The 115343-nt window shown below is 53.0% G+C and carries 114 protein-coding genes, 1 other RNA gene and 1 pseudogene (1 of these 116 running past the window's edge); 43 read left to right on the forward strand and 73 right to left on the reverse strand.

Features of this window, described 5'->3' with window-relative positions:
- From CMR03_RS07180 to CMR03_RS07225, 11 genes are all read right to left on the reverse strand, one after another.
- On the reverse strand, positions 1–615 hold a 615-nt coding region (locus tag CMR03_RS07180; protein WP_208625010.1), incomplete at its 3' end, for a phage tail protein.
- Positions 612–1220 carry a phage tail protein I gene (locus tag CMR03_RS07185; RefSeq protein ID WP_096011186.1) on the reverse strand — a complete coding sequence of 203 codons (609 nt, stop codon included), beginning with the start codon at positions 1218–1220 and terminating at the stop codon, positions 612–614. The genes CMR03_RS07185 and CMR03_RS07180, both read right to left, overlap by 4 nt.
- Positions 1213–2121 (reverse strand): baseplate assembly protein, encoded by a 909-nt coding sequence (locus CMR03_RS07190; protein WP_063877292.1) that lies wholly within the window; start codon positions 2119–2121, stop codon positions 1213–1215. The genes CMR03_RS07185 and CMR03_RS07190 overlap by 8 nt, the downstream gene beginning before the upstream one ends.
- A gap of 3 nt (positions 2122–2124) precedes the next feature.
- Positions 2125–2475, reverse strand: a complete 351-nt coding sequence (locus tag CMR03_RS07195) for a GPW/gp25 family protein (RefSeq protein ID WP_063877293.1) — start codon at positions 2473–2475, stop codon at positions 2125–2127.
- On the reverse strand, positions 2472–3056 hold the full coding sequence (locus CMR03_RS07200) for a phage baseplate assembly protein V (RefSeq protein ID WP_063877294.1): 585 nt from the start codon (positions 3054–3056) through the stop codon (positions 2472–2474). The genes CMR03_RS07195 and CMR03_RS07200 overlap by 4 nt, the downstream gene beginning before the upstream one ends.
- A gap of 92 nt (positions 3057–3148) precedes the next feature.
- Positions 3149–3619, reverse strand: coding sequence for a phage tail protein (locus tag CMR03_RS07205; protein ID WP_082875143.1), 471 nt, complete (start codon positions 3617–3619; stop codon positions 3149–3151).
- Positions 3549–3824 (reverse strand): Rz1-like lysis system protein LysC, encoded by a 276-nt coding sequence (gene lysC, locus CMR03_RS25475; RefSeq protein WP_244181346.1) that lies wholly within the window; start codon positions 3822–3824, stop codon positions 3549–3551. Before lysC ends, CMR03_RS07205 begins: the two co-directional genes overlap by 71 nt.
- Positions 3706–4140: an Rz-like lysis system protein LysB gene (gene lysB / locus CMR03_RS07210; RefSeq protein WP_063877296.1), complete on the reverse strand. Its 435-nt coding sequence runs from the start codon at positions 4138–4140 to the stop codon at positions 3706–3708. Before lysB ends, lysC begins: the two co-directional genes overlap by 119 nt.
- The gene (locus CMR03_RS07215) at positions 4137–4646 is read right to left on the reverse strand and encodes a lysozyme (RefSeq protein ID WP_063877297.1); all 510 of its coding nucleotides are present in this window, start codon (positions 4644–4646) and stop codon (positions 4137–4139) included. Before CMR03_RS07215 ends, lysB begins: the two co-directional genes overlap by 4 nt.
- The gene (locus CMR03_RS07220) at positions 4630–4854 is read right to left on the reverse strand and encodes an HP1 family phage holin (RefSeq protein ID WP_096011187.1); all 225 of its coding nucleotides are present in this window, start codon (positions 4852–4854) and stop codon (positions 4630–4632) included. The genes CMR03_RS07215 and CMR03_RS07220 overlap by 17 nt, the downstream gene beginning before the upstream one ends.
- A gap of 5 nt (positions 4855–4859) precedes the next feature.
- Positions 4860–5063 (reverse strand): tail protein X, encoded by a 204-nt coding sequence (locus tag CMR03_RS07225; RefSeq protein ID WP_063877299.1) that lies wholly within the window; start codon positions 5061–5063, stop codon positions 4860–4862.
- Positions 5064–5445: 382 nt separating this feature from the next.
- Between CMR03_RS07225 and CMR03_RS07230 the strand changes: the two genes are divergently transcribed.
- Positions 5446–5712 (forward strand): hypothetical protein, encoded by a 267-nt coding sequence (locus CMR03_RS07230; protein ID WP_096011188.1) that lies wholly within the window; start codon positions 5446–5448, stop codon positions 5710–5712.
- Between the two features lie 72 nt (positions 5713–5784).
- Here the strand turns inward: CMR03_RS07230 and CMR03_RS07235 are convergent, their stop codons facing one another.
- From CMR03_RS07235 to CMR03_RS07255, 5 genes are all read right to left on the reverse strand, one after another.
- Positions 5785–5976 (reverse strand): hypothetical protein, encoded by a 192-nt coding sequence (locus CMR03_RS07235; protein ID WP_063881030.1) that lies wholly within the window; start codon positions 5974–5976, stop codon positions 5785–5787.
- A 206-nt stretch (positions 5977–6182) separates the two neighbouring features.
- The gene (locus CMR03_RS07240) at positions 6183–8279 is read right to left on the reverse strand and encodes a replication endonuclease (RefSeq protein ID WP_244181343.1); all 2097 of its coding nucleotides are present in this window, start codon (positions 8277–8279) and stop codon (positions 6183–6185) included.
- Positions 8276–8503, reverse strand: coding sequence for a TraR/DksA family transcriptional regulator (locus CMR03_RS07245; protein ID WP_096011190.1), 228 nt, complete (start codon positions 8501–8503; stop codon positions 8276–8278). Before CMR03_RS07245 ends, CMR03_RS07240 begins: the two co-directional genes overlap by 4 nt.
- Positions 8503–8721 carry a DUF2732 family protein gene (locus CMR03_RS07250; protein ID WP_063877303.1) on the reverse strand — a complete coding sequence of 73 codons (219 nt, stop codon included), beginning with the start codon at positions 8719–8721 and terminating at the stop codon, positions 8503–8505. Before CMR03_RS07250 ends, CMR03_RS07245 begins: the two co-directional genes overlap by 1 nt.
- A 68-nt stretch (positions 8722–8789) precedes the next feature.
- Positions 8790–9170: a hypothetical protein gene (locus CMR03_RS07255; RefSeq protein ID WP_096011191.1), complete on the reverse strand. Its 381-nt coding sequence runs from the start codon at positions 9168–9170 to the stop codon at positions 8790–8792.
- Between the two features lie 426 nt (positions 9171–9596).
- On the opposite strand from CMR03_RS07255, the gene CMR03_RS07260 reads away from it, so the two are divergent.
- On the forward strand, positions 9597–10181 hold the full coding sequence (locus CMR03_RS07260) for a phage repressor protein CI (RefSeq protein WP_063881031.1): 585 nt from the start codon (positions 9597–9599) through the stop codon (positions 10179–10181).
- Between the two features lie 239 nt (positions 10182–10420).
- Here CMR03_RS07260 and CMR03_RS07265 read toward each other — a convergent pair whose 3' ends face one another.
- From CMR03_RS07265 to CMR03_RS07290, 7 genes are all read right to left on the reverse strand, one after another.
- The gene (locus tag CMR03_RS07265) at positions 10421–11278 is read right to left on the reverse strand and encodes a ketose-bisphosphate aldolase (RefSeq protein WP_063877305.1); all 858 of its coding nucleotides are present in this window, start codon (positions 11276–11278) and stop codon (positions 10421–10423) included.
- A gap of 3 nt (positions 11279–11281) precedes the next feature.
- A complete protein-coding gene (locus CMR03_RS07270; RefSeq protein WP_063877306.1) occupies positions 11282–12691 on the reverse strand; it encodes a PTS fructose transporter subunit IIC in 1410 nt (469 codons plus the stop codon).
- Between the two features lie 21 nt (positions 12692–12712).
- On the reverse strand, positions 12713–13186 hold the full coding sequence (locus tag CMR03_RS07275) for a PTS sugar transporter subunit IIA (RefSeq protein WP_096011192.1): 474 nt from the start codon (positions 13184–13186) through the stop codon (positions 12713–12715).
- Positions 13179–13745, reverse strand: coding sequence for a BglG family transcription antiterminator (locus tag CMR03_RS25480; RefSeq protein WP_257469655.1), 567 nt, complete (start codon positions 13743–13745; stop codon positions 13179–13181). The genes CMR03_RS07275 and CMR03_RS25480 overlap by 8 nt, the downstream gene beginning before the upstream one ends.
- 21 nt (positions 13746–13766) lie before the next feature.
- Positions 13767–14684 (reverse strand): BglG family transcription antiterminator, encoded by a 918-nt coding sequence (locus tag CMR03_RS25485; RefSeq protein ID WP_244181344.1) that lies wholly within the window; start codon positions 14682–14684, stop codon positions 13767–13769.
- Positions 14685–14887: 203 nt separating this feature from the next.
- Positions 14888–16366: a SulP family inorganic anion transporter gene (locus tag CMR03_RS07285; protein WP_063877309.1), complete on the reverse strand. Its 1479-nt coding sequence runs from the start codon at positions 16364–16366 to the stop codon at positions 14888–14890.
- Positions 16367–16832: 466 nt separating this feature from the next.
- Positions 16833–18377, reverse strand: coding sequence for a methyl-accepting chemotaxis protein (locus CMR03_RS07290; RefSeq protein ID WP_096011193.1), 1545 nt, complete (start codon positions 18375–18377; stop codon positions 16833–16835).
- 1011 nt (positions 18378–19388) lie between these two features.
- On the opposite strand from CMR03_RS07290, the gene CMR03_RS07305 reads away from it, so the two are divergent.
- The 3 genes from CMR03_RS07305 (at position 19389) to CMR03_RS07315 (ending at position 22227) form a co-directional block, all read left to right on the forward strand.
- Positions 19389–21317, forward strand: coding sequence for a methyl-accepting chemotaxis protein (locus CMR03_RS07305; RefSeq protein WP_096011196.1), 1929 nt, complete (start codon positions 19389–19391; stop codon positions 21315–21317).
- A 323-nt stretch (positions 21318–21640) separates the two neighbouring features.
- Positions 21641–21901, forward strand: coding sequence for a hypothetical protein (locus tag CMR03_RS07310; RefSeq protein WP_063877312.1), 261 nt, complete (start codon positions 21641–21643; stop codon positions 21899–21901).
- Positions 21902–22029: 128 nt separating this feature from the next.
- Positions 22030–22227: a hypothetical protein gene (locus tag CMR03_RS07315; protein WP_063877313.1), complete on the forward strand. Its 198-nt coding sequence runs from the start codon at positions 22030–22032 to the stop codon at positions 22225–22227.
- 106 nt (positions 22228–22333) lie between these two features.
- Here the strand turns inward: CMR03_RS07315 and CMR03_RS07320 are convergent, their stop codons facing one another.
- From CMR03_RS07320 to CMR03_RS07335, 4 genes are all read right to left on the reverse strand, one after another.
- Positions 22334–22606 carry a biofilm development regulator YmgB/AriR family protein gene (locus CMR03_RS07320; protein ID WP_063877314.1) on the reverse strand — a complete coding sequence of 91 codons (273 nt, stop codon included), beginning with the start codon at positions 22604–22606 and terminating at the stop codon, positions 22334–22336.
- 150 nt (positions 22607–22756) lie between these two features.
- The gene (locus CMR03_RS07325) at positions 22757–23026 is read right to left on the reverse strand and encodes a hypothetical protein (protein WP_096011197.1); all 270 of its coding nucleotides are present in this window, start codon (positions 23024–23026) and stop codon (positions 22757–22759) included.
- 142 nt (positions 23027–23168) lie between these two features.
- On the reverse strand, positions 23169–23408 hold the full coding sequence (ycgZ, locus tag CMR03_RS07330; protein WP_063877316.1) for a regulatory protein YcgZ: 240 nt from the start codon (positions 23406–23408) through the stop codon (positions 23169–23171).
- 257 nt (positions 23409–23665) lie between these two features.
- The gene (locus CMR03_RS07335; protein ID WP_063881032.1) at positions 23666–23974 is read right to left on the reverse strand and encodes a hypothetical protein; all 309 of its coding nucleotides are present in this window, start codon (positions 23972–23974) and stop codon (positions 23666–23668) included.
- A 725-nt stretch (positions 23975–24699) separates the two neighbouring features.
- On the opposite strand from CMR03_RS07335, the gene CMR03_RS07340 reads away from it, so the two are divergent.
- A complete protein-coding gene (locus CMR03_RS07340) occupies positions 24700–24942 on the forward strand; it encodes a hypothetical protein (protein ID WP_063877317.1) in 243 nt (80 codons plus the stop codon).
- A gap of 642 nt (positions 24943–25584) precedes the next feature.
- Here CMR03_RS07340 and CMR03_RS07345 read toward each other — a convergent pair.
- The 3 genes from CMR03_RS07345 to CMR03_RS07355 form a co-directional block, all read right to left on the reverse strand.
- Positions 25585–27759 carry a putative bifunctional diguanylate cyclase/phosphodiesterase gene (locus CMR03_RS07345; RefSeq protein WP_096011198.1) on the reverse strand — a complete coding sequence of 725 codons (2175 nt, stop codon included), beginning with the start codon at positions 27757–27759 and terminating at the stop codon, positions 25585–25587.
- A 245-nt stretch (positions 27760–28004) separates the two neighbouring features.
- Positions 28005–28244: a hypothetical protein gene (locus CMR03_RS07350; RefSeq protein WP_096011199.1), complete on the reverse strand. Its 240-nt coding sequence runs from the start codon at positions 28242–28244 to the stop codon at positions 28005–28007.
- A gap of 423 nt (positions 28245–28667) precedes the next feature.
- Positions 28668–30131, reverse strand: a complete 1464-nt coding sequence (locus tag CMR03_RS07355) for a methyl-accepting chemotaxis protein (RefSeq protein WP_063877320.1) — start codon at positions 30129–30131, stop codon at positions 28668–28670.
- 344 nt (positions 30132–30475) lie between these two features.
- Between CMR03_RS07355 and CMR03_RS07360 the strand changes: the two genes are divergently transcribed.
- A complete protein-coding gene (locus tag CMR03_RS07360; protein ID WP_096011200.1) occupies positions 30476–32257 on the forward strand; it encodes an EAL domain-containing protein in 1782 nt (593 codons plus the stop codon).
- A gap of 15 nt (positions 32258–32272) precedes the next feature.
- Here CMR03_RS07360 and CMR03_RS07365 read toward each other — a convergent pair whose 3' ends face one another.
- Positions 32273–33850, reverse strand: a complete 1578-nt coding sequence (locus CMR03_RS07365) for a sensor domain-containing diguanylate cyclase (RefSeq protein WP_096011201.1) — start codon at positions 33848–33850, stop codon at positions 32273–32275.
- Between the two features lie 365 nt (positions 33851–34215).
- On the opposite strand from CMR03_RS07365, the gene iraP reads away from it, so the two are divergent.
- Together iraP and ddlA are read left to right on the forward strand one after the other, a co-directional pair.
- Positions 34216–34569 (forward strand): anti-adapter protein IraP, encoded by a 354-nt coding sequence (iraP, locus tag CMR03_RS07370; RefSeq protein ID WP_063877323.1) that lies wholly within the window; start codon positions 34216–34218, stop codon positions 34567–34569.
- Positions 34570–34667: 98 nt separating this feature from the next.
- On the forward strand, positions 34668–35765 hold the full coding sequence (gene ddlA / locus CMR03_RS07375) for a D-alanine--D-alanine ligase (protein ID WP_096011202.1): 1098 nt from the start codon (positions 34668–34670) through the stop codon (positions 35763–35765).
- Positions 35766–35785: 20 nt separating this feature from the next.
- Here ddlA and CMR03_RS07380 read toward each other — a convergent pair whose 3' ends face one another.
- The 4 genes from CMR03_RS07380 to CMR03_RS07395 form a co-directional block, all read right to left on the reverse strand.
- Positions 35786–37210 (reverse strand): GGDEF domain-containing protein, encoded by a 1425-nt coding sequence (locus CMR03_RS07380; RefSeq protein WP_096011203.1) that lies wholly within the window; start codon positions 37208–37210, stop codon positions 35786–35788.
- A gap of 263 nt (positions 37211–37473) precedes the next feature.
- The gene (locus CMR03_RS07385; RefSeq protein ID WP_096011204.1) at positions 37474–38949 is read right to left on the reverse strand and encodes a SulP family inorganic anion transporter; all 1476 of its coding nucleotides are present in this window, start codon (positions 38947–38949) and stop codon (positions 37474–37476) included.
- On the reverse strand, positions 38946–39578 hold the full coding sequence (locus CMR03_RS07390; RefSeq protein WP_096011205.1) for a carbonic anhydrase: 633 nt from the start codon (positions 39576–39578) through the stop codon (positions 38946–38948). The genes CMR03_RS07385 and CMR03_RS07390 overlap by 4 nt, the downstream gene beginning before the upstream one ends.
- Before the next feature lie 571 nt (positions 39579–40149).
- On the reverse strand, positions 40150–40959 hold the full coding sequence (locus CMR03_RS07395; protein WP_096011206.1) for a 5'-nucleotidase, lipoprotein e(P4) family: 810 nt from the start codon (positions 40957–40959) through the stop codon (positions 40150–40152).
- A 108-nt stretch (positions 40960–41067) separates the two neighbouring features.
- Between CMR03_RS07395 and CMR03_RS07400 the strand changes: the two genes are divergently transcribed.
- On the forward strand, positions 41068–41775 hold the full coding sequence (locus CMR03_RS07400) for a purine nucleoside phosphorylase YfiH/LACC1 family protein (RefSeq protein ID WP_096011207.1): 708 nt from the start codon (positions 41068–41070) through the stop codon (positions 41773–41775).
- 176 nt (positions 41776–41951) lie between these two features.
- A complete protein-coding gene (locus CMR03_RS07405; RefSeq protein WP_096011208.1) occupies positions 41952–43973 on the forward strand; it encodes an NADPH-dependent 2,4-dienoyl-CoA reductase in 2022 nt (673 codons plus the stop codon).
- On the opposite strand, the gene rlmG is transcribed toward CMR03_RS07405, so the two are convergent.
- On the reverse strand, positions 43974–45092 hold the full coding sequence (gene rlmG / locus CMR03_RS07410) for a 23S rRNA (guanine(1835)-N(2))-methyltransferase RlmG (protein WP_096011209.1): 1119 nt from the start codon (positions 45090–45092) through the stop codon (positions 43974–43976).
- Positions 45093–45174: 82 nt separating this feature from the next.
- Here rlmG and CMR03_RS07415 point away from each other — a divergent pair, with 82 nt between their 5' ends.
- Complete coding sequence (locus CMR03_RS07415; protein WP_063877332.1) at positions 45175–45678, forward strand: M48 metallopeptidase family protein; 504 nt, start codon at positions 45175–45177, stop codon at positions 45676–45678.
- Here CMR03_RS07415 and CMR03_RS07420 read toward each other — a convergent pair.
- On the reverse strand, positions 45675–47363 hold the full coding sequence (locus CMR03_RS07420; protein WP_096011210.1) for a chloride channel protein: 1689 nt from the start codon (positions 47361–47363) through the stop codon (positions 45675–45677). The two genes, CMR03_RS07415 and CMR03_RS07420, sit on opposite strands and share 4 nt — an antisense overlap.
- 136 nt (positions 47364–47499) lie before the next feature.
- On the opposite strand from CMR03_RS07420, the gene CMR03_RS07425 reads away from it, so the two are divergent.
- The gene (locus CMR03_RS07425) at positions 47500–48480 is read left to right on the forward strand and encodes a Gfo/Idh/MocA family protein (protein WP_096011211.1); all 981 of its coding nucleotides are present in this window, start codon (positions 47500–47502) and stop codon (positions 48478–48480) included.
- Between the two features lie 259 nt (positions 48481–48739).
- Entirely contained in the window at positions 48740–49708 is a 969-nt protein-coding gene (locus tag CMR03_RS07430; RefSeq protein ID WP_063877335.1) for a TerC family protein, read from the forward strand.
- Between the two features lie 244 nt (positions 49709–49952).
- On the opposite strand, the gene CMR03_RS07435 is transcribed toward CMR03_RS07430, so the two are convergent.
- From CMR03_RS07435 to uxaC, 8 genes and pseudogenes are all read right to left on the reverse strand, one after another.
- Entirely contained in the window at positions 49953–50948 is a 996-nt protein-coding gene (locus CMR03_RS07435; protein WP_063877336.1) for a LacI family DNA-binding transcriptional regulator, read from the reverse strand.
- 60 nt (positions 50949–51008) lie between these two features.
- Positions 51009–51314, reverse strand: coding sequence for a PTS lactose/cellobiose transporter subunit IIA (locus tag CMR03_RS07440; protein ID WP_063877337.1), 306 nt, complete (start codon positions 51312–51314; stop codon positions 51009–51011).
- A 21-nt stretch (positions 51315–51335) separates the two neighbouring features.
- Positions 51336–52625 (reverse strand): PTS sugar transporter subunit IIC, encoded by a 1290-nt coding sequence (locus CMR03_RS07445; RefSeq protein WP_063877338.1) that lies wholly within the window; start codon positions 52623–52625, stop codon positions 51336–51338.
- Positions 52626–52652: 27 nt separating this feature from the next.
- The gene (locus tag CMR03_RS07450) at positions 52653–52958 is read right to left on the reverse strand and encodes a PTS sugar transporter subunit IIB (protein ID WP_096011212.1); all 306 of its coding nucleotides are present in this window, start codon (positions 52956–52958) and stop codon (positions 52653–52655) included.
- Positions 52959–52979: 21 nt separating this feature from the next.
- Entirely contained in the window at positions 52980–54140 is a 1161-nt protein-coding gene (locus tag CMR03_RS07455; protein ID WP_158087017.1) for a mandelate racemase/muconate lactonizing enzyme family protein, read from the reverse strand.
- Between the two features lie 503 nt (positions 54141–54643).
- Entirely contained in the window at positions 54644–56134 is a 1491-nt protein-coding gene (locus CMR03_RS07460; protein ID WP_096011214.1) for a UxaA family hydrolase, read from the reverse strand.
- A 2-nt stretch (positions 56135–56136) separates the two neighbouring features.
- Positions 56137–57585 (reverse strand): annotated as a pseudogene (locus CMR03_RS07465) (tagaturonate reductase).
- Positions 57586–57587: 2 nt separating this feature from the next.
- Positions 57588–59003: a glucuronate isomerase gene (gene uxaC, locus CMR03_RS07470; RefSeq protein WP_096011215.1), complete on the reverse strand. Its 1416-nt coding sequence runs from the start codon at positions 59001–59003 to the stop codon at positions 57588–57590.
- A gap of 399 nt (positions 59004–59402) precedes the next feature.
- Here uxaC and CMR03_RS07475 point away from each other — a divergent pair, with 399 nt between their 5' ends.
- From CMR03_RS07475 to CMR03_RS07525, 11 genes are all read left to right on the forward strand, one after another.
- Positions 59403–60707, forward strand: a complete 1305-nt coding sequence (locus tag CMR03_RS07475) for an MFS transporter (RefSeq protein WP_063877344.1) — start codon at positions 59403–59405, stop codon at positions 60705–60707.
- Between the two features lie 92 nt (positions 60708–60799).
- A complete protein-coding gene (exuR, locus tag CMR03_RS07480; RefSeq protein WP_063881033.1) occupies positions 60800–61576 on the forward strand; it encodes a transcriptional regulator ExuR in 777 nt (258 codons plus the stop codon).
- A 312-nt stretch (positions 61577–61888) separates the two neighbouring features.
- Positions 61889–62563, forward strand: a complete 675-nt coding sequence (locus CMR03_RS07485; protein WP_063877345.1) for a DedA family protein — start codon at positions 61889–61891, stop codon at positions 62561–62563.
- Positions 62560–62907, forward strand: a complete 348-nt coding sequence (mzrA, locus tag CMR03_RS07490; protein WP_063877346.1) for an EnvZ/OmpR regulon moderator MzrA — start codon at positions 62560–62562, stop codon at positions 62905–62907. Before CMR03_RS07485 ends, mzrA begins: the two co-directional genes overlap by 4 nt.
- Positions 62908–63094: 187 nt before the next feature.
- A complete protein-coding gene (locus CMR03_RS07495; RefSeq protein WP_063877347.1) occupies positions 63095–63469 on the forward strand; it encodes a DUF1090 domain-containing protein in 375 nt (124 codons plus the stop codon).
- A gap of 35 nt (positions 63470–63504) precedes the next feature.
- Entirely contained in the window at positions 63505–63810 is a 306-nt protein-coding gene (locus CMR03_RS07500) for an ElaB/YgaM/YqjD family protein (protein ID WP_014604934.1), read from the forward strand.
- A gap of 2 nt (positions 63811–63812) precedes the next feature.
- Positions 63813–64208, forward strand: a complete 396-nt coding sequence (locus CMR03_RS07505; protein ID WP_172823880.1) for a phage holin family protein — start codon at positions 63813–63815, stop codon at positions 64206–64208.
- Positions 64208–64492: a YqjK-like family protein gene (locus tag CMR03_RS07510; protein WP_063877348.1), complete on the forward strand. Its 285-nt coding sequence runs from the start codon at positions 64208–64210 to the stop codon at positions 64490–64492. The genes CMR03_RS07505 and CMR03_RS07510 overlap by 1 nt, the downstream gene beginning before the upstream one ends.
- Before the next feature lie 205 nt (positions 64493–64697).
- Complete coding sequence (locus CMR03_RS07515) at positions 64698–65108, forward strand: DoxX family protein (RefSeq protein ID WP_063881035.1); 411 nt, start codon at positions 64698–64700, stop codon at positions 65106–65108.
- A gap of 234 nt (positions 65109–65342) precedes the next feature.
- Positions 65343–65903 (forward strand): cytochrome b/b6 domain-containing protein, encoded by a 561-nt coding sequence (locus tag CMR03_RS07520; RefSeq protein WP_096011216.1) that lies wholly within the window; start codon positions 65343–65345, stop codon positions 65901–65903.
- A 65-nt stretch (positions 65904–65968) separates the two neighbouring features.
- The gene (locus tag CMR03_RS07525) at positions 65969–66661 is read left to right on the forward strand and encodes a VIT1/CCC1 transporter family protein (protein WP_096011217.1); all 693 of its coding nucleotides are present in this window, start codon (positions 65969–65971) and stop codon (positions 66659–66661) included.
- Positions 66662–66686: 25 nt separating this feature from the next.
- Here CMR03_RS07525 and CMR03_RS07530 read toward each other — a convergent pair whose 3' ends face one another.
- The gene (locus CMR03_RS07530) at positions 66687–67607 is read right to left on the reverse strand and encodes a formyltransferase family protein (protein WP_096011218.1); all 921 of its coding nucleotides are present in this window, start codon (positions 67605–67607) and stop codon (positions 66687–66689) included.
- Between the two features lie 253 nt (positions 67608–67860).
- Here CMR03_RS07530 and CMR03_RS07535 point away from each other — a divergent pair, with 253 nt between their 5' ends.
- The gene (locus CMR03_RS07535) at positions 67861–68835 is read left to right on the forward strand and encodes a glutathione S-transferase family protein (protein ID WP_063877352.1); all 975 of its coding nucleotides are present in this window, start codon (positions 67861–67863) and stop codon (positions 68833–68835) included.
- Positions 68836–68935: 100 nt separating this feature from the next.
- On the opposite strand, the gene tdcC is transcribed toward CMR03_RS07535, so the two are convergent.
- Positions 68936–70264 carry a threonine/serine transporter TdcC gene (gene tdcC, locus CMR03_RS07540; RefSeq protein WP_096011219.1) on the reverse strand — a complete coding sequence of 443 codons (1329 nt, stop codon included), beginning with the start codon at positions 70262–70264 and terminating at the stop codon, positions 68936–68938.
- Positions 70265–70274: 10 nt separating this feature from the next.
- Entirely contained in the window at positions 70275–71264 is a 990-nt protein-coding gene (gene tdcB, locus CMR03_RS07545) for a bifunctional threonine ammonia-lyase/L-serine ammonia-lyase TdcB (protein WP_096011220.1), read from the reverse strand.
- A gap of 1900 nt (positions 71265–73164) precedes the next feature.
- On the opposite strand from tdcB, the gene CMR03_RS07555 reads away from it, so the two are divergent.
- The 6 genes from CMR03_RS07555 (at position 73165) to CMR03_RS07580 (ending at position 79183) form a co-directional block, all read left to right on the forward strand.
- Positions 73165–73701 carry a hypothetical protein gene (locus CMR03_RS07555; RefSeq protein ID WP_096011222.1) on the forward strand — a complete coding sequence of 179 codons (537 nt, stop codon included), beginning with the start codon at positions 73165–73167 and terminating at the stop codon, positions 73699–73701.
- Positions 73702–73846: 145 nt separating this feature from the next.
- Complete coding sequence (locus CMR03_RS07560; RefSeq protein ID WP_063877357.1) at positions 73847–74371, forward strand: fimbrial protein; 525 nt, start codon at positions 73847–73849, stop codon at positions 74369–74371.
- Positions 74372–74422: 51 nt separating this feature from the next.
- On the forward strand, positions 74423–75100 hold the full coding sequence (locus CMR03_RS07565) for a fimbrial biogenesis chaperone (RefSeq protein WP_096011223.1): 678 nt from the start codon (positions 74423–74425) through the stop codon (positions 75098–75100).
- Positions 75101–75120: 20 nt separating this feature from the next.
- Positions 75121–77628 carry a fimbria/pilus outer membrane usher protein gene (locus CMR03_RS07570; RefSeq protein ID WP_096011224.1) on the forward strand — a complete coding sequence of 836 codons (2508 nt, stop codon included), beginning with the start codon at positions 75121–75123 and terminating at the stop codon, positions 77626–77628.
- Complete coding sequence (locus CMR03_RS07575) at positions 77625–78134, forward strand: fimbrial protein (RefSeq protein WP_096011225.1); 510 nt, start codon at positions 77625–77627, stop codon at positions 78132–78134. Before CMR03_RS07570 ends, CMR03_RS07575 begins: the two co-directional genes overlap by 4 nt.
- Positions 78135–78157: 23 nt before the next feature.
- Positions 78158–79183, forward strand: a complete 1026-nt coding sequence (locus CMR03_RS07580) for a fimbrial protein (protein WP_063877360.1) — start codon at positions 78158–78160, stop codon at positions 79181–79183.
- A 62-nt stretch (positions 79184–79245) separates the two neighbouring features.
- Here CMR03_RS07580 and CMR03_RS07585 read toward each other — a convergent pair whose 3' ends face one another.
- The 3 genes from CMR03_RS07585 to rsmI form a co-directional block, all read right to left on the reverse strand.
- Positions 79246–80856 (reverse strand): OpgD/OpgG family glucan biosynthesis protein, encoded by a 1611-nt coding sequence (locus CMR03_RS07585; RefSeq protein ID WP_096011226.1) that lies wholly within the window; start codon positions 80854–80856, stop codon positions 79246–79248.
- 554 nt (positions 80857–81410) lie between these two features.
- An RNA gene (gene rnpB, locus CMR03_RS07590) (RNase P RNA component class A) lies at positions 81411–81786 on the reverse strand.
- 63 nt (positions 81787–81849) lie between these two features.
- Complete coding sequence (rsmI, locus tag CMR03_RS07595; RefSeq protein ID WP_063877362.1) at positions 81850–82710, reverse strand: 16S rRNA (cytidine(1402)-2'-O)-methyltransferase; 861 nt, start codon at positions 82708–82710, stop codon at positions 81850–81852.
- Between the two features lie 62 nt (positions 82711–82772).
- On the opposite strand from rsmI, the gene CMR03_RS07600 reads away from it, so the two are divergent.
- The 4 genes from CMR03_RS07600 to dolP are packed head-to-tail and all read left to right on the forward strand — an operon-like array spanning position 82773 to position 86354.
- A complete protein-coding gene (locus CMR03_RS07600; protein ID WP_096011227.1) occupies positions 82773–84812 on the forward strand; it encodes a penicillin-binding protein activator in 2040 nt (679 codons plus the stop codon).
- Complete coding sequence (locus tag CMR03_RS07605) at positions 84770–85165, forward strand: YraN family protein (RefSeq protein WP_063877364.1); 396 nt, start codon at positions 84770–84772, stop codon at positions 85163–85165. Before CMR03_RS07600 ends, CMR03_RS07605 begins: the two co-directional genes overlap by 43 nt.
- A 14-nt stretch (positions 85166–85179) precedes the next feature.
- Entirely contained in the window at positions 85180–85767 is a 588-nt protein-coding gene (gene diaA, locus CMR03_RS07610) for a DnaA initiator-associating protein DiaA (protein WP_013027345.1), read from the forward strand.
- A gap of 14 nt (positions 85768–85781) precedes the next feature.
- Positions 85782–86354: a division/outer membrane stress-associated lipid-binding lipoprotein gene (gene dolP / locus CMR03_RS07615; RefSeq protein WP_063877365.1), complete on the forward strand. Its 573-nt coding sequence runs from the start codon at positions 85782–85784 to the stop codon at positions 86352–86354.
- A 166-nt stretch (positions 86355–86520) separates the two neighbouring features.
- Here dolP and CMR03_RS07620 read toward each other — a convergent pair whose 3' ends face one another.
- A complete protein-coding gene (locus CMR03_RS07620) occupies positions 86521–87225 on the reverse strand; it encodes a pirin family protein (RefSeq protein WP_096011228.1) in 705 nt (234 codons plus the stop codon).
- A 129-nt stretch (positions 87226–87354) separates the two neighbouring features.
- On the opposite strand from CMR03_RS07620, the gene CMR03_RS07625 reads away from it, so the two are divergent.
- Positions 87355–88254 carry a LysR family transcriptional regulator gene (locus CMR03_RS07625; RefSeq protein ID WP_063877367.1) on the forward strand — a complete coding sequence of 300 codons (900 nt, stop codon included), beginning with the start codon at positions 87355–87357 and terminating at the stop codon, positions 88252–88254.
- 25 nt (positions 88255–88279) lie between these two features.
- On the opposite strand, the gene CMR03_RS07630 is transcribed toward CMR03_RS07625, so the two are convergent.
- The 17 genes from CMR03_RS07630 to yihU form a co-directional block, all read right to left on the reverse strand.
- Positions 88280–90190 (reverse strand): BglG family transcription antiterminator, encoded by a 1911-nt coding sequence (locus CMR03_RS07630; protein ID WP_063877368.1) that lies wholly within the window; start codon positions 90188–90190, stop codon positions 88280–88282.
- Positions 90191–90314: 124 nt separating this feature from the next.
- Positions 90315–91055, reverse strand: a complete 741-nt coding sequence (gene dagF, locus CMR03_RS07635; protein WP_063877369.1) for a 2-dehydro-3-deoxy-phosphogluconate aldolase — start codon at positions 91053–91055, stop codon at positions 90315–90317.
- Between the two features lies 1 nt (position 91056).
- Entirely contained in the window at positions 91057–92172 is a 1116-nt protein-coding gene (locus tag CMR03_RS07640) for a DgaE family pyridoxal phosphate-dependent ammonia lyase (protein WP_063877370.1), read from the reverse strand.
- On the reverse strand, positions 92156–93289 hold the full coding sequence (locus CMR03_RS07645) for an amidohydrolase/deacetylase family metallohydrolase (RefSeq protein ID WP_096011229.1): 1134 nt from the start codon (positions 93287–93289) through the stop codon (positions 92156–92158). The genes CMR03_RS07640 and CMR03_RS07645 overlap by 17 nt, the downstream gene beginning before the upstream one ends.
- A gap of 54 nt (positions 93290–93343) precedes the next feature.
- The gene (locus CMR03_RS07650) at positions 93344–93988 is read right to left on the reverse strand and encodes a DUF4310 family protein (protein ID WP_013027353.1); all 645 of its coding nucleotides are present in this window, start codon (positions 93986–93988) and stop codon (positions 93344–93346) included.
- Positions 93989–94001: 13 nt separating this feature from the next.
- Positions 94002–94778, reverse strand: coding sequence for a DUF4311 domain-containing protein (locus CMR03_RS07655; RefSeq protein WP_063877373.1), 777 nt, complete (start codon positions 94776–94778; stop codon positions 94002–94004).
- Positions 94779–94812: 34 nt separating this feature from the next.
- Complete coding sequence (locus tag CMR03_RS07660) at positions 94813–95109, reverse strand: DUF4312 family protein (protein WP_063877374.1); 297 nt, start codon at positions 95107–95109, stop codon at positions 94813–94815.
- A gap of 3 nt (positions 95110–95112) precedes the next feature.
- Complete coding sequence (locus CMR03_RS07665) at positions 95113–95469, reverse strand: SFCGS family glycine-rich protein (RefSeq protein WP_063877375.1); 357 nt, start codon at positions 95467–95469, stop codon at positions 95113–95115.
- Between the two features lie 27 nt (positions 95470–95496).
- Positions 95497–95841, reverse strand: coding sequence for a glycine dehydrogenase (locus CMR03_RS07670; RefSeq protein ID WP_370513243.1), 345 nt, complete (start codon positions 95839–95841; stop codon positions 95497–95499).
- Positions 95842–96136: 295 nt separating this feature from the next.
- Positions 96137–97573 carry an MFS transporter gene (locus tag CMR03_RS07675; RefSeq protein WP_063877377.1) on the reverse strand — a complete coding sequence of 479 codons (1437 nt, stop codon included), beginning with the start codon at positions 97571–97573 and terminating at the stop codon, positions 96137–96139.
- 45 nt (positions 97574–97618) lie between these two features.
- Positions 97619–99013, reverse strand: coding sequence for an MFS transporter (locus tag CMR03_RS07680; RefSeq protein WP_096011230.1), 1395 nt, complete (start codon positions 99011–99013; stop codon positions 97619–97621).
- A 47-nt stretch (positions 99014–99060) separates the two neighbouring features.
- Complete coding sequence (locus tag CMR03_RS07685) at positions 99061–99954, reverse strand: sulfite exporter TauE/SafE family protein (RefSeq protein WP_096011231.1); 894 nt, start codon at positions 99952–99954, stop codon at positions 99061–99063.
- A gap of 14 nt (positions 99955–99968) precedes the next feature.
- Positions 99969–102026, reverse strand: a complete 2058-nt coding sequence (locus CMR03_RS07690) for an alpha-glucosidase (protein WP_096011232.1) — start codon at positions 102024–102026, stop codon at positions 99969–99971.
- 42 nt (positions 102027–102068) lie between these two features.
- On the reverse strand, positions 102069–102911 hold the full coding sequence (locus tag CMR03_RS07695) for an aldose-1-epimerase (RefSeq protein ID WP_096011233.1): 843 nt from the start codon (positions 102909–102911) through the stop codon (positions 102069–102071).
- Positions 102912–102944: 33 nt separating this feature from the next.
- Positions 102945–104186 carry a sulfoquinovose isomerase gene (gene yihS, locus CMR03_RS07700; RefSeq protein ID WP_096011234.1) on the reverse strand — a complete coding sequence of 414 codons (1242 nt, stop codon included), beginning with the start codon at positions 104184–104186 and terminating at the stop codon, positions 102945–102947.
- Between the two features lie 14 nt (positions 104187–104200).
- Positions 104201–105076: a sulfofructosephosphate aldolase gene (gene yihT, locus CMR03_RS07705; RefSeq protein WP_096011235.1), complete on the reverse strand. Its 876-nt coding sequence runs from the start codon at positions 105074–105076 to the stop codon at positions 104201–104203.
- A 22-nt stretch (positions 105077–105098) separates the two neighbouring features.
- Positions 105099–105995 (reverse strand): sulfolactaldehyde 3-reductase, encoded by an 897-nt coding sequence (gene yihU, locus CMR03_RS07710; RefSeq protein ID WP_096011236.1) that lies wholly within the window; start codon positions 105993–105995, stop codon positions 105099–105101.
- Between the two features lie 166 nt (positions 105996–106161).
- On the opposite strand from yihU, the gene CMR03_RS07715 reads away from it, so the two are divergent.
- Both CMR03_RS07715 and CMR03_RS07720 read left to right on the forward strand, forming a co-directional pair.
- On the forward strand, positions 106162–107058 hold the full coding sequence (locus CMR03_RS07715) for a sugar kinase (protein ID WP_063877385.1): 897 nt from the start codon (positions 106162–106164) through the stop codon (positions 107056–107058).
- 34 nt (positions 107059–107092) lie between these two features.
- Positions 107093–107890 (forward strand): DeoR/GlpR family DNA-binding transcription regulator, encoded by a 798-nt coding sequence (locus tag CMR03_RS07720; RefSeq protein WP_063877386.1) that lies wholly within the window; start codon positions 107093–107095, stop codon positions 107888–107890.
- A gap of 37 nt (positions 107891–107927) precedes the next feature.
- Here the strand turns inward: CMR03_RS07720 and cybC are convergent, their stop codons facing one another.
- Entirely contained in the window at positions 107928–108314 is a 387-nt protein-coding gene (gene cybC / locus CMR03_RS07725; protein WP_063877387.1) for a cytochrome b562, read from the reverse strand.
- Positions 108315–108408: 94 nt separating this feature from the next.
- A complete protein-coding gene (gene pmbA / locus CMR03_RS07730; protein WP_096011237.1) occupies positions 108409–109749 on the reverse strand; it encodes a metalloprotease PmbA in 1341 nt (446 codons plus the stop codon).
- Between the two features lie 113 nt (positions 109750–109862).
- On the opposite strand from pmbA, the gene yjgA reads away from it, so the two are divergent.
- Positions 109863–110408 (forward strand): ribosome biogenesis factor YjgA, encoded by a 546-nt coding sequence (yjgA, locus tag CMR03_RS07735; RefSeq protein WP_063877389.1) that lies wholly within the window; start codon positions 109863–109865, stop codon positions 110406–110408.
- Positions 110409–110493: 85 nt separating this feature from the next.
- Here the strand turns inward: yjgA and mpl are convergent, their stop codons facing one another.
- Positions 110494–111849, reverse strand: coding sequence for a UDP-N-acetylmuramate:L-alanyl-gamma-D-glutamyl-meso-diaminopimelate ligase (gene mpl / locus CMR03_RS07740; RefSeq protein ID WP_063877390.1), 1356 nt, complete (start codon positions 111847–111849; stop codon positions 110494–110496).
- A gap of 167 nt (positions 111850–112016) precedes the next feature.
- Here mpl and fbp point away from each other — a divergent pair, with 167 nt between their 5' ends.
- Positions 112017–113024: a class 1 fructose-bisphosphatase gene (gene fbp / locus CMR03_RS07745; RefSeq protein ID WP_063877391.1), complete on the forward strand. Its 1008-nt coding sequence runs from the start codon at positions 112017–112019 to the stop codon at positions 113022–113024.
- A 34-nt stretch (positions 113025–113058) separates the two neighbouring features.
- Here the strand turns inward: fbp and CMR03_RS07750 are convergent, their stop codons facing one another.
- Complete coding sequence (locus CMR03_RS07750) at positions 113059–114618, reverse strand: methyl-accepting chemotaxis protein (RefSeq protein ID WP_096011238.1); 1560 nt, start codon at positions 114616–114618, stop codon at positions 113059–113061.
- 176 nt (positions 114619–114794) lie between these two features.
- Here CMR03_RS07750 and CMR03_RS07755 point away from each other — a divergent pair, with 176 nt between their 5' ends.
- Entirely contained in the window at positions 114795–115205 is a 411-nt protein-coding gene (locus CMR03_RS07755) for a lysozyme inhibitor LprI family protein (protein ID WP_063881037.1), read from the forward strand.
- A 60-nt stretch (positions 115206–115265) separates the two neighbouring features.
- On the forward strand, positions 115266–115343 hold the 5' end (the start) of the coding sequence (locus tag CMR03_RS07760; protein ID WP_063881038.1) for a DUF441 domain-containing protein. Its footprint extends 372 nt past the window's final position; the window shows 78 of its 450 coding nt (coding positions 1–78); its start codon is at positions 115266–115268; its stop codon lies off the right edge, out of view.

Below are 115343 nucleotides of genomic sequence, written 5' to 3' on the forward strand. Positions count from 1 at the left end.
CAAACCGAGGTTTTTGAGAACCTCCGCCACCAGCCCCGCATCTTTAATTTCTGCCAGCGCTTTAGCCGTTTGCAGATACTGGCTATGAGGATTGGCCGCATCGACGTGCTTCTTCATCACGTCGTCAGTGTAGGCTTTCACCTCGATGACGTTGTCATCCACATACTGGCGCGTGGCGAGCACAACCGAAGGATCAATCTTCAACGTAACGGCACTGGTGCTGTTCACAATCAAAATCATGCGTACGGTCTGGGTACGGCCACTGCCTTCCTGCAGCTGTGGCTTGTAGGTTTCCGCGCAGTTCGCGACGGCAACCATTACGCCATCGGCGTCATAGAGACCAATCTCGCGAATCCAGAAGCCGCCTTCGCCTTCAGGGATAATCTGTTCAGCGATAATCTGGCTGCTGTTCACGGCATCCACCTTCAGTGAATTCAGCGCAGCACGGCGTTTTTCGCCAACCAGTTTGGTCTGCGCAGGGTCCGGCGTTGGCAAAGTGCCGCCGCCATCACCCACCGCCATTTGGGTAATCTGCAGTTGGGTACCCAGGGCTGCGGCATTGGCCAGCTTTGCCGCGCCCTGATTGGTCAGTAGGGCAAAATATTTCGTTGTCATGCTCTCACTTCCGTCAGGTCAATAAGATGGACCGCTGCGCCGGTGTAACCGGAACCGCCTGCGGTGATAACTTCAGGTGTATAGGGATAAACGGTTAGCTCGTCGCCGCTGTAGCTGGCAACCGCTACGGGTACAGTCCCCGTAGAATCCAGATTGATGGACAGGCCAATCAAATGACGGCTGACCGGTTTGGCATCAGCAATCAGCCGTTCCAGCTCGTTGTACATCGCTTCGGTAATGCCGTTGTCCAGCACGCCGACATCAATGCGAAAGGTGCCGGGCGCTTCATTGGTTTGCCACCATTCTTTAATGCGAATCAGATAGCCAAGCGGCTCCACCACACGGCGCAAAGAGCCAATGGTCCCTTTGTGTTTATGGATGTATTCCGATGCAGCCACAACGCTGCGTTTGGTACTTTCGCTCCAGCCTGAATCCCAACGATCCACTGACCAGGCCCATGCCAGATAAGGCAGTAGCTCTACCGGGCAGGTCTGTGCATTCCATAATCTGCGCAGCGGAACCGGGATGGACTCCAGCGCTGCACAGGCTTCAGCCGCGGCAACTTCCAGGGCTGATGAACCCGTTGGCAGCAGGCGTTTACTCATCGGACCCTCCTACCGTGATCTGGTAGCCGGTGCAGAACGCGGCCTGGGTTTTATCCAGCACCACATCGGCCACCGGCTGCGCCAGTTCGACGCGCTGCACGCCTTCAACATGCAGCGCGGCATACAGCGCAGACTTGCGAATATCGCGCCCTAAACGTGCCTGGGTGTTCACGAACGCCTGCAGTTTTGCCTCTGAAGCGGCACGAATAGGTTCGGCTTCTGGCCCCGGATAGAGGTACAGCGTGGCCTCGACGCGGTAATCCACAATCTGTGCCGACTGCACGGTGACCCGATCGGCAACCGGACGAACATCTTCCTCATTCAGCGCGGCATCCACGATCGCCAGCAGGTCCGTGCCCGCCGTGCCATTACCTTCGCGGGACAGCACCGTAACGGTGACGCTGGCCGGGGAGGGACTGATAGCAGAAGCATCCGCCACGCGCCCGTCAGCGCTGCGTGCATGAAATTCATAGGCACCCGATGGGCCCGCGACGCTCAGCCCTTCAAACGCGGCGGCAATGCGGGCGCGAAAATCTTCATCCCGCTCCATCACCGCCTCCACAGGCGGCGTAACTGTGTTATCTGCCGGCGTCAGTACCAGGCGAAGTACGCCGTTGTTGGCACCCAACTGGTCCAGATCGCTGCCACTGGCCCAGGCAACCATCACCGCCTTGGCCGCTTCGTTAACGCGCTGGCGCAGGATGATCTCCCGGTAAGCATTCTCCTGCAGGAGTTTCACCAGCGGGTCGGACTCCAGCGCCAGCACCCGGGCAACCGATGCCTGCTCATCTGCAGGGTAGAGCGAAATCAAGGTGGCTTTGCGTTCGGCAAGCAGCGTTTCATAGTCCAGCGTTTCCACCACGGTTGGCGCAGGCAGCTGGCTCAGATCGATAGTAGGCATGATTCAACTCACAGGGACGGTTAACGAAAAATCCTGCGCGGTGTCCGCACGGTTGCCGGTGATTTCCACCACCATCCCGCCGTCAAACGCAGATTCAAAATTAATGGCAGTCAGGCTGATGCGCGGCTCCCACTGCAGAATCGCCATATAACAGGCCGACATGATTTGCAGGCGCAGCCGGTCGTTCTGCGGCTGGTCGATCAGCGCCGACAGCAGTGAACCGTAGTTACGGCGCATCACCCGCGATCCCAGCGGCGTCGTCAGAATGTCACGCACAGACTGGCGGACATGTTCAAGTTCAACCAGCGTCATGCCCGTTTCGCGGCTCATGCCGGTGTAGCGTGCTGTCGTCATAATGGCGCTCCTGTGGTACCACCGCTGTCGCCCGGATGTTGATGCGTATGCAGCACTTTGCCGTTGGAGGCGAAACTGCCGCCGCTGTGCGACACATCGCCCTTCATGGTGCCGCCCTGTGTGACTTCCAGCGTGGCGGTTTTAAGTAACGTGGTGCACTCCACCTCTGGTGTATCCAGCAGGATTTTGACGGCCGCTTTAATGGTCGCCGTCTGAATCCCTTCGGCTTTCAGGGTGCCGGTTGCAGGCTCATACTCAATAACCGCGCCATCAGGGAAGGAATAGTGCAGCGCATCTGCCGAGGCCGAGGGTGCCGGGCTGGCGTCAGAGAACACGCCGGGTAACACAAAGCCGCTGTTCAGCTCGCCACCCAGACTCATGATCAACACCTGCTCGCCCACCGAGGGTGCATTCCACGAACGGGTTCTTCCCGCCCGGGCACTCAGCCAGTGCAGCCAGTTGGTGGTGTTATCTCCGGTTTTTACCCGGCAGGTTCCCTCCTCCAGATTGATGGCGGCGACGGTGCCAATGCGGACCATATTGCGCAGCAAGCGCTTGATTTCTAATATTTGCTCATTCATGGCGTTAGTTTCACGTTGCGAGAGAAAAGCAGCAATCGAATGCCGTTTGCTCAAAGATGACTAAACAGCGCGTCAGCTGATAACGGTTGGCGCTATGACGTCCATTCACTGACCAGCTTGCCTTTGATGTAGAGCTGCCAGGGCCGCTCTACATTTTCTGGCAGCGCAGGTTCCGGCAAATGAGTGATGTGTAACGCGTCATTCTGCTGCTCAACCCAGACGCGTTCGGTCAGTTGCAGAGTGATATTCACCCTGTTACGCCCTTCTTCCATCGCATCGAGAGTAAAGGTAAAGCCGGTGCGGCGCTTCTCATCAGAAACCATGATGTCGGGCTGATTTTCCCGAAGCCATGTCAGCAGCGGAACCATGATCAGATCGATATCATCGGCGTAGTGCGTAATGGTGACAGCCAGCTGGAAGTGGTATTCAAACGACAGCGAGCTGGCTAAGGTGGAAACCAGGTTTCCGGACTGAATCGCTATATTCAGGTTGTCAGGATTTTGCTGTAGCAGCGGAACGCTGTTTATCAGCACCTGGCGTAGTTGGTTCACTTTCAACATCATGCTGCTCCTGGCACGCTTTAATCATCTCTACCTGCAACCCGCATGATGCGAGCGCAGCCTCTAACTGGCGGTTATCCGCCGCCAAATCACCCTGCGTTTGCAGGTTGTTCTCCGGAATGGGGCAACTTGTCACGCGTGGACAACCAGTCCAGATAATCTCGGGCATTGCTGAAGGCGGGACGGCTGTGCAGCCGGATAACGTCAGCAGGCAAAGCAGCAGCGCTCCAGGCACGTAAAGCGGGATTGGCATCGGTTTCTCTTCTGATGGTTGTTTCTCGATGGAGCGCCTGCGCGCTGGCCTGGGTTTGTTGCAGACGCAACGCCGCCTCACGTTTTCGGGTGGCTTGCATATCTGCATTGAGCTGAGCCAGTGCGGTGTCCCGACGGCTAATGTCGGCGGCTAACGTACTGACCCTGTGCTGTGCCTCATCCCGTTGATGAGTCATGACGCTGAGCCGCCAGCCCGTTAACACCAGGGCGCTAAGCAACAGAGCGATAGCCGCTGCAACCAGTCGCATCATGCTGCTCCTTGTAAACACCAGGCCATTTCACGCTGGCGGCGGTTATCGAGGCCCGGGTTGTAAGTCCCTTTGACATATACCCACCGCTTAAGCTGCAGACAGGCGTCGTGCCAGCGCCCGCTGTTGATCAATCCCGCCAGCGTTGATTTACAGGCCGCGCGGACGCCCACGTTAAAACCAAATGACACCACCGCGTCGTAGACCTGGGGCGGCATTTCACGCGTCATGCACTGGTCGATGCCGCGCTCAACGCGCATGACGTCATACACCAGATTCACGGCGGCCTGGCGCTCGTTCACCACGCTGGTCGGGGTAACGCCCTGCGTATGACCAATCCCGTTGGTCCAGACGCCAGCGCTGCATTGATAAGGCGAGGTGCGGCAGCCTTCGGCATCGGCAATCAGCCTCAGGCCAGCGTCAGAGGTTTTCAGCATCTTGATTTGCGGTACCAACGCGGCCATGGCCAGCACGGCCGCGACCGCACAACGCTTAGCGGTCTGGCTCAAAACTTAACCCCTTTAGGTTGCGCTGTTGTAGCTCGAAGGTTTTGCGACGGTAGTACCAGTTGATAAAAAACGTCGCGACATTGGTGCACATGGTCAAAACGGCGACGCCAGAGCCAACCATAAAGGCGATATCCTGCGGTGTGTGACGACCAAACCACATCAGGACAATCCCGATGAGGTAATTAATCAGAGAACTGATTTTTTCCATTGGCACTAATCCCACAGATTGAGGGTCTCACCGGTTGCCGCCTGAGGCAGCTCCGGTAACACCACCTTGCATCCGTGCGGTAACGTTGGGCCGTTTTCTGCCAGGCCGGGATTGGCGGCATAAACCTGTTCAACCGCCTGCTGCGTGCGTCCGTAATAACGCCAGCAGATCTCATCGACGGTGTCTTCCTGTCGTGCGTAAATCAGCATTGATTGGCCCCTTATGAGCGTAAAAGCCGTGGTCGAATGGGTGATAAATCAAGCGCATCCGCTGTAGGCGGTGCCGGGCGTCAAAGGCCCGATCGGGTCTGCGAAAACCTGTCTTCAGCATTGAATCGTCAGGCCACAAAACGCCCGATAAATGCCACTACCGGATAACCCGAGCGGTGCCATAAACGTGGGGGATTTGCTCAGCGCGGCCTGTACGGTTTTTCACGCCTGCCGTCGCCGGCACTTGTCAGGAGTAGTGTGTGCTTCAGCAGACGCTTGCTCAACGCAAGGCCGTCCGCTCAAGGCTGGGTGGGCAGGACGTGGAGGGAATGGCTGGATAACCCTGCTGAAAGGCGGAAAAAGGCCGGGATGCGGTGAACGCATGAGCGATGACCCGCAACGATCGAATGCGGTCAACAGGCAGAGGAAAGTCGCCGTGATAAAAGGCAGGGCAAATCGGGAACAAAAAAAGCAGAGCGACAGGGAACCGGCGAACGCGAAGAAGGAGCGGCAGCAATCAATGGATGAGGCAGCGCATAAAGGCAAACGGCCGGGCCAGATGGCTTTTCTGTGGGTGACAGCACTGGGTATGAAAAGGGCGATGCACGGTGGCGCATTCCAGGTCGGTGTAGCGGTTGCCCGCGCCTGAACCCTCTCTTCCGTTGAGATGGCTCAGGCGACGGGCAACCCTGCTGATGTCACAGTGAAAACGTCGCCGTCATTATTTTTTTAAAGGCGTAGCCGAGAAGACAACAGAAAAGTGGTTATCGGAAAGGGTGTAGTTAGCAGCGATTTCGGCGATCAAATTTAACGCTATTTCCCTGTCTCGTTCCCGGCAGGCTCCTTCGCTGGTGAGCCTGGCGATAAGTTCAACGCGTTCAAGCATGACTCGCTCATGTAATTCATTTCCCACAATTCCCTCCCCCAAAATAAACACTGTACATACATACAGTAGCATAGCATTCATTAACTGTGGAAGCGTTTTAAGATAGTTCGTAAAAAATTATATCGTGTTGATAGGAATCAACTTTTATCCGACCACCTGGCAGACAGGTTGGTGCCTGCTCCTGCCAGAAGCGTAAGAAAAATCAATAGATTTTCTTCATTTACCCCGTAATTCTACGGAATTTTCACCCCTCTTTTTTCGTCAGGTCCCGGCTGAGGCAAGATCCTGCACAATGGCTGAACCGCCGGTAAAGCATCGCTTCCGTCACTGAGTAAACGCGTGCCGCTGACAGGTGCAGACGTGGACCGACATCTTAGCCAGGGGTGCCCTCCTCCTTTTTTCTCCCCACGCCGGTCGTCTGTGCGCGGCGCATCTGATAACGGGCGACGGAAGAAGAGGCGGTCTGCCGGGTCCGTACAGTTATTAACAGAACTCCAAGACAACAACGCGGAATGCGATTTTTCGCCGTCTTCTTCTTCAGCACGTTTGGGCACCAGCTTCCAGGTTTTCAGCCGGGTCAAAATGGGCGTGTCGACGCCGACAGCTGTGGCATACACGCCCTTAATTGACTGGGTTTCTTCACCAAAGGCATTGCAGATTTCGGCGGGCTGATACCAGGTGCGCACCGCAAGCGCATCGCGTTTCACAAAGGGACCGCCCTGTGCATGAATATATTCCGCCCATTGACCGGCGTCAGCCGCATCATGCACCGCTGCAAATTCCACGCTCAGGCCATGCGCGTTGTCACTGTCTGCCAGACGGCGCAGCTCACGATAAACCGTTACGGGCGCGCCACCGATAAACTGAAACTGACGGATGTGCCAGCGCGCCGCCCATGCTGACACCGCCATCGCCGTCTCCTTCAGGGGTTTACCGCTCTCGTTATCCAGCTCGCCGTCCAGCGCATAGCCATCAATATTCTTGGAGACGTATTTGGCAACGTAACCGGTCGCGCTCCCTTTCGCCGGATCGATCGCCTCCACATGAAACCGGGCTTTGCGTGCCTTTGCGCTGGTCAGTTCATCGCTGTCCTGCTGGCAGGCGTAATGGCGCACGATCTCATCTACGCGAGCGACGTGCTCAGGGCGCATAAACATCAGCATGTGCCAGTGAGGCGTGCCATCGTGATGCGGCTCCGCAACGCGCAACCCAAAAATACCGATATTTTCCCGGTGCAGTTTGGCGCGCACTTTCTGCCAGAGCGTGCAGAGATAGCGCTGTGTTTCTGCCGGGCTGGCCCCCTGCCATTTATGATTACGGTGGCCGCTCTGTAAGGTGGCGTGATAACAAGACGGCGCGGTTAAGGTATAGAAGCCGGCCCGGAAGCCCATCTCCTGACAAATCGTTTCGAAGCCCCGGATGCGCGTCATCAGTTCAGCACGACGAATGGCCGGATTGGCGACGCTGCCGTCATATTTTTCGATCAGGCTGATGCGATTGCCCTCTTCATCTTCAAGATCCATCCCCTGAAGGAAATCACGCGTACGCCGACGCTGCTCGCGCCATTCCGCCACCGCCATCGGGCTGGCGTAAGGCGAGTGCTTTTTGTTGACGTTCGCCAGCGCGATATGCAGGTGTTCTCGCCAGAAGGCACTGATTCGACGCAGTTGCCCTTTCCACCATTTTTCCGCCTGCATACGCAGAATGGCCGAGGTCACGTCTTCAGGGCAGAATACGCGGGCGCTGACGGTTTCCCACAACGGCGGCATCTGGCCCAGTTCACGGGTAATCACAGCCGCCGTCATATACAGACGGTGGGTATAGCGGTAATCGGTTTCAGCGCTGGCCTGGGAATGCAGTTGCACCAGCTCGGCATGAATAAAACGGGCGATATCGCCCGCCAGCAAATCGGTGTCGGCACGGGACATATCCGGCAGGCGATTAAACCGTTTCATCAGCTCCCACAGCGTGCCCGCGGCTCTGGCGGCGCCTTGCTGGCAGGACAGGCTGCGGGCTAACTGTGCGACAACGCCCGGCCGCATATCATGCAGTTGATAACGTCGGTTCACAGACTCAACGCGTGGCAATGTGCGCTCAACAAAGGTTTTTGCTAAGTAAGCATTGGCCCGGGCTGTGCCCTGCTGCTGTTCCAGACTGGCGAGACGGCGTTTGACGTCCAGTTGCACAATGCGGGCCTGGGCAGCGAGGCTTTTCTGACCCTGCAGCCACGCCGCTATCTGGCGATTGCGGTGCTGCTGCTGGTCATGGGTAGGATACGGGCTGGCGATTGCCAGCCGCGGGGCGTTCCATGGGTAAGCGAACGACATCATCGTGCATGCCCGAAATGAAGGCGCGTTCTTAACTCGCTGAGTTCCTGACAAGGCAGGCAGCGGGTTACGCCCTGGAGCGCGCGACGACGCGCTTCAGGAATCGGCGCATCGCACTCTTCACAGAACGACGCACCGATCGCCACAGGACGTTGCGTAACCTGAGCAATATGCTCCGCCAGAATCTCTTCGCTGCGCTGCTGCGCAATATCAATCGCATCCGCCATCAGCGCATCTCTCCTGATTCGTTTTCATAACGTTCAGCCTCAGATCGCAACAGCTCTGCGGCTTCAATGCCGTTTAACGTCTGCCGCGTAATATGCGATGCCATGGCGCTTAACCGCTTAGCCACCGCCAGCGCACAGGCTTTACGCTCGTTATCGAGCAGTTTGTTCAGAGTAAAGTGGCTCACGTTGTTCATTGAATGTGTCTCGCTATTCATCATGTCTCTCTCCAGATTTTGGGCAAAGCAATACCCGACGGGTTTACGTCATTGAGTGGTGGGTGATTTATTTATTCAGTCAGAAAGCAGTCAGCCGTGGAGAACTGACGCGGCAACCTGTTTCCCCAGCGCGCCAGCTTGTTCATCGCAATAATGATGTGCTCACGGCGTGCCTGGTCGAAATACTGGAAGGGCTTGCCAATCTCCTCCCGCCTGAACATGCCCGGACAGTCGCGGTTAGCCAGGGTTAATACGCAAAATTTAAAGTCGTCATGTTGATGATTGAAATAACGAAGCGATGGATTTCGGTTGTTATCGCGCAGCAACCGCCAGCGCTGACGGAACTCATCAAACGTCATTTTTTCGCCGTGACTGGGGTGATCCGCCGTGAAACCCTCCTGAGCATTCAGAGCGGCAGGTGACTCACTTATGACCTGGACGGTGCGGTTCATAGGCTCCTCCGATAAACGTTGCATCTGCTGTTGATGACAAATCAATGTCATCGACGAGGTGACTGTCGCCTGTGATGGGCGGCGGCTTCGCGCCTGTCTCATCCATCACGTTTGTTAAGCATTAAGCGAAACGACAGCGTTCTGCTCACCGCGATTCATCCCGCTTCTTAAACTGCGCATTTCCGCTGCAACAGCGGCCTGAGCGCGGTTCTTCTGAGTAAAACGCCCTTTTACGCGGCATTCAGCCTGTCCTGACTGCGTTAACCCTGTGTCTCAGTGTGGCGATAAGGTTCTGGCATGATGATTGTAAAAATGAGCCTCATCAGGCAAAATCCTTCGTTATCAGATACAGCCGCACCCTGTCACATCATTCAAAGGCTAACTTAAACCGGAGGATACTTAGACTAAATCTAAGTGTCAATGAAAATGAGCGTTTATACTAATTTCAAATTTCCGAACTCGAGCGCAGAAGCTCTGGATCGCGTCGTCGATGCCTATGGCTTTACCATGAAAATGCAGCTTGCAGATCACCTTGGAATTGCGGCAAGTAGCCTGTCTGCGCGCTATAAACGTGATGTTTTTCCGTCGGATATCGTTTTACAGTGCGTGATGGAAACCGGTGCAGATTTGCAGTGGCTGATTACGGGCAAAGGCTCAAAATTCTCGGAAAGCAAACCTGATACGCCGACGCTGGTTAGAAAAAAGCTAATCAGCGGAAAAATCGAGGAAGCGGGCTATGTGATGCTGGATAAAGCGTTATACGCACCGCTGAAGCAGGAGCCGCGTAATGCTTTTTTACTGTTAGCGGAAACCACCCAATACATCATTGATACCGATTTTGAAGATATGCATGACGGCGTCTGGTTGGTTGAAATTGAAGGGACCGCCAGCGTCAGGACGCTGACGCGCATTCCGGTCAGGAAAGTGCACGTCAGCGGGATAGGCGTGGCATTTGATTGCGGAATTGATGACATCAGGCTTATTGGGCGCGTCGTTCTGACGATTCAGTAAACCGGCTTATTGCGACCTGCAACGTCTTATCACTGTCAACGCGTTGCCGACAGAATGCGACATCACGCGGGCCGCCTGCCTCAGGCCGCCCGCCCATAAAAAACAGCTATCCGTTCACGGCTGCCAGAACGAACAGCCGCCCGCGCAGCGGCTGCTTGATCACCGCTTGCGTTTGCTGCGCCTGGGGCAATACAGGTGTTAACCACCGCCTGCGCATCCAGAGCGACAAGCGTTAACGGTTAATACAGCCCGGCTTTCCCCACAGAAGAGAAAAGCCGCATCTTGTGCTCCACCACGGCTTTGGCCGCCGCCATTGGACGGACGTACAGCGCGCTGGGCTCATGCCCGTTTGACTGCAACTCTTCCTGTAGCGCGACGTAAAACGCCTTTTTCATATCGCTGGAGATATTGATTTTCCCCACGCCATACTTAATCGACTCCGCGACCTCGCTGTCTTTGTTACCCGAGCCACCGTGCAGGACCAGCGGAATCGTCAGCCGCTGCCTGATGGCTTTAAGACGGTCAATATCCAGTACCGGCTGTTTACCGACAGGATACAAACCATGTGAGGTGCCAATGGCCACGGCCAGCGTATCTACCCCGGTTTCTCTGGCAAACCGCTCCGCCTGGTCGGGATCGGTGTAAAGAATTTCACTGTGCCCCCCTTCCGCGCTCCCCTCTGCCACGCCAATCGTACCCAGCTCGGCTTCTACCGAGACGTTAACTTTGTGGGCAATGGCGGTGATATCGCGCGTCAGGGCGATATTCTCTTCAAACGGCAGGCCGGAAGCATCGATCATCACCGAGGTATAGCCGGTGCGGATGGCGGTTAAGATATGCTCCAGCGTCTGGCCGTGATCCTGATGAATAACTACCGGCACGGAGGCGTTAACAGCCAGCTCTCTCAGATAGGTGATAAAACTGTCACCGACAAAAGCGTGCTCTTCGGGATGCACTTCCAGGATGACGGGAGATTGCAGGGATTCCGCCACCTCAATCACCAGCCGGGCAAACTCAGCGGAGGCGATGTTAAAGGCACCGACGCCAAATTGATTGTCCTGTGCCACCTTCAGTAACGCTTTCATATTAATCAACATAATTCACTCCTGCGGTAAATGTTGCGGATGATCTTTCTTAATCACTCTGAGGATCAGTGCGGTAAACAGCGCACCGGCGAGAATGGCAAACAGATAGCCTGTGACGTGCGTAATGACGTTGGGTATGAACATCACGAAGATCCCGCCGTGGGGCGCGCGGGAAGCACAACCGAGCATCATCGACAGTGCCCCGGCCAGTCCCGAGCCGGCAACGATGGCAGGAATAACGCGTAGCGGATCAGCGACCGCATACGGAATGGCACCTTCGGTGATAAAAGAGAGGCCGAGCACATAGGTCACCTTGCCGGTTTCGCGCTCCTGAGGACTGAATTTCTTTTTAAAAAGCGTGGTGGCAAGGGCAATGCCCAACGGAGGAACCATGCCTGCGGCCATACATGCCGCAATGGGCTCGTAGATTCCCGTCGACATCAAACCAATCGCGAACATACAGACGGTTTTGTTGAGCGGCCCGCCCATATCGAAAGCCACCATCATCCCGATAAGCAATCCGAAGATAGCCGCATTGGCATTTCCCATATCGGTCAGAAAAGCAGTCAGACTCTGCAACAGCAGCTTGATGGGTTGGCCGACCACCAGAATCATCAGCGCACCGGTCAGGAACACGCTCAACAGGGGCACAATCAGAATGGGTTTGAGTCCGGCAATGGCGGTGGGCAGGTTAATGTACTTCACCACCAACAGCGTGATATAGCCGGCCATAAAGCCCGCCAGTAACGCACCCAGAAAACCCGATCCGGTGTGAATGGCCAACATGCCGCCCACCGCGCCCGAAACAATGCCCATGTTGCCGCTAATCGACTTGCTGATACCCAATGAAAGAATCGGCAGCATTAACGCAAAGGCGGCACCGCCGCCAATATCGGCCAGCATTTTTGCTATCGGGTTATAACGGGGATCGCCAGGCGTTGCCGCGGTAATACCGAAAGAGAAACTCAGGGCAATTAAAATACCGCCCGCGACAACAAAAGGAATCATCAGGTTTACACCTGTGATCAGATGTACATAGATGCTCGACAGGGTCGTTTTTTTGTCTTTTTCCCTGCCCGGTGAGGTCGCGTCTTGTGGCGTGACGGTGCAGATTTCTCCGGTTAAGGCACCCGACAAAATGTCGTCCAGCAATCCAGCGGCATCTCTGGCCGCGCGGGTAACCGATACGGTAATAATGCTTTTACCGATAAAGCGGGAGCGATCAATCATTTTATCCGCGGCAATAAGAACGATATCGGCACGTTTAATATCGTCTTCCGTAAAAATATAGTCGCTCTCAACGGCACCCTGTGTTTCAACAAGGATCGTGATTCCTTTTTTCTCGGCGCTCTTTTTTAAATTGGCTTCCGCCAGATAAGTGTGTGCTACGCCTGTGGGACAGGCGGTAATCGCAATAATATTCATTATTTTCTCCCGGTGAAAGGCTTACCCCTGGGTGTTATTGACTAATAAATTAAACAACTCCTCTTTCGTTTCTGCGTTTAGTAATGCCTCGACGACATCATCATCGCCAAGCGCAATCGAAATTTTCGCCAGGAGTTTTATATGCCCGGCGCCGCTGTCCGCTTCTTTCACCGCAAACAGAATCACCAGCCTGACGGCTGAATCGTCCATGGTTTCCCATTCAACGGGAGAGGCCAGTTTGGCTACCGCTATTCGGGTTTCATTGACCCACGGTGATTTCCCATGCGGAATCGCGATTTGATTTTCGAATCCGGTGGAGCCTAATGCTTCACGTAGCATGACATCGTGAATAAAACCGTCTTTATTGCTGATAATATTTAATTCACACAGGCTTGCCGTTAATTTCTCAATAACCTCGTCTTTATTTTTGGCCTCAAGATTCATAAAAACACAGGCCTGATTTAACAGATCGGCCACTACGATTTTATTATGCATCCGTTCCTCCGTTACCATGACTGTCTTTATTAAGGCACTCCATCACCCGTAAAATGTCTCTGTTTGAAAACAGGGCAGAAACATAGGCAACGGGATGTTCAGTCTCTTCAAGCCTGATGGTCGAAATAATTAAGTCGCACCTGGCTTTCTTAATCGCTTCATTCAGACGGGCACCCGGCACAATGTCGACGATCTCCCATTCCGGAAAGGCGCGGCTGATTCGGCTGGAAAGCAGCTGAGATGTGCCAATGCCGCTGGAACACACCAGCATGACGCGTTTCGTCGCATGACACTTTTCTAACGCGTTCTGGATATAAATGGTCAGATAGGCAATCTCATCATCGGACGCCGTTGGCAGCCCCCACTGTTGATTAAGCTGGAATGCGGCCTGTTTGACGACGTTAAACACCGCGGCAAACTCTTTACGTATCTCATCCAGCAATGGGTTATGAATAACAATGCGGTAGGCCAGACGATTAAGCATGGGCTTCACATGCGACACCAACGCATTAAGCAGCACGCTGTCGCTGCAAATATTCTTTTTTAATAAAGAAGACAGCCGCGTTGTTAAGGTGGTGGCTTAGTTCACGGCGTCTTCGTCATAGTGCGTTGAGGGTTGAAAACCGGCGCTAAACGGATGCCGACCAGACGAGATGAGATATTGATAAATGTAATGCACCTCTACTGGCGCGAAGGAGACCGCGTATTTTTCCTCAAGCCATCTGACCGCTTGCCGGGCGACTGACCATTCCTGATTGTTATAACCTGTCATGTCCGAATCCGTCGGCGTCGTTGGCGTGCCGTTAAGCGCTCTTTTTATTGTCACCAGTAGATGGGAAAACAGGTTGGTATAATAGGGTTCGCTGATTGAGCAGTGCAGCGCCTCTTCTATATAAGTGATGAGGTTAATACAGCAGGCCACATTGTCACTGCCAAATTCCTCCACCAGCTGAACACGCGAAAAACGATCGATGCGACTGTCGGCGACAGGGTAATCGCTCATCACGCTGAAGGTAATAATCTCTTTCAGCGCCAGACGAATATCCCGGTCGCTGCCGGTAATACAGGTTCCGCTATGGCTACGGGTAATGCTTAGTGAAAAGGGCGTTAACCAGACCTCAATTTTTCTTAAATCCGCCACGATGGAAGAGCGGCTGATAAAATATTTTTCCGCTAAGGCGCTCAGCGTTAGCGGTAATGGAGAACAGGTAAGCAGGTCTGTTGTGATGGCTACCAGCCTTTTATTCTTCAACAAACCTTTTACCTCTTCCCCATGCAGATCCACAGGCAGGGCAAAACCATTTTCCAGTAACAATCCCAGGCCGGGCTTACTGAGGATACGATTCTCCTTGTCGGTAAAATAGTGATTGACCGCATCCACGTCGCGCCGCAACGTACTGGCTGAAACGTTCAATGTCTGGGCAATATCCGTTGCCGAGCGCCATTCGCCCTGAGAAGCTAAAAGATTAATTAACGCCTTTTGTCTTTTTGTTAGCACGTTGACTCCCGGCTTCGCTAGATGGTCCAGATGCTCGGTCATTACCGTTATATCTGCCTTGTTCCGGTAGAGAAATACCAAACCATGGCGTTGATATGACCATAATAGTGAACAGCATGCTGCTAACCCGGTTCCATTCATGCAACATAGCGCTTGTCGAGAAGCGTCAGGATGAGCGGGCCTGAGCATCAGGCCCGGAACGGTTAATGCCCGCCAAAGACTTTTTCAACTTCTTCGGGTTTATCGTGTACGCCAAACCGATCGACTACGGTTTGTGTCGCAGCGTTCATGCCACGAATGTCTACATCTGCCCCAGCGCGGCGAAATTTAACCACCACGCGATCAAGCGCATTCACAGAGGTGATGTCCCAGAAATGAGCATGGGTTACGTCAATCACCACCTTTTCCAGCGTTTCCTGAACGTCAAAACAGCGCACAAAGCGGTCGGCGGAGGCAAAAAACACCTGCCCGGTGACGGTATAGTGACGGCACTCGCCTGTTCGCACTGAACTGACCGCCATAAAGCGCGCCACTTTGGTGGCAAAATTTAATGCCGCAATCAGCACGCCCACGATGACGCCAAATGCAAGATTGTGGGTAAAGACCACCACTAACACGGTGGCGATCATCACCACACTGCTTGAGAGAGGATGGGTGCGCAAATTCGCCACCGACCGCCAGGAAAAGGTGCCGACAGAAACCATGATCATCACCGCAACCAGGGCCGCCATCGGGATCTGAGAGACCCACTGGCGCAGGAACACCACCATCACCAGCAACGTAATGCCGGCAGTCAGCGTGGAAAGCCTTCCGCGCCCGCCTGATTTTACATTGATCACCGACTGACCAATCATCGCGCAACCGGCCATCCCGCCCATAAAAGAGGTGCAAATGTTGGCAATCCCCTGCCCTTTGCATTCCCGGTTTTTGTCGCCCGTGGTGTCGGTCATGTCATCAATGATGGTCGCCGTCATCATCGACTCCAGTAATCCCACGATGGCAAGGCCTGCGGAGTACGGCAAAATAATCAGCAAGGTATTCAGGTTAAAAGGCACATCGGGCAGCAGAAAAACCGGCAGGCTGTCAGGCAGCTTGCCCATATCGCCCACGGTGCGGACATCCAGATGCAGCAGCAGTGAGGCCGCGGTCAGTATCACAATACAGATCAGCGGAGAAGGCAGGGTTTTATCGACCAGGGGATACAGATAAATAATCGCCAGGCCCGCAGCGGTGAGCGCATAAACATGCCAGCTTACATGGGTAAGCTCCGGCAACTGGGCCAGAAAAATCAGAATGGCCAGCGCATTAACGAAGCCCGTTACCACCGAGCGCGACACATAGCGCATCAGATTTCCGAGTTTGCAATAACCCGCAATCACCTGAAGTACGCCGGTGAGCAACGACGCCGCCAGCAAATACGCCAGCCCATGCTCTTTAACCAGCGTAACCATAAGCAGCGCCATCGCGCCGGTGGACGAAGAAATCATCGCCGGACGCCCGCCAAAAAAGGCGATAACCACCGGAATACAGAATGCGGAATAGAGGCCGACCTGGGGATCGACACCGGCGATGGCAGAAAAGGCGATCGCTTCAGGAATCAGCGCGAGCGCGACAACAATACCGGCCAGTACGTCACCACGGACGTTCCCTAGCCAGTCCTTTCTCGTCGAGGACAGCAACATAGTTTTTTCTCAAATTTTGGATGCAGTTAACCCATAAGGGCAGATTTCAGACAGACAGAATCACATCCACAGACGGGATGTTAGTGATGCGCGTCCGGACAGGTTCAGGACGGCAAAGGAGGGGGAAAACTCAGGGTGGCGTAATACGCATAATGATTAAAAACTCCTTATCAGCATGGGCTGGCTGCAGCAAGGATCTGCAGTCACATTGCCATCAGTCATGTCAGGCAATGCCCCGTTCAGGGAGATACTCTACACAAAAAATCACCCGCACTGAAAGCCAAAATTTGCCTTAACGCCGGAAAAACACGGGTAAGCCGCAGGTAAAATTCCCGATAAGCCGTTGTAAAAATAATGTTTATTAATGTTGAAAACGGTGCCTGCCACAGGGCCATTTTCATCGACAAGGCAAAGCAAGGCATGAGTGAGCGGTTAGTCTGAGGTGACAAACCGCTCTGACGCGCAGCTATACCCTGAAGGCTTCAACCATCCCACGTAACGAATGTGCCTGTTCAGACAGGGATTGCGAAGCAGATGAAGACTCTTCAACCAGCGCGGCGTTGTTCTGGGTGACGCCATCCATCTGACTGACGGCAATACTGACCTGAGAAATCCCCTGCATCTGCTCCGACGAGGCCATTGAAATCTCGTCCATTGCCCCCGCAAGCTCGTTCACCATGCCAACGACTTTTAATATGCTTTCTCCGGTGCCCGCCGCCACATGCACGCCGCTGTCCACCTGCTCTACGGCGCGTTCGATAAGTTCCTTGATCTCTTTTGCTGCGGTGGCACTGCGCTGCGCCAGTGTTCTGACCTCGCCCGCAACAACAGCAAACCCGCGCCCTTCTTCACCCGCACGGGCGGCTTCGACCGCTGCGTTTAACGCCAAAATATTGGTCTGAAACGCGATGCTTTCAATCACACCCGTGATGTCGCGAACTTTGGTCGCGCTGAGCGCGATTTCATTCATGGTGTGGGACATTAACTGCACTTCTGACTCACCGGTGCGGGCCAGCGTTGCAGCATCTCTGGCCACGGTAGCGGTATGTTGAGCGCTGGCGGTGTTACTTTTCACCGTCGCGGTAAGCTGCTCCATACTGGCCGCCGTTTCCTGCAGGGCGGCGGCCTGCTGTTCGGTGCGCGATGACAGTTCAGTATTGCCCTGTGCAATTTCGTCGGAGGCGGATGCTACCGATCCCGCCGATTCTTTAATTTGCGTAACCAGGCTTCGCAGGCTGGTTTGCATGTTCGCCAGTGAGGCCAGCAGGCTGGTGGAATCATTATGGCGCAAGGTGACCGGGGCCGTGAGATCACCACTGGCAATGGCGGCAGACAGCGCCTGCGCCTGCGCGGGTTCGCCGCCCAACTGGCGCATTAACACGCGGGTGATGATGTAACCCGCCGCCACGGAAACCGCAACAGAAAGCGAGGCAAGGATCATTAAAATCAACGTTGCCTGACGGACGTTCTGACTGGTGCTTTCCACCGACTGCTCACTGTCCTCCATTTGAATATTGGTCATCTCCTTTAACGCGTCCAGCAACTGGCCCTGCAACGGCCTGACGGTTTTAATGAGATAGGTTACCGATTCCTGCTGTTTGTTTTGCAACCCCAGCTGTCCCGCGTGCTCCAGGGCCGCCAGAACAGGGCCTTCGCTGCTCACGATTTTATCGAAGGCTTCTCTGGCCTGCGGGGTTGAATCTTTTGCGACCATGGCGGCAAGCCGCTCCCGGTTATCGATATAGCGGGCTTTTTGCGTAACGATGCGCTGCCATTCTTTTTGCATCTGATCGGCTTCGTTGAGTAGTGCAAGGTTACGCACAATCACCGCCATATCGCGTAACCCACCGTACATATCCATACCCAGACGGTATTTCTTCATTTTGACATTGACGGCATCATCCATGCCGTTACGGGCATTATTCAGGCCAGTGTAGGCGACCGATGTGCATATAATAAACAGCGTAATTAACAGCCCAAAGCTGATAGTCAGGCGCGTAGAGATTTTCATTTGGAGTCCCTGTTTATGGTGAAAAACAGGTATCGGTTAAATTAAAAAAAACCCCAGTAAAAAAAGCATTAATAATAATTATAGAATAACAAGTTACTGATATTTATGATCTTTTATTAATTTATAAAAAAGTTTGACGGATATGATTTTATAAACTAATAAACTGTAATAAATAAACATATTTACAAATAACAAATTTATTAAAAATAGTTTACCCGCATGCTTTCAGTGCAGAAAAAATAATATCAAACTCATTTCTGCAGCATAATCGTTCGGTTTGCCGCGCTCATTACCGCGATTTGCACTGCCGGTGGCGTCTGAACGGTCAGGTAGCCCCTCAGCACCGCAGGATGTCGTACCAGCAAAAAAGGAAGATAAGCCCGCATCAGCACATGAAAACGGCAGGCTCTGTTGACCCCACGGCATCATCTTACCTAAGCGTTATGGCACAGGTTGTTATTGTTGGGTCGGCCCACAAGGTAAAGGGATCGCAGGGTACCAGCCGCGCGTCACGCCTCTCTTTTGACGGTAGAGAGACGAACGTAACGTGTTATCACTTTAATTTTTGCGTGGGCGCATGCTAGCATACTTAATAAATATTACTTTGAAATACACGCTGTAATTAAACGCGCGCATTATCGGCATGGCTTATTAAAACTTTAATATTTTTTATTTTTTGAGATCGTCGAGCGTATTTATAAATCACCCCCAACCCAATACCTATTTATGATTAGTAGAATAAGGCTGATAAAAACCGTTAATTTGGCTTAACCTCATCCAAAAGAAAATATTGTGCATTTCGATCATGGAAAATAACACGACGCATTCTATAATACTCTTCACTATGGAAAGTAGAATCTCCCCTGCGCGTTTAAACAGGCACATTACGTCTGCTTTTTTAAACGCAAATCCATGATAAATATGCATTCTTGTATCAGATTATAAAAAGACTAAAAAAATAATTTTTGATGAATTTCATCAAAAGACACCATTTCACCTGGAATTCAATTAATGAAAAATATTCTCGATAAAATCAGTTTACCGACAAAATTTCTGATACTGGGAATTTTTGCCTTGGTTTTATTTGCCTTACCAACCTATTTATTTATCCAGACGGGTAATCAGGCCATCGATGCTAAGAAACAAGAGCTGCAGGGCGTACCGGTCGAAAAAGAGATCCTGACTTTACTTAACCTGATTCAACGTCACCGCGCTGAAAGTGCGATTGCTATTTCACTGAATAAATATGATAACGCCCCACGCCTGGAACTTGCCGCTCAGATAGATGCGCAGACTACGAAAATCGCCGCTGAGTTACATCAGTATGATACTCATGCCCAGCCGACCCAGCGTTTTGATGAGGTCAAAACAGCCTGGTCGCAGCTTCAGCAAGACGTCTCGTCTGGCAAACTGACACTCGCCACCAGTCTGTCACGCCATGCTCAGGTGATTCAGAACTTACTGGACACTAATCAAGATATTCTGGATCTGTATGGCCTTTCTTTAGATGCAGACCTGAATACTTATCAACTTATTATGAGTATATATGGCAGGTTGCCTGAGTTAACCGAAACCCTCGGACGCATCAGGGCCGCGGGGACATCCGTGATTGCAGCGGGTGATAAAGCATCAGAATCCGCACGCGGTGCTATGGAATACCAGATTGACGGTGGCAAAGCGGCGCTGGAAAAATTCAGCAACGTATTGAATAAAGCGTTTGCCGTCGAGCCGGATTTAAAATCGGAATTCAGCCCAATTGCCATTGATGCCTATCAGCGTTCAGCGAACGTCCTTAACATGGCCGATGGCGTGTTTATTGCAAAAAATGTTCAAATTACCCCAGTAGAGTATGTAAAAGCGTTTACCCAGGCCATCAACACCTATAACGATCTTGGCGTTAAACTGAGCCTGCAACTGGGTAAAACACTTAACGACCAAATCGATCAGCGTCGTCAGTCACAATATATCTTGTTGGGCGCACTGCTGGCCGTTGCGTTACTGGCAATATTTGTGGCGATGATGATTAGTCGTTCCGTTACCCGCCCGGTTAAAGAAGCCGTTTCGCTTGCCAGTAAAGTGGCGGCGGGTGATTTAACAACTGCGATAACCGTGTCGGGTAAAAATGAGATTGCTGAATTACTGAATGCGCTGGCACAAATGCAGCAGCGTCTTTCTCATCTGGTGTCGAATATCAAAAATAACGCGTCAACCATTGCACATTCCTCTGAAGAAATTGCGATGGGTAATAACGATCTGTCTTCCCGCACTGAAGAACAGGCGGCTTCACTGGCAGAAACGGCCGCCAGCATGGAACAGCTTTCTTCCATCATTAAGCAAAATGCGGATAACACGCGCTACGCGTCTGATATGGCAGTATCCGCAACCAGCGCTGCCCTGAAGAGCGGCGAAGCGATGACCTCCGTTATGGCGACAATGCAGAAAATTCGCAGCAGTTCAGGACAAATAGAAGAAATCACATCGGTGATCGACAGTATTGCCTTCCAGACAAATATCCTGGCGCTCAACGCGGCTGTTGAAGCCGCGCGCGCGGGCGAACTGGGCAAAGGTTTTGCCGTCGTCGCCGCTGAGGTGCGGGCACTTGCACAGCGTTCTGCCAGCGCAGCGAAAGAGATCAAAGGCTTGATCGAGCAGTCCGTTGTGCAATCGAATGAAGGTTTAACGCTGGCGCAGGACGCTGGCAGCAAAGTGAAACAAAGTGTTGAGGCGATTGAACAAACCTCCCAGTTGATCCGCGATATTTCATCGTCTTCTGAAGAGCAAAGCAGCGGCGTGAGCCAGATTAATATTGCGGTCAATCAGATGGATCAGGTGACACAGCAAAACGCCGTTCTGGTTGAACAGTCAGCCTCTTCTGCGGATGAACTGGCAAAACGAGCCGGTGATTTGCGCGATATGGTGTCTGTATTCCGTACGGCCTAAAGGCGTCTCTCTTTACACTGCCGCCCGCGTTTTACCCACGCGCGGGCAATTGGTTAACCATTGCCCGGCAGAGTCCGGGCAAATTTTATCGACAGAAATACGCAAATCGCACAGATGATGAATTGAATGATAACCGAAAGAAACTTATTCTGTTGGCCGTAAAAAACACAAGACCAGTCAACGGTGAGCCTGCCGCGCATTAACATCAGGGGAACGGCGTCGTCACAGTCGGGTCGGTGGATTCTCATTTTGATGCTGAGCACCTATCCGCCGGGCTAACCTGTGCTAACCTTGCGGTCTCAGAATCGCCATTCGGGGAGAATATGAATAACGTTTTTGACGAAAAAATGACGGATATCATCATCGGTGAGATGGTGACGCAGCTACTGAATGAGGATGCGGCTATTTCCTGGAGCATTCTCCTTGAGAGGCTGCAGCAGTTTCTGGATACCGAGCAGGATGAAGTCAGGCTTCGTGCAGCCTTGCGGGCCATGGAGGAGATACGCGTAGAAATGTTTTCCCATCAGTCTGAAAACAACAGTTCCGTTGAAACCAACGTCACTCACCTTCATCACCTTCACTAAGTCTTGCGCGACGCGACGGATGCCCCTTTTAGCCGTCGTGCGTCGTGCGCCTGATCAGATGCCATTAACGTTACCAACATGATTACAGCGCTAACCCAGCAGCCCCTTCTCTGGCTGACAGAGGTCAGATGAGCGACGACACCGCATCTGAAGATATCTACACCGTTATTGGCAGGATAGTCGCCCGTCTGCTTAAACCGGATGGCGAAGTCCATCTGCAGGATATACTGCGTTCGCTGCACAGCTTCAGTGAGCAAAGCACAGAGCACGATGAAAAGAGAGCGTGCCAGGAGGCGATTCGCTTGCTCTCAAAACAGCTTCACTGATTTTTAATTACTGCCCTTACCTACTGGGGATGCCGGGCAGTCACGGTCGCAAACCCGGCTCTCAACATCGCTGTTTCACGTAGGTCTGCCCTGCGGTGAAAAGCGTTTATGGCTGTTCGTCTGAAGGTGTACGCCCTACCACGATCTCCAGACAGCTACGAAGCACATCCAGTTGTACAACGTCTTCTGTACACTCCAGTTCGGCGATTAAACTGATAATAATGGCTTTGCTGGTGACTTTTTGCCCGTGGATGACAATATTACGAATCACTGCATCCAGCACTGCACTTTCAGCCTGAAGTTTGTCGCCCGCACTGCGAAAGAGGCGCATAATTTCCACTTCAGTCGTGCTTTGCTGAATGTCGATGTTGTTCTGCATGATGAGTCTTCTTATCAGTCTCAGTTTAGGGTGAACACATCATAACCCTCGCCAGTTGGGCGAAGTGGGGATGTGCTTGTCCTGAGTAGTCTTTATTGAAACTACTCTTGGGTAAGTAACAGGTTTTTTATGAGAAGGGATCAGCCATCATCAATGCTTGCGGCGACTGTCAGAAACGCTCTGACCAAATGCCAGAACGGCAGACTCCATCGGATCGCGCGCAGAAGCAAATTCACTTCGCACTTCAGCAAGCGCGATCTCAATCGCCTCGCGCCGTGCTGTATTTGCTTCATTTACCAGCATAGACTTCAGTCTGTTAGCGAGCGTGGCACCACTGATTTTGTCATTACTGTCCAGTAGCGCAGTCACCGCCTCGCCCATCACTATCTCGGTGAGTTTCTCAAGTTTATCTTTCTGCATACCCGCATCTCTGATGACATTGTGCCCTCTAAAAACGGGCAACCCAGCCTCAAACGCTCAGGCCTCTAATGACCTGCTTTTTTGGCCGTTCAGATTAATGCTGCGGGACGTTGTAATCGGTTAACGCAACGCGGCACTCATTTCAGCGGTCAAAAAGCATGCCGATAAGTTTTTGATAATGCTGCTCTTCCTGCGGGCCCGTCGACTGGCTGAGGCGACGGATAAGCGAGCTGCAGATGGCCTTACGATTCAGGCTCTTACCGGCGTGCAGTATTTCAAGAATAACCTGACCCAGCGTTTCTTTTTCAGAAGGCTGCGTGTCGTTGCCAAAATAACGGGCAATATCACGTACGGTGTTCGACGTAGTTTCGTTCTGACGCATGTTAAACCTCCAGATGTGAAAGTGAGTAAACTCTAACCAAGCCTTGGTCACTAAACTTATACAACATCTGGAAAATTGTACAGGAATTCCGGGTGCCCGCCGCACGCCGAATGGTGCAAAAAGTGCTATGCCATTTATAACAGTCACTTGCGTGAGTATCAGATCCTTAACTTTTTCGCCCCGCATCCATCCTGACGCCGATCTTGTCCATGACGAGGTGAAATCGTTGCCCCCTTTGTACACCTTTGCTCACCACGTTATCTGTCTTCGTCTTCTTCAGGCCTGAGACGAATCACATTTTCATGCGGCTTACCGCTTTCGTCCTGGCTCGCGGCCATCAGCCAACGCAGTCCTGAATCTGAACGCACCTGCGACAGCCTGAACTGTTTCAGCCAGTGGCGGGCATCACAAATTTCCGCCAACCTACTGTCTCGGGTTTCCTCTTCCGCCATCTGGTTAAGTTCTGCGATAAGCGTATCGATACTTATTTCTCTGTCACCGAGAGCAAGGCTGACCACGGCTTCGCCAAGAATAAGATGACCTTTCTCATCGTCGTGAAATAACACGTTCTCCTCCTCACATAACAGATTAATTATGGCTATATCATTTATTTTAGTGGTGACATGACAGATGACAAAAATATTTCCTGACAGCCCCAGGATTATTCCATCCACCTGAATATCTTACCTTTGAGATGCATTTTTTAACTTTATGAAAAATAAAAAATTTATAGTTTTAAATTTTAATAAACATCACGAAATAGAATAATCTTAAACAGGATCTGGTCAGGGCTTACCGTGCCAGCGCCGATGCCAGAAGGCTTCGCAGGGCATCTGTCGTTCTGTCTTCGCCTGGGCAGGCTCGGTTCTGTATTGTAGCCTGCCCTGCTTTATTATTTTCGCCAGACAACCTCTTTGATACCGATATAAAACGCCAGATAACCCGAAAAATATAACCCTACAGAGTATGCGCGTTAGTGTTTCAACGGACAGAAGCATGATGAAAATCGCCAAAAATACCTGGCCTGCTGACGGGCCTGTTTTTTTTAGCCTGTGAAGTGGCGGGAGAATTAAGGAGACACAACAGCTCGCCAGCCAGGCGATATATTCGCCATGTTAAGGCTGAGGGTTTGTCTTGATTTGGGATCGCCGTCGCCACGCCGCGCATCAAAAAAAGTAAGCCAGGCGGCTCCTGTTTTTCTTTTCAGCGGGATCGGTAATTCTCCTGTACAGCGGTCCCCAGGATCGGTTAAGTTGCGCACAACTCTTTCTACTTTGTTCTAAGGAACACTATGCGCCAGGGCAGTTTGCCACCTGCGGAAAAAACTAACGGTCTGGCACACTATTTCAACAAGATTGATCATCCACGCCAGCTTGAAACCCTGGGGCGGATAGCCGTTGAAATACTTCGCGAGAATAAGCCCGTCAGTCGACGCATCATCTGTCTGAAGCTTATCGGTTGTCTTGAAAAAGCCACCAGTGAAGATGACAGGTTGCACTATCGTGGACTTCTGACCCTGCTATTCAGTCAGTAACGTTGAAAAAACCCGCTTTTGATCAATCAGCACGCCGGTTATACCGCGTCTGCCTGACTCTGACCTTCGCTCAACATCACATCTGAACCTGACTTCAACGCCCTAGCGCCCTGCTGCCAGGCCTGGTGCGATGGTTGACGTCCCAGACAGGTGCATCCTATCCATGCTGCCAGCCAATGCCTTCTCGCTATCAGAGAAGCCGTTTTTTTGCTGTAACACCGATAAAAAAATGCCCGCACCTCGTTAAAGGGTCGGGCCGGAGTTCTCAGGGAAATCCTAAATGACTTCCAAACAGCGTTATCAAATTAGTTCACCATCTGGATTGTCGCCAGTCGGAATCAGATAATTTTTCTTCATACCTGAAACAGGTCTCTAATTTTTTGCTGATATGTGCCGTTTGACCGCTCAAAACCCGTTATACATCACACTTTTGCAAAGTCTTATCGACCTCGCTCAATGTTCTGTTAAGGGCGTCGATAACAGTATTGTGAGTTGATTATCACAATGATTGTCCTGACCAAACGTTGCTTACTTCGGCACCTTTCACGGTGCCGTTTTTTTTGCCGCTATGATGCCGGGAAAGGGTAAGCCTGGTGAGCAATGCTATGGCGAGGTTGTCATATCCCCTCGCCACCCGGCCAGTTAATGCGAAGGCGTAAGATAGAGGGTTTCAAACCGTGATGCGCTAACAGGGGAACCGGTTTGGTTGCCTTGCAAAATATCGCATGCTGCCGCGCAAATGAACTCGTGCTGGGCGCGGTTCTCAACGCCTTCTGCTGCTACGCTGATCCCCATATTTTTTCCCAGTGACGCGATAGCGTTGATCAATAATCGGGCTTTGTTACTGTTCTCAAGCTGAACAGTAAGGGATTGATCAATTTTAAGTCCCGCGATGCAGCGATGCTGTAACAGGCTGAGCGAGGCAAGGCTGCGACCAAAGTGATCGATGATAAATAACGCCCCGGTAGCCTGAACGGCCTCTAACACCTGAGATGTACTTTCCCCTACATCGGTCAGCAGCGGTTCATCGACTTCGAGATCGATAAAGCCCGCGTCTTCTCCGGCACACTGACGAATCACCTCTTCAAGTCCAGCTTCCATTAGCTGGCGCGGAAACAGGTTAATACTGACTCGCAGAGGCAGGTTTTGACTCCGCCATTGTTTAACCTGACTGACAGCAGACTGAATAATCCATGTTCCCAGGGTGATGGACAGTGGGCTTTTGATCAGCATATCGATGAACTCAGAGGGAAGCAGCAGGCCACGGGCCGGATGCATCCAGCGAACCAGCGCTTCACAGCCCATTAACTCGCCATTGAACACATCAAAACGCGGTTGATAATGCAGCACGAACTGCTGCTGGCGAACAGCGGCTTCCAGTTCACGTTCAAACCGACGTCGACCTAACTCAGCCTCGCGAAATTCAGGCTGAAACAGGACAGACTGCCCTTTGCCACTTGCTTTAGCCCGATACAGCGCCAAATCCGCAGCCGACATCACTGAAGACATATCACTTGCATGCAGGGGAAAGCTTGCCACACCGGTGCTTGCGCCGACCTCTACCGCAGAACCCATGTAATAAAAAGGTGTCTGGATAGCCGCAGTGAGCCGTTGGGCAATATCCATTGCGCCATCACAGCCACAGGGCAGTAAAACGATAAACTCGTCGCCCCCCAAACGGGCCGCTGCGATAGCGTGGGTGCAGACAGCGCGGATCTGCTCCGCCACATGGCAAAGCAAAGCGTCACCTGCCGCATGACCGCGCGTGTCGTTCACGTCTTTGAAGCTGTCCAAATCTGTCATCAGCAGCGTGTAAGGTACACCGGATTCCGTCAGCTTGCTGAGTTGCGTCATGAAGGCACTCCGGCTGGCAAGCCGGGTAAGCATATCCAGTGAGGCCAGTTCGCAGAGTCGCGCTTCGCTTTCATAGCGTAACGTCACATCCCGAATGATCATGCCAATATAGCGCTCAAAGCCCTCCTGCCAGCCCGAAAAAGAGACCTCCGCTGGAAACTCCTCGCCGTTGCATCGCTTGCCCCAAATCTGCAAGGTACGCGGCGTAGAGATCGCGCCCTCTTCATGTTCAAGTCGGTCAAGCTCATTACGGTAATCGGTCTGACAGCGTTCAGGGATCAGCCCGGCGACGTATTTACCGGCCATTTCGTCAGCGTCATAGCCAAACATTTTCGTCGCGGCAGGGTTCCAGAACGTAATACCACGGTTCAAATCAGTACAGATGATCGCGTCCGGTGAGGTTACCGATATGGCTTCGAGGCGCTGCTGGCTGGCATGGCGCAGAACCGCCATGCGATGAACTTCCATGCGGTCCATGACCAGTGCGGCCAGATCGGTCAGGTTGTGGCGATCCGTTGTGCTCATTGCGGGGCGGGGATGATTATCGGTCAGGCATAGCGTACCAATACGGTGCCCGTCTGGCGTAATCAGTGGGACGCCGGCATAAAACCGAATAAAGGGATAACCCAGCACCAACGGACTGTTAGAGAAACGGGGATCGTCGAGCGCATCGGGAACGCAAAGGATATCGTCGCTTTCCAGCGTGTGATGGCAGAACGCGACGCTTCGTGAGGTTTCCGTAATTTGCAGACCATAGCGAGACTTAAAAAACTGACGTTTCTCATCAATCAGCGACACGAAGGCCACCGGCACACAGAACAATCTGGCCGCCAGAATAGTCAGTCGATCAAAGGCTTCATTGGGCGGCGTGTCCATCAGTTGGTACTGGGCCAGCGCACGTATGCGTGCTTCTTCGGAGCCGCTTTCAGTTGAGTGCTTCAGAGTGTGTCCTCCTGAGGTCATATACTGTGGCCGGGCATCTCACAGTAAAAAGAGGACGCCTGCAATCAGACAGAACCAGGTAACGCGCAATACATCAACCTGAAGCCGCAACAAAGGTCCGCCTGTGCAGCAAAATGTCAGTTATCAGAGATCTGCACTGATAGCGACACCTGCTCTTACATAGTGCCCGGTATTGCAGTTATCGTCCGTTCAGGCCTGAACTTCATAGCGAAAGACGGCTTTACTCTGTCAAACGGTAAAAATCGCTATTTTTTGTCTTGCGGCACCAGTTCATAGTGAGGATGACGCCCTGCCAGCAGCAGCAGCAGTTCGTACTCCCCTTGACTCAGCAAGGCCACCTTCGCCGTAGCTTCTTTGGTCTGCCAGGCGCGCAAACTCAGATCAAAGCGTTCAGCGGCACCTTCCTGCGACAGGCCGGCAGCAATTCGCAGTTCACGAACATTATTCTGGACGGGCACGGGCCGTCGGACGATTGAATTTCCCAAACCAGGCTCCCTGTGGATGAAGTAGGGTAACAGTACGTCAGCCGATCAGTTCAGTGTCGGCTGAGACCTCTGTCTGCAACCGTTGCAGCACACCTTTCATAAGGATTTTTAATCTTATCTGCTGAAATGTCAAACCAGCGGATTCGCCAGCTTCGGGATTATTTGCCTGTAAAAAAAACGTCTGATCGGCAGCGCTTATTTTTTATTAAGCGAAGCGTCGTTATATTTAAATGACTCAAAGTTTTAGATTTTATTTTACGCTGCGTTTATGTAAGTAAATATTTATTAAGGATTAATGAATTTACGGGCAACAAAAAACCCCGCTTTGGCCGCGAGGTTTTAAAAAACACAACAGGAAACGGGTCCGTCTGCTGCGTATAACCAGCCCATCAGTGCGTTTATATCTGATGAGACAGACGTTGATTATCTGCCAAACGCCACCCAGGCCTCATCGTCTTTGGTCGGTACAGATGCGATATGACGCTTTGCCGGGACGGGCTTAGCGACGACAACACTGGCCGCTGACGACGCGGGTAAGGTAAACCGGGTTATCACGCTGGTGAGCGTTTCCGTCTGGTTACTCATACTCTCTGCCGACGCCGAGATCTTCTGTACCAACGTACTGTTTTGCTGCGTCACGCGGTCAATCTCAGCCACGGCAAGCGTCACCTGAGAAATGCCCTTGCTTTGCTCTTCCGATGCCAGCGCGATTTGGCTGATGAGCTCGTTAACGCTGCCCACGCTGCGCAGCACCTCTTCCATCGTGCTTCCGGCGCTGTCAGCCGCACCGCGCCCTTCGCCGATGCGCGCTACCGTATTGCCAATTAACCCTTCAATCTCTTTCGCCGCTTCTGCGCTGCGCTGTGCCAGTGAGCGAACTTCACTGGCGACAACCGCAAACCCGCGCCCCTGCTCACCGGCACGTGCAGCTTCAACCGCCGCGTTGAGCGCCAGAATGTTGGTCTGGAACGCAATACCGTTGATGGTGGCAGTAAACTGGCGGATTTTCTCAGCGCCTTCAGCAAGCACACCCATAGCGGTCACTACGGTTTTCACCAACTGCTCACCTTTCTGGGTCGTCTGGGCGGTAACACTCGCCAGCTCACGCGCCTCACGACTGTTTTCAGCATTGTGGCGAACGGTCGCCGTAAGCTGCTCCATACTCGCCGCCGTCTCCTCCAGCGCCGCCGCCTGGGTGGCCGTTCTGTTCGACAGATCGGCATTGCCTTTCGCAATATCGCCCGCCTCAAAATGTAAAACGGACGCGTTATCACGAATAGCCTGGACGGTATTCAACAAACTTTGTTGCATTTCTTTTAATAAAGGAACCATTAGCCCGATACAATTCTTACCCAGATCCTCGGGTTCACGTGTCAGATCACCATCAGCAATCACGCGGAAGTGCGCCCGCAGTTTTGCTACCGGCCGCACCAGATGGATGACAAGATAGCGATCGCAAAAAATGAGCAGCGCAGCGACCGCAGCGAGCGTAATCAGAAACAGATTCACCAGCCGCTGATGTTCCTCACGCAGCGGGGCCGCATTAGCAGAAAGCTGCTGCTCAAGCGCGGCAAGCCGTTCCTGAGCCGCCGCAGGGTAATCCTGAGGCGCGCTGGTCAGAGCGGTGCGATAACGTTGCCATTCATCACCCGCCGGTGCCTGAGAAGCAATGTCCGCATGGTTCGCCGTGGCGTTCGTCTGCACTTGCACACTGGCGCGGTTAAGGAAAATAAGCTGTTGAGTCAGGGCATTACTGCGGCTGGCTTCGCGGTCAATGTCGTTTATTATCCGTGAACCATACGCGCCGGCTAACGCAATAATCATTACGGCAGCGATAAGTATCCACAGAACAACGCGTCTAATCGTAAAATTTTTTAGAATATTCATGGTATTTCCCCGGTGTTGCGACGTAAAAAAAACACTTCAATAAAATATTCACATCTAATAGTTGCGGGCAAAACAATAGCGCGCTACTCTTCTGAGGTTATTGTGGCAGCGTTATTGAAAAAATAAAATTCAAAAATTGATTAAATGTTTGCATCGTTGATAACTGATAAATTCATTAAAGAAAATAAAAAGAGACAGAAATCCAAATCACGCCTATTATTCAGCGAGAAAAAAAAACTATTTTAATTTTCCTTTCGCTGAATCTGGCCTTGTTCCGGTGCTTTTTATCCGCCACTTTTTCTTTTTAATTTCGCGCCGTGAGCAATCCGGGGCGGAGGACACACATGCTTATGAATCTCGACGGTGATCATGAACGCCGCACTCGTGCCCTTGAGGCCCTTCGCTACCCCGATGAAAGTCGGGATGATGTGCTGAGAAAATTTGTCAGGCTTGCCAGTCAGGCACTGAGCATTCCCGGAAGCTTTATTTCGGTTATTGATGATGAATTTCAGTATATTCGTGCTGCGCACAATTTTAAGCTGGAGCGTTCCTCCCGCGAGGACTCGCTATGTCGCTATGCCGTGGACAGCGATTCTCCAGTGGTCGTGCCGGATACGTACCTCGACAGCCGATTCGCGCAACATCCCCTGATCATTGGTGCGCCCTTTATTCGTTTTTATGCGGGTGTGCCGCTTAAAAACCGCGACGGCATCAATTTGGGCACGCTGTGCGTGACAGATATTCAGCCTCATCCTTTTACGCCTGCACAAATCACCACGCTGACGCTACTGTCGTCGTTGGTCATGTCTTTTCTGGAAGCATGGCACTCGGCAGGATTTATCGATCCGGTGACAAATCTGCCGAATCGCCAGCGCCTGATCCGCGACATGCATTATCTGACGGCTGCCGGTGACACCACATTGCGTCGCCTGGTGCTGATTGACTGTATTGATATGCCACGCGCCTATGAACTGGCGCGCTCAATGGGCATGAGTCCTGTTGAAAGCCTGCTTAAAGATGTGGCGACGCTGCTGCCATTGCGGCTGCGCCCCGCTGCCAGCGATATTCTTTATACCGTTGCAACCGGACGATTTGCCGTGCTGACCCGTGCGGACAGCCGCATCAGTGCAAACTGGGTGGCCTGCCAGATGGAGGGCATCAGTGCGGACCTGGGGGAAGGCTTGTCGGTGGCGCTGAGTACCCATACCGGTGAAGTCGATTTCGTCTCCGGTATCTTTCCTCCCCAGGAAACGTTACGTCAGGCGGTCAGTGCCTTACATGAAGCGATCGATCGCGGATTACCCTCTTTGCGCTTTAGCGAAGCCACAGACAGCAGGCGTACCCAGGACTTCACGCTGGTGAACGATCTGGCGAGAGCGCTTCGGGAAAATAATGGGCTGTATCTGGTTTACCAGCCCAAAATTTGCCTGCAAAGCGGCAAACCTATCGGGCTTGAGGCGCTGATTCGCTGGCGCCATCCTGTGCAAGGTGAACTCGCACCCGCGACGTTTATCCCGCTTGCCGAGCAGACGGAGATCCTTACGGCCCTTACCACATGGGTGATAGAGAGCGTGATCGCGCGTCTGAAACGTCTGCGTAACAGCTGCATCCAGCTGCCAATTACGATTAACGTGAGTGAGCGTGATTTCTCGATTGATGGCTTTGCAGACGTGCTGGAAGAGAAGATGCTGAGGGCAAAACTGCCGACCTCGCTGTTGGGGATCGAATGCCTTGAAACAGAACGCATCGTGGAGAGCGCTTCCGCTATGCGCGGGCTTGAAATGCTGAAACTGCGCGGCTTCGGCATTTCACTTGATGATTTCGGCACGGGCTACAGCAATATCAGCTATCTTCGCCGTATGCCGCTGGATGTGATTAAGCTGGACCGGTCACTGATCAGTGAGCTGTCGTCGGATACGGCTTCACGCATCATCGCCCGCAATATTATCGCAATGCTTAAAGAGCTGGATTATGTGGTGTTGGCCGAAGGCGTGGAATGCGTCGATACCGTCGAGGCATTGACGGAATATGGCTGCGACCAGGCGCAGGGCTTTTTCTACTCCCGACCGCTGGCAGACAGCGAACTGGATCACTGGCTGCACTGGAAAATGCGTGAGATGTGCTGAGAGCCGCATCCGGGGTCAGACAGCAGGATAGCGAGAAATATCGCCTTCGTGGCTGACCATCACCCGGTTACGGCCATCATCTTTGGCCGCATATAACGCTTCATCTGCCCGCCTTAACAACGACTCTTTATCATCCGTATCGCTCAGCGTTGCCACGCCGAGAGAGACGGTCATCGCGCTGATAAACGGAAATGACGTCATACTGACGGCCTCACGGATACGTTCTGCCATGGCAGCCGCATCGCTCAGTGCAGTGCCGGGAAGCAGCAAAATAAACTCTTCGCCGCCAAAGCGGCTCACCACATCCAGCGTGCGGCATCGCTTACGCAGCAGGCCTGCCAGACTTACTAAAACCTCATCCCCGGCATCATGCCCGTAGCGATCGTTGATCTTTTTAAAGTGATCGATATCGATCGCGATGGCGCTCTGCACCCGCTCCTCACTGTGCTGTTCCGCCTGGACATAAAAGCCGCGACGGTTATTCAGTCCGGTCAGCGGATCGGTCATGGCTTTATCATTCAGATCGGCAACGTGCCCAGCAACGGCCTGACGGTGTTGCTGAACCGCCTCTCTTAACCTGTCCGCTTCGTTATACCAGGTGTTGACCGATGACAGCAGTTCCGGGCTGGCATCGCTGCCGCCCTCGCGAACCATACCGGCCAGTTTTTCCAGCGGATAAGAGATACGCGCCGCCAGAAAAGCCATGCAGCTCGCCGTGAGGACGATGATGCCCAGGATAAACCAGAACGCGTTTCTGGCCGTATGTATCATCAGGCTACTCACGGTTTCTGACGTACCGGACATAAAGATATTCCAGTCGGTTTTTTGCAGGCTGGCGTAGCCAATAAGGTATTTTTTGCCTGCGTCCTCAATCATAAACTGACCATTTGAGGTTGAAGCTAGTCGTTTTTGCAGTTGCGGGCTCAATGCCATTCGGGTGCCAACCAAAGCAGGATCGTGACTGAAAATAACGAAACCGTCATCACTGACAATACTCACTGAGGTGCCATCACCGTAATAATGCTGGCTCAGGACATCACTTAACATGCTCTGTTTTTTCAGGTAAATGGTGCCACAGATAAAACCGAGATAATGCCCATCTGTCGAAAACAGGGGCTGGGAAAGCAGCACGACGTAATTTCCCGAAGGAGAATTAAAGGGTGAGGAAATAAAAGGTTTCCGGGCCGCGATTGCCTGCTCTGTCTCTGGGGTATCCACCTTTACGCCCATCAGACTCAGGCTTTCAGGCGAAACAGAGGCGATGACGGCATGACGATCCAACACCGCCACCGAATTGAAAAAACCGGACTGCTGGAATAAACGCGTCGTTTCGCGATGCAGCTTGCCGACATCATTAAGATCGACGATCTGACTGGCACTCCATGCCAGCTCTCGCTGGGCAATGGTCAGGTAATGATCGGTTGTATCCGCCAGCTTACGCGCATAGGCGATATTGCTGTCGAGCAGTGACTCTTCGATATTATTCTTCTGAAACAGAAACAACGCGCCCAGCAGCAGACCTGACGTCAGTATGACGCTTCCGATGGATAGTCCGGTAAGGAGCGTTCTTAGATATATTTTTCTGCGATACATATCGGGTTGCGCTGAGAGTGAGTTAAACGAATTTTAACCGCCTCTGCGCCAGACAAACGCGAGAATAAACGCCAGATTACTTGTCTTTAGTGCTGAATGACGTTACGCATTGCTGTAAAAGCAGCCTGATACTCTTTTTTTTGTGTCGTGCAGCATTTCCGCGTCGTGAAGGTGTAATCTGGGCCAGCGGTTACCCAGGCTTTTGGGGGATTATCGTTGCCAGATGTCCTAACCCGATAACCTCTCTGGCGGCGTCTCATTCCCCTTATTGATAACCGGAATCATCCGATCACCGCACGGTTGCCTGTGGTTTTCTATGCGCTAATAATGTTCAACACGTAAAACAGACCCCGAGGAAGACCATGATGAAAAGCGCTGTTCTTAGCATGCTGGCCAAGATTTCAAAAATGGATGCCGAAACTAAAGAACTGGTTGCTCAGACAGAAGCGCAGTCACTGTTGCTCAGCGCGTTGACGCTGACTGTTGGCAAAAGTGGCGGTGTTGAAGAGCTGATTTCGGCGATCAGTCAGGCAATTAATACCGTGCTGGAGTCCTCTGACGGCCTGATTAAATCTGACGCGGAGCTTCTGCTGACCAAATTTCAGGAACAGCTCACGCTGACGCGTCTGGTCGATGAAGAGTCAAAAGAGTTTCTGAAAGGCGTGTCCCATAAGTCTCTTTCCTCCGTCTCGAATAATGAAAAAATTACCGACTGCTAGCCACGTCTCCTGACGGCGAGGCGTTAAGCGCGTCTGTCTGTTTTTTATTGTGACGCACGTGGTATGGTATTTATTTGCCTCTACGTGGACAAGGTTTGATGAAAAAACAGCGAGTTGGCATTGTGTTCGGTGGGAAATCTTCTGAGCATGAAGTGTCATTGCAGTCGGCTAAAAATATTGTTGATGCCATAGATAAAACCCGGTTTGAGGTTGTGCTGCTGGGTATAGATAAGCAAGGCCAGTGGCATCTTAACGATGCCTCAAACTTTCTGCTAAATGCTGAAAATCCCTCGCTGATTGCCCTGAATCGCACAGCAAAACACGTTGCACTCATCCCCGGTGAGCCTCAACATCCACTGATTTCCCGTGATAATGCCCATCCCCTGTCCCAACTTGACGTTATTTTTCCGGTGGTCCACGGGACGCAAGGTGAAGATGGCTCGCTGCAGGGATTGCTGCGGATGGCCTCGCTGCCTTTCGTCGGATCTGACGTGTTGGGTTCTGCCGTCAGCATGGATAAAGACGTCACCAAGCGCCTGCTGCGGGATGCCGGTCTAAAGGTTGCGCCCTGGCTGAGCGTGACGCAGTCACAGAGGCATCATCTGGACACCGAGGCTGTCATCGAACGCTTTGGGTTGCCGCTGTTTATCAAGCCAGCCAATCAGGGATCGTCCGTGGGCGTCAGTAAGGTTGATACGGCGGCAGAGTTACTCCCGGCCCTGGAACTGGCCTTTACTTTTGATCGTAAAGTTTTGATAGAGAAAGGGATTAAAGGTCGCGAGATCGAATGCGCAGTGCTGGGCAATGACAAGCCAGAAGCCAGCCCCTGTGGCGAAGTGGTGGTAAAGGATGCTTTTTATTCTTACGACACCAAATACATCAGCGAAACCGGCGCACAAACGGTGATACCGGCTGACATTCCTGCTGCTGTAGATGATGCGATTCGTCAGGTGGCCCTCAGCGCCTTCACCGCGCTGGAGTGTTTTGGTATGGCGCGCGTTGACGTGTTCTACACCGATGACGGTGAGATTATCGTCAATGAGGTGAATACCTTACCCGGTTTCACCAATATCAGCATGTATCCAAAACTGTGGCAGGCGGCGGGCCTGAGCTACCAGGATCTGATCACCCGCCTGATTGAGCTGGCGCTGGAACGCCATCAACAAGGCGCAGCGCTGAAAACCACCGTCAATTAATCGTCTCCAGCGGCGTCTGCTCAGGCAACGTCGCTGGTAACTTCGCTTTGCGTATTGCAGGGGGACGTCTGATTGCGGCCATTTCGCTTAGAGATATAGAGGTTTTTATCCGCGGCGGATATCAGGCGGTTGACCGTCTCGGCCCAGGCGTTACCCGGTTGTGCCTGGCCGTTTGCCAGCCCCAGGCTGACGGTGACGGTGACCGCGTTGCCGTGCAGTAAAAATTTCTCTTTGACGATGCTCTGGCGAATCCCCTCGGCCAGCGAATAAATCATTTCTGGCGACAGGTCGAACTGCACAATCACAAACTCCTCTCCCCCAAAACGACAGATATGGCCGTGATTACCCACTAACGGCGAAATACGCCGGGCGATCTCTTCAAGGACACGGTCACCGGCATCATGACCAAAATTGTCGTTGACCGATTTAAAATAATCCACATCCAGCAGGATGACGCCCACCTTACGGTGCTCAAAGAAGGGTTCATTGCGCAGATGTTCATACAGCCCCGAACGCGACAGGAGCTGGGTGAGAAAATCGTAGTCAGCACGCAGTGCCAGACGTTCATTGAGCTGGCGAATGGCATCCATGCTCACCGCCACAATTAACGGGCTCATGACGATAGTGGCCACGCCCAGACGCGCTGAGGTCAGGTGGCTGATCGGCAGCAGGTTGGCATCGCCCTGAATGTTCATGACGCCGTGCGACACCAACACGATTTGGCTAATACCGGTTATCAGCGTGATCAGCGTGGTCAGGGGAACCGGTAAGACAATGGCGCACCAGATTAATGCGGGCACCGGAAGCGTAAGGCTGCCCGCGCCGCCCATTAATGCCCCCGTGATCAGGGACAACACCACGGCGATTAACGGGACAAGTTTGCCCAGTTGCAGCAAGCGCCTTGAGAACATGACGCGCCAGTGTGACGTTAACAGAAACGGCAGCAGCATTAACGCCGTGGAAAACTGCTCGCTGAACCAGTTCATCCACGCGTCAGCAAAGGCCGCGTTAATGCTGCCTACCTGCGCCAGTCCTCCCCAGGTGGCGCAACCGAGCGCTGCCAACAGACAGGCAGGGAAAATACGCAGTGCGTTAGATATACGCTCACTGCTGGAATCATGCTGATACTGCCGCCCCATCACCATCACGCAAATGATGATAAACAGGATATTGGCCACATTCAGCGTGAAGGCCGGTAACGCCCAGCCTGAAAACACCGCGTCGTTAAATACCATGGCGCTGTAGCACACCAGATAAAAACGGGCTCGATGAAGAAAGGGATAGCGAAGCATCATCCCGGCGATGAAGGCATTCACCGGCCAGAACAGAGATAAGTCATGGGGAAAACGCAGATGTCCGCCGACAAAACAGAACATCAGAGTAATCATAAACAGCCAGAGGGCACTCTTTTTAGTATTGTGCTCTTCAAACAGCTTAACGCGCATACGTCTGGACCTTGTCACAAAGAGGCTTACCATCACGCCGCTCACGGGGTATATGGCGTTATGATCATTTAACCCTGATTCTTGTCTGCGCCATTCAGAGAAAAGCACCCGTAAATGCGCGAACGTTACGGGTTTAACACCCGATACGAGATATAAACATACTGGCAGACATCCTTGCTCATTATGTCTTACAAATAAAAAAATCGGATATCCGAGATATCCGATTTTTAAAAAAAACGACCTGGCTGTTGAGGTCTGCGTGACTATTTAACCGCCACGGGCCACTGACTCAGGCGGATTCCCCGTTTATCAGCATTATCACCAAAATCCTTCAGTACGGCCTTAACATCCGGATCGATGTATTCTGCATTATCGTTATCTACGATTACCACGCTATTTTCGGGTATTTCATCCAGCAAGCCCTGCAGTTTAGGATTGTGCATAAAAGTCAGGTTTTGCTGGAAACGCAAAACGTAGTGGTCGTCGTAACGCGTAAGCTGCAGCGCATTGCGGTGACTCTTGTAGATGCTATAGAGAATCTGTGTCGCAATACCTATCCCAATCCCGACCAGCATGCCCAGCGTGATAATCCCGATAATCGTTGCCAGGAAAGGCACGTACTGCTGTGCTCCCATACGGAACTGCTCGATAAACAGGCGCGGCGCGGCCAGTTTATAGCCGGTGTACAACAGCACCGCCGCCAGGCTGGCCAACGGAATGGCATTCAGCATTTCACTAAACCACATCCCACAAATCAGCAGCATGACACCGTGCAGCAAGATAGAGAGTTTGGTTTGTGCGCCAGCGTTGACGTTGGCTGAACTTCGGACGATGACCGCCGTAATCGGCATAGCCCCAAGGAAGCCCGCCGTCAGGTTGCCGATCCCCTGCGCAAACATCTCTCTGTTTGGCGAGGGCGCAGGGTTTTGCGGGCGCAGCTTTTTCAGGGCTTCCTGGCTCAGCAGGGTTTCCAGACTGGCCACCAGCGCCAGGGTCAGGGCAACGATCCAGACCTGCGGATTTTGCCATGCCATCCAGTCCGGGGTTTCCAGCTCCGCCATCATGGCGGAAACGCTGTCAAACGCGGGCAATGAAATGCGCGGTAAAGCGCCGGTGAGCTCAGGGAACAAACGTGCGCCAGCGACCGTGACCACACAGCCAAACAGCACGGCGAATAATGGCCCGGGTATCCACGCCAGCGCCTTGATGCGCTTAATGGGGCCGGTTGTCCATATAAACAGAATGAACAAGCCTACTAACGACACCAGCAGCGCCGACAGCGAGAACGTCATTTCTCCGTTCACCAGCGACACTAACTTCACGCTGCCGCCCGCCCCCAGCGCCACCGGTATCTGCTGCATAATCAGCAGTAAACCAATCGCGGCCAGCATGCCTTTGATAACGCTACCCGGCACTAACGCGATGAACCGTCCGGCGCACAACAGACCAAACAGGCACTGTAACAGTCCGGCGATAATCAGGGCGGTCAGGAAGGCGGAGAAGCTGCCCAGCGTCGCCATAGACGCGACGACGATGGTGACCAGTCCTGCGGCCGGTCCGCTGACGGCGAAACGTGAAGGACTGAGGGAGGTAACAAGTATTCCGCCAATAACGCCCGTTAATAACCCGGCGAAAGGCGGCAGCCCGCTGGCCTGTGCAATACCCAGGCAGAGCGGCAGTGCGACCAGAAACACAACCAGCCCTGCCGGCACATCGCGGCGTAAGGTATCCAGATTCATGGTGAAGACTCCTCTGCAGATTGCTGAATCAACTCTTTCAGATGACCCGATTGCAGGTCGTAAACACAGCCAAACACGTCAAGTTCCTGACCAGACTGCCAGGCCTGCCGTACCGGTTCTGTTGCCACCAGGTTGGCGAACTGCACCAGAACATTCGCTTCAACCAGACGATTAAGCGTCTCGCTCTCCGTCTCCTGCCCGGCTTCGTGGCTAAGATGGCGTTCTAATCCACTACGCAGAAAGGCAATACGCCGGGCCAGAGCGGAGTCCTCAGTGGCTAACGGGCTGCCCGGCAGGGCTAAGGCAGCCTGAACGCCACCGCAGCCGTAATGACCACTCAACACGATTCGCTTTACCCCAAGGTAAAAAACGGCATATTGCAGCACGCTCAGCAGGTTATCGTCCTCTGCCACAACCATATTGGCGATATTACGATGAACAAACAGTTCGCCGGGATGCGATCCCGTTAATACCTCCGCTGGCACCCGGCTGTCTGAACAACCTATCCATAATGAGTGCGGTTTTTGCTGATATAAGGATTTTTCAAAATAGGCGGGGTTACGCTGGCGGCGCTGTAATGCCCAACTGCGATTTTTCGCTAATAAGGGTTTAAGTGTCGTCACAATCATCTTCTCTCTACGACCGGGAATATCACTTCCTGGCTGACCACGGACTGAACCCGCTCACTGAATCGCCGCGAACGGGTTACGAAATCTGAAGCTCATCACATTAATAGGTTATAGCGGCTTATGATTACTAATGCACACAGAATATTTTATGCCAGAAACATCCGGCGCTATATGTCAGTATTTGTTCAACAAACGTCATGATCACGTAAATTACCTTAAGAGGTCATACCACATAAACATTAAATTACTTTAATTATTTTATATAAAAATCATATAATTAAAAATAAAGCCGAAAAATGAAAACTGACAAATAAATACAAAACCGTTGTCGTTAGTCAGATGGATAAAACAGAAACAAGGCGAAATGCCAGGATTACTCTTAAATGCAGAATTTATGAATAGCACGATCAACCGCCTTTATTCTGTATAAGCAGTTAATCGAACTTTGTTAAGGGTGAAATTAAAGCAAGAGATGGTTAATTTAATTTGCGTGAAAATAATGACGGCGGTAAGTAAATAATCTCAGCGGTGTGAAAGAGCCTGCCCACGGCAGGCTCATCATATTGACACTTTATTTACCGTTCCAGGCCCTCAGCCGCGCTTCACGGACGGAAAGCTGCTGTTCAGGCGTCAGCTTATTGTAATTTTCTGCCATGCCGCTCTCCCAGTCACCGTAAAGTGGGTTTGGCAACACAATGAACTGGGTGCCAAATAGCGCATGATTATTTTCGACAAACCCCTGACGCTGCGCGTTACCCTGATGCCAGGTCGCCCCGCCAAAATCATTCAGGTTGTCACCGATATACAACACGACGTTGTAGCCGGCGTTTTTAATCGCATCGAAGCGTGCCTGTTTGTTTGAAGAGTCGGTTTTCAGGCTCACCGTTTTTTCACTGACACCGCTGAAGCCAAGCTGCTGAAGGTTAGCCACCGTGGCAGCGTAATCTTTCTGGTCGCGGTTGGAGACATAGAATACGGTGCCGCCATGACTGTTAACATAGCGGGCAAACTCTACCGCACCAGGCACGGCTTTGGCCTGGCGTGCCTGCGTCCAGGCCGACCAGGTTTTATCGCTGAAAGGCTGTCCATTCTTCGCCTGCCATGCGCTGTAGGCGCTGTTATCCAGCATGGTTTCATCTAAATCGACAATCACCGCTTTGGGCTTGCCCACCAGCGAAGCCGACTGATCAAAGGCCAGACGTGCACTGTTAAACGCCTGCCAACTGAGCGCCTGATATTCACCGGACTGCTGGAACCAGTTTAACGCCAGCACCGATTGCTGCCCCAGTTGCTGTTGTGCCTGCTGCTGGGAAGGGTGTGCACAACCCGCAAGCGCCAGCGCAACCACGGCCGACAGCGCGAAATTCACTGAATTTTTCATCGATTCATCCTAAGGTGTGAAAGATTTGAGTGGGTAACGCTTCAAAAATGTAGCAGTTAACGTAAGCTGATGGCAGCAGATTGCACGCTGTCCTGACAGGAGAAGAGGATGTCCGCCATGCCGCGTTCGCCGTTACTTGATGCACTAGACTGGGTCGATTATGCTTTTCAGCCCGCTGGCGCGCCGCCGCCTGAGGATGCGGCCTACGGGCATCAACGCCACAGCGCCGTTGTGTTAACCGACATCCATAATATCCCACCTAAACGTTGCGAATCAGATGGCGTGATTGCCACGGGCCATCGGCCGGTAGCGGTGTACACCGCGGACTGTTTACCCGTACTGTTCGCCGACAGCCAACAGCAACAGGTCGCCGCCGTTCATGCTGGCCTGCAAGGCACGCTGGCGGGCGTACTCTATCGCGCCGTGGAACAACTTTGCGCACGCGGTGCCACGCCGCAGAGCCTGACGGTTGCGATTGGCCCGGCGCTGGCACCCTGCTGTTTCGAGCTGGATCGCCAGCGACTGGCAGACATTGCGCAGTTGCCCGGTATTCCCCTGCCGCTGCGCTATTATCATCAACAGCCGCATAATCCTCAGGCACAGCGCCCCCAGGCCCGGGCCACCCGAGAAGGTATCTGGTTCGATTTACCGCATCTGGCTAAACAGATGCTGACCGATGCCGGGGTTCCGGCGGGGCAAATTGATCAGATTGACCAGTGCACCTACTGCACAACAGAGTCGGGGTCCAGTTATCGCTTTAATACGCACCACAGCAGCGGCTATCGTTCGCGCTATTCATGGATTCGTCGACGCTGAATCCAACGTCATCGGTTATACCTGCCCTGCTGCCTCAGCCATCGGTTTGGCACCTGACTGCCCCATCGGGTATGGCCGCTTTTATGATGCTTCTCACACCCTGATGCCATTTCACTTTTTTTTAACAAAGAAATGGTTAAAGCTAACTCATCCGACCACTTTATCTGTGAGTGATTATGACTGCGCTGTCCTCCCACTATCCTGCTTTGTTTACCCCGCTCGATCTGGGTTTCACTCAACTCAGAAACCGTTTTTTGATGGGATCAATGCATACGGGCCTTGAAGAGCGTGAAGATGGCGCGGCCAGGCTGGCGGCATTCTATGGCGAGCGGGCACGGGAAGGCGTGGCGCTGATCGTAACGGGCGGCGTGTCACCGAATCCGCAGGGCGTAACCGCCGAACACGGTGCTGTACTGAATGACGACGCACAGTGTGACTGGCACCGACAGATTACCGCAGCGGTGCATCAGCATGGGGGGAAAATCGCCCTGCAGATATTACACACCGGTCGCTACAGCTTTCAGCGCGATCTGGTTGCCCCCTCTGCGATACAGGCCCCCATCAATCGCTTTACCCCGCGTGAACTGAGCGATGCCGAGGTTGAACAGACCATTGCCGATTTCGCCCACTGTGCCCGGCTCGCCCAGAAGGCGGGCTACGATGGTGTGGAAATCATGGGTTCCGAAGGCTATCTGATTAACCAGTTTCTGGTGCAGCATACCAACCAGCGCCATGACCGCTGGGGCGGCGATTTTACCGGGCGCATGCAGTTTGCCCTGGCGATTACCCGCGCGGTACGCGCGGCAACCGGCGACCGCTTTATCATTATCTTCCGGCTGTCGATGCTGGATTTAATTCACCACGGCAGCACGTTAGAAGAGACGCTGCGACTGGCCAGCGAGCTGGAAGGCTGCGGTGTGACGCTGTTTAATACCGGCATCGGCTGGCATGAGGCGCGTATTCCGACCATCGCCACCTGCGTTCCCCGCGCCGCCTTTGCCTGGGTCACGCGTCGTTTGCGTCAGCATGTCGCCGTGCCGGTGGTGGCCACCAACCGCATTAACCATCCGCAGGTCGCCGAGCAACTGTTGCAGGATGGCTGTGCGGACATGGTTTCGATGGCGCGGCCGTTCCTGGCCGATGCCGCCTTTGTCAGCAAGGCGCAACGCGGGGATGACAACAGCATCAACACCTGTATCGCCTGTAATCAAGCCTGTCTGGACCAGATTTTTGCCGGTCATGTCACTTCATGTCTGGTTAACCCGCGCGCCTGCCATGAATCCCTGATGCCGGTGACACCGGCGCAGGCCCCTAAACGGCTGGCCGTCGTGGGTGCCGGGCCGGCGGGCATGGCGTTTGCCTTGCAGGCGGCAGAACGGGGACATCAGGTGACACTTTACGATGCCGCGCAAGACATCGGCGGGCAATTTAATATCGCTCGTCAGATCCCCGGCAAAGAAGAGTTCAGCGAAACCCTGCGCTATTTCCGCCATCGTCTGCCCGCGGCGGGCGTGGTGATCAAAACAGGCTGTCGGGTGAATGCCGCGATGTTAGCGGACGCCGATGAAGTCATCCTTGCTACCGGCATCAAACCGCGTACGCCTGAGATTCCCGGCATACATCATCCCAGCGTGCTGAGCTATCTGGATGTGCTGGCAGATAAACAGCCGGTCGGCGCGCGCGTGGCGATTATTGGCGCTGGCGGTATTGGCTTTGATACGGCGGAATACCTGTCACAGCCGCCACAGACGGAAACCCTGGATGATTTTTATCGTGAATGGGGCATCGATCATAGCCTGACGCAGCGTGGTGGTTTGGTCCCCCCTGAGCCGCAGCGCTCGCCACGTCAAATCTGGCTGCTCCAGCGCAAGCCTGGCAAACCCGGTGCGACGCTGGCAAAAACCACTGGCTGGATACACCGCAGCAGCCTGCTGGCACGCGGCGTTGAAATGTGGGGCGGTATTGAGTATCTGGCGATTGACGATGAAGGGCTACATATTCATCGTGATGGCGAACGTCTGGTGCTGGCGGTGGATAACGTGATTATCTGCGCCGGTCAGGAGCCGCAACGCGAACTGGAAGCGGCCTTAAGGGAGAGCGGCAAGCCGGTGCAGGTGATTGGCGGGGCCGATGTCGCACAGGAGCTGGATGCTCGCCGGGCAATCGCTCAGGCCACCGCGCTGGCGTTAACGCTTTAGTTAACGCATTTTCACGGCGCGCAGCACCACAAATTTTTTGTTAGAGGCCACCAGCGTGCAGTTACCAAACAGCTTTTTCAGCTTGTGGTGATAATCAAGATGACGGTTGCCGACAATGCGCAGCTCACCACCATATTGCAGGCAGCGCTTAGCATCGCGGAACATCTGCCAGGCCAGGTGGTCGGTGACGGCGTGCTGCTGGTGGAACGGCGGATTACACAGTACCGCATGCAACGTATCAGACGGATAGCCACTCAGCACATTGTTCACCTGGAACTGGCAGCGCGACAGATCGTCTGGGCGGTTGACCTCAACGTTTAACCGGCTGGACGCCACCGCCATATAAGACTCATCAAGGAAATGCACCTCGGCCTCAGGGTTCTGCGCCAGCGCCATCAGCCCGATCACGCCATTACCACAGCCCAGATCGACGATTTCGCCTTCGATATTTTCCGGCAGATGCTGCATAAACAAGCGCGCACCGATATCCAGGGATGACCGGGAAAACACGTTGGCGTGGTTGTGAATCTGATAAGGCGTTCCGTCCAGCGGCCAGACGTGGGTGAGCGATTTCTCGCGCAGTTCTGGCTGGGTGAACTGGCTGTAAATCACGCGCGCTTTTTTTACGGCCAGCGAGGTTTTGGTTTCACCGATAATCTGTTCAAACAGTTGCAGCGTTGAGGTATGAATCTCTTTCGCGCGTCCCGCTGCCAGCACAACGGTTTCAGGGGTAATGACCTGACGCACCGCCCGCAATTGCTGCTCCAGAAGGGCCAGGGTTTTCGGGATTTTGATCAACACCAGTGCCGGGGCGGCAGGAAGGGCCGCCAGGCTGTCGAGGAAATGAACCTCGCTGTCATCCTGTTCATTCAGCCGCAGATTCTGGCGAGTGGCCTGCTGACTCAGCCAGGAGTCACTGATATGCCACACTGGACGTGCATTAAGCGCGCAGGTTAATGCGCCGAAGCTGTCGTTAAAAATTAACGCCGGGCCAGACGGCAGGCTTTGCTGCAACAGATATTCATCAGCGGCATCCCAGGCTTGTAACGGACTTTCGTCACGCATCTGCGGGAAACGATGCAGGATCAGTGTGCGATCGTTCAGTTCAAGTTGACTCATGAATTCTCCGGCGTGGTACACTTTGGTTGATTTTCGCCCCAAAAAGGGGGCGCAGTATACTGTCTTTCGCCGGGAATCTCTAATGTCCTCACTTATCTATCTTCAGGGTTATCCTGAGTCCATCCTTGAACAGGTGCAGACACTCATTGATCGTCAGCGGTTAGGCCCGGTGCTACAACAGCGCTATCCCGATATGCATGACGTAATGAGTGATAAGGCGCTGTACGACTTTACGCTGGCGCTCAAAAACCGCTATATGCGAAATGCCCCGCCGATTAACAAGGTGATATGGGATAACAAGATTAAGGTCATGAAGCATGCGCTGGGCTTGCACACAGCCATATCACGCGTGCAGGGCGGCAACCTGAAGGCCAAAGCCGAGATCCGTATTTCGACGTTTTTCCGCCAGGCACCCGAACCCTTTTTACGGATGATCGTGGTGCATGAGCTGGCGCACCTGAAAGAGAAAAACCACGATAAGGCGTTTTATCAGCTCTGCTGCCATATGGAGCCGGACTACCACCAGCTCGAATTTGATGCGCGCCTGTGGATGACCGAGCAGGCGATGCGCGGCAACGCGGCTTAGAGAAACTGCTGGGCTTTCTGAATCAGGCTGGTTTTCGTCAGCGCCCCCATAAAACGGCGCTCCTGCGGATTATTCAACACCGGCAGGCGTTCCAGCGTCACCGCCGCAAAGGCTTCCCATCCTTCCCGTATACTTTGGTTTTGATAGGCCACCGGGAAATCTTCGTCCATGACGCATTCAACCGGTGAGTCCAGGTTAATCTCCTGCGCCAGCACCCGGCGTGAAATTTCATGGATCGACACCACACCAAGAAAAGCCCCTGCCGCATTGATCACATACACATAGCGCTCACGCTTCAGGGAGCTCACCGCCAGCGCCTCTCCTACCGATGCCTCCGGCTGGAGCGCTGCCCCCGGAATAATCAGCTCGGCGATGCGCATATTATCGAAATCATATTTCGCTTCAGAGCGGTTAAAATGGTGAGTAACGACCGGATAGGTGCTGGCCATTTGCAGGCGATAAACCACCATTGTTGCCAGCACGGAGGCAATCATGACCGGAAACAGCAAACTGCTGTTGAGCGTCATTTCCAGCACCATCAGCATCGCCATCAAAGGAGCCTGACTCACCGCCGCCAGCACCGCCGCCATGCCCACGGCGGCGAACAGCAAGACGTTGTGAAGGGGAAGATGCAGCGCTACGCCGCCGAGCGCGATAACCATGCCCAGCAGCGCACCGATGAGTAAGGACGGCGTAAACAGCCCGCCCACGGCATTGGAGCCCACAGAGAGGCTGGTCGCCAGCATTTTTAACACCAGCAACAGCAGTAATCCCGACAGCAGATAATGCCCCGCCATCACCTTGACGATCACTTCATAGCCATTGCCCAAAATATCTGTAGAGATCAGCGCCAGCAGGCCCACGGCGAATCCCCCTGCCCCAAGCCGCAACGGCAACGAAGTGACCCGGCTGAACAGCATTTTAGTACGCGCAATCAGGCGAATCAGAAGCAACCCCGCCAGCCCGGACAGCAAACCAATCAGGACAGTAATCAACAGACTGTTGATATCCATGGTGAAGCTGACATCCGCCAGCGGATAAAGCGCATGACGGAACCCCATCGCCCACATGGTCATTACCGCCACGGCCGATGACACCACCAGCGGGATCAGACGCTGCAGCGCCGACATGCCAAAGGCAATCTCCGCCACGAAAATAGCCGACGCCAGCGGCGCATGATAAACCGATGAAAGACCGGCGGCGGCGGCCATGGCAACGACATCACTGTTTTTTAACTGTAATGAGCGGGGCAAGACACGACCGATTATGCTGCCACACAGGGCGGCGAGCTGAACCATCGGGCCTTCTTTACCGATTGAGGCGCCGCTGCCAATACTGGCTATCGACGACAGCGCCCGAAAAAGCGAGGTTTTGGTCGGAACGGCGTCAAGGCGGGCATTAATCACTTCGAGATAGTCCGTTTTTACGGTTTGCTGCTGCTCAATCGCCACCGCATAACGCAGGAAGAATCCCGCCAGCAGGCCGCCAACACCGACCAGAACCGGCCAGAATATCCAGGGCCAGAGATGCAACGACTCGGTGATATCGTTGCTGCGACCAAACAGCAACTGATTGATAAACTCAATGGTTTCACGGAATAACAAGGTGACTAACGACGCCGCACAGCCAACGGGAATGGCAATAAGCAATGTGGTCCAGTTTAGTGCGTGTTTACTTCCTTTCACCTGCGCTCCCAGTCTTGTGCTTAACGTGCTTTATCCAGCCATATTATTGGAATGGAGATCTCAGGATCAACGTCTGGCGTTGCTTGCCCGGTTTCAGATGCTACTCTGCGGTTTTTACACATGCAGGAGGCTAACTGTGATTCGCTTTGCCATTGTGGGAACCAACTGGATTACGCGTCAGTTTATTGATGCCGCACATGAAACCGGCCACATGACACTCTGTGCCGTCTATTCGCGCAGCCCAGAGCAGGCGGAAGCATTCCGTCATGACTATCCCTGCGACCATCTCTTTACGTCACTGGAGGCCATGGCCGCCAGTCCTGACATCGACGCCGTGTATATCGCCAGCCCCAACGCACTGCATTGCCAGCAGGCCATGCTGTTTATGTCACAGGGCAAACACGTCATTTGCGAAAAGCCGCTGGCCTCCAATCTGCAAGAGGTTGAGGCGATGATCGCCTGCGCCTTTAGTCATCAGGTGGTGCTGTTCGAAGCCTTTAAAACCGCCAGCTTACCGAACTTTATTCAACTGCAACAGGGGCTGCCAAAGCTTGGCACACTCCGCAAAGCGCTGCTGAACTATTGCCAGTACTCCTCTCGTTATCCCCGTTACCTGAACGGCGAGCATCCCAACACCTTCGATCCCCGCTGGTCAAACGGGTCCATTATGGATATTGGCTACTATTGTCTGGCGACGGCCGTCACGCTGTGGGGCGAACCCCAGCAGGTTTTTGCCTCTGCCAGCCTGCTGGAAAGCGGCGTCGATGCGCACGGCACGGTGATCCTGAATTATGGTCAGTTTGATGTGACTATTTTGCATTCCAAGGTGAGTGACGCCATGCTGGACAGTGAAATCCAGGGCGAAGTCGGATCGCTGGTGGTTAACCGGATCGCCGAGTGCCAGTCAGTGACCTTTATTCCGCGTGAAGGGGATAAACAGAATCTAAGCCAGCCGCAGCATATCAACACGATGCTGTATGAAGCGCAGACCTTTGTGCGGCTGGTTGAACAGCGTCACGTCAGCCATCCGGCACTGGAGATTTCCCGCAGCGTCGCCAGATTACTGACCGAGATTCGACGCCAGACGGGCGTTGTTTTCCCGGCCGATCGGCCCTGAATGTAAATATTTCAAAATATGACATTCATCGATTGATTCCTGACCACCAGGCACGTAACTTACCCGCTTGCAAAGGGGAGTAACTTGTAAGCTGATTGATCGTCACTACGTTGCGCACGCATCCGGTCATCAGGCAACCCAGAATCGATTCCTGAGTTGTAAGTGAGACCTTGCCGGAAGGCGAGGTTTGCTTACACTGAATAAGCGGCTGACGTCTTCTGACTTCAGCCGTTTTTTTATTTTTAGACAGGATACGATGATGCAAACTGTAGGTACGCCACTCCTCTGGGGCAGTTTTGCGGTTGTAGTGCTTATCATGCTGGCGATTGACCTGTTCTTACAGGGCCGTCGCGGTTCGCAAACCATGACCTTTAAACAGGCTGCCGTCTGGTCACTGATTTGGGTGTCCGTCTCGCTCCTGTTCAGCGCCGCGTTTTGGTGGTATCTGGAAGGCACCGCCGGACGCGAAGTGGCCACCAGCCAAACCCTGGCCTTTCTGACCGGCTACGTGCTGGAAAAATCCCTCGCGGTCGATAACGTCTTTGTCTGGCTGATGCTGTTCAGCTACTTCTCTGTGCCTGCCAACCTGCAACGGCGCGTGCTGATTTACGGTGTATTAGGCGCTATCGTGCTGCGTACCATCATGATCTTCGCGGGTAGCTGGCTGGTCACGCAGTTTAGCTGGGTCCTGTATATCTTCGGTGCCTTCCTGCTGTTTACCGGTATCAAAATGGCGATGGCAAAAGAGGATGATGCGGCGGTGGGCGACAAACCGGTGGTGCGCTGGCTGCGTAAACATCTGCGCATGACCGACACGCTGGAAGGGGAGAAATTCTTTACCCGTAAGAACGGCGTGCTGTTTGCGACACCGCTGCTGCTGGTGCTGATCATGGTCGAATTAAGTGATGTGATCTTTGCCGTCGACAGTATCCCGGCAATCTTTGCCGTCACCACCGATCCCTTTATCGTTCTGACCTCAAACCTGTTTGCGATTCTGGGTCTGCGCGCCATGTACTTCCTGCTGTCTAACGTGGCAGAACGCTTCTCGATGCTGAAATATGGCCTGGCGCTCGTACTGGTGTTTATCGGTATCAAGATGCTGATTGTCGATATTTATCATATTCCGGTAGCGATATCCCTGGGCGTGGTGGGCGTGATTCTTGGCTCCACCCTGGTAATCAATGCCTGGGTGAATCACAAGAACGATAAGAAGCGGCTTAACCAGTAATAGTGCATCCCCGCCCGCAAAGGCGGGGATGTTTCTTCGTCCGCGACAAAAAGTGGATAACCAGAATGCTTCACCACCTGTCACCGCGTTTCCAGCAGAATGAAGTCAGTGTGAACGCGCTGTCGTTCTCTTTAATCGCGGCGGTGTAAGGTGTGACTGAAGGCGGTTACGGCCCGGATGAAGGCTGCGCTTCTGGTGTGATGAACCTGCGCCGAAACGTTAAAGGCCGTGGCTACGGGCAGGTTTATGCGTCGCAATGACGGATTGAATCACCGGGAACGAAAGAGTGGGAAAACGCTTTTGGCCGGATGATGTAGCCTCTGTTCTGGAGCCTGCTCAGCACTTCGCTCACGCCGTATTCAGCCATTTCTTTGACCGGATAAATAACGCTCTCAATTTGCGGGCCGAGATATTGGGTCAGTCCAAAGCTATCGAACGCGATAACCGACATAGTATCGGGCACACTTCTTCCCAGCGTTTTTAATGCTCTCAAACCGCCGGCACAGGATCGCTCACCACAGTAAACAAGGGCGGTAATCTCAGGATGGCGCGTGACCAGTTCAAGCGTGGCCTGCTCGCCAAAGGCCTGATCGTAGCTACCGGACAGAACATAGCGGGTATCCCATGACGGATTGACCGTGCGTATCGCATCGGCACAGCCTTTTACACGAGCGATGGCACTGCGACGCGATTCTGGCCCCCCGACGACGGCAATATAACGGTGTCCGGCAGTGATCAGCTTTTGTGTTGCTTCAAACGCGGCGTCGTAGTGCCCAAACGACACGCCCGCGATGACCGAGGTTTCCGCAGCATCAAGAAGTGCAACGGGTTTGTCCTGGGTGTAATGCGTTATTTTGTCGTCGGCCAGATGGCGAATATAAAGCAGGAAACCATCACAGTTAATCTCATTAAGCTTGCGTAATGCGTTCTCTTCTTCTGTGGCATCCGCACTTTCTAACACCATCAGCATCTTACCGTTGGCATTCACCTGCTTGTGCACCGCACTCATCACTGAACCAAAAAAACCAGAGATGTTATCTGGCACCAGCATCCCTATCACCCCGCTACTTTTACTAACCAGCGAGCGGGCGCTCAAATTTGGCGTATAGCTCAGCGTCCTGATTGCGTTTTCCACACGAACGCGGGTTTCTTCTTTTACTTTTTCAGGCTCATTCAGAACCCGGGTAACCGTAACCCGGGAGACATTCGCAAGTCTTGCAACATCAACTATCGTGCTCATGGTGATCCACTATGAATAAAGCAGTAATGGTGAAGAAACCCGGGTTCATCGTACGGAGAATCAGGACTTATTTCTATACATTTCAATCATTTCTTTAATCAGTTCATTCGCCAGCATGGCCGTCATTAAATGGTCTTGCGCATGAACCATGACCAGCGTAACAGGGACTTTCCCTTCGCCCTCATCTAATCCAATTAATTGGGTTTGTATGGCGTGTGCCCGTCCCGCTGCCTCTTTTGAACGCATCAGCGCGGCATCGCACGCCTGCCATTCATGACGTTTTGCATGCTGTAACGCCATCATCGCTTCGCTCTTACTTTCTCCGGCGTTCGTAATGATTTCCATAACGACCAGTTCAATATTCATTTTTAATTATCCCAGGTGGTATTAACACGTCGTTTCAGTTTCCTGAGCGAGTAACTGTTTTTCATAGGCTTTGAAAAACGGTAACCAGATCAGGCATGAAATCGCAAAATTAGTCAGCACAAGTATGATCGGCCCGACAGCCCATCCGGCGGCCCAGGGGGCACCTAATAAAGCCGGTGTGGTCCAGGGAACGATAGATATCGGTTTATCCACAAATCCCGACGCCAGCGCAAACCATGCCACAGTGGCATTGATAAGTGGGGCACCGACAAACGGAATCAGCATGACGGGATTCATAATAATCGGCGAACCAAATATCACCGGTTCGTTAATATTAAAGAAGGAGGGCACAATACTTAGCTTGCCGATAGAACGTAAATGTGAAGAACGGCTGCGGATATACATCATGACCAGTGCCAGCGTTGAACCACATCCGCCGATAACGATGTAAAACCGCCAGAACGGATCGACAAAGCTGTTTGGCAGTGCCTGCCCCATTTCAAGCGCCAGTTGATTGGCGGCGATATTTGCCAGCCAAAAAGGTTGCAATAAATTTGTGACAATAGCTGCACCATGAATCCCACAAAACCACAGCAGATGCGAGAGCAGTACACAAATCAGAACGGCGGTCAGGCTGTCTGAGGCGGTGACCAGGGGTTTAAAAACCGCCATGATAAGCTCGGGCAATAACATGCCGGAAACGTGTTGCAGCAGAAGTGAAAGCGGATAAAGGGTCGCGATCATAATCAACACGGGAACCAGCAGTTCAAACGACTGTGCTATTTTTTCTGGTACCTGCTCCGGCAAGCGAATAGTGAAATTTTTCGCTTTCAGGAGTCGCATTAACTCGATGGAATAGATTGAGGTTAATAGCGCCGTAAAGATCCCCGTTCCGCCCATATACATGGCGGGAATATTTCCGTTAGTGAAAGGTGCAGCGACAATCAGAAATGAACACAATGAAAGTAGCCCGCCCATTAATGGACTGAGTTTATAGCCCTGTGCCAGGTTATAGCCAATCCCCACGGCGACATAGATCGTCATGATGCCCATCGTCATGCGAAAAGGCAGCATGATCGCTTCTTTATGGTTGGTGGCAAATTCCAGCCACATTTGCCCGAAAGCAAAGGTCGTGTCCCGGGAAAAAGGCGGAAAGGCCAGTATCATCAGAAAGCTGCCCACAATCATAAATGGCATGGCAGAGATAAACCCATCACGCACAGCCAGCACGTGTCGCTGCCCACCGATTTTACCTGCGACAGGCGCTATCTTCTTTTCAATCATTGAAATAATAACATCATACATTTTCATGAGTTACTTCCTCATATTGGCGTACGTTTAGCCAAGTAATTCGAGCGCAAACTTTAATACGTTGTCACCCTTCATCATTCCGTAATCCATTGGATTAATAGCTTCTACTTTTTTATTTTTTTCGGCGGCTATTTTCCTGAATTCCTCAAGTTTATATCGCACCTGAGGCCCCAACAGGCAGAGATCATAGGTTTCAATGCTTTCGTTAAATTTCTCCAGTGGAAAGGCCTCGATTTCAATATCGATGTTTTGCTCAGCGGCAGACGCCTTCATTTTTTTTACGAGCATAGAGGTGCTCATGCCCGCATTGCAGCAAAGAAAGATTCTTTTCATTTTATTCATCCTGATGGTTAATTATTTAAATTTATATTGTTGGAAATTTGATAAATAGTTTTTATCGAGTTCAACGCCCAAGCCGGGATTCATCTCTTCAACGACAAAGTGACCGTGTTTAACGTTATGTTCAAGCGCCTCCTGGACAACCCGATAACGTTCATCCTGCCAGTAAGGAAACCATTCCTGAATTTGAACATTGGTGGTACAGATATCAAATTGCACACAGGCAGCCGTTAAAACTGGGCCAGAAGCATTATGTGGCTGGATGGCAATTTGATAGGTTTCTGCAAAGGCAGCGATTTTTTTCATTTCGGTAAAACCGCCTGCCAGTCCCATATCGGGCTGAATCAGTTCGAAGATACGGTTTTCAATGAAAGGCGCAAAATCATAACGGGTATATAAACGCTCACCGCCGGCCAGCGGAATATCCACCTTGAGTTTGACTTCTGCTGAGGCGTTTATCAGCAGCGTATCGGTCGGTTCTTCGTAAAAATAAGGAGAGAACGCTTCCAGTTGTTTCCCCCATTTAACCGCGTCGGACACATTCAGGCAGCCATGAAGATCGAGCATGATATCAATGTCATCGCCAACGGCTTCACGCACCGCTTTAACCCTTGCGATGGCCATATTTCCCCATGCTTTGCTGACGGGACGATCGGGCGTAGACTTTTCTCCCGTTGGCGACATTTTAAAGGGATCAAATTTCAGCCCTTTATAGCCCTCGTTTACCACCCGCAGCGCCCGTTCAGCGAACTCTTCTGGTCGCCAGGCATCGAAATACCAGTGGTTTGCATAGAGCGGAATCCTGTCACGGCATTTTCCCCCCAACAGTTGGTAAACCGGCAGATTGAGTGCCTTACCTTTGATATCCCACAGGGCGATATCGATTGCACTCATCGCGCCATATATCGCCAGCGATCGGCCGCGCGCCCAGTAGGACTTATCAAAACACTGTTGGAAAATCAGTTCTGAATCAAAAGGTGAGCGGCCTGTAAGGTAAGTCTTTGTCAGCGACTCAAGCACGGGAATAACGGACTTGGCACCGACGCCGTAGCTCATCGCGACTTCGCCGATACCGGAAATCCCTTCGTCCGTTTCAATCTCCACGATAATCAGGTTATGACCCGGTTGCCGGGCGCGAAGATCGACGTCATAAACGTTTAAACCGGTTATTTTCATATTATCCTCCCTGTTTTTCATTATGTGCACGTGCACATCATTAATCAACCAGCAGTCTGCGATCGAGATCTCACAATAAGATGAAATGTGCACGTGCACACCCAGCAGGATGAAAGTCGTTTCGGCTGTAAAATCTGTCGCCGTTAAAAAGACGGGTCAGGTGAGCGCCTGCCGTTAATTTTGCGAGTGAAGCCCGCTAAACCGGACAGACAGAATCCACAGGAGAAAAGTGAGCAGGCAGGTTCGTAGATTGTGCCGCTTAGCGTGGGTGGCTTTCAGGCATCTCTCTTATGGGATGCACGAAGACGGCGTCAGTGACCCGTTGCGGGCGAGGAGAAAAACGTATTGAAGTCTGTTTAGCGGCCTAAGCCTATGGATCACAAGATATGAGGCCCAGGCAGCCTGCTATACGAAATCCATGCGGCCCAGTTCATGCGTAACCTGATGTCAGTCGGCGCGGTTGCGTCATAAAACTAAGGGCGGCAGCCATGCCGCCCTTCCGTTTACAGCGTCACGCCGCTTTTAAAAATAGCCAGTTCACGAAAATCATTTTTTTCATTGTTGGTTAACTGCCCGTTGGCAATCGCCACAATGGTGTCAACAAAGTCGGCTAACAGCGCGTCCATGCTCATACCATCGAGCAGTCTTCCGGCGTTAAAATCAATCCAGTGCGGTTTCTTTTCAGCCAGCGGCGTATTGGTGGCCAGCTTGACCGTGGGGACAAATCCGCCGTACGGCGTGCCGCGCCCGGTGCTGAACAGCACCATATGACAGCCCGCACCCGCCAGCGCACTGGTCGCCACCGCATCGTTCCCCGGCGCGCTCAACAGGTTAAGGCCCGGTGCGGTGAGACGTTCGCCATACTTGAGTACGTCCACCACCTGACTTTGCCCCGCTTTTTGTGTACAGCCGAGTGACTTCTCTTCCAGCGTGGTAATACCGCCTGCTTTATTACCCGGTGACGGGTTTTCATAGATGGGCTGATGATGATCGATAAAGTACTGTTTGAAGTCGTTAATCATCGACACGGTTTTGTCGAAGGTGGCCCGATCCCGGCAACGGCCCATCAGAATACGTTCGGCACCAAACATTTCAGGCACTTCCGTCAGCACCGTTGTCCCGCCGTTGGCGATCATCTGATCGGAAAAGCGGCCCAGCAGCGGATTGGCCGTAATGCCCGAAAATCCATCAGAGCCGCCACATTCCAGACCGAACTTAAGCTCGCTGAGTGTGCCCGGTGAACGGCGGTCGTGACGCATTTTTTCATAGAGCGCATGCAGCCGTTCCAGTCCGGCTTCGACTTCATCGTCATGTTGCTGGCACACCATAAACTCAACGCGATCGCTTTCAAATGCGCCCAGCGTTTCACGAAACACATCCACCTGATTGTTCTCGCAGCCCAGGCCTATCACTAATACCGCGCCCGCATTCGGATGGCGAACCATGTTTTGTAGCATGGTGCGGGTGTTGTCATGATCCTGCCCTAACTGCGAACAGCCAAAGGTGTGACTAAACAGAAAAGCGCCGTCTGTACCGGCTGCATCCTGCGTCTCCTTCAGAAAGCGCTGTAAAATCTGTCGCGCAATCCCGTTTACGCAGCCTACGGTCGGTAAGATCCACAGCTCGTTGCGGATGCCGACCTCACCATTGGCACGGCGGTAAAGCTGCACCTCACGGTCGCCCGGCTGGGTGGTTAAAGCCATCTGCTCAGGCACATAGTCGTAGTGATCAAGGTCACTGAGATTGGTGCGGGCATTGTGGGAATGAATCAGCTCCCCTGCCCCAACGGCCTGAGTCGCATGCGCAATCGGCAACCCATATTTTATGATCAACTCGTCTTTGCCGATGGCGCGCAAGGCAAACTTGTGCCCCCGTCCCACGTCCTGAAGCAACGTGACGGGCTGGGCGGCGAGTTCAATCGTGGTGTCGGCTTCCATATCATGCAACGCCACGGCAACATTGTCCTGCGGATGAATTTTTATGGCGTCTTGCATGGTTATCTCCGTTGGCTCAGCGCGTCACGTATACCGTGCGCGAGGATGCGTTGCAGGTGCTGGCTGACCGTTTCGGCCAGGCCGGGTTGCTGTGTTAAATCTTGTCCCCAGTGCTGAGCATCACTTAATACGCGACTGACCAACGCTAAAGGCGAGATTTGCTCTGCCGCCACGGCGGCCCAGCCCTCTGAGTAGCGTTCCAGCCAGTGCGGCTCATCCTGCAGAGGCCAGCTTTTATCCGCCGATTCCCCGCGATAAAACGCAATCAGGGCTGCCAGCGCAAACGTCAGGTGCTGTGGCCACTGCCCTGTTTTCGCATGCGACATCAGCAAAGGTTGCAACAAACGTGTACGGAACTTGGTCATGCTGTTCAGGGCGATGGAAAGCAGTGCATGGCGAATAAACGGATTGCGGAAGCGGCGCAACACCGCGTCGGCAAAAGCGTTGAGCTCATCGGCTGGCAGATCCAACGTGGGAATAATCTCTTTGCGCAGCAGCGCATCGACATAAGCAGATATTTGCTCATCGTCCATCGCCTCTCCTACGCTCTCAAGCCCCGCAAGACAGGCGACCGGCACCATTGCGGTGTGGGCACCGTTCAGAATGGCCACCTTTTGGGCTTTGTACGGGGCGATATCGTCAACGTGGCGGACCTGCGGCGTCAGTGCGGCAAGCTTCAGTTCGTCAAACAGCGCCGTGGGTCCCTGAAGCACAAACTGGTAATAGACTTCCCCGGCCACCAGAAAACGGTCCTGGTACCCCAGTTGATCTTCAAGCGCGGCGCTGTCGGACGGAAAGCCGGTCACAATCCGATCCACCAGCGTGTTATAGAACGCACAGCACGTATCAACCCAGCGTTGAAACGCCTGGGGCAGTTGTCAGAGATCGGCATAGCGCAGCACCAGAGTGCGCAGCATATCGCCATTGTGATCGACCAACTCACAAGGCACGATGAGCCAGCCTTTCTCTTTATTCCCTGCGAAATGCTGGTAACGCGCCCAAAGCAGTTGCGTCAGCTTGCCCGGAAAGCTGGATGCAGGCCGATCGCTTAACCGATCGGTTTCGGTAAATGCGATGCCGGCTTCGGTGGTATTGGAGAACACAAACCGCATCTCGGGCTGATGAGCCAGCGCCATAAAATCGTCAAACTGCTGGTAAGGCTGAATCTCACGGTTCAGGCTGCGGATCAGGCGGCTTTCGCTCACCTGTTCCCCCTGTGCGTTCAGCCCGCGAATCAGCGTGGTATACAGACCGTCCTGCTGATTCAGATTGTCGCTGACGTCGCGATTACGCGGCCTGACCACCACCACACCGGCGTCTGTGCCCTGATGTTCATTGAGCCAGTCAAGTTGCCAGTCGATAAAGGCACGCAGAAAGTTACCTTCACCGAACTGAATCACGCGATCGTGGTAGACCGCGCCGGGAAAGTCGTGGCGGTTCAGCCGCTTCATGGTCAGGCTCCCAGCTCAATGCCAAAATAGTCACGGGCATTGTTGAAGCAAATGTTTTGTACCATCTGGCCCAACAGCGCTTCATCTGCAGGCGCTTCGCCCTGTTCGACCCAGCGGCCAATCATCTGGCACAGCAGCCGACGGAAATATTCATGACGGGTATAAGAAAGGAAGCTGCGGCTGTCGGTTAACATCCCGACGAAGCGGCTCAGCAGGCCAATTTGCGCCAGCTGCGTCATCTGGCGCTGCATGCCATCCAGTTGATCGTTAAACCACCAGGCGGAACCAAACTGCATTTTCCCTGCCTGGCCCTCGCCCTGGAAATTTCCGGCCATGGTTGCCAGCACTTCATTATCCCGCGGATTCAGACAGTAGAGGACAGTTTTAGGCAAGGCGTTATTGAGGTTTTGCGCGCCAAGTAAGCGGGCCAGAGGTTCGGCAACAGGCTGATCGTTGATGGAGTCAAAGCCCACATCTGCGCCCAGCAGCTGGAACTGGCGTTGGTTGGTATTGCGCAACGCTCCAATATGGTACTGCTGCACCCATCCACGACGAGCATATTCCCCACCAAGCCATACCAGCACTGCGGTTTTAAACTGGGCGATAGCCTGCGCATCCGGCTTTGCGCCGCCGCGACGATGCGCCAGAATGCTGTCCAGCGTGGTTTCATCCGCATCGGCATAACACACCACATCCAGCGCATGGTCGGAAATCTTGCAGCCGTGTGCCGCAAAGTGATCCAGACGTTTGCTCAGCGCCTGACGTAAATCATCAAAGCGCTGCACGCTGATATCGGTCAGGCTTTCCAGTTTTTCAATCCACGGCAGGAAGGTGTCGGCTTCGATATTAAAGGCTTTGTCCGGACGCCAGCTTGGCAGCACCTTTACCTTGAAGCTGCTGTCTTCTGCCAGTACGCGGTGATGTGTCAGATCGTCCAGCGGATCGTCGGTGGTCCCGACCATCTTAACGTTCATCTGCTGCATGATGCCGCGCGCAGTGAAATCGTCCTGCGCCAGTAAATCGTTGCAGCGCTGCCAGATCTCATCGGCCGTTTTTTCGGACAGCAGCACGCCGGTAATGCCAAAGGGACGACGTAATTCCAGATGCGTCCAGTGATAAAGCGGATTGCCGATGGTTTGCGGTACCGTTCGCGCCCAGGCATTGAATTTATCCCGATCGCTGGCGTCGCCAGTGCACAGCGCCTCTGCCACACCGTTAGCCCGCATGGCCCGCCACTTATAGTGATCGCCTTTCAGCCAGATATCGTAAAGGTTGGCAAAACGATAGTTTTCAGCAATCTGCTGCGGCGGTAAATGGCAGTGATAATCGTAGACGGGCTGATCTTTGGCGTAGCCGTGATAAAGACGACGGGCGAACTCAGTGTCCAGCAAAAAATCCTCGGTCATGAAACGCGACATACAAAGCTTCCTTATGGGATTACCCCTGAATGACTCAAAGTTATCATACCAATTTTGGCTGACTGCAGGTTTTTTTACGACTCAGGTCACATTTAAGCAAGATGATCACATCCCATATGGACCTTATTGTCGCCTGCAGCGCGCTAACTGGCTGTGATCTCATCTGTTTGCAGTATCCCACAAGCTATTGCGGGTTTTTGTGATGGCTTTCAACTTTTAAAGTTGTATAACAAGTTAGGCTCTCGCTTTACCGCAAGGTAACAAATTTCTTACACAAGGCAAGGCAGATAACGGTCGCTGGTGCAGGACCGGCGGGCGTGAGCAGAGCTGTATCACGAGATGTCCCGCTCCAGATAACAACAGCGGTAAGACCGCACAAACAACTGGAAGAGGTACAGAATGCGTAAGATCAAAGGATTACGCTGGTATATGATTGGCCTGGTCACGCTCGGAACGGTGCTCGGCTATCTGACGCGTAACACGATTGCCGTGGCAGCGCCAACGCTACAAACAGAACTGCATATCACCACCCAGCAGTACTCCTATATTGTGGCGGCGTACTCTGCCTGCTACACCGTAATGCAGCCTGTAGCGGGTTATGTTCTTGATTTATTAGGTACCAAAGTGGGCTATGCGGTATTTGCTGTACTGTGGGCGATCTTTTGCGCCGCGACAGCGCTGGCGGGAAGCTGGGGCGGTCTGGCGTTGGCACGCGGTGCAGTGGGTGCCGCAGAAGCGGCGATGATCCCTGCCGGACTCAAAGCCAGTAGCGAGTGGTTCCCCGCTAAAGAGCGCTCCGTGGCGGTAGGCTACTTTAACGTCGGCTCGTCAATCGGTGCGATGCTGGCGCCTCCCCTGGTGGTCTGGGCGATTGTCGCGCACAGCTGGCAGATGGCGTTCATTATCTCGGGCGTGCTGAGCATGATTTGGGCGCTCTGCTGGCTGGTGTTTTATAAACATCCTAAGCAACAGAAAAAGCTGAGTGAAGAAGAGCGCCACTACATCATCTCCGGTCAGGAGCTTCAGCATCAAACCGGCAACAGCACCAAAATGTCGGCACTGCAGATTCTGCGTAATCGTCAGTTCTGGGGGATCGCCCTGCCACGTTTCCTGGCAGAACCCGCATGGGGCACCTTTAACGCCTGGATTCCGCTTTTTATGTTTAAGGTTTATGGTTTCAACCTTAAAGAGATCGCGCTTTTTGCCTGGATGCCGATGCTGTTTGCTGACTTTGGTTGTATCCTGGGCGGCTACCTGCCACCGCTGTTTCAGCGCTGGTTTGGGGTTAACCTGATTGTGTCACGCAAAATGGTGGTCACCATGGGTGCCGTTTTGATGATAGGTCCAGGCACCATCGGTTTATTTACCAGCCCTTATATTGCTATCGCGCTGCTGTGCGTCGGCGGCTTTGCCCACCAGGCGCTGTCTGGTGCGCTGATTACCCTGTCTTCCGATGTGTTTGGCCGTAACGAAGTTGCCACCGCCAACGGCCTGACCGGCATGGCAGCCTGGACAGCCAGTACCCTGTTTGCGCTGGTCGTCGGTGCGTTGGCCGATACATTAGGCTTTAGCCCCCTGTTTGCCGCGCTGGCCGTGTTCGATTTGCTGGGCGCCATCGTCATCTGGACAGTGCTAAAAAATCAGCCCATATCTGAGCTTCAGACACCACCTTCTCCTTCTGCGGCTGCGACGGTACGTAGCTAATCCTGCGGGCTGGCCTGCGCCAGCCCTTTTCATCTCTTACCGCAAAGTGGTATAACAACTTATCTTATCTGATCGTTACCTTGGACGGTGTCATGGACCTCACTGAATCTCGTCGACTTTATCAACAGCTGGCCAGCGAGTTAAAACGCCGCATTGAAAACGGGGTTTATCAGGTGGGTGAGAAACTGCCCGCAGAACGCCTGATCGCTGAAGAGATGGAAGTCAGCCGCACGGTGGTGCGCGAAGCCATTATTATGCTGGAAGTCGAAGGCTACGTTGAGGTGCGCAAAGGGTCGGGCATTCATGTCATTTCCAGCCAGCAGCAAAACCGGGTTGCCGAAAGCAGCAGCCAGTTAGAGTTTGCCGCCTTTGGGCCTTTCGAGCTGTTGCAGGCCCGCCAGCTTATCGAAAGTAACGTGGCAGAGTTCGCGGCAACCCAGGTGACGCGCAAAGATATCGTCGATTTAATGGCGATTCAGGAGAAAGCCCGTCAGGAGGACCATTTCAGGGATTCGGAATGGGATATGAAATTCCACGTTCGCATCGCCCAGTCGACGCAAAACAGCGCCCTGGCCGCGATTGTAGAAAAGATGTGGCTGCACCGCTTGCACAATCCCTACTGGCTTAAGCTGCATGAGCATATCGATCAGCGCAGTATCGTAAGCTGGTGTGACGATCACGATCAGATTCTGAAAGCCTTAATACGCAAAGATCCCGCCGCCAGTAAGCTGGCAATGTGGCAACATCTCGAAAATACCAAGCAGATGTTATTTAACGCCACCGCCGACGATTTTGAGTTCAACGTCGACCGTTACATGTTTAGCGAAAATCCGGTTGTGCTTCCGGATGCAGACACGATTCCGCGTTAACCTGACTTAATAACAGTCAGTTAATCTGCAATAGTGTCAGGACATGTAAAACTCCTTTTTACATCGTGATACAGAGGGTAAAACTCCTGTTCGTTTAGGAGTAGTTCTGTCTCCGATGCATGATTTTTGTTACAGTTATCACCCTTTTCTTACCTTTTGCGATAAGGGCTTATCAAATCGCTGATTTAACAATCAGTTCTGGAAGGATCCAGAAACGCTTGCTCAGACGACGCTCTCAAAATATATAACAAATGTCAGTCTGCGCTGAGGTCCCTGTGGGACATGATTAACGATGATGTTCAGGAACGATTGATGGAAATTTTGCAAGCGCTGCTGCATGCCTTGTGGCAACAGGATTATGAAACGCTTTCTGATCCAACGCTGGTATGGGCGATTTACGGCGTTTTATTTATGATCCTTTTTCTGGAAAACGGCTTATTGCCTGCCGCTTTTCTGCCTGGCGACAGCTTGCTGATTCTGGTGGGCGTGCTGATTGCCAAAGGGACCATGGGCTTCCCGCTGACCATTCTGGTCCTCACGACCGGTGCCAGCCTGGGGTGCTGGGTCAGCTATATTCAGGGCCGCTGGCTGGGGAACACGCCGACGGTTCAAAACTGGTTATCGCACCTTCCTGCCCGCTATCATCAGCGCGCCCATAATCTGTTTCACCGCCACGGCTTATCGGCACTGCTGATTGGTCGTTTTATTGCTTTTGTGCGCACCCTGCTGCCGACGATTGCCGGGCTTTCTGGTTTAAGTAATGCCCGTTTCCAGTTTTTTAACTGGATGAGCGGCTTCTTATGGGTCGTCATCCTTACCGTCCTGGGCTTTGCCTTAGGTAAAACCCCCATCTTCCGCCGTTACGAAGATGAACTGATGTTTTTCCTGATGATGTTGCCGTTGGCGTTACTGGTGATTGGGCTGGTAGGCTCGCTGATTGTGCTGTGGCGTAAGCGCCGGGCAAACCAGCGTGGTGAGGGCTCATGAAACTGTTACAGGTCATTCCTAAACGCTGGCTTCCCTGGTTAATTGGTGGCGCATTTGCGCTGATTGCTATCAGCATGGTGCCCAACCTGATGCGTCATGAAAACGTGGTACAGATTCGCGTTTCACATGCAGGTGCGCCGATGCCCGATGGCTTCTATCTGTATCAACAGCTGAGCGCTCAGGGCATTCGTATCAAAAGCATCACGCCCTCTGGCGATGCGCTGATTATCCATTTTGATAATGAAGAGCAGAGTCTGGCCGCGCAGAAAGTGCTGCGTCGCCTGCTGCCAGAGGGGTTTATCGTCGCTCAACACGACCCGATGCCTCACCTTTCTCTCGCCTAGTCCGTATTCCTTTCTTATCGCTCATCTCACCGACAAGGTGTGCTGAGCGTTTTTCTGTATATCGGTGATCTTTGGACTTTTTCCACCTGATGTCTATGCTTAAACTAAGGCTGGTTATCAACGCAGTGCGGAATGCTTGTGCACCGCGTTGAATTAAGTCAGGCAACAATGGAAGGTACAAAGCCTAATGAAACACAAATTACTGCTGGGAATGGTGCTGTTTTCTCTTTCAGGCTCGTTGATGGCAGCACAGTCGCTGTGTCAGCAAAAAGAGCAGGATATTCAGCGCGAAATCGAGATGGCTCAGAAGCATAACAACCAGCGCCGTGTAAACGGCCTGGAGCGCGCCCTGACCGAAGTGCGGGCAGGATGTACCGATAAAAAGCTTAAAGCCTCACATCTGGAAAAAATTAACGCTCAGAAGCAGAAAGTGGCTGAGCGTGAGCGCGAACTCAAGGAAGAGCGCGACGAAGGTCATGACAAGGACAAGATTGCGAAACGCGAACACAAGCTGGAAGAAGCACGCCAGGAGCTTAAGAAGTTACAGGCGGAGCCCTATTAATCGGATTCAATCTACTGATGTTAAAGGAGTATTTTATGTCTAAAGACACATCATCGGAATATTTGCGTGCTGAACTGAAAAACCTGGCGGATACGCTGGAAGAAGTCCTGAGCAGCGGAACTGAAAAATCAAAAGGTGAACTGGATAAACTCCGTCACAAAGCGCGCGTTGCGCTGGACAGCTCCCGCGAGCGTTTAGGTGAATCCGGTGAGCGCCTGGCGGCCACCACGCGTGAAGCCGCACAAAAAGCGGATGGTTACGTGCGTGACAACCCATGGCACGGCGTAGGTATCGGTGCGGCGATTGGCGTTGCCATCGGTATGCTGATCTCGCGTCGTTAATCATGACGGATTCACAGCAGAACCACGGACCGGCCAAAGGGGTCATCAACATTGGTCAGCGTATTGTTACCACGCTGGTCAGTATGGTCGAAACACGCGTTCGTCTTGCAGTGGTCGAGCTGGAAGAAGAGAAGGCCAATCTGATCCAGATGCTGTTGATGCTTGGCCTGACCATGCTTTTCACTGCTTTTGGCCTGATGAGCCTGATGGTGCTGATTATCTGGGCAGTTGATGCGCAGTACCGTTTAATGGCCATTGCCATCACCACCGGCGTGCTGTTCTTGCTGGCGCTGATCTTTGGGCTATGGACACTGCGTAAGTCACGTCAGTCCACGCTATTGCGCCATACGCGCAAAGAACTGGCTAACGATCGTGATCTGCTCGAGGATAACCACTAATGAGTTGCCGTGAGCGTCAAGCGCGCATCGATGAACTGCTAAAGCAGGTTCAGCAGCAACGCCTGGATCTGAGCGCGGCGCGGCGTGGCTGGCTGGAGATCACGGCCTCTTACGACCGTGGCTGGTTTACGTTTTTAAGTTTGAAACGTTATCTGGCCATTGGCAGTAGTGCGTTAGCCATTTATTCCATTCGCAGCCCTAATCGCCTGCTCCGCTGGGCGAAACGGGGCTTCGGTCTGTGGAGTACGTGGCGCATGGTGAAATCCGCTCTTCCCCCGCGTTGAATCCCCCAAAGCCAGCCCGATTGCGGCTGGCTTTTGCTTTTTATCAAATTTACTGAATAACATCGACAGTTTATATTGCTTACAACTGTAACCCCTCGCTACTATCATCTCCAGCTATCAGCCCGGCTAATCGCCATCATGCGGTTAACGGGAATATTCACTGCGGGCAGCGTCGCCTTGCAAACTTTTAGCATTGGAGCTTATGATGAAAAAATTCGAAGACAGTGGTTTGTTGGCCGCCCGTATCCTGATGACTATCCTGTTTATCGTTTCTGGCTGGGGCAAAATTACCGGTTATGCTGGCACTCAGCAGTACATGGAAGCGATGGGCGTGCCGGGTTTCATACTGCCACTGGTTATTCTGCTGGAGTTTGGCGGCGGCCTGGCCATTATGTTTGGCTTCCTGACCCGCTTTACTGCGCTGTTTACCGCTGGCTTTACTATTCTGACCGCGTTTCTGTTTCACAGTAACTTCGCAGAAGGCGTTAACCAGCTGATGTTCATGAAAAACCTGTCTATCGCAGGGGGCTTCCTGGTGTTAGGTTTAGTGGGTCCTGGTGCGTACAGTATTGACCGCCTGATCGGCAAAAAACCACAGGGTGCTCTGGCGCGCTAACTGACGCCCGACGCCTCGCGTTATCTGAACGCACCGGGTGCTTTCTTCCGGTGCGTTTTTTTATGCCCTTCCCCTGCCAAATTGCCCTCACTGGACCGCCCGAACAGATAACATGCTGTCTTACGCGCGCAGATTTTCTGGTTGAGCGGGATAACACCTCCGCGCCCTGCTTAAGGTAAGCCTAATCTACTCATGGAAATATAGCGTTCCGTCTCTCTTCTTTTTGGCAACGCTATGAAAGTGTCTTATGGTCAGTGGCTTCCCCATCACGATGCGCCCTTTTTTCGACGGCTTCATCTTTTGGTCGCCGTGCTGATCCTTTCGCAGATCATTAATTCCAATTTCACCGCACGTGAAGCGCTCGGCGGGCATAGCCTGGAGACGCTGATAACCTGGCTACATATTCTCTCAGGACTGTTGCTGATCGCTGCGGGCGGTATCATGCTCATCTGGATGCGGGTTCAGCGGGGTTTTCGCTGGTACTTCGCCTGGCTCATGCTGGATTTTCGGGGTATTCGAAACGATGTCGTACAGCTGACCGGCCTGAAACTCCCCCAGGCACATGGCGGTGGCATAGCCGCGACGGTGCAAGGCCTGGGGGTTATCGCGTTGATCGCGGTCGCCTGTTCTGGTGGGCTATGGTTTTTATTTAACAGTACGTCGCTCGCCACACCTGATTTGACGCGTAAGGTATTGCACTGGCATAAATTCCTGACCACCTTTGTAGAGATTTATTTTTACAGCCATGGCGCGATGGGCGTGCTTCATATCCTGCTATCCCGCTATGAAAAATAGCAAAGGACATGCATGCAGGCTGTCGCCCTCCTTGTTAAACGAATCGCTTATCACTGGAAGACCGGATGCTACATAGTGAATCACACAAAATTGCACACGCCGGATGGCTGCGGGCCGCCGTGCTGGGCGCGAATGATGGCATCGTATCCACCGCCAGCCTGCTGGCCGGGGTGGTTTCTGCCAGCAGTAGCCATCATAACGTGTTGCTCGCCGGGCTGGCAGGCATCGTCGGAGGGGCGATGTCGATGGCAACGGGAGAATACGTCTCGGTGTCCTCACAGTCCGATACAGAAAAAGCGTCTCTGCTGCAGGAAAAAGCCGAACTGGAGGCCGATTTTGCGGCTGAAACCATGGAGCTTGCGGCTATTTACAGGGCGCGCGGCCTGTCTCCTGAGCTGGCACATCAGGTGGCAGAGCAACTGATGGCCCATGATGCGTTGGCCGCGCACGCCAGAGATGAACTGGGCATCACGGCCTTCAGCAGCGCGAAACCGCTTCAGGCCGCCCTGTTTTCAGCAATCAGTTTCGCATCAGGCAGTATTTTACCGTTCGCCATCGCGATGCTCATCACCGGGCCTTTCGCCTTACCCGCCATTGCGGCCTCGGCGCTCCTGGCGCTGGCGCTGCTTGGCGCGACGGCGGCCCGGGCCGGGGACGCGCCAGTAAGAAAAAGCGTCACGCGGATTTGCTTCTGGAGCCTGTTGGCGATGGGCCTGTCTGCATCAGTAGGTTATCTTTGCGGACAGGCGCTCGGATAATCGCCTGACGCAGCATTTGACGCCTTCAGCGCGTCAAATGCTGCCCGACAATCAGCCCGAGCTGGCCTGCCAGCGTGCTGCCTGGGACGGATTCGCCGCCCACAGACTGCCCCTGCAGAATCTCAAGTTGCCCCTGCCCACAGCCAATAACCAACGGATTGACTGAAACCACCTCACCAGGCTGACTGACGTTATCCGCCTCAATAACCCGGCTTTCCCAGACGGTAAATCGTTGTGACCCATTAACGCTGAAAGCCCCAGGCCAGGGGAATGCCAGCGCACGAATCAGATTATGGTTATCGCTGGCGCTGTCGTGCCAGTTGAGTTGTCCGTCTTCCGGTTTACGGCTTCCAAAACAGCTGGCTGCGCGTTCGTCCTGGGGGATTTCAGCGAGTTGGCCCGCCACCAGCGCCTTGAGCCAGCCCGGTAGCATCTCCCCGGTGGTCGCGACTAATCGGGTATGCAGCGCCAGGGCATTGTCCTGCGGATGAATGTCAACGGCCTTCTGCGCCAGAATCGGACCGGCATCAGGGCGTTTGATCATACGGTGCAGCGTGACGCCGGTTTGCGTCTCCCCTTTGATAATCACCCAGTTGAGATGGGCGCGGCCACGGTAAGCAGGCAATAAGGCAGCATGCACGTTATAAGCCCCTTTTTTTACCGACGACAGAATGGCCTCGCTGAGCACCTGACGGTAGGAAAAGCAGAACAGGTAGTCCGCCTCAAAGTCGGCAATCCGGGCTTGCCATTCCGCGGTGTTGACATCCTCTGTGATAAAAACCGGGATGTTGTAACCTTCAGCCAGGCGGGCGACAGAACCGTAAAACTGCGTACCGGCAGCGGGGTCCGCATGGGTAAACAAGGCACTGACCGTGAAACCGGCATCCATTAATGCCTTCAGGCCGGTACAGGCCATTTCGTGATAACCAAAGAGCACCGCTTTCATTACGCTTTCCTTCTTTTATTGCCTCTTCCAACGGGACAGGCGTGCTGGACGGCTTATCGGGTTCAGGCCGAAGAGGGGCCAATCATAAGGTATTCTGTCCTCAAATACGCCTCTGACGCGTTTGCCATATAGCCGTTATTGAGGCTGTTCAGCAAAATATCCGGCAACGCACGTGGTGTGCTGTCGAAGTCACCCATAACCACCTATGGTTAGAGCGAGAGATTTTCTTCTTATCCTTTGTATTGGAGACAACATGGGCCAGTTAATTGACGGTGTCTGGCATGACACCTGGTATGACACCAAATCAACCGGTGGGCGCTTTAAGCGCTCAGAATCCGCATGGCGTAACTGGGTGACGCCCGACGGCAGCGCAGGCCCAGGTGGCAAAGCCGGGTTTACGGCAGAACGCGATCGCTATCATCTTTATGTCTCGCTTGCCTGTCCGTGGGCACACCGCACCTTGCTGATGCGTCAGCTTAAAGGCCTGGATAGCATGATTGATGTGTCAGTGGTTCATCCGCTGATGCTGGAAAACGGCTGGACGTTTGATGACAGTTTCCCGGATGCAACCGGAGACAAACTGCATCAAAATGAATTTCTCTATCAGCTCTATTTACATGCGGATGAGGACTACAGCGGTCGCGTTACCGTGCCGGTGTTATGGGATAAACAGCAGAACACCATCGTCAGTAATGAGTCTGCCGATATCATTCGCATGTTTAACAGTGCATTCGATGCCGTGGGTGCACGTGCGGGGGATTATTACCCGGTTGAGCTGCGTGAAAAGATTGATGAGCTTAACGGCTGGATCTACGACACCGTTAACAACGGCGTCTATAAAACCGGTTTCGCCACCTCGCAGTCCGCTTATGACGAAGCGGTTAGCGCCCTGTTCCATTCCCTGTCTCGTCTTGAGCAGATCTTAGGACAGCATCGTTATCTGACCGGCGACAGGATAACCGAGGCTGACTTACGTTTATGGACCACGCTGGTGCGCTTCGATCCGGTTTACGTCACCCATTTTAAATGTGACCGTCACCGTATTAGCGACTACCTGAATCTGAGCGGTTTTCTGCGTGATATCTACCAAATGCCCGGGATTGCCGACACGGTAAACCTGCCCCATATTCGCCATCACTACTACTGCAGCCATAAAACCATCAACCCGCATGGTGTCATCTCTGTAGGGCCTGCTTTTAACTGGGATGAGCCGCACGGTCGCGGTTAGCAGCAGAACGCCGCTCAGGTGAAGATAAACCGGGATGTGAAAGGACCTGACGTGCGCTGGCAGACTGCGCACGTCAGGTCAAACCGAGGGGAAATGACCGTCAGAAAAACTTATACACAATATTTAAAATAGTGAGTAAGCCGATCGCGGCAACAAAGACGTTATCAACCCGGCCTTTATATTTTGCCAGCGCCGGGACTTTGCGGATAGCAAACATCGGTAACAGGCAGAGCAGCGAGGCGATAATCGGCGCACCCATTGCCTCAATCAGGTCAAGGATATTGGGGTTGAGGTAAGCCACAAGCCAGGTTGATCCCATAATAAAGATCATGCTCAGCGTATTCAGTTTGCGGCTGGACACGGCGTCTTTATCGCCCTTATAGCGGAACTTAATAATCAGCCCATTCAACCCTTCCAGCGTGCCCAGATAGTGCCCAAAGAACGATTTGAAAATAGCGACTAAGGCGATCACCGACGCGCTGTATTCCAGCACCGTAGAGAAGGTGGACTTCTCACCAGACATGGATGAAAAGTGGTTTGCCAGATAGGAGAGCACGGGGATATTTTGTGCTTTAGCGTCCGCCATGTCTTGCGGTGATAAGGTAAACAGACAGCTAAAGGCAAAGAACATCACCACGGCCACCATCAACATGCTGGCGAGCGAGATAATCTGGCTGCACTTGTTTTCGGTATAGGTCCGGCCCATTTCCGGCTCGTACTCTTCACGCTTGGAAACCACAAAAGAAGAAACAATCGGCGAGAAATTGAACGAGAACACCATAATGGAAATGCCTAACCATACGGTGACCAGAATGCCATCGTGGCCGGTAAAGGTGATATCACTCAGGCTGACCTGATCAATCACGGCGGAATTCCAGTACGGGATCAGCGAGAGCGAAATCACCACCAGGCTGGCGATAAACGGAAACACCAGCCAGCTCATCACTTTTACCATCAGGTCTTTGCCAAACCAGATGACAAAAGCCATCAACAACAGCAGAAACAGCGCTACCACGCCGCGATTCAGTACCGGCAGCTGTAACTGATATTGCCAAAATGCCATAAAGGTATTGGTGATGGTGACGCCATAGATCCAGAGCAGCGGACAAATCGCAAAAAAATAGAGAAAGGTAATGACCACCCCGCCGGTTTTTCCGAAATGCTCTTCCACAGTTTCAGTAATATTGCCCGAAACGTTGCTGCCTGACAGGCACAGCCGGGCCAACGCCCGATGGCAGTAAAACGCGATGGGATAGGCGAGTACCAGCATGATCAAAATAGGAATCAGGCCACCGTAACCGGCCCGGATGGGGAAAAAAAGCACGCCAGCGCCAATGGCCGTACCAAACAGACCCAGTGTCCATGTGGTATCGGACTTACGCCAGGTCGACGCTTTTTCCTGGTCGAGAATATTTTCAGAATTACTCATAACTTATCCTTTATGCGTCAGCGAAACCTGTAATCTGGGAAACCCGGGACAAATCGATATTGCCACCTGAGATAATGCACACGGTTTTCCGCCCCTGGATGTAGTGGTCAACTTTGCCGCTCAACAGCGCGGCGCAGGCCAACGCGCCGGCCCCTTCCGTAACCACTTTGTTTCGCTGGATCAATGCAATCATACTTTTACGAATGTCGTCTTCACTTACTAACACCATCTCATCGACCCATTCTCTCACAATCGCGAAGGTAAGATCGCCCGGACGGGCGACATCGCAGCCGTCCGCAAGAGTCCCGGTAAGACGATGGCGCGTTATGGTATCAGCAAAAAAGGAGGCTGCCATACCGTGTACGTTTTCAGACTGCACGCCGATGACGGTAATTGTGGGATTAATAGACTTAATCGCAGTGGCGATACCGGCAATCAGCCCGCCGCCGCCCACGGGAACGATGACGTTATCGACATCGTAGAGATCTTCAAGGATTTCCAGACCGATGGTGCCCTGTCCGGCAATGATTTTCACATCATCATAAGGAGGAATAAATATACGGCCTTCGTTGGCGACAATTTCATCCACCTTGGTCATGGTGTCATTAAAGTTGTCACCGTAGATGACCACTTCAGCGGAGTAATCCCGCGTCGCCGCCTCTTTGGATTTTGGTGCACCTTTAGGCATCACGACTTTACCGTCAATATTCAGCATGGCGCACGACAGTGAAACGCCCTGTGCATGGTTACCGGCTGAGCAGGCGACAACGCCCTGACGTTTTTCTTCTTCTGTCAGCGAACTCATTTTATTGAACGCGCCACGGATTTTAAATGAGCCCGTTCGCTGCATGTTTTCAAATTTAAGGAATATTTCCCCGCCGCAGCGTTCGCTAAGATAGTTTGAACGTGGCATGCCGGTTTTATACACTTTTCCAGTTAGCCTTTCTTTAGCGGCATAAATTTCATCCAGGGTGACGGAAACATTATCATTGTTATTCATATAAACTCCTTTTTCAGGCAAAACGTATCCAGCACAATTCCCCGAAGAGAAATGCAATCGTAAAATCAGGAAGTGCAACGCGCTTAACGCTTTCGCTTCACAACGTGCTTTATCAGCAGGCGTTTATGCAGTTGATTTAACAAGGAATGGGCAGCGGCAGGATATGAAAAGGCGGGCGATAACACCGCGTCTGACGCAGAAGAACACGGCTGACGAACAGAAGAGGCAGAAGATGGTTTTACAAAAGAAGCAGCATTAAAGCGAGGATTCCACAACGGGTTGGCAATACTGTCTGGCGTTGACTGATAAAATGTTAACCAACACGTTCGTGGTTGCGTATATCTATACATAATGACTTTCCTTTACATCCTTTTTATCCGCTACGAATCTTAATGATCAATAAAAAAAAGGTTGTGCTGTTTCTCACAATTGTCACTGAGATATGAGATTCCGCGAAAAATCATGATAATGATCAATATTGGCTGAAAGGCTATTAAAATATTAAACACGGCCAAACTGCGCAATAAAAATGCTATATACTCATCGTTTTAAGGCGCTGCTTAAAATAAATACAGCGCAACCTAAAAGCCTCTTTTTTGAGTAAGTCTTAACCATAGAAATAAAAATGAATGTCGCCTTTCCTGGTGGATTTTTAATCTCATACTGAAACGCATCATTAAGACTGGCTCGCGCATACTATTCGCACATGTCCCTCCTGTGATTTATCCGCTGCCGAAGGGATCGTTCCTGGCAGCCAGGAGCTGTCAGGACAGATAGAGTGATGGTAGAGAGACAAGCAGACAAGCAGACAAGCAGACAAGCAGACAAGCAGACAAGCAGACAAGCAGACAAGCAGACAAGCAGACAAGCAGACAAGCAGACAAGCAGGCAAGCAGGCAAACAGGCAAACAGGCAAACAGGCAAACAGCAAAATACAGTCATAAATGATAAGGGGGAAGCACAACGCATTACAGCAGAGTGATACGTCCCCTGCGCTGACAGATCTCAAAACGTCCATTCTCTTCCCACCCCGTTAAAGCTCCTCTCCGTTGTCGGAGGCAAGTTACTGTGTATAAAAAAGGGGCCCGCATCGGCATCAACAAGGCTTTCATAACGTCATTGCTTCTCGCCCCTCGCCCTGTCAGGGCAAAGTGCGCATTTATCATACAGAGTAACGATGACAAGAATAAAAGGAACACACGTCATCATAAAGAGAGCAAAGGGTTATATCGCATAAGATGCTATTAGATTGTTGCGCTTTCTTATAAATCATCGCAACTCAATGTGAATGAAAAGATAATACTGAGAGAAAAGATGCCTGATGCTTAGAGGATGATTAAAAAACACCGTCAGTAAATAATGTTTTTTTCCATTGATAAATTCATATTGATAGGTAAAACAGGCATAAAGCTGACTTTAACATTTCCAGGAGTTTTCTACGAAACCAACATATATTCTGATCAAGTTAGAATAATATTTATCAGCATCAACCTTTATTTTAAAAAATACCGAACATAAGCAATAGATTATCTTCAAAAATCACAAAATGACAATATTATAGACCAGTGTTCATTTAAAGCGCAGTCATATATCCGTAACGCATTGTGAATATAAGTTTTTGATTAAACTGTAAATTATTTTTATTCAATGAAATCAATATGATGAAAACAATAAAAACATAAAGTTAACTAACAAAGGTTATTTATTAAATAAGCTAATTTATATTCTCTTAAAACAAAAAACAAAGACAGGCTAAATTTCATTTGTTAGGAAAAAAGAGAAAAACCTGAGTGTGGACAATAAAAAAAACCAACTTAGAATGATGAAAAAAAAGTGATGAGGCACTATTTACACAGTTAGTAAAACACTCAAACAAGAGATAATGTCATCAAGGTAATGAATGAAAACGTATTTTATTTCCGATGACAGCTATTTTCTCATCGGCCTGGAAACAAGCTTACGTGGGTTACATTGTGATAAAGCATTCATTAACACAAACAGGTTTACAACGTTCCATCCTGATAAAAACGATCTTCTCATCGTGTCGATCCAGGATCATATTAAACGTAGAAACTATCTTTCAAACCAGAAGGCGCATGGACCCAGAGTTATTATTATTGCTGATTTTTTGGTTTGCCACGATACGCAGGAAAAATATCCGCGAATTGTTTCAAAAAAGATCACAAAAGAGGATCTTATTGACGTTCTGCAGAACGTAAAAGAAAGCGACGTGATAAAAAGATACACCTCAAAGATTGAATACCAGATCATTTATATGATTTGCAAGGGTAAAGGAATGCGTGAAATTGCAATGAAATATAATCTTTCTTTGAAATATCTTTATGGACTTAAAAGGAAAATACTAAAAGAACATGGATTAGATAACTGCAATGTGAATGGATTGCTCATTTGCAGAGATATTCTTTCGGGTCACTAGGCATATGCCTTTCAGCATCAACTGCTCCCGTCATGATAAAAAGCAGAAGAATGGCAATAAGGAAAAGGAGGCAATTAGCAATATTTTAAAATTTCATTAGTTAGTTACATTCTGTCAAAGTTCATTATATAAAAGGAATTCTTAAATGAAAAACAAGTTACTTATCAGTTCTGTTGCCATGTTATTTATGGGCGTAAATACCCTGGGTCATGCCGCAACAGTCAATGGTGGCACCGTTAATTTTCTAGGTGAAGTCGTTAATACAGCCTGTGTCGTTTCCAGTGATACTGCCTACCAAACCGTACAACTCGGTCAGGTCAAAGCCAGCACCTTTGGTGATACCGCAGGAACGAAGGCGCAAAATCCTAAAGCCTTTAAAATTATTTTAGAGCAGTGTGATGGCACGTCGAGCACAGCAGCGGTGACGTTTGACGGCGTAAAAGATGCAACCCAAAATGCACTTCAGTCAACCGGAACCGCGGCAGGGGTTGGCGTCTATCTTGTTGATAATAACAATGCCGAGATCACCCTCGGTACGGCTACGCCAGCAGAAGCACTGTCCGGCAGTACCAATATCTATACCTTTAAAGCAGACATGATATCGGTTTCAGACACGGTCACCGTGGGTTCCGTCGACAGCTCTGCCAATTTTACTATCACTTATGCCTGATAACACTGGCAGGGGAAACCCTGCCATTATTCTCTTCAAGTAAGGGTAAACATGTACATCATCAGATTTGTACTTTATATGGCCTTGTTATGTGCCAGTCTGAGCGTTAATGCAGGCGGTATTGGTGTAGGCGCTACCCGCGTTATTTATAATGAAAATGCTAAACAAGCATCGCTTTCTGTCACCAATACGGATACAGCCGCAGTCTATTTAATTCAGTCATGGGTTGAAGATGACGCCAGCAACAAAAGCAATGATTTTGTTCTTACACCACCACTATTCATTATTCAGCCCAATAAAGAAAACCTGTTACGCATCATTTTTTCTGGCGAAAAGCGCCCGTCCGATCGTGAAACCTTATACTGGCTTAATGTCAAAGCGATACCATCGCAAAATAATAACACCGAACCTGATAGCAGCAGCCTACAGTTTGCCATCGTCAGTCGGCTAAAACTATTTTATCGCCCCAACAATCTTCCATTAAGTAGCAGCGAAGCCATTAAAAAACTGCAAACCACCCGACAAGACAGCCTGGTCACCTTTAATAACCCAACGCCTTATTATATCAATGTCGCCAATATAAAGAGCAAAAATCAATTTCTTGAAACAAGAAGCATCACACTTGCGCCTTTTGGTAAGACAAGCATTGATATTGCTCCGGCAAAGGAGATGACTTATCAGGTTATTAACGATTACGGCGGTATGGAGCCTGTCGTGCATGTCAGATAAATTGAAAACCGGAGATTAAGATGAAATGTTATGGAAAACTGGCATTGATTGTTCTGATACATTTCCCCTTTCAGGCCACCGCCAACTATAAATTTAATCCTGGGCTGATTGATTCAACAGTCTCATCTGTAGCCGATCTGGAAAACTTTCAAAATGGCAATGTTATCGCGCCCGGTATTTATTTAGTTGATATCTATCTGAACAGCGATTATGCCACTTCGGCGGAAATAAACTTTATTGAGAAAGGTAAGAACATTGTTCCATGTTTCGATGAGAAAATCCTGGTCGCTGTCGGGATTAATACCCGTGACATAACTAAACCCGGCGCCTGTATTTTCATAGAAGATGACATACCAGGTTCTCATGTTAATTTTGTGCCAGAGAAGCTAAAAGTTGAGATTAGCGCGCCACAATCCGTGCTTTTCAATACCGCGCGAGGGCACATACCCAAAACGCGGTGGGATCACGGTATCCCAGCGTTACTGCTTAACTATCGATACAGCGGCTCAACCGGCAAGGTCAATCACTATGACGCGGAAAATCATTTTCTGGCCCTGGATAGCGGTGCCAACCTCGGTGCCTGGCGCTTAAGAAATAATTCAACCTGGACGTTTAATGAAACCCACGATTCGCGTAACAGCGAATGGAAAAACATCCGCACTTACTTACAACGTCCGCTGTTAGACTTCGACAGCATCATAACAATAGGTGAATACAGCACGTCCAATGCGATCTATGACACCTTCAATTTCAGAGGTCTGCAAATTTCGTCGGATGAGGCGATGCTGCCTGACAGCCGTCGAGGCTTTGCACCCGTGGTCAGAGGCATAGCGAAAACCAATGCCAGAGTGACGGTGAAACAAAATAACTATGTTGTTTATGAAACCTACGTTCCTCCAGGGCCCTTTGAATTAACCGATCTCTACGCCACGGGAAGCAGCGGCGATCTGACGGTCAACATTACAGAAAGTGATGGGCAAGTTCAGTCTTACACCATGCCTTACTCTTCTCTGCCGGTATTACAACGAGAAGGTAGCATCAAATACAGCCTGACCTCCGGGAAATACCGTGGTCTGACGATGCAAGATTCACCGGAGTTTTTTCAGGCCACGCTTATTGCAGGTTTACCCTATGGAATGTCTTTCTATGGCGGTGGTCAGTTAAGCGATAATTATAAAGCCTGGTCATTGGGCTTAGGCATGAACCTGGGCTTTATGGGCGCAATTTCGGTTGATGCAACCCATGCCCAGAGTACGTTAGCCGATAAAAGTCAGCATGCCGGAAACGCCTATAAGTTTCAGTATGCGAAATCGCTGAACACCTCTGGCACAACGTTCCAATTATTAAGCTATCGCTTTACCACTGACGGATTTTATAATTTTAGTGATACCACATGGAAAAAAATTGACGGTCGTGGTTTCAATACAGATGGCTCGTTGAATCTTGATACAACTTATAACCTACGCTTTGCCCGTAAAGGTCAACTTCAGGCCAGTTTATCTCAGGATCTGGGTGAATTCGGGTCTGTCTATCTCACCGGTTTAGAACAAACATACTGGAACATGGGAAAGAAAAACACGACGTTGCAGGCCGGTTTTAATACCACACTTTACGACATTACCGCAGGACTGGCTTTGAGCTATAACCGTAATCCATGGCAAATGGAAACGGATAAACGCATATCTTTATTATTTTCTTTGCCGCTGGATAAATTTACCCGGAATTCCGCCCCTCACACTGCACGCCGGGCCTGGGCAACGGCTGGAACACACTATGATGCGAAAGGGAATTATACCCATTCGACGGGAATTAACGGGGTGGCGCTGGAAAACAGAAACCTCAGTTATAACCTTCAACAATCTTACAGCAATAATGGCCAGGCCTACGGCGGGAGTGCCGGTCTGACCTACAACGGAGCCTATAACGCCGTCACATCAAATTACAGTTACAGTAAACACTATCGTCAGGCGAGTATTGGGATTGATGGCGGTGTCATTATTCACCAGGAGGGAATAACTTTTGGTCAGGCGCTGGGGGACACCAATATACTCGTGGATGCAGCAGGTGCCTCAGGATTATCCGTTGAAAACAGAACGGGCGTTAAGACCGACTGGCGCGGATATACCTATCTTCCTTACGCCACCGCATACAGAAATAACCGCATTGCGCTCGACCAGTCAACACTGCCGCCAGATATTACACTGGAGGAAGCGGTTAAAAATACGGTGCCGACTCAGGGTGCGCTGACGCGCGCTAAATATGATGTCAGGAAAGGGCTTCAGGCGTTATTTACGCTGACGAAAAACGGTAAAGCCCTGCCGCTGGGTACGCTTGTGACAGTAAAAGACCCTGCGATTAGCAGCATTGTCGGCGACAACGGCAACGTCTTCCTTTCAGGTATACCGGAAAGTGGAACACTCACGGCAAGCTGGGGAAGCCGTCAGGATCAACGCTGTAATCTGCGCTTCGATCTTGCCAACATCACATCAAACGGCATTATTATCAAAAAACATCTGAGGTGCGAATGATCAGAATTTTACTTCTTCTCCCCTTACTCTGTTGTTATTCATCCACACATGCCTACGATATTATCCTTCAGATAAATGGCATTATTTCAGAAAATGGTTGTGTGGTGGACAGCAACGCCAGAGAGTTGTCGGTTGACATGGGTACGGTGGCAAGTCGTGATTTTACTGCGGGCCAGTTAACGTCAGAACTGGTGCCTTTCAGTATTTATTTACGTAACTGCTCGTCGCTGGCCTCTGGCGTTAAAGTCACTTTCGAGGGCACGCCCGATCTGGCAGACAGTTCGTTGCTGAGGCTCACTGAAATGAATGAATCAGCCAGTGGCATCGGCATTGAAATTCTGGATAAAGAGAAAAACCCGATCCCGTTAAATTTTGCTTCAGCACATTATTCACTGATACCCAATTCAGACGCAGAGCTGAAGTTTTACTCTCGATATAAATCAACCGCAGCGGTTAAGCCCGGCATGGCTAATGCCACCGCAACTTTTAACCTTGAATACGATTAAACGTGTTAATAAAGCAGGTTTCTATGAATAAGTTGATCATCCTGATTTTTATTATTCTGGTTAGCGCTCACCCGTCGGTTTACGCCTATGAGACAGACAGTTCCTGTGAGATAACCGTGCCCGCCATTTCAGTCAATATGAGTAATCAAGCACCTTCTTCGGCAGGCGTTGATTTAAGCGGCTGGAATACAAACGCATGTGGGCAAACACATCGGGTAGGCACATGGCAATATGGCTGGTATGACACCAGCAATCTTTCCCCCACCGGTATCAGCTACAATGATGGCTCGGGTAATCATTCAATATACAGAACAGGCATCACCGGCATTGGGGTCGTATTAAAAGCCAGAATGGTACCTAATACGATTTCTGGCGCATCCAGTCTCGGCATGTTACCCATTGGCTCTGCGGAAACCAAACTCACTTCTACATCGCTTTTGGGTATTTCCAATGTCCAGACCACCTTGCAATACAAATTTGTCACGACAGGCGAAATCATTTCCCCCAACGTTTACAGCATCACGTTTAGCGCTGGCAGAGCACAAATGAGAGACTTACTCAGCGGTGCTTATCCCGTGCCGGTGAATGCCAATATCAGCTCACTGGCCGTGAATAACAAAGGCTGTGACATTATGACGCGCAGCCTTGTCGCGAATATGGGCGCCGTGGGAACGCAGCAACTGCCTAATATTAACAGCGTATATGCTGGTGAACCGGTAACCATTAATTTGCAGTGCGATGATAATGTTATCGTTGAGGCTATTTTCAGTGACTTAACGAATCCGGCAAATACGACCACCACCCTGAACTTAACCGGTGAATCAGATGCGCAAGGCGTGGGGGTTGAGCTTTTACTCAATAGCAGTACGACACCGGTTCAGCTCAGCTATCCGGCAAGGTATGGCGGTGCGCCGGGCAGAAACCTGATCAAAACCGCATCGGATGCCAGTAATCTCTCTTTCCAGGTGACACCACGCTATATCAGAACCGGGGACCTGACACCCGGCGTAGCCAATGCCACCGCAGCGTTGACGTTTGTTTATAATTAATTAGAAAACCAGCACCAGGGATCATAACAAGCAGCCCAACCTGAGGTTGGGCTGCCTTTGCTTTATTTCGTTTCACACGCCGTTGGCCAGGGCTTTGCCGGCGAGTTGAACGGATGGTACTGGTAGCACCAGGTTTCCGACACCACGTTGCCCTGTGCTTTCAGATAGAGCTTAAGCTCTACCGGATCACCGTCCCCCGCCACCAAATCAAACTGTGCCAGCCAGTTGCCTGAATCGTCCGGCAATTTAGACACGAGCACGTTCTCAAACGTGCCACGCGACGCAGAAAGGACGGCTTCTGGCGACACGCCTGACGGCAGATGGTTGAGCACATCGCCACGGAACTCGACGGCAAACTTACGGCTGTCATGCGGACGGTCGGAACCCGGCACACCGCCCCTGCCCAGTCGGGTCGCACCACAACGCGCCAGGGTGGAAGGATAAGGCTCATCGGCCAGCCAGTGCAGTCGATAATGGAAGTGATGCTGTTCGCCCGCTTTAGCCGGTGATTCTGGCACCCACATGGCCACGATGTTGTCATAGATTTCATCGTCAGTCGGGATTTCCACCAGCAGCACCGAGCCTTTGCCCCATTTGCCGATGGGCTCCACCCAGAGATCGGGCCGCCGCTCATAGTGAGCCGCATCAAGGTAGCTGTCGAACGCTCTGTCCTTCTGGAGCAAACCAAATCCTCGCGGATTCTCGTCGTTAAAGCTCGACGTCACCACGCGTAAAGGATTGTTGAGTGGTCGCCAGATATGTTCGCCGTTGCCGGTCCACATCGCCAGGCCGTCTGAATCGTGCACTTCCGGACGCCAGTCTGTGCCTGCGCCTTTGACCGTTTTTGAAAACCAGTACATTGAGGTCAGAGGGGCAATCCCGAAACGCTGAACGTCTTTACGCAGGAACAGCGTACATTCGACATCCTGCACCACACCTTTGCTGCGGTGCAGGATAAATTTATAGGCACCGGTGATGCTCGGCCCGTTGAGCAGCGCATAGACGGTCAGGTTTTTGCTGTCATCTTTAGGCGCTTCAAACCAGAAATCCGTAAAGTCAGGAAACTCTTCATCCATGCCGGGCTGAACGGTATTCAGGGCGATGCCACGCGCGGATAATCCAAACTGGCCCAGTTCGCCGATGGCGCGGAAGTAGGAAGCCCCCATAAAGGATATCCAGTCGTTTTGTGGGTTCGTTTTTAACGTATCCTGACTGGCCAGCACCCGGAATCCTGAAAACACGTTACCTTTAAGCGGAGGCAGCTTGACGGTTTTGTCCGTGGTGGTGAAGTAATCAATATTTTGTATGATTTCGCGCGCGGCGTTATTTTCAACAACGTGCATTTTCACCGGCATACGGTGTAAGCCGTTGACCATAAAAAAGGTAACAGGAAACCGTCCGGCGTTTTTAAACAGCGCATAGTCCGGTTTGTAGACCGTTTTCATGTAGGCGTCATAGGTTATGTTGGATAACAATGACGGGTCGAATTCAGTGGGCTTTTCGTAAGGTTTAGCCGCCAGCGCTTTGGCCTGGGCAATTAAGGTTTCAAAGTTAAATGCTTTGCTATCACCCATTTTGAGAACACCTGCTGCGATAGCGCCAGGGGAAATGCCTAATGCAGATAAGGCAGCAAAAGCCCCGGAATAAGTCAGTAAAGTCCTTCTTGTAACCATGATCCACCTGTTTTTTTAATACTCATTCAATGAATTCGCGCCATGTGCGGCAAAATGGTGAGCTGATTGCTGCCGGTAAGCCGCCTTCAACTATAGCTGAGAGAAACCTTTGCCTCTCAAACAGATGACAGGTATCACGTCAACATGTGGGATGAGCGTATAGCGCGGCAGCAATTAATTGCATGGGATTTGCCTGAGAAGTGAAAGCATTCAGCGAAAGGGCCTTTGTCTTCTTAACGTGATGAACAGGTATTTATCAGGTTAAGGTGCCACAACGCAAAAACCCCGCCTGCGCGGGCTTTGCATTATGACGGCGGAACTGACCGGTAAGCCGCGTACTTTTATGAACAGCGTCGTGGACAGTCATTCATCGCCTTCTCACCCCACAAAGCAAAAACCCCGCTTGCGTGAGGTTTGCATTAAGACGGCGGAACTGACCGGTAAGCCGCGTGCTTTTATGAACAGCGTCGTGGACAGTCATTCATCGCCTTTCTGCACTGCACCACACCACCCCACAAAGCAAAAACCCCGCTTGCGCGGGGTTTGCATTAAGAAGTCGAAACTGACCGATAAGCCGGGTTCTGTCGTGGACAGTCATTCATCTAGGCCAGCAATCGCTCACTGGCTCAAGCAGCCTACCCGGGTTCAGTACGGGCCGTACCATGTGAACCCCTATTTGGCCTTGCTCCGGGTGGAGTTTACCGTGCCACGGACTGTTACCAGCCGCGCGGTGCGCTCTTACCGCACCCTTTCACCCTTACCTGATCCCATTACTGGGCCATCGGCGGTTTGCTCTCTGTTGCACTGGTCGTGGGTTTCCCCCCCAGGCGTTACCTGGCACCCTGCCCTATGGAGCCCGGACTTTCCTCCCCTTCGCCCGTCTCCTTCAGAGAAGGACGACGACGAAGCGGCGACTGTCTGGTCAGCTTCGGCGCGCATTATAGAGGGTTTAGCTCGCGCTGTCACGCCCGGCGCGCAGGCAACGCGTCAGGCTTATGCCTGTTGCTCCAGCGCGTATTTATAGAGCGCATTCTTTTTCACCCCGTGGATCTCCGCCGTCAGCGCTGCTGCCTTTTTCAACGGCAGTTCCTGCTGTAACAGCGCCAGCGTGCGCAGGGCTTCCGCGGGAAGCGCCTCTTCGTCAGGATGATGGCCTTCAACAATCAGCACCATCTCACCTTTACGGCGATTTTCATCCTCTTTCACCCAGGCCAGGAGCTCGCCCACCGGCGCACCATTCAGGTTTTCCCAGGTTTTCGTCAACTCGCGCGCCAGCACCACATAGCGGTCGGCACCCAGTTCCGTCACCATGTCCTGAAGGCTGTCCAGCAAGCGGTGCGTGGACTCATAAAAAATCAGGGTGCGCGGCTCCTCAGCCAGCGCCCGCAGGGCATCACAACGCGCCTTGGTTTTGGCGGGCAGAAACCCTTCGTAACAGAAACGATCAGACGGCAATCCCGCTGCGCTTAATGCTGTTATCGCTGCACAGGCACCAGGTAAAGGAACGATGCGAATCCCGGCCTCACGGCAACGGCGAACCAGGTGATAACCTGGATCGTTGATTAACGGCGTGCCAGCATCCGAAACCAGAGCTATGCTTTCTCCCTGTTGCAGCCTGGTTAGCAAGATTTCTGCTTTCTGCTGTTCGTTGTGGTCATGAAGTGCGAAGAGTCGCGCATTGATGGCGAAATGTTGTAGCAACAGTCCGGTATGACGTGTATCTTCCGCTGCGACCAGATCGACGCTGGAAAGTACCGCTAGCGCCCGCTGGGTAATGTCAGCCAAATTACCTATTGGGGTTGGCACGATGTAGAGCGTGCTGGCGGAAATGTCTGCCCGATCGAGTTGTTTCATTGTTTCATCCGAATTGCCGATTTAATATTGAGCATCTTGAAAAAAACATCACTGGATACAGTATGCTTCCTTCAAAAATCGTTCGTCATAAAGCAGGACGCTTTGTGCCTGTCCTTCTTGCTGGTCTGATTTTAGCCGCGTGTAGCGGCCAGGGCCCCAAAAGCCAGTCCGTAGATATTCAGGGACCCGTTACCAATAATTCTGCCTACTATCTGCAGCAGGTGCAGCAAAGCAGCGATGATAGCAAGACCGACTGGCAATTACTCGCAATCCGCGCCCTGCTGAAAGAAGGAAAATATCCTCAGGCTGCGCAGGCCATCGATGAACTGCCTGCTCAGCTTTCCGATAAACAGCAGCAAGAATTACTGCTGTTGAAGGCCCAGTCGCAGATTGGACAGCAAAAGATTGCCGATGCTCAACAGGTCCTGAGTCAGGTGAAAACCAGTGAGCTGTCTCAGGATCAGCTGGCCCGCTACTTCGGTTTACAGATTGCCAGTGCGCAGGGTAAAACATCCCTGGCCCTGCTTCGCGCCTATATTGCGCAGGAGCCATTGCTGAAAGGTGATGACCGCCAAAAGAATATTGATGCAACCTGGCAGGCGCTGACCCAACTGTCGCAGCAGGATATGAATTCGCTGGTGATTAATGCCGATGAAAACATTCTGCAGGGCTGGCTGGATCTGCTGACGACCTGGCATGCTAATGCCCAGGATGCCACTATGCTGAAGTCAGCTATCAAAGACTGGCAGACGCGCTATCCGGATAACCCTGCGGCAAAAACCCTACCGACCCAACTGAGCCAGGCGCAGAACTTCACTAAAGCCTCGACCAGCACTATCGCGCTGCTGCTGCCCTTGAACGGTCAGGCGCAAATGTTCGCCAGTGCTATCCAGAAAGGGTTCAACGATGCGAAAAACGGTACCCTTGCGACCGCCCCACAGGCGACGCCGGGCAGTGCACAAGATCCTATCGCGATGAATCAGCAGCAGCCTGCTGATGCGAACGCGGTCGTCAGCCCGTCAGCAAATCCTGCGGCAACGCAGCAGACCAGCAACGGGCAGCAACCGGCCACAACGCAACAGCAGCCCCAACAGCAGCAACAGCCCGCTGCCGAACCGGCCAGCAATGCCCAGGTGAAGGTTTATGACACCAGCAGCCAGCCTGTCGCGCAGGTGATGCAGCAGGCCCAGCAGGACGGTGCCACACTGGTCGTCGGACCGCTCCTGAAAAACAATGTTGAATCCGTCGCGAACAGCCAGACACCGCTGAACGTACTGGCCCTGAACGAGCCAGAGCACATCCAGAACCACCCCAATATGTGCTATTTTGCGCTGTCGCCTGAAGATGAAGCGCGCGATGCTGCGCACCACATCTGGGATCAGGGTAAACGTCAGCCGCTGCTGTTAGTTCCGCGTAATGGTCTGGGTGATCGTGTGACGGCAGCCTTTACGAAAGAGTGGCAGTCGCTGGGTGGCAGCACCGTGCTTCAGCAGCGCTTTGGTTCTGTTTCAGAGCTCAAGCAAGGCATTAACAGCGGTGCCGGGATCAGCATGAGCGGTACGCCGGTTGTCATGCCATCGTCTTCTCAGCCGCAAAGCGTATCCATTGCAGGGCTGAATATTCCGGCACCTCAAACTACTGCTCCGGCAGCCAGCAGTGGCGGTGCGATAGATGCCGCCTACATCGTCTCGACTCAGGATGAACTGCAACTGATTAAACCGATGATCAGCATGCGTACCGGTAGCCGCAGTAACGTTGCGCTCTATGCCAGTTCGCGCAGCGCGCAGGCGGGAGCAGGCCCGGATTTCCGACTGGAAATGGAAGGACTGCAGTTCAGTGATATTCCTCTGCTGTCTGGCGCTAACCCGGCGTTGATGCAGCAGGCCGCAAAATCGTTTAATAACGACTATTCGCTGGTGCGCCTGTACGCAATGGGGATTGACGCCTGGACGCTGGCTAACCACTTCAACCAGATGCGTCAGGTACCGGGCTTCTCGCTCGACGGCAATACCGGTAAGCTGAGCGCCACCACTGATTGTGTGATCAACAGGAAGTTGACATGGAACCAGTATCGCCAGGGCAATATCGTACCGGCCAGCTAAACCGCCGCCGTACGGGGGCCGAGCATGAACAACTCGCCCGCCGCTATCTTGAGCGGGCGGGGTTAACATGGGTCGCCAGCAATGTTTACTATCGCGCAGGTGAACTTGACCTGATAATGCGAGACAGACAATGTTGGGTGTTTGTCGAAGTGCGTTACCGACGTAACGCCCGATTCGGCGGCAGTCTGGCCAGCATTACCCGACAGAAACAACACAAGCTGCTGCGTGCCGCCTCTCTGTGGCTGGCGCAACGCGGCGGCAGTTTTGAAACAGTGAATTGCCGTTTCGACATCATTGCCATTACCGGCACGGCGCTTGAATGGTTGCCGAATGCCTTTAATGCAGACGTTTAGAACCAGGTGGTCGTGTGCAGGAAAGAATTAAAGCGTGTTTTACCGAAAGTATTCAAACTCAAATCGCAGCTGCAGAGGCGTTACCCGATGCCATTTCGCGGGCAGCGATGACGATGGTGCAGTCACTTCTTAACGGTAACAAGATACTGAGCTGTGGTAATGGCGCGTCGTCAGCCAATGCTCAGCACTTTGCCGCCAGCATGATCAACCGCTTTGAAACCGAACGCCCCAGCCTGCCCGCACTGGCATTAAGTGCGGACAACGTGATGCTGACGGCAATCAGTAACGATCGCCTGCATGACGAGATCTATGCCAAACAGGTGCGTGCGCTGGGACAAACCGGCGACGTGCTGCTGGCCATCTCTACCCGAGGAAATACACGTGACATCGTGAAGGCGGTTGAAGCCGCCGTCACGCGCGATATGACTATCGTTGCGCTTACCGGTTATGATGGGGGCGAATTAGCCGGATTGCTGGGACCGCAGGATGTGGAAATTCGTATTCCTTCACATCGCAGTGCTCGCATTCAGGAGATGCATATGTTAACACTCAACTGTTTGTGCGATCTGATTGATAACACCTTGTTTCCCCACCAGGAATGACGGAAGGAGCACCAATGAAAGCATTGAACGCTGTAGCCATTGTTTTAACCGCCATGCTGCTGCAAGGCTGCGTCGCGGTGGTTGCTGGTAGCGCCGCTGTTGCGACCAAAACCGCCACCGATCCCCGCTCTGTCGGGACGCAGGTTGATGATGGCACGCTGGAATTACGCGTCAGCAACGCGCTGGCAAAAGATCAGCAAATCAAAACCGATGCCCGCGTCATTGCCACCGCCTATCAGGGCAAAGTGCTGTTAACCGGTCAGGCACCCAGTCAGGACATTGCCAACCGCGCGAAACAGATCACCATGGGCGTTGACGGCGCAACCGAAGTGTATAACGAAATTCGGATTGGGCCGAAAGTCAGCCTTGGCACCTCATCGTCTGACACCTGGATCACCACCAAGATCCGTTCGCAGCTGCTGGGCAGCGATCAGGTGAAATCGTCAAGTGTGAAAGTCACCACGGAAAACGGTGAAGTGTTCCTGTTAGGCCTGGTGACGCCAGACGAAGCCAAAGCCGCCGCAGATATTGCCAGCCGGGTCAGCGGCGTGAAACACGTCACTACCGCCTTCACGATGGTGAAATAACGCTGCGTTAGCCGCTGTCCAGACCTGCTGCTGCCGCACACAGAAAAGCCGCACCCTTTCGGGTTGCGGCTTTTTTTATATGGCAAACAAACGTTAACCGGCTCACCGTGCGGCTGAATACCGCGCTCCGCCAGCGGTGTTATCCGCTAGCATTACCCGAGAAGCATCAGACCGGGATATCAATCACCAGCGCGCGGGTCGGCGTTATTGCCGACAGCCACAGCTGCTGCTCTTCCTGCAAAAATGCCCCATCGCCACAGCCCAACTGTTCATGATGTGCAGCACCCGCTGAGGCCTCTAACGCGCCGTGGATGGATTGCAGATAGGCGCGCGCGCCCTGTAGCGGCACCAGGTGTTGTTCCCCTGCTGCCAGCTCAAGCTGATGAATCCAGACCTGCTGTCGCAACTGAAGGCTGTTGTCGCTGCCATCGGGGGAAGCCAGCAACTGTGAACGCGTTCCGCCAGACAGGGTGATTTTCTGCATACGCGGGTTTTCACGTTCCGGGCAGGCTGCCAGCCAGAGCTGCATGCGCGTTAACGGGCGATCTTTACTCGGGTTAAGTTCGCTATAGCTCACGCCAGGCTGCGCGGAGAGGAGCAGCGCCTCACCTTCCCTCACGGTGATGTGATTGCCTTCGCTGTCACGGTATTCCGCCTCTCCCTGCAAAACGATGTTCAGCACATCCACCTGTGGATAGGTGCGCGGCTGAAAAGCCGCGCCAGGTGCCAGAACTTCCTGATTTAAAACGCGTAAGGAGGCATAACCCATCAATTTGGGGTCGAAATAGTGGCCAAAAGAGAAACTGTAGCGCGCCTGTAACCAACCGTAATCGGCCTGACCACAAGCGGATGCACTGCGTGTCGTAATCATTCTTTACCTCCTGCATCCGTCGGCAAGGATCGACGACGGGTATGATTCCTTTATGGTAAAAGTCTGGACGCCGGATTGTTAGCCAGTTAATCTGCCCGGCATATTCAAATTTCCTGACAGAGAACCGGGATGGCTAAAGATCGTGCGTTAACCCTCGAAGCATTACGTGTCATGGATGCTATCGATCGCCGTGGCAGCTTTGCCGCCGCCGCCGATGAGTTAGGGCGCGTGCCCTCGGCGCTCAGCTACACCATGCAGAAACTGGAAGAAGAGCTGGATGTGGTCCTGTTTGACCGCTCAGGCCACCGTACCAAGTTCACCAATGTAGGAAGAATGCTGCTTGAGCGCGGTCGGGTTTTGCTGGAAGCCGCCGATAAACTCACTACCGATGCCGAGGCACTGGCGCGCGGCTGGGAAACCCAGCTGACCATCGTCACGGAAGCATTAATCCCCACCGATGCGCTGTTTCCGTTAGTCACTAAGCTGGCTGACAAGGCCAACACGCAGATTTCCATCATGACAGAAGTCCTGGCGGGGGCATGGGAAAGGCTGGAACAGGGGCGGGCCGATATCGTGATTGCACCGGATATGCATTTCCGCGCCTCTACCGAGATTAACACCCGCAAACTTTACAGCATCATCAGCGTTTACGTTGCCAGCCCGGACCATCCGATCCACGACGAACCTGAGCCGCTTTCAGAAGTCACGCGGGTGAAATATCGCGGTATTGCCGTGGCGGATACGGCCCGTGAGCGCCCGGTTCTGACCGTGCAACTGCTGGATAAGCAACAGCGCCTGACCGTCAGTACGATGGATGATAAACGTCGCGCGCTTCTGGCCGGTTTGGGCGTTGCAACGATGCCTTATAACATGGTGGAACAGGACATTGCAGAGGGACGCTTGCGGGTGGTCAGCCCGGAGTATTCCCGCGAGGTCGATATCATCATGGCATGGCGGCGTGACAGCATGGGGGAAGCAAAAGCCTGGTGCCTGCGCGAAATCCCCCGCCTGCTGGCAAAGAAAAATTAACCTGACGAGAACGATCCCCTGATGTTTACAGTCGACTCAGGCAGTCCAGCGCGACGGTTTTAAAACAGGCAAAGTCGCTGCTGTCACGTAAACGCGTCATGGCCCGCTCGCGCATAAACGTTACAAACAGGTCGTAGATAGCCATCGCTTCTTCATACTCGTTTTTGCTGATCGCCAGCAGGAATATCACGTAAGCCGTATCGTCTCCCCAGGGAATACCTTGCGGGGCCAGAACGGTATAGACGACCGTTTTTTTCGCCATCAGGCCCAGCGAGTGCGGTAGCGCAATGCCCTCACCCAACATGGTGCTGACGATGGCTTCACGCTCCTCGACGGAGGCATAAAACGCGTCGTCCACCACGCCTTCCGCTTCCAGCTGATGGCACAATAACCGGAACAGCGCAGACTGAGTCATCGGCTCGTCGATAATCCTGAAATGACGGGCATCAAAAAATTTCTCCAACATATAGGGTCGGGTGCGATCGACCAGCACCAGCTTACCTATCTGCTCCAGCTGAAATTCCGTGGGGAAAGGCGCCACCACGACAACCGGTTTCTCTTTTTCACTCAGCCGCGTGGTGGAAATCACAAAATCTTCTTCGATGCGCTGACGGGCTTCATATTCACGCTGCGACAGGCACTGAGTGACCTGCAACTGCGGATAGTTGCGCATCAGCATGGCTTCTATCATGCGGAGCGTTGAGTTGCCGCTGTCGCACACCAGCAGTACCTGAGGGCGACGCTGATAGCCCACATCATAATGGCGCTCCAGCCCGACGCCGATGTGGAGCACCAGAAAGCCAATTTCGTTTTCGCTGATGGTATAGGGCGAATATTTGCCCCAGCTGGACACCGCCGCCAGGGTCACGTCATAGGCCATCGGATAATGCTGTTTAATGTTGCTTAACAGCGGATTAGGGATATGGATCTGGTAACGCACCCGCGTGATCATGGTTTTAATGTGGGTCAGCAGATCGGCCCGTAGCTGTGGATCGTTCTGGAGATTGTAATAGTAATGGGTGTTAATAAAACTGAGCAGGTAATCAACCAGCGCATCCGCATCGTCCGCATTAATGGCGCTGGGGGCAATGTCCTGAATACGTCGGGCGGCGATATTTACCCGCAGCCAGCTCTCTTCCGCCGGAGAAATGGGTTTTGCGATCAGCGGCCGCAGCGCATGAATCAGGGTTTGCGCCGACTCGCGCACGTCATCACCGATCTCTTCCGCCTGGGGATCGCTCAATGGGTAGCCTTCATTGATACGACGTATCGCCACCGCGCAGTAAAAGCGCAAATAGCGCTCGCCTTCATCGCTAAGGCGGATATTGTGCTGGGTAAAGCTGCTTTGCAGCAGCGGCTGCAGAGTGTCCAGCAGGCCGTTTTCCAGCGATTCCGGCACAATCAATGGGCTGTCCGGCTGCTCTTGCTCGATCTGAATCAGCAGATCGGTTAAGCAAGTGCGAATCGCCACTTCACTGCCAAACAGTTTCATGCCGTGATGGGGTTTACTTTCAATGCTCAACTGATAACGCCCGAGCCAGTCGCGCACGTCGGCCATATCATTTTGCAGCGTGGCACGGCTGACAAACCACTCCTCCGCCAGGTTTTCCAGCTTCAACGAATAAGCAGCGGTCAGAAAGCGCACCAGCAGGTAGCGGATTCGGTCGTGTGAAGTACGCGGCACCCGCAACGGTGCGCGCGTTTGCTGTTGCAGCACGTTAAAACGCTGCACATCGCTAATTTTAAGCTGGTAACCCGCCCCGCGATTCAACACAAACTGCGCCCCATGCTCCTGTAGCAAGGCGTTAAGCGCGGTGATATCCGTTCGTACGGTGCGCGTTGATACAGCGAAGCGCCGCGCCAGTTCATCCTGGGGCAGCGTTTCGTTTTTCAACGCGTCAAACAGTTGCGCAAGGCGCTGATTAGGAAATCTCACGTTGGGTTACCTGCTGCAGTCATTAACAAGGACGAGGTAAACGCCAGACTGCCAAAAACAGACGGCAGCGTTATCATGCCTGTGCGCCGTCATCACGTCCATGAAGCGGCGCACAGGCCTGGACTCAGTCCAGCAGACCTTTACAGATGGCCAGTAGCTGACGCACGTCTTCTACGCGGGTTTCGCCACTGGCGCTGTCGATGATCGAACTGTAAACATGGGGAATGACTTTGCTTACGCCAGCATCCAGGGCAATGCGCAGGATCGGCCCGACGTTTTGCAGATCAATCCCGCCCGTGGGTTCCAGCCAAAAATCCTGCTTCGCACAGGCTTCGGCGACAGCGCGGAACTCCTCTGCCGTCGCCAGCCCACCCATCGGGAAGTACTTCACGGAACTGCCGCCCATGTCTTTCAGGAGCGCAATCGCGGTATCGACCGGCACAATGCCGTCGCTGGCCTGTGAGCTGAGCGGCCCGGTGGAAATCTTCACTTTACCCGGCGTTCCGGTGGGCGAAATCAGCCCGTTGACCACCGTCTGTGACTGACCGAGCAGCGCACGACTGGTGCCCACGCCGGTGAACACCTGATTGACGTGCTGCGGCTGCAGCACCGCTGCAATCTCACTCACCCTTTGCGACATACGAGGATCGCCCGCCCCCAAACCGATGGACAGCGCGTTATCAATCAGCGCGGCGTATTCGCGCATATCCGCAATAGCGGCGTCGTTGCTGGTGTAATTTTTTGATAATACGCCAACCAGGACGTGCCCTTCTGCGGCCTGCCAGATAGCGCGGGCATTCTCTTTTGAGCCTGCCAGCACGTTAAGGCACAGGCGGTCCTGATAAAAATTTGGGGTGAGCGTCATGCTATTTTTCTCCTGTTAACAGCGCCTGAATGCGGGTGAAAATAATATGCAGCTGGTCAGCACTGACGCTGCGCACGTCGGCCTCAATAATGCCTTCGTTGGCCTTGTAGCCACGGAAGTAAATGGCGATATCGCCGTTTTTCAGGGCCTGCACCAGGTCGCCGGTTTGGTGCCCGATCGCGCGTTCATCAAAGTGAATTTCTGCACGGGCAATGTCACGTCCGGCGGCATCCCACACAACGCGGGCGCTCACGCCGTTCAGCCCGTTGAGGTTGTTGATAAAAGGCGTCATTTTTTCCACCATCTGCGCGCCGGTGGTTTTTGGCTGGGTCAGGTAGGACTCAATCGCCTGCGTCAGTCCCAGAATGCCCTCTTTACCGACTTTCATGGTGCGACCAATGCCGTTGCTCTGGCGCTTCACCCACTCAACAAGCTGGTGTTTTCCGATAACCAGGCCGCTGGTAGGGCCTTCGATGGCTTTGGCTCCGCTGTAAATGACCAGGTCGGCACCCGCCTGGTAATAACACTGCAGATCTTCTTCTGCGGCGGCATCCACGATAAGCGGCACGCCATGCTTACGTGCCACCTCTGCCGCCTGCGCGACGCTCAGGTGGCTCTTTTGCACGCAATGATGCGACTTCACATAGAGAATGGCCGCCGTCTGGGCGGTGATCGCGGCGGCAAGCTGCTGTGGAGAGCACTCATTACTGTAGCCGGCCTCCACAACCCGACCGCCGCCCAGCGCGATCATGCTGCCGACGGGCGCGCCGTAATTCACGTTATGGCCTTTCGGCACCACGATGTCATGCGCTACGGTTAGCGGTGCCGTGTGCAGGTTATCCAGCAGCCAGTCATCGTCTTTTACAATCACCGCCGCCACGCTCTGGGCGATGCCCGCTGAGGCACAGGATACCACCAGCGCATTTTCTACCTGCAGCAGCCTGGCAATGTAAGCGCCGGTCTTATCGACCAGATCCTTGACTTCAAAATAGTGCTCCAGGCCGTACTCAACCGTCTCAACCACGTCGCGGGCCGGTGTGGACACGCCAAGAATGGTCATGCGCCCAGAGGCATTAATGACCTGTTTCAGGCCATATTTCTCATACAGTGAAGACATTGTGTTTTTTCCCTTCTTCCGTCATCCAGCACTCACCAGCGACGATCGCCGCCAGTGGAATAAGTTGGCGATCGCCCTGTTCGGTCAGCCCTTCCGCATCCACAAATGACACGGGTTCCTGCGCCACGCTGAACAGGGTAAAGTCGGCGTCATAGCCGGGTTGGATACTGCCTTTGCTGTGCAATCTCAGCCCGCTGGCCGCCTGGTGAGTTACGCAGGCAATAATCTGCGGCAGCGTCATCCCCACATTGAAAAATTTCGACATCACGTGCGCCAGGGTATAAACCGGTCCGTTCAGGCGATTGCGGCAGTAAATATCCGAACTGATGCTGTGCGGCAGAATGCCCTGCGCTATCGCCGCGCGTGCCACCTCAAAGCTGAAGCTGGCACTGCCGTGGCCGACATCAAGGCGCACGTCCCGCGCCAGCGCATTTTTCACCGCCGCACGGAGCTGCCCGTCGGGCGTCAGAATGCGGTTCGGCTTGCCGTTGTAACAATGGGTGATGATGTCACCGGAGGTCAGTAACGCGGCGATTTCATCCAGGTTCGGGGGAGTGTTACCAATGTGTACCATCAGGGGCAGGTTGCCATTTTCCTGCTGAATCGCCTTTGCCAGTACCAGCGGCGTGATGCCGTTTTCGCCCACCACACTGCTGCTCATTCGGGCTTTGAACCCCAGAATAAAGTCAGGATGACGCCGCACCGCATCGGCTATGGCCGGGCGATCAATCTGCGTCATATCCGCCAGTTCATTTTGGGTGACAATGCCGGTGCGGGCGATGTTCAGCAGGGCGTAGACCTGGGTGGTGGCCGCCCGCGTGATCTGCCAGAAATCATCGATGTCGTCTGCCCCTGTACTGCCGGCATCCACAACGCAGGTTACACCGCACGCCACACCGACGTGGTCAGGGTGATCGTGATAGATCGGCGAGTTAGCGTAGCAGTGCACATGCGAATCGATCCAGCCAGCGCTAAGATAACAGTCCGCCGCCAGTGTTTTTTCCACTGTTGCCCTGCCGCTCACCTCACCCACCTCGGCAATTTTACCGTCGCGTATGGCGATATCGATCAGACTGTCATCTGGCAAACGTGCCCGACGCAGAATCAGATCGTACATAGAAACCTCCTTTGGCTCGCCCGATCGGCCTGAACCGATCGGGCATCGCCGCGATCAGATCGCGACCGGAAAAATCGCCCCAAGGATCATCGCGCCGAGGATCGCCCCGCCGGTGATCGGTTTATTCCACAGATAGAACACCAGCGCGCCCAGCAGTGAGCCAAGGCCAATCGGGATCGAGGCACCCATGGCAGCCAGAATAATCAGCGGCCCCAGAAAGCGTCCTGATGCATTGCCCGCGCCCATCATCACGTCCGCACCATAGGTACTGTTGCTTTGATTAATGGTGAATTTACGCGCCAGAATGATGACGTAACCTATCGCCACGCCAATAACCAGGCCGGTGACCAGCGAAGCCGCAAAATTCGCAACCGGGAAGACAAAACCCGCACCCAGCAGCAGCGCGGGCACGCCCAGCCCGACGCCGGTCTGAATCGCCCCACCGATATCCAGAATCCCGACAAGCGATCCTTCGATGATACGGGCGAACAAAAAGCTGGCACCGAAAGCGGCAACCGCACCATAAACCCCCGTATCAATGCCCGCGCGTAACATAGAGACGAAGGCCACCTCGTTGAAAGCCCCGATGCCGTACAGGTAGTACATATGGGTTCCGGCAAACACGCCGGAGGAGAGCAAACCGACAAAAATCGGGAACGACCAGTCGGCATACCAGAAACCTTTGTTTGATTCTTCCATTGCAGACGCTCCGTTATTTGCCGCTCAGGCTGTTATGAATACTGTCGAGCCAGCCAGGAATGCCAAGCTGGAAGGATTGCAGCATCTTCATATCGAAACCGCGGAAGAAGGCGCTGAGGACAAACAAGGCGACGATGGCGCTCATCATGACTTTGGTCACTTTGTTCCAGCCGCTCTCTTCAACCCCTTTACCAATCAAAATGCCCAGCACCAGGCCCGGTACGGCATTGCCCATAATCAGCTGTGCCAGACCGCCAAAGATGGTGGCCCAGAAGCCCGATTTTTTACCGGCATCAATCGCCGCCAGCCAGAAGATCACCGGCATAACCGTGTTAACCAGCAGATTGGCGGCCGGTACCAGAACCTTCACCGCCGTGACCTGCAGGGCCGCTGGCACAGCAGAGGCGGTCGAGTTAAGGAAAGCCACCACCACCATGCCGATGATGCCGCAGGCGATAGCCATCTTTTTAGGATCGTGCAGCGTTTGCGCGACATTGCGGTTTTTGACCATGATTGCCGCCGCGCCCCAGTTGGGGATGATGCGGTGATCCACATCCTGGGTGAACGCGCCAGCCGCCACAGAGGAAGCCCAGGCATTAAAGAAGAACCCCAACCCAAAAGAGAAGTGAGAGGCAGGATCGCCTTCACAGGAGTTGAGTTCACCCAGTGTGCGAAATGCGCCCATACCTTGTGTCGTCGGCGCATGGAACATGCGGGCGGCACCTGCACCCACACCGACGCCCACAAGGCCGCCGATAATTAACGACTTGAGCAAAATGATGAGAAACATCCTCTTTCCTTATATAAGTTGTTTGAGGCGAGGTTTACACGCGGGTGAAGTCGACTTTGTCACCGTCCAGGCAGGTCACATTGATGGTGACCTCCAGGTCGACGCTGAAGTGCCTGCGCTCACGTGCCAGGAAAAAGAAAAGGAATTTTTCAGTTGTGACGCGTTCCAGCGCACGCACCACCTTTACGTCCTGCGGTTCAATGCGCAGCAGAATCTTATTGGCGTTGCGCAGGACTTCGTGCTGTACCCGGCTAAGCGCATCTGCAAAGGCTTTCGCTTTGGTATCGCCCTTACCGCTTACGGCAACCGAGGTTGTAAAGGTCTCTTTCATTCCTTATCCACCGTGTTTTTTGCGCCAGGCCTGAACCAGACGTTCACCCAGCTCTTCTTTGTCCATAAAGCCAAAGCCCAGCACGTTGGCCCCTTCATTAATGGCGGTCACGCCTTCGTCAACGGAGCGCATGCCGTGCTTGGCCTTATAGCCATATTTGTTTTGCGCCGTAATCGCACCTGCACCGCCGCTGCCGCAAAAGGAGATACCAAAATCCGCCGCCTCTGCTTTCATGACATCGCCCAGCTTCATGTCCGCCGCGACACCGGGCACGACCACCGCACGGCCACCCGCTTTCTCTACGCCAGCCGCGACTTTCTGTCCTTTACCTAAACGATCGCCAATCACTACGGTTACCATATGTCTGTTCCTCTCATGGTTGGAAAATTAGTCGTTCTTCGCTACTTCAAAGTGGACGGAGAGCAGCCAGGCTTCTTCTGGTGGTAAATTGCCAAACAGATCCACCACCTGCTGCGCCAGCGCCATCGACTCCCTGGAGATTTCATCAAACAGGTCAGCCTCAACCTCTGGCAGACTTTCCCCGGTCACGGATCGCAATGCCATGGCCCGCACATGCGAAGCCAGCATCTGGATCTGCACGGCATTCGGCTGGATGGATCGCTCAGCAAAAAGCGCCCCAATCTGCGACATCACGCGATCCGCCAGGGCCTGAATAGTTTGCTGTTCGTCTTGTGACGCATTCATCGCTACCGCTCCATTACACATACTCATCGTCTGCTTACCGTTACGCGTTTAGCGCGATCCCAAACTAACCAGCGACGGGACGGCTGTGGAGAAGGACTTTTTCCGTTTCAAAGTGGAAATCCTGCACCCGTGAGCGATCGGTAGCGCAAACTTCAGCTACCACCTGGCCGGAATGTTTTTTTTGTTAACAGAAACAGAGAGTTAATAATCGGATGTAAAACGGGCAAGACGGCACGGGAGGGATAAGCGGAAATTTGGGTTGCTGGTCAGCCGTCACAAAACCAACAAACAGCAACCCTGAGGATCGGGTTAACAGAGAAACTTATGACGCCGCGTTCGAGGGTTTTGTTAATCGCTTCACGCCGGGGTTGTCGACAGCAGGCTGGAGACGATGCTTTTTACGTCGGCCAATGGCGGCCACGATCAGGGCGAAACGGGCTTCGTTGAGCCTGTAGCAGAACCCCATGATCAGCGCCGCGACAATCGCCAGCGTGCAGGGCCAGATAAAGATCAACTGCCTTAACCCCGCCAGCGTAGCGCTACTTTGTACGGTGTTCGGCACGTAGCCTATCTGCGTCAGCATCAGGCCGGGCAAAAATCCCGCCAGCGCGGCAGAAATTTTACGAAAGAAGGTGTAGCCGGTGTAACAGGCACCTTCTGCCCGAATACCGGTTTTCCACTCGCCGTATTCTACGGTATCCGGTACCAGCGCCCAGTTAAGGCTGTTGACGAACGCCGTGCCGAAAAATGCCACGCAGGAGAACATGACGAACAGCAGAGAGCTGTTCCCCCAGAGAAAGTTACACAGATCGCCCACGGCCCACAGGAGTAACCCACCCAGGTAGACCTGTTTTTTACCGAACTGTTTTACCGCTGTGGGCACCAGCAGCACCCCGACCAGGATACAGCCCATACTGAAAAAGCCCATCCAGGCGAGCAGATGCACATCATTCAGGACGTACTGGGTGTAATACACCTGGATGGCCAGTTTGATGTTAAACGCCGCCAGGGTACACAGGTTCGCCAGGCACAGGACGCGTAACGGTGGATTGTGGAAGATAGCGCGAAATGCCGTTGCTACGCCGGGTTTATGATGGGCTGGCGTGACCTCCACATAGCGCTCTTTGACGCCGCGGTAACAGCAGGCCATGCACAGCATTCCGCAGGTCACAAAGAGCGCAGCAGCCACCTGATAGCCCAACGCGCTTTTGCCGACAAACAGCGACTGGATTGGCATAAAGCATACGGTACACACCAGCAATCCCAACGTTGCCCCACCTTGTCGCCAGGCGGCAAGATGAGCGCGCTCAGTGGGATTTTTGGTGATAGCCGGCACCATGGCCCCATACGAACAGTTCATCAGGCTGTAAAACAGGCCGAACATCATAAACAGCGCCGTCGCGATCGTGGTCTTTACCGTCAGGCTAAAGTCGTTAGCAACAAACTGTGCCGCCGCCACCAGCGCTACCGGCAGTGAGAAACAGAGAATAAACGGCCTGAATTTGCCCCTGGTGCCAATATGGCGGCGTGAATCCAGCACAATGCCGGTGAACATATCCGTGACGGCGGTGAAGAATTTGGCCACCAGGAAAATCACGCCGCCGTACCAGGCTGGCATGCCCAGCTCATCGGTGTAGAACTTGAGTAAATAAAGCGTCCCAATAGTCAGCATCAGGTTGGAGCCAAAATCACCGAGGCCGTAAGCAAACTTCTCGCGCAGAGGGAGTTTCAGCGTGAGGGGATCGGAGCCTGTATTCATAAGTGATCCTTTTAGCGCCGCGACCGGCGCAGTCACAGAGCCAAATCAGCGCTGACGTTTACGGGCATCAATCTCTTCAATGATACGGACGTACATTTTTTCATTGAGGTTGTAGAAGCAGCCCATTGCCACAATCGTGGTGACCGCCAGCGCGCCGGGATAAATAAACATCAGCTGCTTTAAGCCCTCGACAGTGGCAGCAGACTGAATGACGTTGGGGACATAGCCGATTTGCGTCAGCATCCAGCCGGGGAAGAAGCCAGCCAGCGCCTGGGATACCTTACGGAAGAAGGTAAAGCCGGTATAAACCGTGCCTTCAGAACGGACGCCCGTCCGCCATTCGCCGTACTCTACGGTATCGGACACCAGCGCCCAGTTGAGGCTGTTCACAAAGGCAGAGCCAAAAAAAGCCAGGCAGGACCAGGCGACAAAACTGACCGAACCGCCACCGATAAAATAGTTGAGCAGGTCACCGACAACCCAAATCACTAATCCACCGATATACACTTTTTTCTTGCCAAAGCGCCGCACCGCGCCCGGCATCATGAACACGCCGATAAAAATGCATCCCATGCTGAAAAACCCCATCCAGGAAAGCAGAACGGGATCGTTGAGGACGTACTGCGTGTAATACACCTGAATCGCCAGCTTGACGTTAAATGCCCCCAGCGTGCAGAGGTTGGCAATGCACAAGATAAACAGCGGCCGGTTACCGGCTATCGCCCGAAAAGAGGCTAACAGGCCAGGCTTTTGGGTCGGGTTGGCTGGCGCACTGTCGACATAGCGTTCTTTTACGCCCGCGTAGCACCACCACATGAAAAACAGCCCAAACGCCGAAAACAACGTGGCGGCTACGATGTAGCCCAGTTGCGCATTCCCTTCAATCAGGTTCATCACCGGGACAAAACCCACCGTACAGATCAGCAGGCCCAGCGTTGCGCCGCCCTGTCGCCATGCGGCCAGCGAGGCCCGTTCGTTAGGGTTTTTCGTCATGGCCGGCACCATCGCCCCGTAGGAGCAGTTCATCATGCTGAAGAACAGGCCGTAGAGCATGAAGAGCACGGTTGCCACTATCGTTTTGCCGGTCATGTCGAACGGCGTTCCAACAAAATTGGCGATAGCCAACAGGGTCACCGGAAACGCGGCATACAGCACAAAGGGGCGGAACTTGCCTTTCGGGCCAATCCTGCGCCGCGAATCCAGCATGATGCCGGTGCCCATATCGGTAAAGGCAGTAAAAAACTTGGCAACCAGAAAGATGATTCCGCCGTAGGTGCCCGGCAGCTCCAGCACGTCGGTATAAAACTTCAGTAGATAGAGCGTACCGATATCTAACAAAATGTTTGAACCCAGATCGCCCATGCCATAGGCGACTTTCTCTTTAAAGGGCAAACGTAATGTTGCCGGTTCATTGCCGGAAGGAAGGGGTTGCTGGCTCATGAGTTATCTCCGCAGCCCCACTGAGAAAGTCAGTGAGGCTGCTTTTTTCAGGATGGGTTAGACGGGTTCTGCTGCGCAATGTCAGCCCGGATAGCCGCCACTTTTTTGCCAAACAGCAGCTGCATCACGGCCAGCAAGCCAAACGACGGCACCAGCACCCACCATGCGGGGATAGCCAGCGCGCCCTTAATCAGCATGGAGCCGGAGGCAATCAGCAGGAGAAACACCATCAGGCGGAAAGCACTGACGGAAATGCGCTGGTGCACGTACTGGCCCACTAACGATCCCAGGATCATGGTGGGAATGCAGAACATCACCAGCTTGATTGTTGAGATTGTTAACATGCCGCTGGTGGTCAGGCCGCCAATAATGGCGATGTTATTCGCGGTGAAAAACGCATTGAGTGTGCCGCGAAAAGCCGCCGGTGCCAGATTCCTTAACATGCCGTAGATCACCACCGGTGGGCCGTTGGTGGCAAAAGCCGATCCCAGCGCCCCGGCAATCACGCCCGTTGGCACCACAATCCAGTTTTTGTCATACACAGGCAGACGAGGAATAAACAGGCTGTAGAACGAATACAGAATCAGGAAGGTGCCCAGTCCGGTTTTCATGATGTAATCCGGGAAATTGGACAGCGCGTAGATCCCCAACGGGATACCGGCAAACGAGAACAGGATCAGCACCAGGGCTGACTTCCAGTTGGTTTCTTTGCGCGACAGCCAGGCGGCATACAGCGCGGTTGCCGTACCCACGATGACCGACATCGGGGCCGCCATTTTGACCGGCAGCAGTAAGGTTACCAGCGGCATGGTAACCAGTGCACCGCCAAACCCCGCACAGATGCCGATAAAGGTGTACAGGAACATAATGGCAATAATGATCCAGACCACATCGGTGGTGATTTCCAGCCCTTCCGGTGTAAACAGAGTAAAGAAGTCCATAATCTTTTCTCCCGCTACTGTGGCAATGTTTGGCTGCCTGTTAACCCTAATGAAGCAAACAATGGCTGCCATTCGCTGTCGGCACGATAAAACACCGGCGGTTTGCCCAGCGGGGCGGCGACGGTGATGTCACCGCCGTTAACCCTTTCACCGGTCCACATGTTGACCCAGTGGTCTTCGGGCAGGTAGAGCGACCAGTCGCGGCGGCCTTCTTCATAGACCGGCGCAACCAGCAGGTCACGCCCCAACAGATATTGGTATTTCAGCGCATAGGTGCGGGCATCCGCTTCATAGTGCAGAAATAACGGACGCATAACGGGCAACCCGGCGCGGGCGTTCTGCGCGACAGCCTGTTTGAGATAGGGTTTTAACGTGGTGAAGATCGTGGACATGCGGGCAAAGTGGGCAATGGTTTCTTCATCGCTATCGAACTGCCAGTTATCACCGGGACGGTTCCCTTCATGGGTGCGCATCATCGGGGTAAAGGTATTGAAGTCACACCAGCGAAGCAGGAGTTCTTTACTACGTTGCATCCCATACAGCGTGGTGTAGCCACCGATATCGCTGTGATGCAAACCGTGACCACTCATCGCCAGTGACAAGGCGGCAGGCACCACCGAGGCCAGGCCATCGTCCAGGCTCCAGTCCACATTTTGATCACCGGCCCACATCATCACGGAGTACTTCTGGCTGCCGGTATAACCCGCGCGCATAAAGAACAGAACGTCACCGAGTTTGCCGGTTTCTTCCAGCGCCTCATAGTTGCACTTCGCCCATAGCGCCGGCCAGGCGTTATGCATAATTTCGGCACTGACGCCGTTGTGCAGGTGGGTGTCCGTCGGCAGGTACTCGCCAAAATCCGCCATCCAGCCGCGACAGCCCAGGGCAATCAAATTATCTTTGATCACGCCTTTGAACCACTGATATGCCTCCGGATTGGTGAGATCGACCACGCCCGCATAAAACTCGCCAAATTCGACGTGGTAATCCTGCCCTGCCGCATCTTTGGTCAGATAACCCTTGCGGGCGGCCTCTTCGCACAGACTGCGGTCGCTGGCCACATAAGGATTGATATACGACAGGAACTGTACGCCTTCCGCTTTCCACTGCTGAATACGCGCGTCCAGATGGGGATAACGCGCGCTGTCCCACTGCCAGTTCCACATCACGCGCTTGCCGAAGGAGGTCATTCGGATGCCGGACCAGTCCTGCGCCCAGATACCGTTCACTTTCACGCCCGCCTGCCGCATTCTGTCCAGCTTCTGCTGGCATACCTCGGTGCCACCCTGAATACCCAGCGTGATGCCATCGTAAACCCAGTCAGGCAGTTCCGGCTGACGACCCAACAGGGCACTCATTTTTTCCAGCAGAGCAATATAAGTGTCAGCGCACTCAAAACGTAATGTGGCGTTATTTTCCCAGAAAGCCAGTTCGTGGTAATCCGCGGCACTGAAGTCAAAATTCATGTAGCCGCTGTTATCCACGTGGCAGTAGTACTTCTGGCTGCTGACAAACGTCGGCTGCGGGAAGAAGGTCCAGTAGTAATCCCCCCCGGCATTCTCGGCACAGTCAGCCTGCCAGGTCACCGCGCTTTTTTTATTGCGCCCGACGCCCTGTTCGCTGGTCCAGAGTGGGAAAGGTTTACCTCGCAGATCAAAACAGGAGAATTGCTCGCCACAGCCGTAGATGTGATCGTCTGCCTGCGCTGACAACCTCAGCCAGATACGATTAAGCCCGCCAGAATCATTTGTCAGCGCAAGCTGAAGGCGGCCTTTTTCATCCGTGCCAATCGTCAGCGTGGCACTGAACACCTCGCCGCGTGAGAAGCGTACCGTCCAGCCGGTGTCCTGGGTGGTAATCACCGCCTCTGTGAGCGCCAGCTTTTCATTCAGCCGGTCTTTGATGCTGAAATTGCCGCGAAACATATCGATATCGGCCTTGCCGTTGCCAATCCACAAACAGGGTTTTTCCTTGCTGTGGCTCATAATCTGTCGGTTTTGATAAGTCAGTGAAAAGCCGTAACCGGCGGCAGTAAGCGTTACGCCTGCCGTCTCAGGATGTTGTAAGTGCATTCTGACCTCTGTGTTGTAGGATAAAGAAGGTAAGGTTTGGCGTTATTTGAGCCGATCACAGCCAATCGTGAACGTCATGTGATGGCGCGCCTGCGGCGCAAGAAAAATCACATCAATGCCAGAGTTGAACGCATCAGGTGGACAACTCATCGGTTCAGCGGCCAGGCCAGTGCGGCCAAGTTTTTCGCCGCTGTAAATTTGCAGCCAGGGTTGATGGCTGCGTAAGAAAACCGAAAGTGATTGGTGTGGGCAGGTTAATCGCACCGCCCATTCGCGTCCGGCCGTGCGGGTGTTCACACTGCAGTCGATCTGCGTCGATGCCAGCCGACGCGGGGTAAGAAAATCCCCTTCAGCAATCGCCGCGGGCAGCGTAAGCAGGCAGTCATCGACCTGGGTCATGTTGCAGGTCAGATAAGGATGCGAGCCAACTCCGTAAGGCGCGGGTTGATTGCCCACATTCTGGCTGCTGAGAGTGACCTGTAGGCCCTGCGCGGCATCAAGTCGGTAAGTGGCCTGCGACAGCAATGCAAATGGGTAGCCGTAACTGGGCGGCAGAAATACCGTTAAGGTCGCCTCGCTGTCCGTCTGTTTGGTAATCTGCCAGTCACGCCAGGCCAGCAAGCCGTGAATGGCGGTGCCCCCTTCGTGGTCGTTGATTGGGAGCTGAAGCAGATTGCCGTTATGACGCCAGGTTCCCTTCGCGATGCGATTGGGCCAGGGAATAAGCACTTTGCCCATATGCGCCAGCGGCATGATTTCAGGCGGATGTGGGAGCACCAGGTGGTGGTCAGCGTGCCTCAATTCAGCCAGGCCGGCACCCACGGTAACGATTTTTGCCTGATAGTCTCCGGCACGAAGAACAAGGGTTTGTCCGCTGCTGTGCATAGCTGGTACTCCCGTTTTTAGGTTTTTTAGGGATTATTTCGCGTTACAGTCCAGTAAGCCTGCCGCCACAGCCGGTGCCAGGCCCGGAGCCAGTGGAAGGCGCGGGATCACCAGGCAATGCAACAGGTGATAGATATCCTGTTTGCCGTCCCACACTTTGGTGGTCACCTTGTTTTCGCAATCCAGCTCTTGCCACCATGAGCCGTTCTCGAAATCCATCATGTAGGTGATGCAGTAATCCCACCATTTCTGGTACCAGGCTTCGTATTGCGCTTCACCCGTAACGGTATATAAGGCGTAAGCCGTGCCCATTGCCTCGACCACGGGCCAGCGCACTCTTTCACTTACCACAGGCTTGCCCTCCCAATCGACGGTGTAAACAAAGCCGTCTGCGCCATCCGGCGCCCAGGCATCGCGAATGGTGGCGTGGAATAACCCCTTCGCATCTTCAATAAGCCAGGCCGGCGGCGTTTCGAAGCGCGCCTCCAGCGCAGCATGCAGATGCAGCATCAGGCGTCCCCACTCAATCCAGTGTCCAGGCGTACCGCCGTAAGCCCGGAAGCGGTGAGCCGGATTCTCTTTGTTGTAATCGCGCAGGGGATTCCAGTCAGTATCGAAGTGCTCATTGACCCGGTACTCACCGTTGCGCGCGACGTCGTGAATGATCACCGAGGTGACACGCAGGGCGCGGTCCAGCCATTTCTTATCGTGCGTGACGTCATAGACAATCAGGAAGGCTTCCACGGCGTGCATATTGGCGTTGCCGCCACGGTAGTCTTCTGTCTTGCTGAAGGCTTCATCCCAGGACTCCAGGCACATCTGCTCGTCTTCACTCCAGAAGTACCGCTCGATCACGTCGATAGCGTCATTCAGCAACTGACGGGCAGCAGGATGCCCCGTCGTGACCGCGCTGGCCGCGCCCAGTAGCACGAAAAAGTGCTGATAACCCTGCTTGGAGGCATCGACAACACCTTCATCGTTTACGCAGGCGTACCAGCCGCCGTACTTTTTATCGCGCAGCGCGCCATTCAGGGCGTTAATACCGTGTTCGACCAGTGAGTAAGCCCCCGGGCGGCCCATTGAGGCGGCCACGGCATAGACATGCAGCATGCGTGCGGTAATCCACAGGTGCGTACCCATATCAGGTTTTACCTGGCCGGTATTTCCCAGCCAGCCAAATCCAGTGGGGACCGCTGCGTTTTTACCAAAGTCGAGAATTCGGTCCGTTTCCTGTTCGAGCCAGCGGTTGTGGCTCAATGTGTTAAACCATTTCATGTGCTTTTGCCCTCTTAACGTTTAGCCATCATTTCATCTACGATCTCGCCCAGCCGTTGCAGCCTGGGGACGGAAACATCCCGTAACATCAGGTCGGTGTCAGGTAATCCGATGACGGAAGACCAGACGGCACGCCCGGCCAGGAAGCCCGATGCGCCCGCCTGCATGGCCACCCGGACGGCGCGCGGGAACAATTTTTCATCAATGCCCGACGAGAGGATGACCCACGGCATGGCGATCCGATCGTTGAGCTTTTGCGCTGCCGCCAGCAGATCAGACTGTGTGCCTTTGCCAAACAGCGGCATTTCCACCTTGTAGAGATCCGCTCCGCTGTTGCCTAATTCTGTGGCGGCATCGAGGATCGCCTGCTCGCGATCAAAGCGATCGCCACGACGCGGCGGTCTCACCACCGGTTCGATAATGCTGCGCAGTCCATGGCTGTGGCAGCGCGCGTTGAAGGCCTTAACCATGTCAAGACGCTGCTGCGGATCTTCATCACTGCGCCACAGCACCAGCAGCTTGAGCGCCTTCGCGCCGTCACGCTTTACCGCCGCCGGATCGACGTTTTTATCGATCACCACGCTGTCTACCGGGATGCCATTGCCTGGAATAAATTCATCTGCCGCGACGATCAGGCCGCAGCCGGGGGCAACCGCTTGCCGTTCGACGATTTGCTGAAAACAAAACTGTTGATCGACCAGGATCGCCGAGGCATAGGGCGATAAAACAGTGGCGGCATTGACTTTAAACTCGGTCAGCACGCGATCGCTGACCGGAAGTGACGCGCCAGCGGCGGCGAACATCAAACGCATCGCCTCACGCTGATCGACTGCGAGCATGGCGAAACCACCTGAAGGTCGGGTGATATCGTTAAGGGTGTAATGAGTCATGCTTCTTTCCTCTGAGTAAGCGTCACAATGTGTTGGAAGTGGTAAGGCCCGCGCTGGCGCGAACATGTTCGAGAATGGCGGTCCAGTCCTCGCGTCCGCGTCCGGCAGCGCGGGCCTGGTTGTAAACTTCACGTGAGGCCGCGCCAAGCGGCATCGGTACATGCAGTTGGTTGGCGACATCCAGCGCAATCCCTAAGTCCTTGTGGGCCAGATCGATCATAAAGGCCGGTGAACAATCCCCTTTCAGGACCTTGTTGGGCCAGGTCGTGGTGAAATGCCCTTTGCCCGCAGGCGTGCCGTTCATCACCTGCAGCGCGACGTCAAACGACAGTCCTAATCCTTCACACAGCACCGCCGCTTCCGCAGAAAGCGCATTCAGCGCGATGCTCATGTAGTTGTTGATCAGCTTGACGCGAATCCCCATGCCAGGCACGCCGGCAGGGATCAGCGCATCACCCATCGCCATTAACACCGGCCTTGCCCGCTCAATCTGTTGTGGCGTGCCACCCGCCAGCAGCAGCAGCGTTCCGGCTATTGCGTGGTCAGATGTGCGCCCCACGGGCACGTCCATCATGCTGAAACCGCGAGCGGTCATTTCGCCGATCAGCTGATCGGTTTGCAGCGGATGGATCGTCGACATATCAATCACCAGCGCATTGGGTGACAGCGTGGTGCAAATCCCCTGGTCGCCAAACAGCACATCACGCACTACGTCGCCGTTGGGCAGCATGGTGATCGCAAACTCGGCGCCTGTTGCCGCCTCGGCTGCGGAGACGGCCGCCCGGGCACCCTTGTCGGCCAGCCGCGCGACCGCCTGACGATCCACATCAAAGACGTTGAGCTGATGGCCTTGCTTAAGCAGATTGCTTGCCATCGGCCCGCCCATTTGCCCCAACCCAATAAAAGCAATTACCGACATAGCGCTCTCCCAAACCCTGTGATTGTCATATTTTGTCATAATGGATGATATTTACTGTCTATTTTCGATCATATTTGTAATTTATGGTCAAAAAATTGACAGGTGTCACTTTTAAAACATTTGATGAAATTAAAATGACAGCACTGAAAAAAAGGGAGGAAGGGTCATGACACGTATTGCTTGTGTAGGGATCGCCGTATTAGATCGCATTTGGTATCTGGATACGTTGCCGCATCAGGGCGGAAAATATGTGGCAAACAACTATCGGGAAGTGGGCGGCGGTCCGGCGGCAACCGCGGCGGTTGCTGCCGCAAAGCTGGGCGCAGAGGTGGATTTTATTGGTCGCGTGGGTGACGACGACACCGGTAAAAGGCTGCTGTCTGAATTAAATCAGTACGGCGTAAACACCCGCTATACAAAGATTTATGAAGCCGCCCGCTCTTCGCAATCCGCGATTCTTGTGGATGCCGAAGGGGAACGCATGATTGCCAACTACCCTAGCCCGGACTTACCGGAATGCGCAGACTGGTTAACAAAAATCGACTTTTCTCAATGGGATGCAGTGCTGGCAGATGTTCGCTGGCATCAGGGTGCAAAGCGCGCATTTATCCTGGCACGTCAACAGGGCGTCCCAACGATTCTGGATGGGGATGTGACCCCGCAGGACATTGGTGAGCTGGTGGCGTTAAGCGATCATGCGGCATTTTCAGCTCCTGGTCTGCAACGTCTTACCGGTCTGGAGGGAGAAACGGCGGCGTTGAAAAAAGCACAACTGCTCACAAATGGTCATGTCTATGTGACGCAGGGCGTGCAGGGCTGTGTCTGGCTGGAAGCTGGCACACTGCAGCATCAGCCGGCTTTCGAGGTGAAGGTGGTCGATACCACCGGCGCGGGTGATGTCTTTCATGGCGCGCTGGCCTTCAGGCTGGCACAGAACGGCGCAGTCGCCGAGGCGGTACGTTTTGCCAGCGCGGTGGCCGCACTAAAATGTACCCGGCCGGGCGGACGCGCGGGGATTCCGGATTATGATCAGACCTGTTCTTTTATGTCAGTTAATGTATAAACTGTGAGCCATGGTGGTATTCAGAGAACAACCCATGATCCTTACGGACGTAACCGGTAATCCCCGCCACGATCGTTTACTCAGGCTGATCGCCGAACGTGGCTACATGAATATTGATGAACTTGCCTTGCTGCTCGACGTTTCCACACAAACGGTACGCCGTGATATTCGCAAGCTTAGCGATCAGGGATTAATCACGCGCCATCACGGTGGCGCAGGGCGTGCATCCAGCGTAGTGAATACCGCTTTTGAACAGCGGGAAGTCTCGCAGACGGAAGAAAAACGCGCCATTGCTGACGCGATTGCGGACTATATTCCTGATGGCTCAACGGTATTTATCACTATTGGCACCACGGTTGAACACGTCGCCCGGGCGCTGTTGAACCACAAGCATCTGCGCATCATTACCAACAGCCTGCGGGTTGCCCATATTCTGTATAAATGCCCGCAGTTTGAAGTCATGGTGCCGGGCGGCACGCTCCGCCCGCACAACGGTGGCATTATCGGCCCGGTCACCACCGCTTTTGTCGCCGGTTTTCGCGCGGATTATCTGGTCACCAGCATGGGCGCGATTGAAAGTGATGGTGCGCTACTGGAATTTGATGTCAATGAAGCCTGTGTGGCGCAAACCATGATGACGCACGCGCGACATATTTTGTTAGCGGCAGACCACACCAAGTTTCAGGCCTCGGCAGCAGTAGAAATGGGCAGCATAAAGCAGGCGACCGCGCTGTTTACGGATAAACTGCCCGCAGCGGCCCTGCAAAATTTACTGAAAGCCCATCAGGTAGAAATCATTCAGGCTACGCCAGGCGGCGATGAGGATGCCTGAATAACTAACCCCGGCCGCGCCGGGGTTATCAACATTGTTAGCGGAACTTCTTGTGGTTTTCGTTACGGATCGCAGCCAGTTTTTGCGCTTCTGCTTTGGCTTCATCCAGTTTGCCCTGCTTCGCCAGTGCATCGGCTTTATCAATCTGGGCAATCAGGTCATCCATGCCTTTATGGAAGTCTTTCATTTCCGGGCTGTCAGGTGCTTTGCCTTCCAGTTTATCCGGGGTGCCTTTTTTGGCATCCTCGGCTTTGGCACGCAAATCACTCAACATTTTGTGCAGCTGATCGGCGCTTTTCGCCCCGTCCAGTGACTTGTAGATACCCGACATATCTTTCATATCGTGCTCAAGAGAGGCAGCACCGGCGGTAACGCTAACGGATAAGACGGCTACAGCGAACAACGACATAAGCTCTTTACGCATGCTCAGCTTCCTTTTTATTGTGGGAATGCTTTTTATAAAAAACGGAGGGTCGATGCCCTCCGCTTGCTATCGCATAAACAACTTAAAAGAGATTTTACTGTCCGGCAATATACATTTCGGGGAGTAAGACCGAGCCGCACTGAATATTGCTGCGGGTTTCGATGTCATCGCCCACGGTGACGATGTTTCGCCACATGTCGCCTAAGTTGCCAGCAATGGTAATTTCGCTTACCGGATACTGGATTTCACCGTTTTCAACCCAGAAGCCCGCCGCGCCGCGTGAATAGTCACCGGTGATCGCGCTGACGCCCTGTCCCATCAACTCGGTCACCACCAGGCCGGTTCCCATCTGCTTCAGCAGATCGTTGAAGCTGTGTCCCTGACCGGCGATGCGCCAGTTGTGAATACCGCCCGCGTGACCGGTGCTGGTTAAGCCCAGCTTGCGCGCTGAATAGCTGGTCAGCAACCAGGTCTGCAGCACGCCATCTTTGATGATGTCGCGAGCCTCAGTACGCACGCCTTCGCTGTCAAACGGCGTCGATGCTAATCCTTTTAACAGGTGCGGCTGCTCCTGGATGGTGAGCCACTCCGGCAGAATCTGTTTGCCCATGGCATCCAGCAAAAAGGTGGATTTGCGATAAACGCTGCTGCCGCTGATGGCACCGACCAGATGCCCAAACAGGCCGGTCGCCACTTCGGGTGCAAAGATCACCGGTGCTTTCATGGTGTCGAGCTTACGTGGCGCAAGGCGCGACAGCGTCCGACGCGCGCATTCCGCACCAACCCAGTCAGGGCTTTTTAAATCTTCGATGGCACGACCAATGGTGTAAGCATAGTCACGCTCCATATTGCCGTTCTGCTCAGCAATCACGCAGCTGGACAGCGAATGGCGGCTGGAGCAGTAGCTCTGTAACATGCCATGGCTGTTGCCAAATACTTTGATACCGACGTGACTGTTAAAGCTGCCGCCTTCGGTATTGGTGATGCGCTTGTCTGCCTGTAACGCCGCCTGCTCTGCCTGCGCCGCCAGTTTGATGGCATAATCGGCATCGATCTCCCACGGATGATAGAGGTCAAGATCCGGAGCCTGGTAGGCCAGCAACTCGGCATCCGCCGGTCCGGCAAAGGGATCGGGTGACGTGTAACGTGCGATATCAATCGCCGCCTGCACGGTCCGTTTAATCGCATCCGGGCTAAGATCGGTCGATGAAGCACTGCCTTTGCGGTTTTGATGATAAACGGTGATGCCCAGTGCGCCGTCACTGTTGAATTCGACGTTTTCTACTTCGCCGTAGCGAGTGCTCACACCGATACCGGTGGTCTTGCTCACCGCGACTTCCGCGCCATCTGTACTTGCTTTTGCCAGTTCAAGCGCCTGTGCAATTGCCTGTTCCAGTGCTTTTCGCTGTTCTGCAACTTGAGTTGATACGTTCATCGACCTGCCGTCTAATCTTATGGTTGAATAATTTGAGTCTATCAGAGTCAGAGAACAATTTCGCAGTCACCCGATAAACTGGTAGGATTAGCCTCTTTTTTTTGGAGCCAGATATGACAAAGCAGCCTGATGAGTGGCTCGACGATGTACCCGATAATCACGAAGAAGACGAAGAAGAGATTATTTGGGTTAGTAAGAGCGAAATAAAACGCGATGCGGAAGAGCTAAAACGCCTGGGTGCCGAACTGGTCGACCTGGGTAAAAACTCGCTGGATAAAATCCCGCTGGATGAGCGTTTACGTAACGAGATTGAACTGGCACAGCGCATTAAGAAAGAAGGCCGCCGCCGTCAGTTACAGCTCATCGGTAAGCTGTTGCGCAGTATAGATGTTGAGCCGATCCGCATTGCGCTCGACAAACTTAAGAACCGCCATAATCAGCAGGTCGCCCTGTTTCACAAACTGGAAATGCTGCGCGATCGCCTGATTGATGAAGGTGATGAGGCGATGACAGACGTGATTGCCCTTTATCCGCAGGCGGACCGCCAGCAGCTACGTAGTATGATTCGTAATGCGCAGAAGGAAAAAGCGGGCAACAAACCGCCGAAATCCGCGCGTCAGATTTTTCAGTACCTGCGTGAGTTAGCAGAAACCGTCTGACCTTTCCTGGTATTTGCGGCTGAGCAACGCCCAGCCGCAGGGTTTTCTTCTCCCATCAGAGGGAGAGGAAATGATCCGCTAGCGATTAGCGGTCCAGACGATCCAGCAGCTTTTGATGAATCCCACCAAAGCCCCCGTTGCTCATGACCAGCACAGAATCCCCCGGCTGAGCCGTTTTTGCGATCATCTCAACCAGCGTATCAATATCCGCGCTACAGTGAGCAGGCTGCATGCAGGCATCTGCAACATCCGCCACCTGCCACGGAATATGTCCCGGCTGGAACAGAAACACTTCGTCGGCGCGTGCCAGTGATGGCGCAAGCTCGTTTTTATTCACGCCCATTTTCATGGTGTTTGAACGCGGTTCCAGTACCGCCAGAATACGCGCGGTGCCGCCCACTTTACTGCGCAGTGCGCTGAGCGTGGCAAGAATCGCGGTAGGATGGTGGGCAAAGTCATCATAAATTTTGATGCCGTTTACCTCACCGCGCAGTTCAAGGCGACGACGGGCATTGATAAAGCTGCCCAGCGCCTGGCTGGCGTCTTCCGGCTTCACGCCGACGTGGCGCGCTGCCGCAATGGCCATCAGGCCATTGTGCATGTTGTGCTCGCCCACCAGCGCCCAGTTCACTTCGCCAACGTTCTCGCCATCAAGCAGAACTTCCCAGCGTGATGCATCCGGGGTCAGTTTTTTCGCCTGCCAGTGACCGCCATCGCCGACGTGTTCCTGTTCACTCCAGCAGCCCATTGCCATCACCTGTTTCAGATTAGGATCGTGCTCTGGCAGCAGGATCTTGCCCTGGCCTGGTACAATGCGCACCAGATGATGAAACTGTTTCTGGATCGCCCGCAGATCGTCAAAAATATCGGCATGATCGAATTCCAGGTTATTCAGGATCAGCGTGCGGGGGCAGTAATGGACGAATTTGGAACGCTTATCAAAAAACGCGCAGTCGTATTCATCCGCCTCAATTACAAAGAATGGGCTTTTTCCTAATTTTGCAGAAACATCGAAGTTGCCGGGCACACCACCAATAATAAAGCCTGGTTCCAGGCCACAGGCCTCAAGAATCCACGCTGCCATGCCTGCCGTGGTGGTTTTACCGTGGGTACCCGCCACGGCCAGCACCCAACGGTCGCGCAGCACAAAATCGTGCAGCCACTGTGGGCCTGAGAGGTAAGGAATATTACGTTCCAGCACCGCTTCCACACAGGGATTCCCGCGCGTCATGGCGTTGCCGATAATGACCAGGTCCGGTACAGGATCAAGCTGACTTGCGTCGTAACCCTCTGTTAATGCTATACCTTGCTGCTCAAGTAAGGTGCTCATCGGTGGATAGACGTTGGCATCTGAGCCTGTCACCTGATGGCCAAGCGAGCGGGCCAGCATGGCCAGTCCGCCCATAAAAGTGCCACATATCCCAAGGATGTGAATGCGCATAACGAAGTCCATAACTCAAAAGTTCGGCGCACAGTGTAACCTTGCTTGCACACGGAAGAAACGGATTAGGACTATGGTTTTTAAAGTTCAATCGGCTAAACTGCGTACGCATCCACGGGCAGTTAAGTAGGCCGCTGCCACTCCATCGATGATTCAGGGAATGTGTTATGAAAACGTTGGGCGAATTTATCGTCGAGAAGCAACACGACTTTCCGCACGCCACAGGTGAACTGACGGCGCTTATCTCAGCCATTAAGCTGGGCGCTAAAATTATTCACCGTGATATTAACAAAGCCGGTCTGGTCGATATTCTTGGTGCCAGCGGCGTTGAGAATATTCAGGGTGAGCAGCAGATGAAACTGGATCTGTTCGCCAATGAAAAACTCAAAGCAGCACTGAAAGCACGTGGCATCGTTGCCGGTATCGCCTCTGAAGAAGAAGATGAGTTTGTGATCTTTGAAGGCGAAGAAAACGGTAAATACGTCGTCTTGATGGACCCGCTTGATGGGTCGTCGAACATCGATGTTAACGTCTCCGTCGGCACCATTTTCTCTATCTATCGTCGCGTTAGCGAACCGGGTACGCCGGTTGTCGAAGCCGACTTTATGCAGCCGGGTAATAAGCAGGTTGCCGCCGGTTACGTGGTTTACGGCTCATCCACCATGATGGTGTACACCACCGGTTGTGGCGTACATGCGTTTACTTACGATCCGTCTTTGGGTGTGTTCTGCCTGAGCCATGAACGTATGACCTATCCGGACGTGGGTTACACCTATTCCATTAACGAAGGTAACTACATTCGTTTCCCGCAGGGCGTGAAAAAATACCTGAAATTCTGTCAGGAAGAGGACGTGGCGACTCATCGTCCTTACACCTCACGTTATATCGGTTCTCTGGTGGCGGATTTTCACCGCAACCTGCTGAAGGGCGGCATCTATCTCTATCCAAGCACTGCCAGCCATCCTAAGGGTAAACTGCGCCTGCTGTATGAGTGCAACCCAATGGCATTCCTGGCTGAGCAGGCTGGCGGTAAAGCCAGCGACGGTCAAAACCGTATTCTGGATATTCCACCGGTCACGTTGCACCAGCGTTGTCCGTTCTACTGTGGCAACACCGCCATGGTAGAGGACGTGGAGCGTTTCCTGGGTGAGTTCCCCGACTGCCGTCAGGGCTAAAGACGAAGGGCGCGATATTCGCGCCCTTTTTGGTTTACGACTGCTGTAGCCTGAACTGTGCCATCGCAGCCTGTAACTGCTCTGACTGCGACTCCAGTGAATGGGTCGCGGCGGTTGCCTGTTCCACCAGCGCCGCGTTCTGCTGCGCTGCTTCATCCATTTGCGTCACTGCATGATTGACCTGATCGATACCACGACTCTGTTCTTCTGAGGCCATGGAAATCTCTTTCATCAGCGCCGTAACCCGCATGACTTCACCAGCGATCTCATCCATTGTTTCGCCCGCGCGCGTCGCCATTTCACTGCCCTCTTTGACCCGCGTTTGTGAGTCGCTGATCAGCGTACGAATCTCTTTGGCCGCACTGGCACTGCGCTGCGCCAGCGTACGGACTTCGTTGGCGACGACGGCAAAACCGCGCCCCTGTTCTCCGGCGCGTGCCGCTTCAACCGCCGCGTTCAGGGCAAGGATGTTGGTCTGGAAAGCAATGCCGTCAATCACGCTCAGGATATCGCCGATGCGGTTAGCGCTGTCGGTGATTTCATGCATTTTTTCCATCACGTAATTCACCACTTCCGCACCGCGATCGGCACTGTCAGACACGGCGTTAGCCAGCTGATGTGCCTGTTGGGCGTTACTGGCGTTGAGACGGACGGTGGCCGTCAACTGCTCCATGCTGGCAGCCGTTTGCTCCAGCGATGCAGCGGACTCTTCCGTACGTTGAGAAAGATGCACGTTGCCTGCCGCCAGTTCACGGCTGCCGATATCGATCTTCAGGCCGGCTTCACGGACCTGATTAACCGATTCACGCAGCGCGTGCTGCATGCCTGCCAGCGCATTATTCAGTCGGCCCAGTTCATTATTGCCCGCCAGCGGTAAAGCCTGGGACAAATCGCCCGCCGCAATCTGCTCCAGGTGAGTAATCGCGTTGTTTAACGGCGTCAGCAGCATACGGCGTAACAGTACCCAGGCCAGCACCAGAAGCAGCAGTGACAGCAGCACGGCGATGGCAATCAGCACCTTCATCATGATTTCGTTACGCTGGGCTTCAGCCAACTGTGCATGCGTAATTTCATCGGCTTTTTTACCGAAGGTTTCTACCGCATTGCTGTATTTCACTGACAGCGGCTCCAGTTTGCCTTCCAGCAACTGGTAGTATTCATCGTTGTACTGTTTATCCAGCGCCTTCATCATCGGCAGGATGCCCTGATCAAGGTAGTCCTTATAGCTTGATGCAATCGCATCAGCCATAATCTTCCCTTCGGCAGTCACCGTACCGGCATCAACAAAACGCTTAAGATTCTGTTGAGATGCCACCACATCCGCCTGCGCGGTTTTGGTGATGCTTGCTCCCTCATCCAGTAAACCAATCTCAATTTTACGCACTGCCAGCGCAGCACTGGCACGTGCGCGCATTAAATCGGCATTACTTTGATACAAGCTGTTTAACTCAATCCCCTGAATGCGGTTAACCACATCCAGCGAACGATTCCCCTTATTAATTGCCACAATGCCCATCACACTCACCGCCAACAGCAGCAATGTCATGAACGCCAGCAACGCCAGCAACCCCGTGCGCAGTGATAACTGTTTCATCTTGATCGTTTCCGTATGAGTAGTAAAAGGCGAAATAATTTCGACAACCCTTAAACGGAGAAAGTATCGGCAATGACCTGGCTAAACTTTAACGTCAATAGATGATTAACATCTCTATTACCGTTAACCTGTTAATGAAACTGACCGGTTATGTGGGTAAGCCAAAGAGGAAAAGCATGAAGAGAGGGTTAATACTGGCGCTGGTGGTTAACTGCGGAGGCGCATTCGCGCAGCAGTCCGATATCGATCTTCAGCTAAATCAGTGCCTTAATAAAGCCAGCACCACGCTTGCAATGGTGCAGTGTAATGACAGCGCCATGAAAGGCTGGGATAAGGAAATGAACACCCAGTACGGTTTACTGATGAAAAAATTAAGCGGTGAACCCAAGGATAAATTGCGTGCGGCACAGCGGGCCTGGCTCAGCTATCGTGATGCCTGGCTGGCCGCCAGCCGCAGCCAGCTCAGCACCCAGGGCACACTGGGGTCCGTTGCGCTCGGCACACAGGGCATTGCGCTGGTGCGCGATCAAACGCTGATGCTGCAATCTTTAAACAAAGGCAGTTGCGCTAACCCCGACGATTGTTGATTAATGTCAGTTCGTTACTGGCTATTCGCCGACGTTTTCATTTACCTGCAGGAAAAAATCATGGCTGCTTATGCCTCCACGCTTATTTTAATCGGCCTTGCCGTGCTGAGTTACTTTGTTCACAACACCGCCGTAACC

This window comes from Pantoea allii (assembly GCF_002307475.1).
Taxonomy (GTDB): domain Bacteria; phylum Pseudomonadota; class Gammaproteobacteria; order Enterobacterales; family Enterobacteriaceae; genus Pantoea; species Pantoea allii.

Excerpts from the sequence above, each read along its gene's own strand:
- CMR03_RS07185 (WP_096011186.1), bottom strand. The coding sequence starts at position 1,220 with ATGAGTAAACGCCTGCTGCCAACGGGTTCATCAGCCCTGGAAGTTGCC.
- CMR03_RS07190 (WP_063877292.1), bottom strand. The coding sequence starts at position 2,121 with ATGCCTACTATCGATCTGAGCCAGCTGCCTGCGCCAACCGTGGTGGAA.
- CMR03_RS07195 (WP_063877293.1), bottom strand. The coding sequence starts at position 2,475 with ATGACGACAGCACGCTACACCGGCATGAGCCGCGAAACGGGCATGACG.
- CMR03_RS07200 (WP_063877294.1), bottom strand. The coding sequence starts at position 3,056 with ATGAATGAGCAAATATTAGAAATCAAGCGCTTGCTGCGCAATATGGTC.
- CMR03_RS07205 (WP_082875143.1), bottom strand. The coding sequence starts at position 3,619 with ATGATGTTGAAAGTGAACCAACTACGCCAGGTGCTGATAAACAGCGTT.
- lysB (WP_063877296.1), bottom strand. The coding sequence starts at position 4,140 with ATGATGCGACTGGTTGCAGCGGCTATCGCTCTGTTGCTTAGCGCCCTG.
- CMR03_RS07220 (WP_096011187.1), bottom strand. The coding sequence starts at position 4,854 with ATGGAAAAAATCAGTTCTCTGATTAATTACCTCATCGGGATTGTCCTG.
- CMR03_RS07225 (WP_063877299.1), bottom strand. The coding sequence starts at position 5,063 with ATGCTGATTTACGCACGACAGGAAGACACCGTCGATGAGATCTGCTGG.
- CMR03_RS07230 (WP_096011188.1), top strand. The coding sequence starts at position 5,446 with ATGAGCGATGACCCGCAACGATCGAATGCGGTCAACAGGCAGAGGAAA.
- CMR03_RS07240 (WP_244181343.1), bottom strand. The coding sequence starts at position 8,279 with ATGATGTCGTTCGCTTACCCATGGAACGCCCCGCGGCTGGCAATCGCC.
- CMR03_RS07245 (WP_096011190.1), bottom strand. The coding sequence starts at position 8,503 with ATGGCGGATGCGATTGATATTGCGCAGCAGCGCAGCGAAGAGATTCTG.
- CMR03_RS07250 (WP_063877303.1), bottom strand. The coding sequence starts at position 8,721 with ATGATGAATAGCGAGACACATTCAATGAACAACGTGAGCCACTTTACT.
- CMR03_RS07255 (WP_096011191.1), bottom strand. The coding sequence starts at position 9,170 with ATGAACCGCACCGTCCAGGTCATAAGTGAGTCACCTGCCGCTCTGAAT.
- CMR03_RS07260 (WP_063881031.1), top strand. The coding sequence starts at position 9,597 with ATGAGCGTTTATACTAATTTCAAATTTCCGAACTCGAGCGCAGAAGCT.
- CMR03_RS07265 (WP_063877305.1), bottom strand. The coding sequence starts at position 11,278 with ATGTTGATTAATATGAAAGCGTTACTGAAGGTGGCACAGGACAATCAA.
- CMR03_RS07270 (WP_063877306.1), bottom strand. The coding sequence starts at position 12,691 with ATGAATATTATTGCGATTACCGCCTGTCCCACAGGCGTAGCACACACT.
- CMR03_RS07275 (WP_096011192.1), bottom strand. The coding sequence starts at position 13,186 with ATGCATAATAAAATCGTAGTGGCCGATCTGTTAAATCAGGCCTGTGTT.
- CMR03_RS07285 (WP_063877309.1), bottom strand. The coding sequence starts at position 16,366 with ATGTTGCTGTCCTCGACGAGAAAGGACTGGCTAGGGAACGTCCGTGGT.
- CMR03_RS07290 (WP_096011193.1), bottom strand. The coding sequence starts at position 18,377 with ATGAAAATCTCTACGCGCCTGACTATCAGCTTTGGGCTGTTAATTACG.
- CMR03_RS07305 (WP_096011196.1), top strand. The coding sequence starts at position 19,389 with ATGAAAAATATTCTCGATAAAATCAGTTTACCGACAAAATTTCTGATA.
- CMR03_RS07310 (WP_063877312.1), top strand. The coding sequence starts at position 21,641 with ATGAATAACGTTTTTGACGAAAAAATGACGGATATCATCATCGGTGAG.
- CMR03_RS07315 (WP_063877313.1), top strand. The coding sequence starts at position 22,030 with ATGAGCGACGACACCGCATCTGAAGATATCTACACCGTTATTGGCAGG.
- CMR03_RS07320 (WP_063877314.1), bottom strand. The coding sequence starts at position 22,606 with ATGCAGAACAACATCGACATTCAGCAAAGCACGACTGAAGTGGAAATT.
- CMR03_RS07325 (WP_096011197.1), bottom strand. The coding sequence starts at position 23,026 with ATGCAGAAAGATAAACTTGAGAAACTCACCGAGATAGTGATGGGCGAG.
- ycgZ (WP_063877316.1), bottom strand. The coding sequence starts at position 23,408 with ATGCGTCAGAACGAAACTACGTCGAACACCGTACGTGATATTGCCCGT.
- CMR03_RS07340 (WP_063877317.1), top strand. The coding sequence starts at position 24,700 with ATGCGCCAGGGCAGTTTGCCACCTGCGGAAAAAACTAACGGTCTGGCA.
- CMR03_RS07345 (WP_096011198.1), bottom strand. The coding sequence starts at position 27,759 with ATGACCTCAGGAGGACACACTCTGAAGCACTCAACTGAAAGCGGCTCC.
- CMR03_RS07355 (WP_063877320.1), bottom strand. The coding sequence starts at position 30,131 with ATGAATATTCTAAAAAATTTTACGATTAGACGCGTTGTTCTGTGGATA.
- CMR03_RS07360 (WP_096011200.1), top strand. The coding sequence starts at position 30,476 with ATGCTTATGAATCTCGACGGTGATCATGAACGCCGCACTCGTGCCCTT.
- CMR03_RS07365 (WP_096011201.1), bottom strand. The coding sequence starts at position 33,850 with ATGTATCGCAGAAAAATATATCTAAGAACGCTCCTTACCGGACTATCC.
- iraP (WP_063877323.1), top strand. The coding sequence starts at position 34,216 with ATGAAAAGCGCTGTTCTTAGCATGCTGGCCAAGATTTCAAAAATGGAT.
- ddlA (WP_096011202.1), top strand. The coding sequence starts at position 34,668 with ATGAAAAAACAGCGAGTTGGCATTGTGTTCGGTGGGAAATCTTCTGAG.
- CMR03_RS07380 (WP_096011203.1), bottom strand. The coding sequence starts at position 37,210 with ATGCGCGTTAAGCTGTTTGAAGAGCACAATACTAAAAAGAGTGCCCTC.
- CMR03_RS07385 (WP_096011204.1), bottom strand. The coding sequence starts at position 38,949 with ATGAATCTGGATACCTTACGCCGCGATGTGCCGGCAGGGCTGGTTGTG.
- CMR03_RS07390 (WP_096011205.1), bottom strand. The coding sequence starts at position 39,578 with ATGATTGTGACGACACTTAAACCCTTATTAGCGAAAAATCGCAGTTGG.
- CMR03_RS07395 (WP_096011206.1), bottom strand. The coding sequence starts at position 40,959 with ATGAAAAATTCAGTGAATTTCGCGCTGTCGGCCGTGGTTGCGCTGGCG.
- CMR03_RS07400 (WP_096011207.1), top strand. The coding sequence starts at position 41,068 with ATGTCCGCCATGCCGCGTTCGCCGTTACTTGATGCACTAGACTGGGTC.
- CMR03_RS07405 (WP_096011208.1), top strand. The coding sequence starts at position 41,952 with ATGACTGCGCTGTCCTCCCACTATCCTGCTTTGTTTACCCCGCTCGAT.
- rlmG (WP_096011209.1), bottom strand. The coding sequence starts at position 45,092 with ATGAGTCAACTTGAACTGAACGATCGCACACTGATCCTGCATCGTTTC.
- CMR03_RS07415 (WP_063877332.1), top strand. The coding sequence starts at position 45,175 with ATGTCCTCACTTATCTATCTTCAGGGTTATCCTGAGTCCATCCTTGAA.
- CMR03_RS07430 (WP_063877335.1), top strand. The coding sequence starts at position 48,740 with ATGCAAACTGTAGGTACGCCACTCCTCTGGGGCAGTTTTGCGGTTGTA.
- CMR03_RS07435 (WP_063877336.1), bottom strand. The coding sequence starts at position 50,948 with ATGAGCACGATAGTTGATGTTGCAAGACTTGCGAATGTCTCCCGGGTT.
- CMR03_RS07440 (WP_063877337.1), bottom strand. The coding sequence starts at position 51,314 with ATGAATATTGAACTGGTCGTTATGGAAATCATTACGAACGCCGGAGAA.
- CMR03_RS07445 (WP_063877338.1), bottom strand. The coding sequence starts at position 52,625 with ATGAAAATGTATGATGTTATTATTTCAATGATTGAAAAGAAGATAGCG.
- CMR03_RS07450 (WP_096011212.1), bottom strand. The coding sequence starts at position 52,958 with ATGAAAAGAATCTTTCTTTGCTGCAATGCGGGCATGAGCACCTCTATG.
- CMR03_RS07455 (WP_158087017.1), bottom strand. The coding sequence starts at position 54,140 with ATGAAAATAACCGGTTTAAACGTTTATGACGTCGATCTTCGCGCCCGG.
- CMR03_RS07460 (WP_096011214.1), bottom strand. The coding sequence starts at position 56,134 with ATGCAAGACGCCATAAAAATTCATCCGCAGGACAATGTTGCCGTGGCG.
- uxaC (WP_096011215.1), bottom strand. The coding sequence starts at position 59,003 with ATGTCGCGTTTCATGACCGAGGATTTTTTGCTGGACACTGAGTTCGCC.
- CMR03_RS07475 (WP_063877344.1), top strand. The coding sequence starts at position 59,403 with ATGCGTAAGATCAAAGGATTACGCTGGTATATGATTGGCCTGGTCACG.
- exuR (WP_063881033.1), top strand. The coding sequence starts at position 60,800 with ATGGACCTCACTGAATCTCGTCGACTTTATCAACAGCTGGCCAGCGAG.
- CMR03_RS07485 (WP_063877345.1), top strand. The coding sequence starts at position 61,889 with ATGGAAATTTTGCAAGCGCTGCTGCATGCCTTGTGGCAACAGGATTAT.
- mzrA (WP_063877346.1), top strand. The coding sequence starts at position 62,560 with ATGAAACTGTTACAGGTCATTCCTAAACGCTGGCTTCCCTGGTTAATT.
- CMR03_RS07495 (WP_063877347.1), top strand. The coding sequence starts at position 63,095 with ATGAAACACAAATTACTGCTGGGAATGGTGCTGTTTTCTCTTTCAGGC.
- CMR03_RS07500 (WP_014604934.1), top strand. The coding sequence starts at position 63,505 with ATGTCTAAAGACACATCATCGGAATATTTGCGTGCTGAACTGAAAAAC.
- CMR03_RS07505 (WP_172823880.1), top strand. The coding sequence starts at position 63,813 with ATGACGGATTCACAGCAGAACCACGGACCGGCCAAAGGGGTCATCAAC.
- CMR03_RS07510 (WP_063877348.1), top strand. The coding sequence starts at position 64,208 with ATGAGTTGCCGTGAGCGTCAAGCGCGCATCGATGAACTGCTAAAGCAG.
- CMR03_RS07515 (WP_063881035.1), top strand. The coding sequence starts at position 64,698 with ATGAAAAAATTCGAAGACAGTGGTTTGTTGGCCGCCCGTATCCTGATG.
- CMR03_RS07520 (WP_096011216.1), top strand. The coding sequence starts at position 65,343 with ATGAAAGTGTCTTATGGTCAGTGGCTTCCCCATCACGATGCGCCCTTT.
- CMR03_RS07525 (WP_096011217.1), top strand. The coding sequence starts at position 65,969 with ATGCTACATAGTGAATCACACAAAATTGCACACGCCGGATGGCTGCGG.
- CMR03_RS07530 (WP_096011218.1), bottom strand. The coding sequence starts at position 67,607 with ATGAAAGCGGTGCTCTTTGGTTATCACGAAATGGCCTGTACCGGCCTG.
- CMR03_RS07535 (WP_063877352.1), top strand. The coding sequence starts at position 67,861 with ATGGGCCAGTTAATTGACGGTGTCTGGCATGACACCTGGTATGACACC.
- tdcC (WP_096011219.1), bottom strand. The coding sequence starts at position 70,264 with ATGAGTAATTCTGAAAATATTCTCGACCAGGAAAAAGCGTCGACCTGG.
- tdcB (WP_096011220.1), bottom strand. The coding sequence starts at position 71,264 with ATGAATAACAATGATAATGTTTCCGTCACCCTGGATGAAATTTATGCC.
- CMR03_RS07555 (WP_096011222.1), top strand. The coding sequence starts at position 73,165 with ATGAAAACGTATTTTATTTCCGATGACAGCTATTTTCTCATCGGCCTG.
- CMR03_RS07560 (WP_063877357.1), top strand. The coding sequence starts at position 73,847 with ATGAAAAACAAGTTACTTATCAGTTCTGTTGCCATGTTATTTATGGGC.
- CMR03_RS07565 (WP_096011223.1), top strand. The coding sequence starts at position 74,423 with ATGTACATCATCAGATTTGTACTTTATATGGCCTTGTTATGTGCCAGT.
- CMR03_RS07570 (WP_096011224.1), top strand. The coding sequence starts at position 75,121 with ATGAAATGTTATGGAAAACTGGCATTGATTGTTCTGATACATTTCCCC.
- CMR03_RS07575 (WP_096011225.1), top strand. The coding sequence starts at position 77,625 with ATGATCAGAATTTTACTTCTTCTCCCCTTACTCTGTTGTTATTCATCC.
- CMR03_RS07580 (WP_063877360.1), top strand. The coding sequence starts at position 78,158 with ATGAATAAGTTGATCATCCTGATTTTTATTATTCTGGTTAGCGCTCAC.
- CMR03_RS07585 (WP_096011226.1), bottom strand. The coding sequence starts at position 80,856 with ATGGTTACAAGAAGGACTTTACTGACTTATTCCGGGGCTTTTGCTGCC.
- rsmI (WP_063877362.1), bottom strand. The coding sequence starts at position 82,710 with ATGAAACAACTCGATCGGGCAGACATTTCCGCCAGCACGCTCTACATC.
- CMR03_RS07600 (WP_096011227.1), top strand. The coding sequence starts at position 82,773 with ATGCTTCCTTCAAAAATCGTTCGTCATAAAGCAGGACGCTTTGTGCCT.
- CMR03_RS07605 (WP_063877364.1), top strand. The coding sequence starts at position 84,770 with ATGGAACCAGTATCGCCAGGGCAATATCGTACCGGCCAGCTAAACCGC.
- dolP (WP_063877365.1), top strand. The coding sequence starts at position 85,782 with ATGAAAGCATTGAACGCTGTAGCCATTGTTTTAACCGCCATGCTGCTG.
- CMR03_RS07620 (WP_096011228.1), bottom strand. The coding sequence starts at position 87,225 with ATGATTACGACACGCAGTGCATCCGCTTGTGGTCAGGCCGATTACGGT.
- CMR03_RS07625 (WP_063877367.1), top strand. The coding sequence starts at position 87,355 with ATGGCTAAAGATCGTGCGTTAACCCTCGAAGCATTACGTGTCATGGAT.
- dagF (WP_063877369.1), bottom strand. The coding sequence starts at position 91,055 with ATGACGCTCACCCCAAATTTTTATCAGGACCGCCTGTGCCTTAACGTG.
- CMR03_RS07640 (WP_063877370.1), bottom strand. The coding sequence starts at position 92,172 with ATGTCTTCACTGTATGAGAAATATGGCCTGAAACAGGTCATTAATGCC.
- CMR03_RS07645 (WP_096011229.1), bottom strand. The coding sequence starts at position 93,289 with ATGTACGATCTGATTCTGCGTCGGGCACGTTTGCCAGATGACAGTCTG.
- CMR03_RS07650 (WP_013027353.1), bottom strand. The coding sequence starts at position 93,988 with ATGGAAGAATCAAACAAAGGTTTCTGGTATGCCGACTGGTCGTTCCCG.
- CMR03_RS07655 (WP_063877373.1), bottom strand. The coding sequence starts at position 94,778 with ATGTTTCTCATCATTTTGCTCAAGTCGTTAATTATCGGCGGCCTTGTG.
- CMR03_RS07660 (WP_063877374.1), bottom strand. The coding sequence starts at position 95,109 with ATGAAAGAGACCTTTACAACCTCGGTTGCCGTAAGCGGTAAGGGCGAT.
- CMR03_RS07665 (WP_063877375.1), bottom strand. The coding sequence starts at position 95,469 with ATGGTAACCGTAGTGATTGGCGATCGTTTAGGTAAAGGACAGAAAGTC.
- CMR03_RS07670 (WP_370513243.1), bottom strand. The coding sequence starts at position 95,841 with ATGAGTATGTGTAATGGAGCGGTAGCGATGAATGCGTCACAAGACGAA.
- CMR03_RS07675 (WP_063877377.1), bottom strand. The coding sequence starts at position 97,573 with ATGAATACAGGCTCCGATCCCCTCACGCTGAAACTCCCTCTGCGCGAG.
- CMR03_RS07680 (WP_096011230.1), bottom strand. The coding sequence starts at position 99,013 with ATGAGCCAGCAACCCCTTCCTTCCGGCAATGAACCGGCAACATTACGT.
- CMR03_RS07685 (WP_096011231.1), bottom strand. The coding sequence starts at position 99,954 with ATGGACTTCTTTACTCTGTTTACACCGGAAGGGCTGGAAATCACCACC.
- CMR03_RS07690 (WP_096011232.1), bottom strand. The coding sequence starts at position 102,026 with ATGCACTTACAACATCCTGAGACGGCAGGCGTAACGCTTACTGCCGCC.
- CMR03_RS07695 (WP_096011233.1), bottom strand. The coding sequence starts at position 102,911 with ATGCACAGCAGCGGACAAACCCTTGTTCTTCGTGCCGGAGACTATCAG.
- yihS (WP_096011234.1), bottom strand. The coding sequence starts at position 104,186 with ATGAAATGGTTTAACACATTGAGCCACAACCGCTGGCTCGAACAGGAA.
- yihT (WP_096011235.1), bottom strand. The coding sequence starts at position 105,076 with ATGACTCATTACACCCTTAACGATATCACCCGACCTTCAGGTGGTTTC.
- yihU (WP_096011236.1), bottom strand. The coding sequence starts at position 105,995 with ATGTCGGTAATTGCTTTTATTGGGTTGGGGCAAATGGGCGGGCCGATG.
- CMR03_RS07715 (WP_063877385.1), top strand. The coding sequence starts at position 106,162 with ATGACACGTATTGCTTGTGTAGGGATCGCCGTATTAGATCGCATTTGG.
- CMR03_RS07720 (WP_063877386.1), top strand. The coding sequence starts at position 107,093 with ATGATCCTTACGGACGTAACCGGTAATCCCCGCCACGATCGTTTACTC.
- cybC (WP_063877387.1), bottom strand. The coding sequence starts at position 108,314 with ATGCGTAAAGAGCTTATGTCGTTGTTCGCTGTAGCCGTCTTATCCGTT.
- pmbA (WP_096011237.1), bottom strand. The coding sequence starts at position 109,749 with ATGAACGTATCAACTCAAGTTGCAGAACAGCGAAAAGCACTGGAACAG.
- yjgA (WP_063877389.1), top strand. The coding sequence starts at position 109,863 with ATGACAAAGCAGCCTGATGAGTGGCTCGACGATGTACCCGATAATCAC.
- mpl (WP_063877390.1), bottom strand. The coding sequence starts at position 111,849 with ATGCGCATTCACATCCTTGGGATATGTGGCACTTTTATGGGCGGACTG.
- fbp (WP_063877391.1), top strand. The coding sequence starts at position 112,017 with ATGAAAACGTTGGGCGAATTTATCGTCGAGAAGCAACACGACTTTCCG.
- CMR03_RS07750 (WP_096011238.1), bottom strand. The coding sequence starts at position 114,618 with ATGAAACAGTTATCACTGCGCACGGGGTTGCTGGCGTTGCTGGCGTTC.
- CMR03_RS07755 (WP_063881037.1), top strand. The coding sequence starts at position 114,795 with ATGAAGAGAGGGTTAATACTGGCGCTGGTGGTTAACTGCGGAGGCGCA.